The organism is Mucilaginibacter sp. GW822-FHT03E02, from assembly GCF_058801545.1.
Genome location: NZ_JBXANJ010000002.1, coordinates 173,015 through 288,357, shown reverse-complemented (window position 1 = coordinate 288,357; position 115,343 = coordinate 173,015). Strand labels below are relative to the sequence as shown.

69 protein-coding genes (2 of these 69 running past the window's edge) are annotated in these 115,343 nt (G+C 43.1%); 52 read left to right on the top strand and 17 right to left on the bottom strand.

Features of this window, described 5'->3' with window-relative positions:
- Positions 1 to 521, top strand: partial view of a uracil-DNA glycosylase family protein gene (locus AC1RM2_RS28080; protein ID WP_492988472.1) — the 3' portion only. Its footprint begins 181 nt before the window's first position; 521 of the gene's 702 nt are visible here — the last part of the coding sequence; the start codon falls outside the window, past its left edge; the stop codon is at positions 519 to 521.
- 74 nt (positions 522 to 595) lie between these two features.
- Here AC1RM2_RS28080 and AC1RM2_RS28075 read toward each other — a convergent pair whose 3' ends face one another.
- Positions 596 to 919: a hypothetical protein gene (locus AC1RM2_RS28075; RefSeq protein ID WP_492988471.1), complete on the bottom strand. Its 324-nt coding sequence runs from the start codon at positions 917 to 919 to the stop codon at positions 596 to 598.
- Positions 920 to 1,304: 385 nt separating this feature from the next.
- Here AC1RM2_RS28075 and AC1RM2_RS28070 point away from each other — a divergent pair, with 385 nt between their 5' ends.
- The 3 genes from AC1RM2_RS28070 (at position 1,305) to AC1RM2_RS28060 (ending at position 8,083) form a co-directional block, all read left to right on the top strand.
- Positions 1,305 to 3,605, top strand: a complete 2,301-nt coding sequence (locus AC1RM2_RS28070; protein ID WP_492988470.1) for a family 20 glycosylhydrolase — start codon at positions 1,305 to 1,307, stop codon at positions 3,603 to 3,605.
- 9 nt (positions 3,606 to 3,614) lie between these two features.
- Positions 3,615 to 5,732 (top strand): alpha-L-fucosidase, encoded by a 2,118-nt coding sequence (locus AC1RM2_RS28065; protein ID WP_492988469.1) that lies wholly within the window; start codon positions 3,615 to 3,617, stop codon positions 5,730 to 5,732.
- Positions 5,733 to 5,794: 62 nt separating this feature from the next.
- Positions 5,795 to 8,083 (top strand): GH92 family glycosyl hydrolase, encoded by a 2,289-nt coding sequence (locus AC1RM2_RS28060; RefSeq protein ID WP_492988468.1) that lies wholly within the window; start codon positions 5,795 to 5,797, stop codon positions 8,081 to 8,083.
- A gap of 183 nt (positions 8,084 to 8,266) precedes the next feature.
- Here AC1RM2_RS28060 and AC1RM2_RS28055 read toward each other — a convergent pair whose 3' ends face one another.
- Entirely contained in the window at positions 8,267 to 9,919 is a 1,653-nt protein-coding gene (locus tag AC1RM2_RS28055) for a L,D-transpeptidase family protein (RefSeq protein ID WP_492988467.1), read from the bottom strand.
- Between the two features lie 423 nt (positions 9,920 to 10,342).
- Between AC1RM2_RS28055 and AC1RM2_RS28050 the strand changes: the two genes are divergently transcribed.
- The 3 genes from AC1RM2_RS28050 to AC1RM2_RS28040 all read left to right on the top strand — a co-directional run bounded on the left by AC1RM2_RS28050 (position 10,343) and on the right by AC1RM2_RS28040 (position 13,149).
- Positions 10,343 to 10,984 carry a peroxiredoxin family protein gene (locus AC1RM2_RS28050; protein WP_492988466.1) on the top strand — a complete coding sequence of 214 codons (642 nt, stop codon included), beginning with the start codon at positions 10,343 to 10,345 and terminating at the stop codon, positions 10,982 to 10,984.
- 39 nt (positions 10,985 to 11,023) lie between these two features.
- Positions 11,024 to 11,641, top strand: a complete 618-nt coding sequence (locus tag AC1RM2_RS28045) for a beta-class carbonic anhydrase (protein WP_492988465.1) — start codon at positions 11,024 to 11,026, stop codon at positions 11,639 to 11,641.
- 65 nt (positions 11,642 to 11,706) lie between these two features.
- On the top strand, positions 11,707 to 13,149 hold the full coding sequence (locus AC1RM2_RS28040; RefSeq protein ID WP_492988464.1) for a phytoene desaturase family protein: 1,443 nt from the start codon (positions 11,707 to 11,709) through the stop codon (positions 13,147 to 13,149).
- A 69-nt stretch (positions 13,150 to 13,218) separates the two neighbouring features.
- Here the strand turns inward: AC1RM2_RS28040 and AC1RM2_RS28035 are convergent, their stop codons facing one another.
- Together AC1RM2_RS28035 and AC1RM2_RS28030 are read right to left on the bottom strand one after the other, a co-directional pair.
- Positions 13,219 to 14,769, bottom strand: coding sequence for an alpha-N-arabinofuranosidase (locus AC1RM2_RS28035; protein WP_492988463.1), 1,551 nt, complete (start codon positions 14,767 to 14,769; stop codon positions 13,219 to 13,221).
- Positions 14,770 to 14,984: 215 nt separating this feature from the next.
- Positions 14,985 to 15,572, bottom strand: coding sequence for a TlpA family protein disulfide reductase (locus tag AC1RM2_RS28030; RefSeq protein WP_492988462.1), 588 nt, complete (start codon positions 15,570 to 15,572; stop codon positions 14,985 to 14,987).
- 284 nt (positions 15,573 to 15,856) lie between these two features.
- Between AC1RM2_RS28030 and AC1RM2_RS28025 the strand changes: the two genes are divergently transcribed.
- The 13 genes from AC1RM2_RS28025 to eutC all read left to right on the top strand — a co-directional run bounded on the left by AC1RM2_RS28025 (position 15,857) and on the right by eutC (position 32,025).
- The gene (locus AC1RM2_RS28025) at positions 15,857 to 16,405 is read left to right on the top strand and encodes a hypothetical protein (protein ID WP_492988461.1); all 549 of its coding nucleotides are present in this window, start codon (positions 15,857 to 15,859) and stop codon (positions 16,403 to 16,405) included.
- 250 nt (positions 16,406 to 16,655) lie between these two features.
- The gene (locus tag AC1RM2_RS28020; protein WP_492988460.1) at positions 16,656 to 17,588 is read left to right on the top strand and encodes a hypothetical protein; all 933 of its coding nucleotides are present in this window, start codon (positions 16,656 to 16,658) and stop codon (positions 17,586 to 17,588) included.
- Positions 17,589 to 17,613: 25 nt separating this feature from the next.
- Positions 17,614 to 19,167, top strand: coding sequence for a vanadium-dependent haloperoxidase (locus tag AC1RM2_RS28015; RefSeq protein ID WP_492988459.1), 1,554 nt, complete (start codon positions 17,614 to 17,616; stop codon positions 19,165 to 19,167).
- Positions 19,168 to 19,197: 30 nt separating this feature from the next.
- Positions 19,198 to 20,013, top strand: coding sequence for a hypothetical protein (locus AC1RM2_RS28010; RefSeq protein ID WP_492988458.1), 816 nt, complete (start codon positions 19,198 to 19,200; stop codon positions 20,011 to 20,013).
- A gap of 96 nt (positions 20,014 to 20,109) precedes the next feature.
- A complete protein-coding gene (locus AC1RM2_RS28005; protein ID WP_492988457.1) occupies positions 20,110 to 21,216 on the top strand; it encodes a hypothetical protein in 1,107 nt (368 codons plus the stop codon).
- A gap of 204 nt (positions 21,217 to 21,420) precedes the next feature.
- Positions 21,421 to 21,885: a RidA family protein gene (locus AC1RM2_RS28000; RefSeq protein WP_492988456.1), complete on the top strand. Its 465-nt coding sequence runs from the start codon at positions 21,421 to 21,423 to the stop codon at positions 21,883 to 21,885.
- Positions 21,886 to 21,975: 90 nt separating this feature from the next.
- Positions 21,976 to 23,088 (top strand): D-TA family PLP-dependent enzyme, encoded by a 1,113-nt coding sequence (locus AC1RM2_RS27995; protein ID WP_492988455.1) that lies wholly within the window; start codon positions 21,976 to 21,978, stop codon positions 23,086 to 23,088.
- Between the two features lie 11 nt (positions 23,089 to 23,099).
- The gene (locus AC1RM2_RS27990; protein WP_492988454.1) at positions 23,100 to 24,170 is read left to right on the top strand and encodes a dipeptidase; all 1,071 of its coding nucleotides are present in this window, start codon (positions 23,100 to 23,102) and stop codon (positions 24,168 to 24,170) included.
- 138 nt (positions 24,171 to 24,308) lie between these two features.
- Positions 24,309 to 26,906, top strand: a complete 2,598-nt coding sequence (locus tag AC1RM2_RS27985) for an MGH1-like glycoside hydrolase domain-containing protein (RefSeq protein ID WP_492988453.1) — start codon at positions 24,309 to 24,311, stop codon at positions 26,904 to 26,906.
- A 417-nt stretch (positions 26,907 to 27,323) separates the two neighbouring features.
- A complete protein-coding gene (locus AC1RM2_RS27980; protein WP_492988452.1) occupies positions 27,324 to 28,256 on the top strand; it encodes a sugar phosphate isomerase/epimerase family protein in 933 nt (310 codons plus the stop codon).
- 162 nt (positions 28,257 to 28,418) lie between these two features.
- On the top strand, positions 28,419 to 29,753 hold the full coding sequence (eat, locus tag AC1RM2_RS27975) for an ethanolamine permease (RefSeq protein WP_492988451.1): 1,335 nt from the start codon (positions 28,419 to 28,421) through the stop codon (positions 29,751 to 29,753).
- 56 nt (positions 29,754 to 29,809) lie between these two features.
- Positions 29,810 to 31,183, top strand: a complete 1,374-nt coding sequence (locus AC1RM2_RS27970; RefSeq protein WP_492988450.1) for an ethanolamine ammonia-lyase subunit EutB — start codon at positions 29,810 to 29,812, stop codon at positions 31,181 to 31,183.
- An 89-nt stretch (positions 31,184 to 31,272) separates the two neighbouring features.
- Complete coding sequence (gene eutC, locus AC1RM2_RS27965) at positions 31,273 to 32,025, top strand: ethanolamine ammonia-lyase subunit EutC (protein WP_492988449.1); 753 nt, start codon at positions 31,273 to 31,275, stop codon at positions 32,023 to 32,025.
- Positions 32,026 to 32,107: 82 nt separating this feature from the next.
- On the opposite strand, the gene AC1RM2_RS27960 is transcribed toward eutC, so the two are convergent.
- The 6 genes from AC1RM2_RS27960 to AC1RM2_RS27935 all read right to left on the bottom strand — a co-directional run bounded on the left by AC1RM2_RS27960 (position 32,108) and on the right by AC1RM2_RS27935 (position 39,308).
- On the bottom strand, positions 32,108 to 32,632 hold the full coding sequence (locus AC1RM2_RS27960; RefSeq protein WP_492988447.1) for a DUF4251 domain-containing protein: 525 nt from the start codon (positions 32,630 to 32,632) through the stop codon (positions 32,108 to 32,110).
- Positions 32,633 to 32,760: 128 nt separating this feature from the next.
- Positions 32,761 to 34,644, bottom strand: coding sequence for a molecular chaperone HtpG (htpG, locus tag AC1RM2_RS27955; protein ID WP_492988446.1), 1,884 nt, complete (start codon positions 34,642 to 34,644; stop codon positions 32,761 to 32,763).
- 271 nt (positions 34,645 to 34,915) lie between these two features.
- Entirely contained in the window at positions 34,916 to 35,437 is a 522-nt protein-coding gene (locus AC1RM2_RS27950) for an NADPH-dependent FMN reductase (protein WP_492988445.1), read from the bottom strand.
- Positions 35,438 to 35,551: 114 nt separating this feature from the next.
- Entirely contained in the window at positions 35,552 to 36,319 is a 768-nt protein-coding gene (locus AC1RM2_RS27945; protein WP_492988444.1) for a hypothetical protein, read from the bottom strand.
- A gap of 291 nt (positions 36,320 to 36,610) precedes the next feature.
- A complete protein-coding gene (locus AC1RM2_RS27940) occupies positions 36,611 to 37,960 on the bottom strand; it encodes a sensor histidine kinase (RefSeq protein ID WP_492988443.1) in 1,350 nt (449 codons plus the stop codon).
- Positions 37,950 to 39,308 (bottom strand): sigma-54-dependent transcriptional regulator, encoded by a 1,359-nt coding sequence (locus AC1RM2_RS27935; protein ID WP_492988442.1) that lies wholly within the window; start codon positions 39,306 to 39,308, stop codon positions 37,950 to 37,952. Before AC1RM2_RS27935 ends, AC1RM2_RS27940 begins: the two co-directional genes overlap by 11 nt.
- Before the next feature lie 478 nt (positions 39,309 to 39,786).
- Between AC1RM2_RS27935 and AC1RM2_RS27930 the strand changes: the two genes are divergently transcribed.
- The 23 genes from AC1RM2_RS27930 (at position 39,787) to AC1RM2_RS27820 (ending at position 85,549) form a co-directional block, all read left to right on the top strand.
- Positions 39,787 to 41,040 carry an efflux RND transporter periplasmic adaptor subunit gene (locus AC1RM2_RS27930; RefSeq protein ID WP_492988441.1) on the top strand — a complete coding sequence of 418 codons (1,254 nt, stop codon included), beginning with the start codon at positions 39,787 to 39,789 and terminating at the stop codon, positions 41,038 to 41,040.
- 242 nt (positions 41,041 to 41,282) lie between these two features.
- Complete coding sequence (locus AC1RM2_RS27925) at positions 41,283 to 41,960, top strand: ABC transporter ATP-binding protein (RefSeq protein WP_090652755.1); 678 nt, start codon at positions 41,283 to 41,285, stop codon at positions 41,958 to 41,960.
- Between the two features lie 289 nt (positions 41,961 to 42,249).
- Positions 42,250 to 44,628 carry an ABC transporter permease gene (locus AC1RM2_RS27920; RefSeq protein WP_492988440.1) on the top strand — a complete coding sequence of 793 codons (2,379 nt, stop codon included), beginning with the start codon at positions 42,250 to 42,252 and terminating at the stop codon, positions 44,626 to 44,628.
- Positions 44,629 to 44,732: 104 nt separating this feature from the next.
- Positions 44,733 to 47,099, top strand: coding sequence for an ABC transporter permease (locus AC1RM2_RS27915; protein ID WP_492988439.1), 2,367 nt, complete (start codon positions 44,733 to 44,735; stop codon positions 47,097 to 47,099).
- Between the two features lie 71 nt (positions 47,100 to 47,170).
- Positions 47,171 to 49,525, top strand: a complete 2,355-nt coding sequence (locus AC1RM2_RS27910) for an ABC transporter permease (RefSeq protein WP_492988438.1) — start codon at positions 47,171 to 47,173, stop codon at positions 49,523 to 49,525.
- Between the two features lie 224 nt (positions 49,526 to 49,749).
- On the top strand, positions 49,750 to 52,176 hold the full coding sequence (locus AC1RM2_RS27905) for an ABC transporter permease (protein ID WP_492988437.1): 2,427 nt from the start codon (positions 49,750 to 49,752) through the stop codon (positions 52,174 to 52,176).
- A gap of 189 nt (positions 52,177 to 52,365) precedes the next feature.
- A complete protein-coding gene (locus tag AC1RM2_RS27900; RefSeq protein ID WP_492988436.1) occupies positions 52,366 to 54,777 on the top strand; it encodes an ABC transporter permease in 2,412 nt (803 codons plus the stop codon).
- 122 nt (positions 54,778 to 54,899) lie between these two features.
- Positions 54,900 to 57,368, top strand: coding sequence for an ABC transporter permease (locus tag AC1RM2_RS27895; protein ID WP_492988435.1), 2,469 nt, complete (start codon positions 54,900 to 54,902; stop codon positions 57,366 to 57,368).
- Between the two features lie 138 nt (positions 57,369 to 57,506).
- Positions 57,507 to 59,969 (top strand): ABC transporter permease, encoded by a 2,463-nt coding sequence (locus tag AC1RM2_RS27890; RefSeq protein ID WP_492988434.1) that lies wholly within the window; start codon positions 57,507 to 57,509, stop codon positions 59,967 to 59,969.
- A gap of 127 nt (positions 59,970 to 60,096) precedes the next feature.
- A complete protein-coding gene (locus AC1RM2_RS27885; protein ID WP_492988433.1) occupies positions 60,097 to 62,496 on the top strand; it encodes an ABC transporter permease in 2,400 nt (799 codons plus the stop codon).
- 103 nt (positions 62,497 to 62,599) lie between these two features.
- Positions 62,600 to 63,115 (top strand): hypothetical protein, encoded by a 516-nt coding sequence (locus AC1RM2_RS27880; protein ID WP_492988432.1) that lies wholly within the window; start codon positions 62,600 to 62,602, stop codon positions 63,113 to 63,115.
- On the top strand, positions 63,112 to 63,936 hold the full coding sequence (locus AC1RM2_RS27875) for a hypothetical protein (protein WP_492988431.1): 825 nt from the start codon (positions 63,112 to 63,114) through the stop codon (positions 63,934 to 63,936). The genes AC1RM2_RS27880 and AC1RM2_RS27875 overlap by 4 nt, the downstream gene beginning before the upstream one ends.
- 176 nt (positions 63,937 to 64,112) lie before the next feature.
- Positions 64,113 to 66,533 carry an ABC transporter permease gene (locus AC1RM2_RS27870; protein WP_492988430.1) on the top strand — a complete coding sequence of 807 codons (2,421 nt, stop codon included), beginning with the start codon at positions 64,113 to 64,115 and terminating at the stop codon, positions 66,531 to 66,533.
- 132 nt (positions 66,534 to 66,665) lie between these two features.
- Complete coding sequence (locus tag AC1RM2_RS27865; protein WP_492988429.1) at positions 66,666 to 69,020, top strand: ABC transporter permease; 2,355 nt, start codon at positions 66,666 to 66,668, stop codon at positions 69,018 to 69,020.
- Between the two features lie 111 nt (positions 69,021 to 69,131).
- On the top strand, positions 69,132 to 71,519 hold the full coding sequence (locus tag AC1RM2_RS27860) for an ABC transporter permease (RefSeq protein ID WP_492988428.1): 2,388 nt from the start codon (positions 69,132 to 69,134) through the stop codon (positions 71,517 to 71,519).
- Positions 71,520 to 71,602: 83 nt separating this feature from the next.
- Positions 71,603 to 73,987 (top strand): ABC transporter permease, encoded by a 2,385-nt coding sequence (locus AC1RM2_RS27855; RefSeq protein ID WP_492988427.1) that lies wholly within the window; start codon positions 71,603 to 71,605, stop codon positions 73,985 to 73,987.
- A 224-nt stretch (positions 73,988 to 74,211) separates the two neighbouring features.
- Positions 74,212 to 76,593: an ABC transporter permease gene (locus AC1RM2_RS27850; protein ID WP_492988426.1), complete on the top strand. Its 2,382-nt coding sequence runs from the start codon at positions 74,212 to 74,214 to the stop codon at positions 76,591 to 76,593.
- 477 nt (positions 76,594 to 77,070) lie between these two features.
- Positions 77,071 to 77,748, top strand: a complete 678-nt coding sequence (locus AC1RM2_RS27845) for an ABC transporter ATP-binding protein (RefSeq protein WP_147060076.1) — start codon at positions 77,071 to 77,073, stop codon at positions 77,746 to 77,748.
- Positions 77,749 to 77,761: 13 nt separating this feature from the next.
- A complete protein-coding gene (locus AC1RM2_RS27840) occupies positions 77,762 to 79,192 on the top strand; it encodes a TolC family protein (protein WP_492988425.1) in 1,431 nt (476 codons plus the stop codon).
- 202 nt (positions 79,193 to 79,394) lie between these two features.
- A complete protein-coding gene (locus AC1RM2_RS27835; RefSeq protein WP_492988424.1) occupies positions 79,395 to 80,000 on the top strand; it encodes a porin family protein in 606 nt (201 codons plus the stop codon).
- 218 nt (positions 80,001 to 80,218) lie between these two features.
- Complete coding sequence (locus AC1RM2_RS27830) at positions 80,219 to 82,024, top strand: glycoside hydrolase family 9 protein (RefSeq protein ID WP_492988423.1); 1,806 nt, start codon at positions 80,219 to 80,221, stop codon at positions 82,022 to 82,024.
- 13 nt (positions 82,025 to 82,037) lie between these two features.
- A complete protein-coding gene (locus AC1RM2_RS27825; RefSeq protein WP_492988422.1) occupies positions 82,038 to 84,320 on the top strand; it encodes a glycoside hydrolase family 3 N-terminal domain-containing protein in 2,283 nt (760 codons plus the stop codon).
- Between the two features lie 194 nt (positions 84,321 to 84,514).
- Positions 84,515 to 85,549 (top strand): glycoside hydrolase family 53 protein, encoded by a 1,035-nt coding sequence (locus AC1RM2_RS27820; RefSeq protein ID WP_492988421.1) that lies wholly within the window; start codon positions 84,515 to 84,517, stop codon positions 85,547 to 85,549.
- Positions 85,550 to 86,021: 472 nt separating this feature from the next.
- Here AC1RM2_RS27820 and AC1RM2_RS27815 read toward each other — a convergent pair whose 3' ends face one another.
- The 7 genes from AC1RM2_RS27815 to proB form a co-directional block, all read right to left on the bottom strand.
- Positions 86,022 to 91,613 (bottom strand): alpha-2-macroglobulin family protein, encoded by a 5,592-nt coding sequence (locus AC1RM2_RS27815; protein ID WP_492988420.1) that lies wholly within the window; start codon positions 91,611 to 91,613, stop codon positions 86,022 to 86,024.
- 225 nt (positions 91,614 to 91,838) lie between these two features.
- Positions 91,839 to 92,243, bottom strand: a complete 405-nt coding sequence (locus AC1RM2_RS27810) for a hypothetical protein (protein ID WP_274213291.1) — start codon at positions 92,241 to 92,243, stop codon at positions 91,839 to 91,841.
- Positions 92,244 to 92,350: 107 nt separating this feature from the next.
- Positions 92,351 to 94,744 carry a type I DNA topoisomerase gene (gene topA, locus AC1RM2_RS27805; RefSeq protein WP_492988419.1) on the bottom strand — a complete coding sequence of 798 codons (2,394 nt, stop codon included), beginning with the start codon at positions 94,742 to 94,744 and terminating at the stop codon, positions 92,351 to 92,353.
- Positions 94,745 to 94,971: 227 nt separating this feature from the next.
- Entirely contained in the window at positions 94,972 to 96,060 is a 1,089-nt protein-coding gene (gene mnmA, locus AC1RM2_RS27800; RefSeq protein WP_492988418.1) for a tRNA 2-thiouridine(34) synthase MnmA, read from the bottom strand.
- 219 nt (positions 96,061 to 96,279) lie between these two features.
- Positions 96,280 to 96,963, bottom strand: coding sequence for a TIGR02117 family protein (locus AC1RM2_RS27795; RefSeq protein ID WP_492988417.1), 684 nt, complete (start codon positions 96,961 to 96,963; stop codon positions 96,280 to 96,282).
- A 1,132-nt stretch (positions 96,964 to 98,095) separates the two neighbouring features.
- On the bottom strand, positions 98,096 to 99,343 hold the full coding sequence (locus tag AC1RM2_RS27790) for a glutamate-5-semialdehyde dehydrogenase (protein WP_492988416.1): 1,248 nt from the start codon (positions 99,341 to 99,343) through the stop codon (positions 98,096 to 98,098).
- A gap of 2 nt (positions 99,344 to 99,345) precedes the next feature.
- Complete coding sequence (gene proB / locus AC1RM2_RS27785) at positions 99,346 to 100,425, bottom strand: glutamate 5-kinase (RefSeq protein ID WP_492988415.1); 1,080 nt, start codon at positions 100,423 to 100,425, stop codon at positions 99,346 to 99,348.
- A 307-nt stretch (positions 100,426 to 100,732) separates the two neighbouring features.
- Between proB and AC1RM2_RS27780 the strand changes: the two genes are divergently transcribed.
- The 9 genes from AC1RM2_RS27780 to AC1RM2_RS27740 form a co-directional block, all read left to right on the top strand.
- Positions 100,733 to 103,675 carry a TonB-dependent receptor gene (locus AC1RM2_RS27780; RefSeq protein WP_492988414.1) on the top strand — a complete coding sequence of 981 codons (2,943 nt, stop codon included), beginning with the start codon at positions 100,733 to 100,735 and terminating at the stop codon, positions 103,673 to 103,675.
- A gap of 436 nt (positions 103,676 to 104,111) precedes the next feature.
- Entirely contained in the window at positions 104,112 to 104,684 is a 573-nt protein-coding gene (locus AC1RM2_RS27775; RefSeq protein ID WP_492988413.1) for an RNA polymerase sigma-70 factor, read from the top strand.
- Between the two features lie 147 nt (positions 104,685 to 104,831).
- Positions 104,832 to 105,875, top strand: coding sequence for a FecR family protein (locus tag AC1RM2_RS27770; RefSeq protein ID WP_492988412.1), 1,044 nt, complete (start codon positions 104,832 to 104,834; stop codon positions 105,873 to 105,875).
- Positions 105,876 to 106,083: 208 nt separating this feature from the next.
- A complete protein-coding gene (locus AC1RM2_RS27765; RefSeq protein ID WP_492988411.1) occupies positions 106,084 to 109,425 on the top strand; it encodes a SusC/RagA family TonB-linked outer membrane protein in 3,342 nt (1,113 codons plus the stop codon).
- 11 nt (positions 109,426 to 109,436) lie between these two features.
- Positions 109,437 to 111,074, top strand: a complete 1,638-nt coding sequence (locus AC1RM2_RS27760) for a RagB/SusD family nutrient uptake outer membrane protein (protein WP_492988410.1) — start codon at positions 109,437 to 109,439, stop codon at positions 111,072 to 111,074.
- Positions 111,075 to 111,131: 57 nt separating this feature from the next.
- A complete protein-coding gene (locus AC1RM2_RS27755; RefSeq protein WP_492988409.1) occupies positions 111,132 to 113,108 on the top strand; it encodes a glycoside hydrolase family 127 protein in 1,977 nt (658 codons plus the stop codon).
- Between the two features lie 5 nt (positions 113,109 to 113,113).
- Positions 113,114 to 114,952 (top strand): SGNH/GDSL hydrolase family protein, encoded by a 1,839-nt coding sequence (locus AC1RM2_RS27750; RefSeq protein ID WP_492988408.1) that lies wholly within the window; start codon positions 113,114 to 113,116, stop codon positions 114,950 to 114,952.
- Entirely contained in the window at positions 114,952 to 115,332 is a 381-nt protein-coding gene (locus tag AC1RM2_RS27745) for an SxtJ family membrane protein (RefSeq protein WP_492988407.1), read from the top strand. The genes AC1RM2_RS27750 and AC1RM2_RS27745 overlap by 1 nt, the downstream gene beginning before the upstream one ends.
- Positions 115,333 to 115,341: 9 nt before the next feature.
- Positions 115,342 to 115,343: a 2-nt sliver of a DUF5989 family protein gene (locus AC1RM2_RS27740; RefSeq protein WP_477361908.1), read on the top strand. 148 nt of this gene lie beyond the right edge of the window; only 2 of the gene's 150 nt are visible here; the start codon is cut by the window's right edge — 2 of its three bases fall inside, at positions 115,342 to 115,343; its stop codon lies off the right edge, out of view.

Genomic DNA, 115,343 nt, shown 5'->3' with positions numbered 1-115,343 from the left:
TAAATCCGGGGCGTTTTGGCTCGGGGATGACGGGGGTAGCTTTTACCGATCCTAAACGAATGATTAGCAAATGCCAGATACCCTATACCGGGCCTATTACACATGAACCCTCGTCAGAATATGTGTATGATATGATTGATGCCTTTGGCGGAATAGAACAGTTTTACCAGCAATTTTATATTCATTCTGTTTGTCCGCTGGGTTTCACCATAACAGGCCCCAAGGGTAAAGAGATAAACTATAACTACTACGATACACCTGAGTTAACAAAGGCAGTGTATCCTTTTATTGTAGAAAACATCAAAAAGCAAATTGCCATAGGGTTTGAAACCGACGTTTGTTTTTGCTTTGGTACCGGTAAAAACGAAACCTTTTTACGCAAACTTAATGATGAACACCGTTTTTTTAAACAGGTGATAGCATTGGAACACCCTCGTTTTATTATGCAATACAAATCAAAAACAAAGCAGGATTATATAGCCAAATACTTAAAAGCCTTTAATGCTGTGATTATTCCCTAAAAAATGCGGGTAAAGGTTAAAATTGAGGGTAAATGAACAAGCCTGAAGCTATCTTGATTCTTGATTCTTAACTCTTACTTAGTGCTGATATCGCGTTTATGATCGTCAAACTCCTGGCCTGTGGCATGGTAACCCCTTATCAATTTGGCCAGTTGTTTCAACTCAAAATCAGTAAGTTCGGTACCACCAGAATAATGATACCCGGGTTCCGTATCATCCAAAAAAATGGCGCCCAAATATCCCTTATCAAAAGTTTTTGGACTATCTATATCCTTGTATAACTTATAGGTGCCGTTGTTGTCTTCGTTGATCTTATTAGTATCTGCCGGATCAACTGCAATAATAATATGAGTTCCGTCTTCTTTATTAATACCGAATGTTACGCCGCTGGTTATCATAAATCAAGAAACAAGCCGGTTGGATAAATGTTTGAGTACACACGAATTGCATGAATTAAATCGAATTTCACGAATTGAACTAACACGAATTGTACGAATTGAGGCGAATTTCACGAATTTGCATAGATCGCTAAATTTTAAGCTCAGTATTAGTTGCAATTAGTAAGCCAACTTTGAACCCCTTGTTTGCGCTAATTCGCTTCAATTCGTGCAATTCGTGTTAATCTTCTTTAAGAAAATTAAAAAGTTTTAATATGTTTATAAAATTATTGGAGTTGGCCATTGTAACACATAAAAAGCAAGGTTTATCATAACTTTGTTAGGCGAGGGGAACAATTGGCGTTAGATAATTTCAGGAAAATAGTACTCAAAATTCAAACTATCAATGATAGCTTTTTTACGCAAAAGTGCCGGTACTAAGCTGGCAATCTTATTTTCATTTGTATGGTTAAACGCAGGCGCGCAGGATGCCGCTAAATTTCCGCTGATACCCTATCCCACAAAATTATTAGCAGGTAAAGGGATGTTTGTCATGACCGCGAAAGTGGCGGTAATGGGCGCTCCCGAATTTAAACAAGAAACCAAAGATTTGACGGTATTGCTGGAGAAGGCTTTAGGTAAAAAATTGATATTAAGCAGCAGTTATGGCGTGCCAACGATAGATATTATCAAAAATGACGATATCAAATCTCCCGAGGGATATAAACTTGTAATAGCACCAAAACGTATTCAAATATTAGCTAACTCCGGTGCAGGCGTTTTTCACGCTATCGAAACCATCAGGCAGTTGTTGCCGGTATCGATGGAGAAAGGTGTAACCAGCAAAAATTTAGTTTTGCCGGCGTTAACCATTGAAGATGAACCCGCTTACCAGTGGCGTGGCATGCACCTGGATGTTTCGCGGCATTTTTTTTCAATCAGCTATCTTAAAAAGTTTATCGACAGGATGGCGCTTTATAAAATGAACAAGCTGCACCTGCACCTGACCGATGACCAGGGCTGGCGCATCGAAATAAAAAAATATCCAAAACTAACCGAAGAGGGGGCATGGCGCACATTCAACGACCAGGATTCGTTATGTATGAAACTTTCAAAAGATAACCCCGATTTTGCGATCGATAAGGAGCATATCATTCAGCGCGGCGGTAAAACACTTTACGGCGGCTTTTATACCCAGCAGGAAATGAAGGGTGTTGTAGCCTACGCCGCGGCAAAACACATTGATATTATTCCCGAGATAGATATGCCGGGTCACATGATGGCGGCTATCAATTCGTACCCGTTTTTAACCTGTAATGGCGAGAATAAATGGGGAACGCTGTTCACCAAACCCATTTGCCCTTGTAACGAAACAACCTTTGAGTTTGCCCAAAACGTATTTACCGAAATTATGAACATCTTCCCATCCCAATATATTCACATAGGCGGCGATGAAGTTGACCGTACCGATTGGGGGAAATCCGATGCATGCAAAGCTTTGATGGAAAAAGAAGGCATAAAAGACCTGGCAGCCCTGCAAAGCTATTTTATAAACCGGATGGAAAAGTTTTTTAACTCCAAAGGCCGTAAATTAATAGGTTGGGATGAGATTATTGAAGGTGGCATCAGCCCTACCGCTATTGTAATGTACTGGCGCGGATGGGTACCTAATGCGCCTGTTGAAGCGGTAAAAAACGGTAATACGGTGATCATGACGCCCGGCGAGCCTTTATATTTTGATAACCAGCCCGATCAGTATGCTGTTGACCGGGTGTATCATTTTAACCCAATCCCCAAAGTACTAAATAAACAGGAAGCTAAATCGATTATCGGCGCCCAGGCTAACATCTGGTCGGAACGGATTCCATCCGAGCGACGTGCCGATTATATGGCCATGCCCCGGATGACCGCCCTTGCCGAAATGCTTTGGACAAATCAGCCCGATAAATATAATTCATACCTGCAACGCCTGATACGCCAATATAGCAGGATGGATGCCTTAGGGATAAATTATCGCCTGCCGGATTTGCCGGGCCTGCTAAACGAATATGTATTTACCGATGAAGGCAAATTAAGTATTGCATCGCCTTTGCCAACTTTAACTATTCGTTACACCACCGATGGAACCTTGCCAGGCGTAAAGTCGCCTGTGTTGCCTTCACCATTAGTTATCAAAAAATCCGAATTGGTAAGGGTTGCAGCATTTACAACCGTTGGCACCCGCGGCGATGTTTACAACCTGAATTATACCCAACAGCAAATGCTTGGCTCGGTTAAAATAGCGCCGCCAAAACCTGGCCTGGCTTGTACTTATTACAAAGCCTACTTTAAAGCAACAACTTTTATGAAGGACGCTAAAGTTGATAGTACATTTACCACAGATAAAATTGAAGTACCGGCAACTGTAAAAGCGCCATCATTTGGTATTACTTATAAAGGCTATATTGATGTACCCGCTGATGGTATTTACAGCTTTTACCTTACCTGCGATGACGGCGGAGTGTTAAAAATAGGCCCCAATATGGTTGTCGATAATGATGGAAACCATTCGGTCCAGGAACGCAGCGGACAGGTTGCCTTAAAAATGGGTGCTCACCCTTTTCAACTCGATTTTATTGAGGGTGGCGGTGGCTTTAAGCTGGGCCTAAAATATAGTGTTAATGGCTCGGCACCACAGGATGTACCGGCTGGTTGGTTTAAAAAATAAAATGTATTCATGAAAAAGGTTACAGGTATCATATTATTGTTATTGGCCATCGGCCTAAAAGGATTTAGCCAAACTGCACCGAAGCCATACGGTCCATTACCAACAAAAGGCCAGCTAAACTGGCAGGAAATGGGTATGTACTGCATTATTCATTATGGTGTTGATGTTTATACCGATAAAGAGTGGGGCTATGGCGATGAAGACCCTAAGCTCATTAACCCATCGCAGTTTAGCGCCATGCAAATTGTAGGGGCTGCCAAAGCCGGCGGTTTTAAAGGCGTTGTAGTAGTTGCCAAGCACCATGATGGTTTTTGCCTTTGGCCCACCAAAACAACCGAACATAACATATCCAAAAGCCTATACAAGAATGGCAAAGGCGATATTTTGAAAGAGTACCGCGAGGCTTGCGATAAATTAGGAATGCAGTTGGGTGTATATTGCTCGCCCTGGGATAGGAACAACCCTAACTATGGTACGGATGAATATATCAAAATATACCGCGAGCAATTACGGGAGTTATACACCAACTATGGCTCCCTGTTTATATCATGGCACGATGGCGCCAACGGCGGCGATGGCTACTATGGTGGCAAAAGGGAGGTAAGGCATATCGACAGATCGACCTATTATGGCTGGGACACTACCTGGGCCATTACCCGTAAATTGCAACCAAACGCCGTTATTTTTGGTGACGTTGGCCCCGACGTGCGCTGGGTTGGCAACGAAGAAGGCCATGCCGGCGAAACCTGCTGGGCAACCTATACACCCCATGCCCCGGTAGAAGGTAAAATGCCGGGCAATGGCTTTGTAAAAGATTATGAAGGAACAGAAGGCACCCGCAACGGCGATTATTGGATGCCGGCCGAATGCGATGTGTCATTAAGGCCCGGATGGTTTTACCACAAAACCCAGGATGACGGCGTAAAATCGCCCTATACATTGCTTGATCTGTATTACAAAAGTGTAGGCCGCGGCGCGGCGCTGGATTTAGGCTTATCGCCAGATCCGCGGGGGATTGTAAATGAGATAGACGTTAAATCCCTTACCCAATTTGGTAACCTGTTAAAACAAACCTTTGCAATTAACCTGGCCAAGGGTGCTACGGTTACCGCAAGTAATATACGTGGCGGCAATAAATTAAGCTTTGGCCCGCAGCTTTTGTTAGACAATGACAGGTACAGTTATTGGGCAACTGATGATAAAGTAACTACACCAAGCCTGACAATCGACCTGCATACGCCAAAAACATTTAACGTTATCCGCGTACGCGAAAATATTAAGTTGGGCCAGCGGATAGAAGCTTTTGAGGTTGATGCTTTTGTGAACGGAAAATGGCAGCAGATTGGCGCAGCTACCAGCATAGGCGGCAACAGGCTGATCCGTTTAACTCAAAACATAACAGCAAGTAAATTAAGGTTAAGGATAACCAAATCGCCGGTTGCCATTGCGCTTAGCGACTTTGGTTTGTTTAAAGAGCCCGTACATTTAACCGCCCCTAAAATCACCCGGAACAAAAAAGGCGAGGTAAGCATAACCACCGAGGCGCCTGTAAGCGCCATTAGGTATACCTTAAACGGACAGGAGCCAACCCTTAGCTCGCCGGTATATAAAGGCCCATTTTTGCTGGCCAATGGCGGCATTGTTAAAGCGCGTAGCTTTGAAGGCAAAGGGCAGAAAAGTGATGTTGCTTTTGCCTCATTTGGCTATGCCAAAGCCGACTGGAAAACAATTGATGCGACTGCTGCAAATGATGGGGGCAACAGGGCCGAAAATGCGGTTGATGAGCACACCGGTACGCTATACAGCACATTAAGCAAGAGTGATGCAAAATTTCCGCAGCAAATATCCATTGATATGGGGGCAGCTCGCCAAATCAAAGCTTTTGGATATTTACCAAGGCAGGATAAGCAGGCCGATGGTATTGTTGACCGGTATACATTTTATACAAGCCTGGATGGTAAAGAATGGGTAAAAGTGGCTTCGGGAGAGTTCTCGAATATCAAATCGAACCCGATTGAACAGCCGGTTGTTTTGAGCAACCCCGTTAGCGCCAGGTATTTTAAATTTGAGGCCGAACATGTTATAGCGGGCAATGGCATTACCGTTGCCGAATTAAGCGTTTATTAATCATCTATTATATGGCCGGGCGTATGTTTGAGCAAACCCGGCATACATTCTATAAATTACAAATGAAAAAAACGACCTTCTTAGCCGGGATACTGGCAGTTTTAACAGTGACCGCATTTGGCCAGGCACCAAAAGCTAAAAAAACGACTGGGGCTATCCCGGTGTCTTTCACTAAATACGTAGATCCCTATATCGGCACCGGTTTTCACGGGCACGTGTTTGTTGGGGCTAACGTTCCATTTGGTGCTGTGCAATTAGGGCCAACCAACCTGTCCGAGGGGTGGGATTGGTGCTCGGGTTACCATATTTCAGATTCAACTATTATTGGGTTTCAGCATACACATCTAAGTGGTACAGGTATCGGCGATTTGGGCGATATCTCCTTTATGCCAACCACTGGTGCCATCAAAACCTTTAAAGGCAGCTTGAAAGATATGCAAGATGGCTATGTTTCACTTTTTAGCCATAAAGACGAAGTTGTGAAGCCCGGATATTATAAGGTTAAGCTAAAACGTTATGATATCGGTGTCGAACTTACGGCCAGCACGAGGGTAGGGATGCACAAATACACTTTCCCGGCATCAAAAGATGCGCATATTGTGATTGACTTACAGGAAGGGATTGGCTGGGACAGATCGTACGAAACCTACATCAAACAGGAAGATAAATATACCATCAGCGGTTACCGTTTTTCAAAAGGTTGGGCGGATGATCAGCGTATTTACTTTACCGCCGTTTTCTCGAAACCGATAGAAAAATTTGCCGTTTACGATAGTACAGCCAAAGCAGCTGCTACCAAGTTAAAAGGAGCTAAGGTTAAAGGCGTTATCAGCTTTGCTACCTCAAAAGGCGAGGTTGTTTATGCAAAAGTTGGTATTTCGCCGGTAAGCTCGGCAAATGCCATGCTGAACATCAAAGCCGAAATACCAGGCTGGGATTTTGCCAAAGTTGTTACCCAGGCCAACCAGGCCTGGAATACGCAATTGGGCAAAATCAATATCAAAGCTGATTCATTGTCGATATTGAAAAAGTTTTATACTGCTTTCTATCACTCCATGGTAGCGCCATCTATATTTAATGATGTAAACGGCGAATATTGGGGTACCGATAAAAAGGTGCATAAAAACGTTGGTTTTAATAACGTAACCACATTTTCGTTATGGGATACTTACAGGTCTAATAACCCGCTGTCAACCATCATCCACCCGGAGCATACCAATGATATGATAAACTCGATGCTGGCTATTTACCAACAACAGGGTACGTTACCAACCTGGCATTTAATGGCCAATGAAACCAATTGTATGGTTGGTTATAGCGCGGTGCCTGTTGTTGCCGATGCACTATTAAAGGGCTATAAAGGTTTTGATGCTAACCTGGCTTATTCGGCTATGAAAGCCACAGCTATGCAGGATGCACGTGGAGTTAAATTTGTTAAAAAACTGGGTTTTATTCCTGCAGATAGTACTGCCGAATCTGTTTCGATGGGTTTGGAATATGCTATTGATGATTGGTGTCTTGCACAAGTTGCCAAAAAACTGGGCAAAACTGCCGATTATGAGTACTTTAGTAAGCGTGGTAAATACTACAAAAACTACTACGACCCTAAAGCAGGGTTTATGCGTGGCCGTTTGGCCGATAATTCATGGCGCACACCATACAGCCCGTTCATCTCAATTCATGAAACCGGCGACTTTACCGAAGGCAATGGCTGGGAATATACTTTCCTGGTTCCCCAGGATGTTGAAGGATTAATTAATTTGCTGGGTGGCCAGGATAAGTTTAACATCAAACTCGATTCGTTATTTATTGCCGAGGGGGATATGGGTAAATTTAAATCGCCAGATGTTTCGGGATTAATAGGCCAGTATGCCCATGGCAACGAACCGGGGCACCCGATGGCTTACTACTACGATTACTCGGGCCAGCCATGGAAAACAGCTGCTAAGGTGCGTTATATCCTGGATGATTTTTATACCACTAAAACCGACGGTATTATTGGTAATGAAGATGTTGGCCAAATGTCGGCATGGTACGTGCTATCAGCCCTTGGTTTTTACCCCGTTAACCCCGCAAATGGCCTGTACGTTTTTGGCAGCCCGGTTATTAACGAGGCAACGCTGAAATTACAGGGAAATAAAACATTTCACGTTGTGGTAAAAAATAACGGCCCTAAAAATATGTATATCAACGCCATGAAACTAAATGGTGTAAACTATACCAAAACCTATTTTGCGCACAAAACCCTGATGGCCGGCGGCGAGTTGGAAATAACCATGGGCGATAAGCCAGGTACCGTTTGGGGAGTAGGGGATGCCAATAAAGCGGTGTCGGTGTTGAAGAAGAAGTAGTTATTATCAATTAATCGCGTCATTGCGAGGTACGAAGCAATCCCGAACTATATGGGACTTAGCATGTCGGGGATTGCTTCGTGCCTCGCAATGACGGTTATTTTATATTGAGAGTCAGTGGCTTACAATTACGCAATTATAAGGTTACTCGCAATAACGTTTTTTTGTAAATTAACATTCTCTCTAATACTTCCCGCTGCCCGACAATATCATCGAAGCCAGCTGCTCATCCCTTTCATAAATATCCTGGCGAAAATTCAGCTTGTTATCTCTATCGGTAAATGCCGTGAAGTAGGCGATAAACACGGGCACTTTCTGCTTTAGCGTTATAGTTTGTTCTTTGCCCAGATGCATTGCTTTGTTTATCTTATCGGCAGTCCAGGTGGTATCGTACTTTAGCAAAAAAGCGGTAAGCCTGGCAGGTTCGCCAACCCGGATGCAACCATGACTAAATGCCCTTGACGATTCACCAAATAACGATCGCGATGGCGTATCATGCAAATAAATACTATAACTATTCGGGAACAAAAATTTCACAAGACCTAATGAGTTTTCGGGGCCGGGTTTTTGTTTAATTACCGGCAAACCATTCTCGCGGCCTGTAATGATCATGTTGTGCTTGCTAATATAACTGGAGTTCTTTCGCATTTCGGGTAAAACTTCGTTCCGTACAATGCTTTCGGGTACATTCCAGTACGGGCTAAACACCACATACTGCATTTGACCATAAAATATAACTGTTTGATGAACCTTTTGGCCTACAACCACATTACAACTCCATAACAAGCTATCGGCATGATAAACGTGCAGCTTAAACTCGGGGATATTTACCGCCAGGTAATCGCTGTTTAAACTAATTGGCAGCCAACGGCATCGTTCCATGTTAACAATAATTTGCCTGACGCGTTTTTTTAAGGGAACGTTCATCTCTGCAAGTGTCCCCGGCCCCGGCAAACCATCGGCAGTTAAGCCATGCCTTAGTTGAAACCGGTTTATGGCCTGTTGCAATTCATTGTCAAAAACATTGCCTAAGGTGTCGCCTTTAAAATCTCCCAATTTGAAAAGCCGTGTTCTTATCTGCGGGATAATCGCCGACGAGTCGCCTGGTTTTACGCCTTTGGCTGATGGTATCGTTGTCCATTTTTCTTTCGCGTCTAAAGCCCGGTATTTGGCGAGGTAGTTTTTTAATAAATCGTACTGCCTGTAAACAGGCTCTGATAATGTTCCGCTGCCTTTACCGGTTTGCTTCAACAAAGTATCCAGGTAATCATTATAGGAGATTTTTTTGCGCGGTAAAAACCAGTTAACTGCTTTACTGGTAGAATCGCTCATTCCCTGGAAAGCCAGTTTTGAAAATACAAAATACTGGGCCGTTAGCATCAACTCTGTTTCGATATTGGGTTTTGATGACTTGCTATTAGGCGCAAATATCAATGAGTCTAAAACTTTGGGGTAGGGAGTGGCCTTGTAAATGCCCTCATTTTGTAAATTTCCTACTCTGTCGGCCAGGTTTCCGGCCTGTTCAATCAACTTTCCTTTATTGTACCAGGCGTAAGCAAACTTGCGCTTGCTATAAAACAGGCTGATATCCTTAACATAGGACTCAAATGCAGGGTGGGTTTTAACAAAAGTGGCAAGCAGCGTGCTATCAAAAGTTGCGTCGGTTTGATCGCTGAAACTGCCTGGGATGGTTTTATTCCATTCTTTAACAGCTTTTCGTTTAAGCGAGTCGGCTTTGGATTGCCGGCCGGATTTAGAACTATGATTGCAGCCTAATGGTATGTATAAGAGCGGAATAAGTGTTATGGAAATGAATTTGCAAACGCCTTTTAACATGGATGTTTTTATTGGTAAGTTAAGTAACTAAAAGAAGAATAAAAAAAATTATATAAATGTATAGTAATTATATAGACATTGTAGTATATTTGTTTTATCAATTCAAACGCATGTTAAGTAACACCATAAAATACAAATCAAACACCTTTTTAAATCGCTATGATTTTAATGGGATGATGTGTATGTGTTGCTGCTGTTGAGTTTCTCCTCTTCAAAAACCAAAAATCGCCCCAAAAGTTTACTGCCCTCGTTATTAATAATATATTTTATGAACGCTTACCTGATAAATCATTTAAAGAAAGCATTTTTTGATAGGGTGTTGCATTACCGGCAGGTGATTTATGGATTATGTCATTGTTGAAGATGATATTCAATCCGATACTTCAATGAACATAATTTAAACACCATTAATTGTACTTTAAAATGTTAACTACCGCTAATAAATACCCGTTTTTCGATCTTTCAGAAATTGTTCTTGATAATGATATTCCTTTTAAACCTTACCGCGCTTTGCAACCTGTAAAAGCAGGTAATTATATTCCGGATTTAAAGTTTTCCAATGATTATACCCGTTGGCAATCGTTTTTCAATGGTGCACAAACCCATGGGCCAATTGCTTTAAGACAGCTGCTCAAGAAACCATTGGTGATCGCATTTTACTCGCACCACTGGAAAGAGGAAGGCTTTGAATTGTTACAGCAATTAAACAATATCCAGCAGGAAATAAGGGCTAATGGGGGAAGTTTATTAATTATCAGTGATGAACGTACCGACGAGCTGGCAAAGCAAGCCTGGGAAAATAGCTTTACCCTTAACTTTTATCATGACCAGGAGAAAAACATAGCCCAAATATTCAGAATCTATTCTGATAACGACCCGGTTTGGAACCGCTTTTCGGGTATTGATGTTAATGTGCCCTTACTGGCCACCTATATTATCGATGCCAATAAGCAAGTGATTTATAACCACATCGATCTTGACTTTTTGGGAACTTTTAATAGTGAAGCGATCATTACTTCGGTTTACGAATCGTCATTGATAGCTAACAGCAGGAAATCAGCCTGACAATTTAAAAACGAGGTTTATTCACAAAAACATAAAACTATGTCGAACGCAATTGATGAGCTTCAGCAAGTTAAAAGCAAAGTACATCGGCAGATACTTAAGGCTAACGATGAATATGTAAAACATTTTGGCGAAAAGGGTAATCTTACTATACCGCCGGCACGCCAGTTTGCTATTTTAACCTGTATGGATGCCCGCCTTGATCCAGCTAAATACGCGGGCCTTGCCGAGGGTGATGCACATGTAATTCGTAATGCAGGCGGCCGGGCAAGTGACGATGCTATCCGTTCATTGGTGATATCGCATAAACTATTGGGCACTAAAGAATGGTTTGTAATACACCATACGGATTGCGGTATGGGCTTGTTTACCGACGATATCATTCGCGACTTACTCTCCAAAAGCCTGAATACCGCCACTATCGACGAAAACGGCTGGCGCAATACCGATGAAAACGGTGGATCTGACGAGGCCAACCACATTGCATTTCTCACCTTTAAAAATCTTGAAGCAAGCGTTATTGAAGATGTTGAACGGATAAGGCATCATCCATTAGTAGCCGGTAACATTCCCATTTACGGTTATATATATGATGTGCGATCGGGCAAATTGATTGAGGTACTCCAGGCCACGCACGCAGGCGAGGTTTTAAACTAAATAATATCGGCTTAAAACGGTTAATTTGGATATCTTAGGGGGATAAACACCTCTTTGCACCATACATGAAGCTTGAAAAGCGCGATTACGATGCGATAATAGTAGGATCGGGACCAAACGGACTGGCGGCTGCAATTTTATTACAGCAAAACGGTCTTTCCGTTTTATTACTTGAAGGCAAAAGCGAAATAGGAGGAGGGTTGCGTACTGCCGAACTTACCCTGCCCGGCTTTAAACACGATATATGCTCGGCCATTCATCCACTGGCGGTTGCATCGCCTTTTTTTGAAACATTGCCGCTTGCCCAACATGGCCTCGAATACATATTTCCGGAGACAGCAGCCGCCCATCCTTTTGATGATGGAACGGCTGCTGTTTTGCTTAAATCGGTAACAGAAACCGCCAGGTTACTTGGTGAGGATGAACAGGCTTACCTTGATTTAATGCAACCCGTAGTAAAAAACTGGCCACTAATAGCCGCAGATGTTTTAGGCCCACTGCATTATCCCAGGCATCCATTGCTGCTGGCACAATTTGGCTTACCTGCTATAACGCCATCCACTTGGTTAGCAAAAAGGTTTAAAACCCAAGAGGCTAAAGGTCTATTAGCGGGAATGGCGGCACATTCCATACAACCATTAAGCAATATCGCCACATCCGCCATTGCGATGGTATTGATGGCGCAGGGGCATTTGAAAGGATGGCCGGTGCCAAAAGGCGGATCGGAGCAAATAGCGAAGGCATTGGCATCGTATTTTGTATCAATTGGCGGCGAAATTAAGACAGGTTTTTATGTCGAATCATTAAACCAGTTGCCTTCGTCGCATGCTGTTTTATTCGATATTACACCAAAACAACTGTTAAAAATTGCGGGCCACAAATTTTCTTCCCTGTACAAATGGCAATTGGAACGCTATCGTTACGGGGCCGGGGTATTTAAGGTAGATTGGGCTTTAGATGCGCCAATCCCGTTTAATGCCGAAGCTGTAAAACGGGCAGGAACTGTACATATTGGCAATACCTTTGCCGAAATTGCCGAAGGGGAACAATTGATTTGGAAAGGTAAACATCCGGATAAACCCTACGTGCTTTTGGCCCAGCAAAGCACCTTCGACTCATCGCGGGCACCGGCAGGCAAACATACGGCATGGGCGTATTGTCACGTACCGAATGGTTCAAATGAAGATATGACGGATATTATAGAACGACAGGTTGAACGCTTTGCGCCCGGCTTTAGGGATACCATTTTGGCTAAACATACTTTTAACACCGCCCAGTTGGAAGAATACAATCCCAACTACATTGGTGGCGACATTAATGGCGGTGTAATAGATATCGGCCAGTTATTTACGCGGCCGGTGTTAAGGGCTTCGCCTTATAAAACCTCAGCCAAAGGGTTGTACATTTGTTCATCCTCCACGCCTCCGGGTGGAGGAGTGCATGGTATGTGTGGGTATCATGCGGCAAAAAAAGCGTTGAATGATATTTGGGGGATTAAGGTAAAATAATTGTAATTCAATATATTAAAATGTCATTGCGAGGAACGAAGCAATCGCTCGCAATGACATAATTGAATATTAATTCAACTCCAGCGTCACTACCGATTTTGCGGGCAGTGTAACTACCAGTTTATCACCATCCTTTTTAGCGCCGGTAAAACTTACCAGGTGCAACTTGTTTGGATTGGCAAATGTGTTAATGTCGGTAATACCGGCCGATGTTAGCACCTGGCCTTTAACTGCGCTCCATTTTACGTCTTTCAATTCAGTAGTAATCGTTATGGCATTGTGCATATCAAGGTTAACTAATGATATGTGCACTTTTCCTGTACCATCCTGTGACGCTGATGCATTTACCGCCTGGATTTTTTTGCCGTCAACCTCGTAGTTTGGCACGTCCAGTTTAATAGGGAGATATTTGGCATCCTGGTGCACTTTGTACATATCAAAAATATGATAAGTAGGGGTAAGCAGCATTTTTTCTTTGTCGGTTAAAATAAGCGCTTGTAACACGTTGACGGTTTGCGCCAAAGCTGCCATACGTACACGGTCGCTATGGTTATTGAAAATATTAAGCGTAGTACCGGCAATTAAGGCATCGCGCAGGCTGTTTTGCTGAAACAAAACGCCTGCGTTGGGGCCTGGTTCCGGATCTGTCCAAACACCCCATTCGTCAACCACCAGGGCTACTTTTTTTCCGGGATCGTATTTGTCCATAATGGCCGAGTGTTTGGTAACCAGCTCTTCCATTTTAAGGCAGTTAACCATAGTATTAAAGTATTCTTTTTCGCTAAACTCGGTTGCTGATCCTTTTTTATCCCAGCTACCGGTAGGGATGGTGTAATAATGTAATGACAGGCCCGACATCATCCCCGACGGAATTTTTTTCATACAAACTTCCGTCCAGTTATAATCGTCGGCATTGGGCCCGCTGGCTATTTTTTGCAAATGCGCACCCGGATAATCTTTCGCGAAAGAGGCGTAACGTTTAAAAAGGTCGGCGTAGTACTCTGGCGTCATGTTGCCGCCGCAGCCCCAGCTTTCGTTACCCACGCCCCAAATGGTTACTTTATAAGGTGCCGGGTGACCGTTTTTAACACGCTCCTGAACCACGGTACTCGTGCTGTTCGAGTTAAGGTATTCAATCCATTTCGACATTTCCTCTACCGTACCGCTGCCCACATTACCGGCAACATAAGGCTCGCATTTCAGTAATTCGCAAAGCTCCAAAAACTCATGCGTGCCAAAACTGTTATCTTCTGTAACGCCCCCCCAGTTGGTGTTTACCATCCGCGGGCGTAAGGCCGTTGGGCCAATACCATCGCGCCAATGGTATTCATCGGCAAAGCATCCGCCCGGCCAGCGAAGGTTAGGGATCTTGATCTTTTTCAACGCCTCTACAACATCCAGACGGATCCTATCCTGCTTTTTAACAGGCAAGGTTTTATCAACCCAAAAACCGCCATAAATACCACGACCCAAATGCTCGGCAAATTGCCCGTAAATGTGCTTGCTGATGGTTGTTTTTGAATCGGTACTGATACTAAGCGTTCCGGTTTGGCTGTAGCCGGATGCTGAAATTAAACACAAGGCTGCAACGCCAAGTGATGAGAGCAAATTTCTTTTCATGGAATAACAGGTTTATGCCGTAAAGAAAAGAAAAAATAATTAATAAGTGTTGTTTTAACAATAAAAAAGATTTGAGATGTTAGATATGAGATTTGAGATGAAGTTTTAAAATAGGGGCCTGGCTGCATTAATAGGAGATTTTGATTTTGCACCGGAAAGTAACGAAGCATGTTTTTTAAAGCCCTGACTCAAATCTCATATCTAACATCTCATATCTATTTCGCTTCCTTTTCCAAAAACTCATTAAACTTATCGCTGTTGTAATCGGCTGCGCCCGTGTGTTTGTATTTTAGCTTGCCATTTTTGCCGAAGATTAATGTTGTTGGTATGGTGCCATCCAGTAACGTATCGGGGAATTTGCTTACAGATATATATAATGGCAGGTTGTAATGGTTGTTTTTGAAATAGGCCCTTGATTTGGGCAGGTTATTATCGCTATCAACCATAATAAAAACAATATTGGGGTTACTTTTAAACTTCGTATAAAGCTTGTTTATCGACGGCATTTCGGCAAGGCATGGCGGGCACCATGTTGCCCAGTAATTCACAAAAATCACTTTGTTTTTAAGACCGGATATCGCAATTGCATTTCCGGATGCATCCTGGTAAATATAATCTGGCAGGGTTTCAGCAATTTTATGGTCACGGGCATAATCGTCGGGATCTGGTTTAAAAGCGCCGACGGCCATTAAACCGCGAATAAGGTCAACTTTGGCGGCAGGGTTTAACCAGGTAGCTACAACCAATGCCATCAATAATATAAATATGATATTTGATGCTGAAAAGTATTTGCGTGGTATCATATGGTAAGTTTGATACAAAGATGCAAACAAAGTGGCGTTATGTTTATGGTGTATGAGGAATAGCTTTTATTTTAAGCGAAACGTTTGAACTGTGAGCTTTTTGGAAAGACGATGTGCCATATTTTACCGACCCAACCCCAAAATCGCTGAGTTTTAAGTCTCAAATCTCATATCTAACATCTCAAATCCAATTTCCTCCGTACAATTTTTAAATTTATTTGTTTTAATAGTATTGTAACAATATATTTACCAGTAATTATTACCCTAATAGTTAATCTGGAAAAGTGAAAAGGTTTATTGCAATACTATTACTTAATGTGCATCTGTTCAATTTGGGCGGGTACCAGTTTGTATTTCAGTATTTCATCCACCAATCCGAAGTACAGATTGTAAAAGAGATTTACGAAAACAAGATTGATGCTACCAAACTTGTCGAAATCAAAATCCCGGTTCACCTTCCCGGTATAAAGAAATGGGATCATTATGTTAGGGATAACGGCCAGTTGCAGCTAAAAGGTGTTTACTATAATTATTTGAGATACAAAATGTCGCCGGATACTATGTCGTTCATTTGTATCGCCAATAGTGTCAAAACCCGCCTCGTATCTGCCAATCTGGTTATTGCTAAAGAAATCAATGACGTACCGCTCAGCAAAAAAGGTCACGATTCGCTTAAAAAGTCGGGCACGGGGAACGATTATAGTTTCCAGGTAATAGACTACCAGTTTGTTGCCTTTTCAACACAGCTTAAAGCCGTTGCAAGCCCTATAGCCTACCATATTAACGATCCTTACATCGAATCTCCCGGCAAACCGCCAAATTTTACCTGCTAATTATAGCTTATAAATTATGATGTTGAATTGTTCTTTATCAAATATGATAATGGCAGTTTGATTTATTATCGTTCGAATAACTTTTTTCAGTCTGCATACGGGGCTTTAAATCGATATTTTGATAATACATACCATAAGCTTCCAGATTTTACACTGAATTAATGTTTATGGCATTGTTTTAATGCTGTAGATTATTCTCTATCAGTTAGTTTATTATTAAATTTTTATTGAATTTCCTTACTTAAATAGAATGAAACATTCATTGCTGTATTTTTACAGATGCTGTATTGTTTTGGCTGTCTGCCTTACTTTAACTAAACATGTACAAGCCCAAACTGATGCCGACGCGCTGATGATTCCCAAAAACTACGTTTGCGTTGCAGGTGCTTACACCCACAGCCAGTGGGACCATTACTGGGAAGGCACCTTTAAACGCGATGCGCCAAATATGGGCACCGTAAGCTCAAATGCTTACATGCTTGGTGTTGTTTATGGCCTGTCAAATAAAATCAACGTATCTGTTGCGCTTCCTTACGTTACAACCAATGCCAGCGCCGGAACTTTGCGGGGCGAGCACAACTTGCAGGATGTAAGCGCTTATGTAAAATGGCTGGCGTTGAAGAAGGAAATTGGCAAAGGATCTTTAAGTTTTCATGCTATCCTTTCGGGTTCAATACCTGCAAGTAATTATGAGGCCGATTTTTTACCTTTATCTATAGGCTTACACAGTAAAAACGTTGCTTTACGTGGTTTGGTTAACTATCAGGTTGGTCTGTTTTTTGTTGCCGGCGCTTATCAGTATGTACGCAGGAGCAATATCACCATCGACAGAAACTCGTATTACACTACCGAAATGCATTACACCAACGAAGTGCAAATGCCCGATGTTTCTAATTATTTAATCAGTGCCGGTTTCCGTAGCTTACAGTTTCATGCCGAAGCTACCTTTACGCAGGTTGATACCCATGGTGGTTTTGATATCAGGAAAAACGATAATCCTTTCCCAAGTAATAAAATGAATTCGCAGCTTGCGGGCCTCATCCTTAAATATACGTTTACCAAAATACCAGGATTAGAACTCAGTGCTGGCGGCAATTATGTGTTGAAAGGAAGAAATGTTGGTCAGTCGCGCACCATCTTCGGTGGTATTGACTATGTTTTTAATACCAGGAAAGAGAAATAATTTTTAATAATTAAAAGAGAATCTGATGAAAAGATCATTACTTTATATAATACCATCAATGTTTATAGGTGTAGCTATTTTTAGCTCATCCTGTAAAAAAGACATTGTAGACCGCACTCAACAATACCCTGCACTTGCACCGGCTAATATTGACCTTAACGCCGATACCTGGAAACCCGTACTGGTTAAAGATTTTAGTACACTTACCGTAGCGGCACCTGATGCAGTTACATCACCAGCCTACCTGGCAGATATCAACGAAATTAAGGCAGCGCAACGTAATTTAACAGACGACCAAAAAGCATCTATTAAATACTGGAGCGCAGGTGCTGTTTTAAGGTGGAATGAGATTATGCGCCAGTTGGTGGCCAAACATAATGTTGCACCTTATCAAAATGCAGATGGCACCTATCCTGCACCAAACTCGGCAAACCCATTTAATTATCCTGAATTTCCGTTCTCGAACCCGCCATACGCTGCACGTGCTTATGCTTACGTGAGCGCAGCGCAGTACGATGCTTTGTTGGCTGCCTGGCACTTTAAAAACACTTATAAACGTACAGCTCCTTACAAAAATGATGCAACTGTACAGGCCCTGGTGCCGGTTTCAGAGCTGCCATCATACCCAAGCGAAGATGCCGTTGTTGCCGGTACTACAGTTGAGCTGATGAAATTATTATTTCCTACCGAGCTGGCTTATATCAACCAAAAAGCGCAGGAAGAAAAAGAATACCGCATAATGGCAGGCGCCAATACCCGCGGCGAAATTACCGCCGGTGAAGCCTTAGGGAAACAAGTTGCCGCTTTATTTGCAACCCGCGCCCGTGGTGATAGGGCAGGTAAAGCAATAGGGACCCCGGCTGTTTGGGCGGCGTTACAAACTACAGCATTTGAATCGGGAAAGTTTTGGGTGAGTTTAGAAACACCTAAAAGGCCGCCAATGTTACCTTTATTTTCAAAAGTGCTTCCATTTTTGTTTGATACGTTAACTGTTGTTTCATTGCGCCCGGCGCCGCCTTATTTATCTACTTCGGCCGAATATAAAAAAGAAGTTGATGAGGTATTATCAATGAGCAAAGACCATAGCCGTGCACATGAAGAGCAGGTTGCTTTTTGGGCCGATGGTATTGGTACTTATACCCCCGCCGGTCACTGGAATGCTATTGCTGCCGATGAGTTTGTGAAACAAAATTATAGCGAAGTACGCTGGGCCCGTAACTTTGCATTGCTAAATATGGCCGAAATGGATGCTGCTATTGTTTGCTGGGATACAAAATATTTTTACTTTAACCAACGCCCGTCGCAGGTTGATCCGCTGATTAAAACGCTTACGGGAGTGCCAAATTTCCCGGCTTATACATCCGGCCACTCTAACTTTAGCGGCGCCGCGGCAACCGTGTTAACTTATTTATTACCTGATAGGGGTACTAAGTTTGCAGATTTGGCCCAGGCAGCTGCGATGTCAAGGTTGTACGGCGGTATCCACTTCCGCAGCGATTGCGAGGTTGGTTTGGTAACTGGCAAAGCGGTAGGGCAATTCGCGGTTAACAGGGGTAAAGCAGACGGAGCAGGATTATAACGAGTAGGGAAGGTTTAAGATACTACAAAAATGTCGCGTTTAATTTCAGATAAAAATATATACTACACGCTCAGGTTTGCATCAGCAATGTGTTTTATAGGTCATGGTGCTTTCGGCATCATCACCAAACAAATATGGTGTAACTATTTTGCAGTAGTTGGTATTGGGCACGATATGGCTTACACGCTGATGCCTTATGTGGGCATGATGGATATTTTGTTCGGTATATCGTTGTTGATATATCCAATACGGGCGGTAGCAGGCTGGCTGGTAGTTTGGGGAATAATAACAGCCTCCATGCGCCCTTTATCGGGCGAGCCATTTGCTGAGTTTATTGAACGTGCAGGCAATTTTGGCGCCCCATTTGTACTGCTGCTAATGCAGGGCGGTTTTAAAATGCCGCTAAAAAAATGGTTCGGCCGGATGGATGACGATGTAAACCTGGATGCCAGTACCTTGAAAAATGCATTAAATTGTTTGAGGCTGTTTGCATTCCTGTTGCTGTTGGGCCATGGCTGGTTAAACCTGATACAAAAGCAAGGTTTAATTAACCAGTACCATGCTTTAGGATTTAACGATCCGGGCAAAACCGCGCAGGCAATTGGTATTTTTGAAGTTTTGGCAGCATTTTCTGTACTTATCCGCCCTTTTGCAAATATCCTGCTGGTGTTTATCATCTGGAAAATAACAAGCGAACTCTTTTACCCTAAATACGAAATATTTGAATGGGTTGAGCGCGGTGGCAGCTATGGGGTATTGTTATCCTTATGGTTTGCTGTTAAGCGGTCGCCTACTGGTTTTTTATCATGGCCTTTTAAAAAATCGTCGCATTTACAAACAAATTAATTAACCTAATATCCTGTAAAAAGCAGGCTTTAGCTGGGTTTTATCCCCCGGCCTTACTATTCAATTATCTAAACAATAATAAATACTAAAAAAACTATGAAACTAATTTTAAAATTGAGCTGTGTGGCAGCATTATTTGTACTTTTTACAACCGCAAAAGTAAACGCCCAGGGCTGTGTAGCCATCAGGAGCACAGGCGGTTTATGTACCATGGATGAACACCCCGATAGCGCCAATGCTGCTGCAGGAAGCTGGTTGATTAACAGCAATAGCCGCTATTTCAGATCATACAAGCATTTTGTTGGTACTGCCGAGCAAAAACAACGTATTGCGCTGGGTACAAACGTTATTAATCATTCTTATACAAATGATATAACCCTTACCCGGGTGTTTAACAATCGCTGGTCGTTTGCAGTTGATGTACCCATCGTAGATAACAGCCGTTCATCATTATACGAGCATGGCGGTAAAGAGCGCTTAAACACACATTCATTTGGTTTGGGCGATGTTAGGTTAACTGCTTATGCATGGTTATTAAACCCGGCTAAGGCCCGTAAAGGAAATATACAGGTTGGTTTAGGCTTAAAACTTGCTACCGGCGCCTACAACTACCAGGACTATTTTTATCACCAGGGTACAACCGATGCTAAAGTGCTTGGCCCGGTTGATCAATCCATCCAATTGGGTGACGGCGGTACAGGTATCACAACCGAAATTAACACTTACTACAATTTTACCCACAAATTTGGCGTATATGGCGGCTTTTACTACCTGATAAGCCCACGTGAGCAAAATGGTGTATCGACAGCCCGCGGTGGTACTGCAAGTGCTAAAGCCATTGCTAACGGCAGCGATATTATGAGCGTGCCCGACCAGGTAATGCTTAGGGCCGGTGCAAGCTTTGGCACAGGTAAATTTGATTTTTCGGCTGGCGCACGTTATGAGTGCTTACCGGTGCATGATCTTGTTGGTGGCAGTAACGGTTTCAGAAGGCCGGGTAATATCCTTTCGGCCGAGCCTGGGGTTACATTCCGTGTAAAAACACTTTCAATTTATGCGTTTGTGCCGGTTGCATTACGTCGCGAACGTACACAAAGCGTTGCTGACAAAATTTCAACCAACCTTACCGGAACATACACACAAGGCGATGCGGCTTTTGCCGATTACGCTGTTAACATTGGAATTACGTACAGATTTAAATAAAGTTGATTCATGGTTTAAGCAGAGGCCGGGCTTGAGACCCCCGGCCTTTTTTGTTTTTATGGCAAATAATTTACCAAATGTTACCTTTTTTGGTGCGCTTTTTATTGATTCATTGCCATATCGTAAGTTTTTAAAATATTTAAATATGTTTTCGCCACTTTATCAATAGTATTTATAGATTTGGAAATACTATAGTTTTACAATATGAATACTCCCGAAGAAAATTTTGCAGCGTTGGGTTTAAACCTGCCGCCGGCACCAAAGCCGCTTGGCGTTTATAAACCATGTTTAATTGATGGAAAATATCTTTACCTATCCGGCCATGGTACCGTACAGGACGATGGTACCCTCATTATAGGTCGTATTGGCGATACTATAAACATGGAAGATGGGAAGCTTGCCGCCCGCCAGGTTGGTTTAGCTATGCTTGCCACCATAAAAGCCAATATTGGCAGCTTTGATAAAGTGAAACGCGTAATAAAAGTATTGGGCATGGTTAACTGTACCCCCGATTTTGAAAAGCACCCTTTCATCATTAACGGAGCCAGCGAACTTTTTGCAAAAATATGGGGCGAAGAAAACGGCATTGGCGTACGCAGCGCCGTAGGAATGGGATCATTACCTGATAATATCCCGGTTGAAATTGAGGCTTTATTTGAACTGGTTTAATGAATAGAATCAAGAATTAAGAGTCAAGAATCAAGACAAAAAAAATCCCAGGAATCTGAAAAATCTCTTTAATCCCGGTTCAGACAAAATATGGATCAACATTGGTTCACGATAGATAATATCGATAAGCTGGATACTCCGGCTTTGGTTGTTTATCCCGATAGGGTACAGGCCAACATCAATCTGCTTAAAACCATGATTGATGATGTAGCGCGGTTGCGCCCGCATATTAAAACCTACAAAAACAAGGAGGTTACACAGCTGTTGCTGGATGCGGGAATTAACAAATTTAAATGCGCTACCATTGCTGAAGCAGAATTGCTGGGCATGTGTAAAGCACCCGATGTTTTGCTGGCTTATCAGCCTGTAGGGCCTAAGCTGGATAGGTTTATCAAATTAATAGATACTTACCCGCAAACCCGCTTTTCGTGTTTAGTTGATAACGATTTAGCAGCCAAAGAAATTTCGGATGCTGTAGTAGTTGGTAAAATTATCATTGATGTTTATATCGATTTAAATGTTGGTATGAACCGTACAGGCATTGCGCCCGGTTTTGATGCATTGCAGTTGTATATGGATTGTGCGGTATTGCCCGGGATTACGCCCGTTGGCTTGCATGCTTACGACGGCCATATTCACGATGTTGATGTGGCAAAACGGAAGGAGCGCTGTGATGCCGGTTTTGCGCCTGTGTTAAAGCTGCAACAAGATCTGAAAGCAAAAGATTATCCCGAACCGGTGATTATTGCCGGTGGCTCGCCGACCTTTACCATCCATTCAAAAAGACCTATTGTAGAATGTAGCCCTGGTACTTTTGTTTATTGGGACAGGGGTTATGAATTGAACATACCAGAGCAGCCCTTTTTGCCGGCAGTATTGGTAGTTACACGGGTTGTATCGTTGCCCGATACTACCAAACTTTGCCTGGATGTTGGGCATAAATCTATTTCGGCCGAAAATGAACTGGGCAAGCGAATTTACTTTTTGAATGCGCCCCAGCTGGTGCCCGTTGGCCAAAGCGAAGAGCATTTGGTTGTTGATGCAGGCAAGGGCCATAGCTATAAGGTAGGCGACGTGTTTTATGGCATCCCACATCATGTATGCCCAACAGTGGCCTTATACGAACGCGTTTATACCATCGAAAATAATACACTTAGCGGAGAGTGGCTTAACCTGGCCCGCGACCGTAAAATAACCATCTGATACCCCAAAATATGTTTGTAATTGATGCCCATTTAGATCTGAGCATGAACGCGCTGGAGTGGAACCGCGACCTTACCCGCCCGCTGGCCGAATTAAACCAACGCGAAGAGGGCCTTACCGATAAGCCCGACCGCGCCAAAGCTGTTGTTACCCTACCAGAATTACGTAAAGGCAATATTGGTTTGGTGGTGGCTACACAAATTGGCCGTTACGTGGCGCCTGGCAACCCTTTGCCCGGCTGGCACTCGCCCGAACAGGCCTGGGCGCAAACACAAGGGCAGGTGGCCTGGTATAAAGCTATGGAAGATGCAGGCCAAATGGTACAGGTGAATAACCTGGCATCATTAGAGAAACATCTTACATATTGGAACGATGGCCAGCCAACTGAAACTAAGGCTGTAGGATATATCCTTAGTTTGGAAGGCGCGGATTCTATTATAACCGTACAACACCTGGAGCGCGCCTATAATTATGGGCTGCGGGCTGTAGGCCCTGCGCACTATGGCCCCGGCAGGTATGCCCAGGGTACAGATGCCACCGGCTACATGGGGCCAAAAGGCCATGAGCTGCTTAAAGAAATGGAACGCCTGAATATTATCCTGGATGCTACGCACCTTTGTGATGACAGTTTTTGGGAAGCACTTGATCATTTTAACGGCCATGTTTGGGCCAGCCACAACAACTGCCGCGCACTGGTAAACCACAACAGGCAGTACAGCGATGAGATGATTAAAGCTTTGGTTGACAGGGGGGCAGTAATTGGTGCTGCATTGGATGCCTGGATGATGGTGCCGGGATGGGTGAGGGGTGTATCAACCCCCAAAGGGATGAATTGCAATATGGAGGTGATGGTAGATCATATCGATCATATTTGCCAGATAGCCGGTAATGCCCTGCATGTAGGTATGGGCACCGATCTTGATGGCGCTTTTGGCCGGGAGCAATGCCCATATGACCTGGAGACCATAGCCGATTTGCAAAAAGTGCCGGATATGCTAAGAAAACGAGGTTATACCGATGTAGATATTGAAAACATGATGCACGGTAACTGGTTAAGGTTTTTGAGGAAGGCCTGGGGATAATCATATTTGACGTTCCAGTGGAACGTTTTTCACCGGTTTAATTTGCTGTAAACCCTGCTAATTCTATCGTTTTCTCACTTCCGTGTAAAACAAATCCTACAATTGGGCTAATTGCAGCAAATAAGCCAACTTTGCGCGATGAACGCAGAACAAGCAAGGCTAAAGGATGCTACCTGGAAAAAGTGGGGTCCCTACGTAAGCGACCGCCAATGGGGTACCGTTAGGGAAGATTATAGTGCCAATGGCGATGCCTGGAACTATATAACTCATGATATGGCCCGCAGTAAAGCCTATCGCTGGGGCGAGGAAGGGATAGCCGGCATTTGCGACCGCCAGCAAAATCTTTGTTTCGCAATATCCCTCTGGAATAAAAAAGACCCTATCATTAAAGAACGCTACTTCGGTCTCAGTAATCCCGAAGGTAACCACGGCGAAGATGTAAAGGAGCTATACTATTATCTGGATAGTGCGCCCACCCACTCGTACATGAAAACCCTGTACAAGTACCCGCAAACCGAGTTTCCCTACGCTTGGCTGGTCAATGAAAACAAGCGCCGCACCCGCAACGATCCCGAGTTTGAACTGATGGATACCGGCATTTTTGATAAAGACGAATATTTTGACGTTTTTACAGAATACGCCAAGAATGACCCAAACGATATCCTTATAAAAATTACTATCCATAACCGGGGCGATAAAGATGCCGCGTTAAATGTAATGCCCACACTATGGTTTCGTAATACCTGGAGCTGGGGATATGATGATTACAAGCCACAAATTTCGGCTCATGGTAACGGCGTAACCGGCATATTTCATGAAGATATAGGACAGCTTTGGCTGCATACCGAGGGTGATCCGGCTGTATTGTTTTGCGATAATGAAACCAATATGCAGCGACTATACAATTTTGATAGTGGCCACAAGTACCATAAAGATGGTATTAATGATTACATAGTTCATGGGGCCGACACCATCAATCCAAAGAAAACAGGTACAAAGGCTGCTGTTAATTATGATATAAATATTGCTGCCGGGCAAAGTGTTACCATCAGGCTCAGGCTTTCGCCGGATGCTAATTACAGTTTTGAAGACTTTGACAATATATTTGATGTACGTTTAACCGAGGCCGACCAGTTTTACGCAGATATTTATAGTAATAAAGACGATACCGACAAGTGCCTTATTCAACGCCAGGCTTTTGCCGGGATGCTTTGGAATAAGCAATTTTATTATTCCGACATTCGTCAATGGCTCAATGGCGATCCTTCGCAGCCAGAGCCACCCGCCCGGCGGGAAAATGCCCGCAACAGCAAATGGAAACATTTAAACACCAAGGATGTCATATCAATGCCCGATAAATGGGAATATCCCTGGTTTGCCGCCTGGGACCTGGCCTTCCATTGCCTGCCGTTGGCGACGATAGATATGACATTCGCAAAAAATCAACTGATACTACTCACCCGCGATTGGTATATGCATCCCAATGGGCAATTACCGGCCTATGAGTGGGATTTTAGTGATGTAAACCCGCCGGTGCACGCCATGGCCGTGTGGAATATTTATAAAACTGATAAAGCGGCCAATAACGGAAAGGGCGATACCAACTTTTTAGAGAGGATTTTTCATAAACTCATGCTCAATTTTACCTGGTGGGTAAACCGTAAGGATGAGGCCGGTAACAATATCTTTGAAGGTGGTTTTCTTGGCATGGATAATATCGGTGTTTTCGACAGAAATACCCGCCTGCCATCCGGACAACACCTGGAGCAGGCCGATGGTACCAGCTGGATGGCCATGTACTCACTTAACCTGTTACGAATTGCAACCGAACTTGCTGAAACCGATAAAGCTTACCAGGATATAGCTTCGAAGTTTTTTGAACACTTTATTTATATCGTGGGTGCCATGTCAAACTTTGGCGAAAGCAACGAAGGGCTTTGGGATGATGAGGATGGCTTTTTTTATGACCAGATCCGTTTCCCGGATGATGGCTCTGTAAAAATGCGGGTAAGAAGCATCGTAGGCTTGATCCCTTTATTCGCGACGGAGGTATTAGATGAAGCCGATATAGTCGATAGCCCAATATTTAAAGAACGGATGAAATGGTTTGCCGAAAAGCGGCCGGATTTAGCATCCTTAGTCTCGCGCTGGAACGAGACCAGTAACAATGGCAAGCATCTTATTAGTTTGTTACGTGGGTACAGGATGAAATCCCTGCTGAAATATATGTTGGATGAAAAGGAGTTTTTAAGCGATTATGGTATCCGCTCATTGTCTAAATATCACCTGGATCATCCTTATAAAATAGCGGTTAACGGAGTCGATTTTGGCATCGCCTACAAACCTGGCGAAAGCGATAGCGGTCTTTTTGGAGGTAACAGTAACTGGCGTGGCCCCATCTGGATGCCGATTAATTACCTTATTATTGATAGCCTTCAACGTTTTTATAAATATTACGGCGATGATTTTAAAGTGGAATGCCCCACCGGATCTGGTAATTTCATGAACCTGTCCGAAGTAGCCAATGAACTATACAGCCGGGTTTCTAAACTGTTTTTGCCCGATGATAAGGGGTACAGGCCATTATTTGGCACAAATCACAAAATGCAAACCGATCCTCATTTTAAAAACTACGTCCTGTTTTATGAGTATTTTGATGGGGACACAGGTCGTGGTTTGGGGGCGTCCCATCAAACCGGCTGGACGGGGCTGATTGCTAATTGTTTGTTTAAATAGGCACCTGCTGATGACAGCGCTTTACGAGCGCCAAAATCAAATGTAAATGCCGCATAAAAGCATTTAACTGGGTTAACATAACTTAACACATTTCTGTTGAAATATGATATAAATATTTGGTAATCAATTATTTGTATTTTTTTTCATAGTTAACATAAAAATCACGTTTTGGGCAAATTAAACGCCGCCCCATTTGTGTGCCTGTTGGCCAAAACAGTTGCCGGTGGTTTGAGTTTTTAACCAGGATCAGGCAGTAAAAGTAAGGTGTCATTTGATGCTTTTATCTGCCCGGCATCATAAGCTTGTCCCTGCCGGGGATGATTAGATGAGTTAATGTGTAAAAAAGACACAATAAGTTTTAATTTGCTGATAATTATTATTTAGATTTACTGTACCACTTAAAACTAAATTATCAGCATGAATTACAACAGGAGAAAATTTATCCAAAGTACCGGGGCTTTGATGCTTGGCGGTATGGCCTTATCCGGCAAAGCGGCTTCCTTATTAAGTAATATGGCTGCTCCGCATGCCATTGGTTTACAGCTATTCACTTTTTTTGGAGTTATTGACGAGGATGTAAAAGGCACGCTGACCAAAATAGCAGCCCTTGGCTTTAAAGACATGGAATCGGCCTTTAGCAAAAAAGGGGGCTACTATGGTATGACACCCAAAGAGTTTAAAGCCATGGTAAATGACCTGGGCATGAACTGGACGTCGCACCACGTTTTAGGCGCGCCATTTAAACTTCCTCCCGGAACAAAATTGCCAAACGGCGCCGATGGTAAGCCTATGGTAATACCGCCAATGAAAAACCTGCGCGATAATATGCAGGAATTGGTTGATGATGCAGCCGCAGGCGGCATTAAGTACCTGGTTTGCGCCAATTCACCAACTGCAACGCTGGAAGAAATTAAATCGACCATAGAAGTATTGAATAAAACAGGGGAGGCAGCCAAAAAGGTAGGTATCCAATTTGCCTATCACAATCATGATATGGAATTTCATGCCGTTGACGGCAAGGTTCCTTATGATCTTTTGCTAAGCGAAACCGATCCACAGAATGTAAAAATGGAGCTCGACCTGGCCTGGGCCGTTAAAGGCGGCAAAGATCCTGTCGAAATGTTTAAACAACATCCTGGTCGTTTCCCGCTTTGGCACGTAAAAGACCTCGATGCCGAGCGTAAAACCATTTTACCTGTAGGCAGCGGCACTATCGACTTTAGACCAATCTTCGCAGCCGCGAAATCAGCCGGCATGAAACATTTCTTTGTTGAACACGATGGCCCGAAAGATCCGTTGGCAAGCATTACCAGCAGCATAGGGTATTTGAAAAATACGCTGAAGGTTTAGCCCCACCTAAATCCTCCCCTGAAGGGGAGGACTTAAAAAACAATTCAAAAGTCTCCCCCTTCAGGGGGAGATTTAGAGGGGGCTGCGTTAACAATTCCATAACATACGTCAATTTTGATATTAGCCCCGCAATAAGTATCTTATGGCGGCAAATCAAAACGTATGGCAACAACCCCGGCAGATCACTTAAAAAGAGTTTTAAAACCCGTTCATCTTTGGGCAATTGCTGTTGGTCTGGTAATTTCAGGCGAATATTTTGGTTGGAATCTGGGTTGGGCTGTATCGGGTACCGTTGGACTTTTGATAGCCACTTTGGTTATCACAGTGATGTATATCACCTTCATTTTCAGCTATACAGAACTTACAACTTCAATTCCGCATGCGGGCGGAGCTTTTGCTTACGCGTACAGAGCAATGGGGCCATTTGGTGGATTAATTGCTGGATATGCAACTCTCGTCGATTTTTTGGTAGCCACACCGGCAATTGCAGTGGCACTTGGCACATATCTACATTTTCTGAATAATGATATTCCGGTTTTGCATACAGCTATGTTCTTTAATGTTATTTTTATTATTCTTAATGCCTATGGAGTAAAGGAATCAGCCACGTTTTCAATCTTCATTACCTTGTTGGCAGTTGCGGAACTGCTGCTTTATATGGGCGTTGTTACTCCGCATTTTAAAATGACAACCTACCTTACTGATCCTATGCCTTTTGGGTGGAGTGGCGTTTTTGCGGCTTTACCCTTCGCCGTTTGGTTTTATTTGGCCATTGAGGGTGTAGCCATGGTGGCCGAAGAAGTTAAGGACCCCAAAAAGAACATTCCAAGGGGTTATATTTCGGCAATAGCTACATTAGTGTTTTTGGCATTGGGTGTTATGATCATTACGGGAGGAGTAACGGACTGGCACAAACTGCAGAGCCTTGATTACCCCTTACCGGAAGCTATAGGAATTGTACTGGGCAAAGGAAACGGATTGACCAAAATATTTGCAAGTATTGGTTTGTTTGGTCTTATAGCCTCCTTGCATGGTATCATCCTTGCCTCATCGAGGCAGATATTTGCGATGGCGAGAAGTGGTTATTTACCTCGTGGGCTGGCAAGCATAAACCATCGTTTTAAAACACCGCATTGGGCGCTTGTTGTTGGTGGTATAGTGAGTTCCATTTTTATCTATAAATTTAAAACGGATCAAATCATTATGCTATCGGTACTTGGGGCGGTAGTAATGTATATGATGAGTATGATAAGCCTGTTTATTTTGCGAAAAAAAGAACCTGCTCTGGATCGGCCTTTTGCCGCGCCTCACTATCCAGTTTTCCCGGCCATTGCGCTTATTATTTGCGTAATATGTTTGTTTGCTACCATTTATTTTAATGGGAAGATGAGCCTTATATTTTTTGCCGGCTTAGCCATGGTAATTTTAATTTTTATTCTTATGGGTAAACACAAAGTAGCCCTTACAGACAATATGATGGCAACGCCTGACCTGTAAGCAAAACTATTATACCCCGCAAGGCACCAATGAACCAGTGAACTAATGAACAAATAATGTACCGCCACACCATACGACATAAGGTTTACAAGTTTCAGGATTTGAAAACTTTGTTGGGCAAGGCATCGCCCTACCGGTCGGGCGATGAGTTGGCTGGCGTATGCGCGGGTAGTTATGAGGAACGGGTTGCCGCGCAAATAACCCTGGCCGATGTGCCGCTCAAAACATTTTTGAATGAGGTTATTGTGCCTTATGAAGAGGATGAAGTAACCCGTTTAATTATTGATAGTCATGATGTTAAGTCATTTAACCAAATAAGCCATTTAACTGTTGGCGAATTACGCGACTGGCTGTTAAGCGACGAAACAGATACCCAAACCTTAACCGATATTGCCGGCGGATTAACGCCCGAAATGGTTGCAGCGGTATCCAAACTAATGCGCAACCAGGATTTGATCGCGGTAGCAAAAAAATGCAGGGTAGTCACCCGGTTTCGTAATACTATTGGGTTAAGCGGGCATTTTAGTACCCGTTTGCAGCCAAATCATCCAACAGACGATCCGAGAGGCGTGGCTGCCAGTATTATTGATGGCCTGCTACATGGTAGTGGCGATGCTACCATCGGTATAAATCCTGCTACCGATAGCCCCGCTGCGGTAAGTAATTTATTAAGGCTTATGGACAATGTCAGGCAACAGTTTAATATCCCCACGCAAACCTGTGTATTAAGCCATATTACTACCACTTTACAACTGATTAATGAAGGTGCGCCAGTCGATTTATGCTTTCAATCAATAGCAGGCACCGAAAAAGCCAATGCAAGTTTTGGCATCAACCTTAATTTAATTGAAGAGGCTTACCAGGCAACGCTATCACTTAACCGTGGCACCGTGGGCAATAATGTCATGTACTTTGAAACGGGACAGGGGAGCGCGCTATCTGCCAATGCCAATTTTGGTGTCGATCAGCAAACATGCGAGGTAAGGGCTTATGCTGTGGCACGGAAGTTTAAACCACTGTTGGTGAACACCGTAGTGGGCTTTATCGGACCTGAATATTTATATGATGGCAAGCAGATCATCCGGGCCGCATTGGAAGATCATTTTTGCGGTAAACTGCTCGGTTTGCCCATGGGCTGCGATGTTTGCTATACCAACCATGCCGAAGCCGACCAGGATGACATGGATAATCTGCTAACCCTACTGGGCGTGGCGGGTTGTAACTTTGTAATGGGTATTCCGGGTGCCGATGATATTATGCTTAATTACCAATCCACCTCATTTCATGACGCCCTATATTTGCGCAAAGTGCTTAATTTAAAACCAGCACCTGAATTTGAACAATGGTTAATAAGGCAAGGAATTACCGACAGCAAAGGCAATATGATACCTATTGATCCGGCGCATGGATTGTTAGGAGCGATGGTTTAGGGGGAGGTGGTGAAAGGATAAAGTTGAAAGGTAAAAAGGGCAGGGTAAAGGATAATCCAAAAATCTGCCGTTTTCTTTGACATAGAGACATGAAAAGAAATATTCCACATGAGATTGAACCTTTGAAGGCCTTGCAGGAGTTTACTACTGCCCGCATAGCTATTGGCCGTGTGGGCACAAGTATCCCGCTGAAACAATCGCTTGATTTTAAACTGGCCCATGCCCATGCCCGCGATGCAGTTTATTCGGAATTGAATATCAATCACTTAACAGATGTATTTAAACAGTTTAATTTGCCAATTCTGCAGCTTCACAGCCGGGTAACCCACCGTCGGCAATACCTGCAACGCCCGGATTTTGGCCGTAAACTGAATGAAGCGTCGTTAAGTCAACTGGAAGATTATTTTATCCAAACCGATATCGCCATCATTATAGCCGACGGACTTTCGGCGACGGCCGTAAACGAAAACACATTTGGCCTGCTAAAAGAACTTATCCCGCTGTTATTGGCCGCTGGTTTTAAATTTGCCCCAATAAGCCTTGTTGAACAAGGCAGGGTAGCTATAGGCGATGATATTGGCTATAACCTTAAAGCGCAACTATCCCTGATGCTTATTGGCGAAAGGCCTGGATTAAGCTCGGCAGATAGTGTAGGAGCGTACCTCACTTACGCCCCTAAACCCGGGTTGACAGACGAATCCCGAAATTGTGTTTCAAACATCCGTCCCAAAGGCTTATCCTATAAAAAAGCCGCCAAAAAGATATTTTACCTTATCAGCGAGGCCTTTAAACGAAAACTATCGGGCGTAGAACTGAAGGACAATGCCGGATTATTAAGCTGAAAGCCTAAAACCCAAAGCAGAAGGCTTAAAGCAGAAAGCATCCCCATTAAAAAGCTTTTAGCTTTGAGCCTTCAGCTTTGAGCTACTTTTTCTCCGGTCTTGCCTCAATTGTGCCGTTAAAGGAAATAGGATCGCGGTTGGTGCTGATCACCTGTAATGAAGCATAACCATCCGAGCTAATAGTCAAATACAAGGATTGCACATCCCTTGAATCACTGATATTTTTAACAGTTGGTTTGATGGTGATATTCCAGCCATCCTTTTTGCCGGGTTTAGCTACATAAGTAAACTTGGTGGTAGTAAATTTAATCCCGCCCTCGGTCGATCCGTATGTCGGCGCTACCGTGGCCACGCCAAAGTAGGGTAGGAAGGCAATGACAGTATCCTTGGTAACTGTAAGGTCATAGCTTGAAGTGAGCGCCCTGCTGTTTAAGCGTGTTGGATTTACATAGTTGGCGTTAAATACAAAGTTTTGGGCCTCAACAATGGCCTTTATTTCGGCAACATGGGCCGCTTTTTTTTCTTTACGGGTAGTTTGAGCGTTAACAATAGCTGTGGCCATCAATACCATCGCTATCAATAACGAAAATCTCTTTAATGGTTTCATATCCAAATGATTTAATATTTATGACAAGGATGCAGTTGTAAGGTTTATTCCATATCAAATTTAAATAATATTTAAATAAAAAAGCCACCTGTTTTTGCAGGCGGCTTTTGTTATATCAGCAATAATTGTTAGATCAAATTCACACTGCGGTTTACAAATTCGGTAAGCTCGGCGCCGGTTAATAATCCTTGCGAAAGCAGGGCCAGGTCAAATGCCTGTTTTGATAACTGGGCCTGTATTTCTTCATTTTCTTCCTGTAAAATGCGGGTTATCAATTTGTGGTTTCCGTTTACAATCACCTTGTAATTATCGGGCATATTGCCATAAAAGCCCATGCCGCCACCCATCGCTGCCATATCTTTCATGCGGCGCATAAACTCATCCATGGTTACGGTTACCGGTAATTCGTCCGGGTTAAGACTCTCTAATTGAACGCTATACGCCGGTTTGTTAATCGCTTTGTTGAAGATATCTTTAACCTTTGTTGATTGCTCATCGGTTAAGACTGATTCAGGCGCTTCGTCTTTTTTAATCAGCTTATCAGCTACATCAGCATCAACGCGTTTCAACGAAGTTTTTTCCAGTTTTTGCTCCAACTGGCTAATGAAGTGGTTATCAATAGGCGAGTTCATCACCAATACATCATAACCTTTTTTGTTTGCCGATTGAATAAACGAATCTTGTTTAGCCGGATCGTTGGTATAAATGCAAACCAGCTGTCCGTCTTTATCAGTTTGGATAGCTTCAACTTTCTCTTTGTATTCTGCCAAAGTAAAGTTTTCTTTTTTGGTGTTGCTTACCAAAACAAAATCTTTGGCTTTATCATAAAACTTGTCTTCGCTCACCATGCCGTATTTTACAAACAGGCCAATGTCTGTCCATTTTTCTTCGTAGGCTTTACGGTCGGCTTTAAATAGTTCTGACAATTTATCAGCTACTTTTTTGGTGATGTAGCTGTTTATCTTTTTAACATTACTATCGGCCTGTAAAAAGCTGCGCGAAACGTTTAACGGAATATCTGGTGAATCGATAACGCCGTGAAGCAGCATTAAAAACTCAGGTACAATATCTTTTACCTCGTCGGTGATAAATACCTGGCGGCTAAATAGTTTTATCTTGTTTTTTTGTACCTCAAAGTCATTTTTTAGCTTAGGAAAGTACAATACACCGGTAAGATTGAAAGGATAATCAACATTCAGGTGGATCCAGAATAACGGGTCTTCGCTGAAAGGGTAAAGCTGTTTGTAAAAGTCGAGATAATCCTGGTCTTTTAATTCAGATGGTGCTTTTGTCCAGATAGGGTTGGTATCGTTAATGATATTATCTTCCTGAACATCAATGTATTTAGGTTTACCTTCTTCATCAACGCCATCCTCAACAGATTCGGTTTTGGTGCCAAATTTAATAGGCACAGGTAAAAATTTACAGTATTTATCAAGAATTTCCTGCAGTTTATATTTGCTCAGGAACTCTTCCGATTCGCTGTTGATGTACAAGGTAATCTCGGTACCGCGCTCGGCTAAAATGCCTTCGCCAATTTCAAATTCGGTGCTGCCGTCGCAAACCCAATAAGCCGGTTCAGCGCCTTCCTGGTAGCTAAGTGTTTGTATTTCAACTTTGTCGGCAACCATGAAGGCCGAGTAAAAGCCTAAACCAAAGCGACCGATGATCTCGTTGGCATCCTTAGCTTCCTTGAATTTTTCCATAAACTCAGTAGCGCCCGAAAATGCTATCTGGTTGATGTATTTTTTAATTTCTTCGGCGGTCATACCCAGGCCATTATCGCTAATGGTGATGGTTTTCTTAACCTCGTCAAATGCAACTTCAACGCGCAGATCGCCAAGTTCGCCATTATATTGGCCTAAGGATGCCAGGCGTTTTATTTTCTGGGTAGCATCTACAGCGTTAGATACCAGCTCGCGCAAAAATATCTCATTATCAGAGTAAAGAAACTTCTTAATTATCGGAAAAATGTTTTCGGTGTGGATTGAAATGCTGCCTTTTTCTTGCATAATATTGATATATAAATGGATTAATATTAATTTCTACCTGCAACCATCAATGCATGTTCCAAAGCAGGCGAAGTTGTCAAATTGGCAGACTAATAATTTTGACCTCGTTTTCAAATGGTATATTTTATGATACTTTTCAATTACTTTTCGACATTTTTGAGCTATTTTTTTGCAACTTTTCAGCAATTTTTTGCAACTTTTCAGCAACTTTTTACAAACGACGTTTTCCTCAAGAAAAAACAGTTGGCGCGGGCGGAAAAAAAGTAACATTTCAAATTCTGCTCAAAAAAGTTTCTAAAACAACGTTCAATGATTGCGCGGTATCCTGATCTGTAATATTTCCATCCCCATCCATCTTCGACCGGATAAAAGATATGTTCAACTTTGCGCCATCGGCAACCTGCGCGTTTAGTGCGCCCAGGATCAATAGCATGGCGGCGTGGGCTGCCTCGCCGCCTAAGGATGCGGTGATAAGGGCTACCGGCTTTTCTGAGAATGAGCCGCTGGATACCATCCAGTCCAGCATGTTTTTAAGTTGGCCGGGGACGCCGAAAGCATATTCGGGTGTGCAAATGATAACGCCATCGGCCTGCTTCAATAACTCCCTTAATTCAAAAACGGGTTCGGGCGGGTAATCATCATCAGTGCCAGGGTCAAAAGGAGGGATGAGGGCGAGGCCATCATAAATATGGTAACTAACACCGGCAGGAACCAGGTTGCTAAAATGTTTTAGTATGCGGTGGTTGCTTGAACCTGCTCTTAAACTGCCGGATATGGCTACGATTTGTTTCATGGTAAATGTTATTAGCCCGACCAAGTTTAACTCTGCTATCGATTCTCTTCCCTCTTCGAACAACAGGGTGGCGATTTATGCGGTTAAAAAATGCACAATGAAAAGCATTTTGGATTATCGATACAAACAGTCAATTTTTAGCAAGTCGGGGGCGATTACTTGAATTACCTCTACGTTGTCTTTTATTTCAACAATCGCGATTATTTTTTTAAATAACAAACAACCGAGTAGCATCCAAATATCAATTTTAGATAATGGGATATTTGCCTCAAGGGCCGCAATCGGAATTTCGTTAATTCCGTAATCTCGGATTAATAGTTTGATATGATCAAAGAAGAGCCCTGTAGCTTCATCCGAAAACCTTGGCGGATACGGGTGATGCTTTAATGAGTAAATAGTCTGGTCGGGAGACTCTTCTAAATATCCGGATAACGATCTTTTTCCATATCCAAAATTCCATTCATCGGTTTCTAATAAATGTTCTTTTTTTAATTCTTCGTGTGTTTGAAAATAGCGATGCTCCTTTTTCTCCCAAAACAAGTTCTCGTTTTCAAGTGATTCAACTGATTGAATGTGTATTATAGCTTTAACAAAATCAATGTTTCGTAAAATATACTCCATCTTTAAAATAAATACCTCAAGCGAAGGTTCGTCGAAGATTGCTGCACCAGTTGTAAGGGCATAACTTATAACCATATTGTCCCAACTATAATTATACATTAGGTTACCGTCATGATAGTAATTTTCGTAATCTCCCAAGCCAAAATCTGCGGTGCTTATTTGTGGGAAAGTCAAATCCTTTCCTATAGATTTAATAAATTCTGTAGAACGAACATAGTCCCGATGTAACGTTATCGCTCCATATATAATTGCCATTTCCATTTGGTAGAATTAAGTTATCGATAAGATCTCCGCTTTCAAAGAGTTTCAGGATGTTATGATTTATTAAACCGGCCGTTAAACTGCCGGAGGGCTAAGATTTTTTTCATGGTAAATATTTGCGTCCAATGATAGTAAAATATCAAAACATGCGGGTAAATACAGGACGTAAAAGATTTCTCACCCTTGCCCTGCACGGCCCCCTGCTTCAAGGGATTCGAAATGACAATCGTTGATGAAAAATCGATCCTGCAATCAAAAAGTTCCCCCTTCAGGGGGCGGAGGGGGCTGGCCTTACGGCACAAACTGCAATATAAACGATGATCCTTTGCCCTCGGTAGATAATACCTGGATGTTGCCTTTGTGCAGCAGCATGATTTGTTTACACAAACTCAGCCCGATACCGCTGCCGGTTTTTTTGGTGCTGAAGAAGGGGATAAAAATTTTATCCAGCAGCTCGTGCGGCATACCCATACCGTTATCGGTTATTTTAACCAGGGTTTTACTGTTGTTTTGCGCCTCGGCAGATAAGGTGATTCGCGGCTCATCGCGGTCTTTAACGGCTTCAATGGCATTCACCAGCAGGTTAATCATTACCTGCTCAATCAGGTTTATATCGGCCTCAATGGCCAGGGCAGGATCGCGCAGGATAATTTCCAGTTCGATGTTCTTTTTGGATAGCGTTGGCTTCATCAGGCTGTTCAGGTTCTCGAACAGGTTGCGCACCAGTATCCTGTCGCGCTCCAGCTTGGTTATCTTGTTCAGGCTGCGGTAGCTTTCGGTAAACTTCAGCAAGCCATCACTGCGGCGTTTAATGGTATCTATACCCAGTTCCAGGTCTTCCAGCTCCGAGGCTTCCATGGTGTCGGTAATCTCGGGGCTTTGCAGCCGGTTTTTCAAGGTATCTGCCAATGACGAAATTGGGGCAACCGAGTTCATGATCTCGTGCGTCATCACGTTCAGCAATTTCGACCATGCTTTCGACTCCGTTTCGTCCAGCGCTTCGCTCACGTTTTGAAAAGCCAGCAGCTTGTACAGCTTGTCGTCGCTGCGCATCATGCTTGATGTTATTAAAATTTTGACCATCTGCTGGTTACGGATAATGCTGATGATATTGCTTTCGCCGGGTTTCAGCTTAAGTAACTCGTGGTAAAGCACCGGCTCCCGTTTTTCGAGCGATTGGATAGTTTTAAGGTAGGGAATGCTGAGCAATTTTTTAAAAGCCTCATTTATCCAGCTGATGGTGCCTGTTTCTTCCTCGTACGATAGGATACCCGTATCTACCAGCTCCAGTATCTTTTGCAGGTAATGGTATTGCGTTTCGCGTTCGCGGCTTATTAATTTAAAAGTGGTGTTGATATCATTAAAGCCCTTACGCAGCGGTTTTAATTCGTTTGGGGCTTTGCGCACATCAAAATGGCGCGAGAAATCGCGGTAGTGTATAGATTCGACAAACTGGTTTACCTCGTCCTGCGCCTTTTTTTGAAAGCGTATCATTTCAATCACCGCGTAAATTACCAGGGGCACAAATATCACCAGGTATAGCGGCTGGCCTTTAACCGTTACATAAGCGGCGGCTGTAAGTGCCAGGAACAATAAAAACACACGCAGCAACAGCCGCCATTCGTAACGGTTAAATATCATATTTGCTTAATCTGCGGTACAGGGCAGTACGGGTTAATCCCAATTCTTTGGCAGCACGGGTAATGTTGCCGTTATGTTTTTCAATTACTTTTAAAATAGCATTCTTCTCCAGTGTGCTTAACTGAATGTTATCATCATTAATATTATTGTCTGTTGATGTTTCCAGTATCGAAAAGATAAGATCATCGGGCCTCAGCGTACTATCATCGGCCATAATAACTGCGCGCTCAATGGTATATTGCAGTTCGCGTACGTTGCCCGGGTAATTGTATGATTTTAATTTTGTTAAAGCCGGCGCGTCAAAATCCATGGCAGGCTTCAGGTATTTGCTGGCATACAGTTTGGCAAAGTGTTTGGCCAAAATCACAATGTCCTCGCTACGGCGGCGCAACGGCGGCATATTAATCTCTACGGTGTTTATCCGGTAAATCAAATCTTTCCTGAAACGGTTTTCATTTGCCAGTTCGCTCATGGGTACGTTGGTAGCGCATATCAGCCTGATATCAATATCTACGGCTTTATTGGTACCTAAGCGGGTTACCTGCCGGTTTTGCAGTATAGTGAGTAATTTGGCCTGTTGCTGTAAGCTGATGTTGCCAATCTCATCTAAAAACAGGGTGCCGCCCTGGGCATCTTCAAAACGGCCCGCGCGGTCTTCGCGTGCATCGGTAAAAGCGCCCTTTTTGTGGCCAAACAATTCGCTTTCAAACAAGGTATCGGTAAGCGCGCCTACATCTACCTTAACAAAAGGCTTATCGGCACGTAAACTGCGTTCATGAATGGCCTTGGCCATCAAATCTTTACCTGTGCCGTTTTCGCCCAATAGCAAAATATTGGCATCGGTAGGGGCTATTTTATTTACTTTATAAAAAATATCCTGCATCACTTCCGATTCGCCCAATATCGATGTATCCCCCGCGGTGTTTTTTGCAGGCGCTTTGGTGGTTTTGGCGCCACCTTCCTTTTTATCCAATAACTCCTTTATGGTGCCTATCAGCTTTTCGTTATGCCATGGTTTTACCACAAAATCGTCGGCGCCTTCTTTTAATGAGCGTACGGCCAGGTCGATATCACCATAGGCGGTTATCATTATTACGCAAACGTTGGGCTTCCAGTCTTTAACTTTGCGCAGCCAGTACAAGCCCTCGTTGCCTGTGTTAATGGCGCTGTTAAAGTTCATATCAAGCAAAACCAGGTCAACCTCGTTGCGTTGCAGCAGCCAGTTCAGGTTTTCGGGGTTCTTCTCGGTTATCACCTCGCCGGCCTGGGTTTTTAGCAGCAGCTTTACCGCCGTAAGCACATCCGGGTCGTCATCAACAATAAGAATAGTAGCTTTTTTTAGTATCATGTTTTTGGGTTCATAGTTGATAGTTCATGGTTCATGGCCCTATTTTGTTGATTGTTATATGACAGACGCCTGTTAAACTGTAAATGTTACAGTACCGGCAGTTGCTAACCTTAGCCATGAACCATTAACTATGATCCATGAACCACCTGCAACAAACCTCCTGCCATGAACCATCAATAATGAACCATGAAGCAAACAAAACTTTCTGCAAATTAATAATTGCAGGCTTAAGTTTCATACGGCCAGTATAAATACAATTATTAAATAGTTGGCCCGCATAAAAAATTGTAATTTTAATTGGGCTAAGTTGAGCGTTTACATGTTGCGTACAGCCTGTTTCACTGTATCAATACCGTACACTTGATGTAACAGAAGCGTACGCCTTAAATACATAATATGTATTTAATGTATTGAAAAACAGTGTTTTAATTTGTGGCATGTGTTTTTGTAACCATTATTCAAAATATCATAAACTACAGTGGACAGAAAAATTGAGAAAAAGACCTGGAACAGCAAACGAATATTAACTATTGCTGGTATTACAGGCATAATTTTATTAATAGGGAGCAGTATTTATTTTACATCGGGCAAAAGCAAATTAGATGTTGATACCGAACGCATAACCATCAGTACTATAACTAAAGGCCCATTTCAGGAGTTTATACCTGTTAACGGTACCGTGATGCCACTGACCACTATTTTTCTTGACGCAACAGAAGGCGGCGAAGTTGAAGAGCGCTATGTTGACGATGGCGCCATGCTAAAAAAGGGAGATCCGATACTAAAGCTAAGCAACGTTGACGAAGAACTTAACCTTGCTACACAGGAGTCGGCAGTATTTGCAGAGCAAACACAGATGCAAATTTCACATAACAATGCCAGCCAGGCAACCATTAACAAATTAAACACCATGGCCGATGTAGATAATGCATACAAAGAAGCCAAAAGGATTTATGACCTTGATAAAAAACTTTATGACCAAAAAGCTTTGGGTTTGCAGGATTATCAATCGGCAAAAAACAATTATGAATACCAGGTAAACCGCAGGAAACTGGCCATCCAGATATTGAAACAGGATACCACCCTGGTGAAACAGCAGGACCAGCAATCGCAGGAGCATTATGCCCAGATGAAGACAGCGTTGGCCTTAATGCGTAAAAAGGTAGCCAGCCTTACCCTAAGGGCGCCTATTGACGGTCAGCTAACAAACCTTGATGCCGAAGTTGGCCAAAGCAAAACCAAGGGTGTGCGTTTAGGCCAGATTGACGTACAATCGGGCTTTAAAGTAAGGGTTGACATTGATGAGCATTATTTATCACGTGTGTTTCCGGGTTTAAAAGGCGATTTTCAGTTTGCCGACAAAACGTATAACATGGTAATTAAAAAGGTTTTTACAACAGTAATGGCCGGCAGGTTTCAGGTTGATATGCAATTTGTAGGCCAAGTACCTAATGGTATTCGTAAAGGGCAAACGCTGCAGGTTAGATTAGCGCTAAGCGATGAGAGAATAGCGGTAAAGTTACCTAAAGGTGGTTTTTTTCAGCAAACCGGCGGTAACTGGATATTTAAGGTATCTGAGGATGGTAAAACTGCCTACAAAGTGAACATACAACTTGGCCTTAACAGCCCTGATTATTATGTTGTGACAGATGGCTTAAATCCTGGCGACAAGGTAATTACATCCAGCTATGAAACTTATGGAGACATACAGGAACTGGTGCTGAAAAAATAGGAGCCAGCCCCACCCAAACCCTCCCCGGTAGGGAGGGCTTTAAAAAGGGAGCTGATAAAAAGTCTCCCCAACCGGGGGAGATTTAGAGGGGGCTCGCGGCCGATAGATATTTTGCTCATGCTATTGCAACGAAACGCTGATGCTAAACGTCATATAAACAGATAATTAATTTAATAAATAATAATATAAACCAAATCAAACAAACATCGTCTGCCGAAAGGCAGATTATTCAGGAGGGGCAAATGATAAAAATTACTAATCTCGAAAAATTTTACCGCACAGAAGAGGTAGAGACCATAGCCTTAAACAAGCTATCAATTGAAATTGCTACGGGCGAGTTTGTGGCCATAATGGGCCCGTCTGGTTGTGGTAAATCAACATTGTTAAATATCCTGGGCATGTTGGACGACCCGGATGAAGGCAGCTACGTTTTTAACGATATTGAAGTAGCCCATTTTACCGAGCGTAAACGCGCCGACCTGCGCAAGCACAACATCGGTTTTGTTTTCCAGAGCTTTAACCTTATTGACGAGTTAACCGTGTTTGAAAACGTTGAATTACCGTTGATTTACACCGGCGTTCCATCGGCCGAGCGTGTTAAAAGGGTAGAAGAGGTGCTGGATAAAATGCAGATTATGCACCGCCGTAACCACTATCCGCAGCAGTTATCGGGCGGTCAGCAACAACGTGTGGCTATTGCCCGTGCGGTTGTAAACAAACCAAAACTGATCCTTGCGGATGAGCCCACCGGTAACCTGGATAGTACCAATGGTAACGATGTAATGGAACTGTTAACCGACCTGAACGAGCAGGGTACAACCATCATCATGGTTACACACTCTGAGCATGATGCCCGTTATAGCCACCGCATTATCAGGTTACTTGACGGTCAGGCCGTTGTAGAAAACATTATGGTGTAAGCCAAAAGTGTCGTCTGCCCCAATAAAAAGATAGTTTATATAAGTTAATGTTGTTAAAGCCGGCCCCTCCGCGATGGAGGGGTAAGCTTGTTTTGCCCCTAATCGTACACTGGTTCATTAGTTCATTGGTGGGATAATTTTAGATTTTGTAGCTATGATTTTAACGCCAGCCATGGCGGCTACTCATGAGCCCATAAGTAAACCACCCAATCAAGGCTAATGATCAAGTGAACCAATAAACCACTAGATACTACCAATGAACTGATGAACCAAAAGTGAGCCAATTAATATGATCAGGAACTACATTAAAATTGCATGCAGGAGCCTTTGGAGACACAAAGGCTTCTCGATAATAAATGTTCTGGGGCTGGCAATAGGTATGACAGCCTGTTTCCTGATTTACATAAATGTAAAATTTGAGCTAAGTTATGATAGCTTTAATGAAAAGTTTGACCAGATCTATCGTGTCTCAACCGATATAACGCATCCCGATTTAACAATTAAAACCCCATCGTCATTTTTACAAATGGGGCCCTCACTTCAGCAAGATTACCCGGAAGTAAAATCAATTGCCCGGGTTGGCAGCGGAAAATTTTTGGTGCAGTATGGCGAATTGAAATTCCAGGAAGACGAAGCCATTTTCGCTGATCCGTCACTTTTTACAATATTCACCTTACCCATTGTAAAGGGAGAGGTGAAAGAGGGCTTCAAGGCACCTTTTACTTTAGTGATGACAGAAACTATAGCCAAAAAATATTTTGGCAACACCAATCCAATTGGTAAATCGTTGTTGCTTAATGATAAGTACCCGGCGTCTGTTATCGCAGTGGTAAAAGATGTACCCCCAAACGCACATTTTAGTTTTGATATGGCATTTTCATTTGCCACGCGCCAAAAATTATATCCCGGCAGCGCGGCCGTTTGGGCGGATATGGGTTGTACTACTTATATCGAACTGCCAAAAGGATACGACTACACCAAATTGCAAAGCCAGTTACCTGCGTTTGCCAACAAACACTATACCCAGGCTGATAAAAAAGAAGGTGCGGATTATCGTTTTGTGCTGCAGCCTTTGAAGGAAGTTTATATGGATGCGGACAGAGGAGGCGCGGGTGATTTGCATAATGTTCGTGTTTTTTCGCTTATCGCCTTATTTATCTTGCTTATCGCATGTATCAACTTTATCAATTTAACCACGGCGAGGGCCACTGAAAGGGCTAAAGAGGTAGGCATCCGCAAAGTAGCTGGAGCCGCAAGGACACAATTGATTATTCAGTTTTTATTTGAGTCGGTTATTATTTGTTTGATCGCCTTTTTATTGTCGATTTTGTTCAGCCAATCGTTGTTACCCATATACAACCAATTATCGGGCAAAGTGATCAGTACCGGTATTTTTTCGCATGGCTATATATTCCGGCTTCTTATGGTAGCCTTTGGAATAGGCATTACAGCAGGTTTATACCCTGCATTGGTACTTTCGGGTTTTAAGCCAGTAACTACACTAAGCGGGAGGTTCAGCAAATCAAAACGGGGTATTTTACTGCGTAAGGGACTGGTTATAACACAATTTACCATATCTATAGTGCTTATTATAGGTACAGTTATAGTTTATAATCAACTAAGCTATATGCGCAGCCAAAAACTTGGTTTTCAAAAAAGTCAGATGCTTGTTGTTAATTTTCATAACGATAATGGGGTAAGACACCACGCGGAATTAATTAAGAACGAGCTAAAAAAAATTCCAAATGTAGTATCAGCCACTGCTTCCAGGGGCATTCCGGGTTTTGGCAATGGTAATCGCGATTGCAAGTTAGAGAATAAGGCCGGCACTATGCAGCAAATGCTTATTAATTTATATGAGGTGGATTATGATTTCATTCCGCAATTTGAAATTAAACTGGCCGCCGGGCGAACATTTTCAAAATCGTTTGGTACCGATACCGCGCAAGCCATAGTGATAAATGAAGCTGCTGCAAAAATTCTTGGCTACCGAACTCCGGCCGAAGCTATTGGCCGAAATTTTTCGCAGGATGAACGAACAGGTAAAATAATCGGGGTGCTAAAAAACTTCCATTTTCAATCGCTACAGGAAACTATACAACCTTTATGCATGCGTATTAACCCGAAGCTCACCAGCATGTTTACCCTTAAAATCCAACCAAATAATGTTTCGGCAACTATAGCTGCAATTGAAAGCAAATGGAAAACGTTAGTGCCCGAACGGCCTTTTAATTATGCGTTTGTCGACGAAACATTTAATGAACAGTATACAGCACAGGTTAATTTCGGCAACCTGTTTATGTATTTTGCTGTGCTGGCCATATGTATTTCATGCATGGGCTTATTTGGTTTGGCGTCATATAGCACCATACAGCGTACCCGCGAAATTGGTATTCGCAAAATATTTGGTGCTTCTGTAACCGGCATAGTAAATATGTTGTCTATTGAGTTTTTGCAGTTGGTAATCATCTCTTCGCTGATGGCATTCCCGCTGGCATGGTTTGCAATGAACAAATGGTTGCAGGATTTTGCATATCGCATAGCTATAGGTTGGTGGGTTTTTGCATTAGCAGGGGTAATAGCGCTTGTGATAGCATTTGCTACGGTTAGCTTTCAGGCGGTTAAAGCCGCGATTGCCAACCCGGTAGATAGTTTGAGAACGGAATGATCTTGGCTCATTTAAATGGAGCATCAATTTAGGTTAGCGTTTGAATTTTAGGATTTGGAAATTGCGATTTGGAGTTTAGCGTTTAAAATTTAATACCAGAAATCATGATTAAAAGCTATGTAACTATTGCCTTCAGGAACATCCGGCGTAACCTTAGTTATGCTTTCCTGAACGTTTTTGGGCTTACTTTGGGTGTGGCAGCGTGTTTGGTGATTTTCCTTATTGTGAGGAATGAGCTGGGCTTTGACAGCTACAACAGCAAGGCCGGCCGTACTTACCGGGTAACTTTAAACGCGCTTGATTTTAACTCGAACGTGTCTTTGGCGATAATCCCGGCCATGCGCATTGATTTTCCTGAGCTGGAGCAAGCCACGCAGCTTTTTTACCTGTCGGACGCGATGATCAAGATAGGCGAAAACCGGTTTAAAGAAAAGAACATAGTTTTTGGCGATGGGCAAACGCCGATGGTTTTTGACTACCAATGGCTGGCCGGCGACCCTAAAACCGCGCTTTCGCAACCCAATAGTGTAGTACTTACCGAGACCGCCGCCAAAAAATATTTCGGCAACAGTGAAGCTATGGGGAAAACTATCAACTTCGAAAATCAGTTTGATATTAAAGTAGCAGGCATTATTAAAGATTTGCCACCAAATTCAAGCACGCCGACGTCGTTCCTGATCTCGCTCAAAACCATCGAACAGAAGTTAAAAGGCGCCATGGGTAATTTCTGGTCTATCCCGGGCGGTAGCTATGCTTATATCGTGATCCCTAAAAATTATTCCATCCATCAATTGGAAAGCAAAATACCCGCTTTTATTAAAAAGAACTGGGGTGCCGATATTGCCAAAGCAGCTCATTTGCCGCTGCAGCCATTGAAAGATATTCATTTCGATCAGCGTTATATTAATAACATTATCACACCAACCTCAAAAGATACGTATTACGCGCTGATAGGGGTTGCTTTGCTTATTATTATTACCGCCTGTATCAATTTCGTTAACCTTGCCACGGCGCAGGCTATCAGGCGGGCTAAAGAGGTTGGGGTACGTAAAGTGTTAGGCGCCACCAAATCGCAGCTAATAAGGCAATTTATGGGCGAAACTACTGTCCTGGTGTTACTATCAGTAATTTTAGGCGTATTGGTATCAGCTTTTTTCCTTGCCCGGGCGGGCGAATGGATGTCGATAACTATTGATGCCAAACAGCTATTACAACCCGAAGTTATGACCTGGATAGCGGGAATAACCTTCCTGGTAATCCTGTTAGCCGGTTTGTATCCATCATTTGTGCAATCGGCATTTCAGCCGGTCGAATCCTTAAAAAGCCAGGCGGGCATGCCGGCAAAAGGTTTAACCTTACGTAAAGGCCTGGTTATAGCGCAGTTTGCCATCTCGCAGATATTAATTGTTGGCACCTTGATAGTTGCCCATCAAATGGACTTTTTTAAAAACCAGGACCTTGGATTTAATAAGGAAGCTGTTATTACGGTTAGTATCCCCACAAAAGAGAAACGGGATGTATTTAAACAACAACTGATGACAAATCCCGGTATCAAAGATCTCAGCTTCTCTAACGGTGGGCCGGTTTATAATAATTCGTTTACCAGCTTTCAGTCGCCCGAGCTTGGACTTACCAAAGATGATGTTACCGAGATGAAATTTGTTGATGAAAAATATATCGATATGTTTCAGCTGCACATGCTGGCCGGCCAAAAAATCTGGAAAAAAGATGATAAAGATACGCTGAATAGCATCGTAATCAACGAAACCATGATGCATAAGCTGGGCATCCAGGACCCGCACCTGGCTTTGAATAAACACGTAAAGCTTAATGGCGATCAACAATCAACTATTGTGGGCGTAGTACAGGATTTCCAAAGCGAATCAAAACATAAAAAACGGAGGGCCTGCGTGTTGGAGTACAATTCGCAGGGCTTTTTCATGGCCAGCATCAGGATTCAGCCCGCCGCAATGAATAAAACCATCGCTTATATCGGTAAACAATGGCTCCGGCTTTTCCCTGATAATGTTTTCCAATACGAGTTTATGGACGAGCATATAGCCAATTTTTACAGGCAGGAACAAAAAGTTTACACAGCTTTTCAGCTGTTCTCGTACATCGCTATACTTATTGGTTGTTTGGGCTTATATGGGCTGATAGCTTTTGCCGCATCGCAACGTACAAAAGAAGTTGGTATCCGCAAAGTTTTGGGTGCGCCCATATACAGTATTGTAGCCCTGTTTGGTAAAGAATTTATTTACCTGATAGCAATAGCCTTTTTAGTAGCCGCGCCGCTGGGTTACTACGTGATGCATAACTGGCTTCAAAATTTTGCATATCACATTAGCATCGGTCCGGGCATATTTTTTATCGCGATAGCATCATCATTTATCATAGCCGCGGTAACCATTGCCTACGAGGCCATAAAGGCCGCGCTGGTTAACCCGGTGAACAGTTTAAGGAGTGAATAACTTTATACTTTTTGATGCAACGTTGTTAGTAATAGTTTCGTCTTTATAATATTCAAACTTATCCCGGTTGTATGTTTAAAAATTTTATAAAAATAGCCTGGCGCAATTTGTTGCGTAACAAATCATTTTCATTAATCAATATATCGGGTCTGGCAATAGGTATGGCCAGTGCGGCGCTTATCCTGTTCTGGATCCAGAATGAGTTGAGTTACGACCAGTTTCATCAAAACCGGGATAGGTTGTACCAGGCCTATAACCGTGCTGTATTTGATGGCAAACTGTGGTGCTGGGGAACCACACCCAAGATCATGTCGAAAACTTTGAAGCAGGATTATTCTGCTGTTGAACAAAGCTGCCGCACAACATCGGCCAATTTCTTGTTCACCCTTGGCGATAAACACCTGAACCTTAATGGTGATTTTACCGATCCTGATTTTTTGACCATGTTCAGCTTTCCGCTGGTAGCGGGCAATCCTAAAACGGCGCTTAGTACCATTAATTCAATAGTCATTACGCAAAAACTGGCAAAAAAGCTATTTGGCGAACAAGACGCTATGGGGAAAGTGGTACGTATTGATAGCGTTGACCATTTTACAGTGACAGGTGTAATGAAAGATTTGCCCAACAACACTCGTTTTGATTTTGAATACCTGATGCCCTGGAGCTACCTGAAAAAAACGGGTGGTGACGATGAGTACTGGGGCAATAATTCGGTACAAACCTGGGTGCTTACTAAACCAAACGTTACCGAAGCACAGCTTAATAAGCAAGTGCTCAATATTACCAAATCGCACTCCGATCAAAAAGACCAGGAAGTGTTTATGCACTCTGCCGCCAAATGGCATTTATATTCCAAATTTGAAAACGGTAAAATAACCGGCGGTAAAATTGAATCGGTAAGGTTGTTTGCTGTTATAGCCGCATTCATTTTATTAATAGCCTGTATCAATTTCATGAACCTAAGCACGGCCCGGAGCGAAAAGCGCGCCCGCGAAGTTGGCATCATGAAAGCGATAGGTGCAAAAAAAGGCTCGATTATAACACAGTTTTTAGGCGAAAGTATCCTGATAGCTTTTATTGCAGGCATAATAGCCATTGTTATTGTGCAAATCAGCATGTCGGGCTTTAACCAGTTAACCGATAAGCAATTGTTTGTGCCTTATGCAAGTGTTTATTTCTGGCTGGCGGGCTTAGGTTTTGTTTTGTTTACCGGCGTAATAGCGGGTAGTTATCCGGCGTTCTTCCTGTCGTCATTTAAACCTGTTAGCGTGCTAAAGGGGACCTTTAAAAAGGTAGACGCCGCAATTAGTCCCCGCAAAATATTGGTGGTGGTTCAGTTTACTTTCGCCATCGTGCTTATCATCTGTACCATCCTCATCCGCGATCAGATGCAATACGCGCAAAACCGGGACCTTGGCTACAAAAAGGACAACCTGGTGTACACTATGATGTCGGGCAGTATTGATAAAAACTTTAAAATGATCCGTAATGAGCTGGTAAGCAGCGGGGCGGCAGTATCGGTCACCAAAACCAATTCGCCGGTTACCCAACGCTGGAGCGACAGTTGGGGCTTTGACTGGAAGGGAAAAGACCAAAGCCAGAAAATAGATTTTATCATGTACAACACCGATGGCGACTTTGTAAAAACAATGGGTTTAAAAATAGCCGCCGGCAGGGATATCGATGTAAATACTTATCCTACCGATTCTACCGCTATTTTACTTAACGAGGCCGCGGTAAAAGTGACCGGGTTTAAAGACCCGATAGGGCAGATCATCAAAAGGGATAACCATAATTTGGTGGTAGTTGGTGTGATTAAAGATTTTATAATCGAATCGCCATATCAGCCAATTAAAGCCATGATTATCCAGGGGCCTAAATCATGGTTCAACGTGGTGCATTATAAGCTTAACCCCAAAAACACTACCGCCGAAAACCTGAAACGCGCGGAAGCTGTGTTTAAAAAATATAACTCCGAGTACCCGTTTGAGTATCATTTTGTTGACGATGAATACGCCAAAAAATTCAACGACGAGCAAAAAGTAGGCACTTTGGCCAGCCTGTTTGCCGGGTTAACCATATTTATATCATGCCTTGGCTTATTTGGCCTTGCCGCTTATATGGCACAAAACCGCCAAAAAGAAATTAGCGTGCGTAAGGTGCTTGGTGCCTCGGTATCAAACCTAACCGGCATGTTATCAAAAGAATTTTTGATGCTTGTACTTATTTCTTTTGCTATAGCATCACCAATTGCCTGGTGGGGCATGCACAAATGGCTGGAAACCTATACCTACCGTATCACCATCCAAATTTGGGTGTTTGTAATGGCAGGCCTGGTAACCGTAATAGTTGCGCTGGCAACTGTCAGTTTCCAATCTATCAAAGCCGCGTTAGCCAACCCGATTAACAGTTTACGGAACGAGTAGTTATTGAGGTAAAAGGGGAAAGGCGAAAGGTTGTTCAAGGTTACAAGACCGTGACCTTTCGCCTTTCTCCTTTTCCCTTTCACCTTTCGCCGTGTATCATAATCGTACACCTACTGTTACGCCTGCGTACAGTTTTAATTTGAATAGTAAATTAACTATTTGATTTTCAGTTGTTTTAATAATTGGTATATATTTTAAACTGCATTGCGGGTAATTGTATCACAATGCTTAAAAATTATATTAAAACCGCATGGCGTAGTTTAAAACGCAATAAAATATTTTCGTTTATAAATGTGTTTGGCCTATCGGTTGGCTTAGCCTGCTGTATGCTGATAACAGCGTACGTGTATAGTGAATTAAGCTACGACAGATACCCGCAGGATGCCGGGCAGATTTATCGCGTTGGTATTAAAACTATTGAAAACGCGGGAACAAGTGAGTACCCCAACGTGGATGTTGCCGTAGCCAAAGGCATTAAAGATCAATATCCGCAGGTAAGCGATGTAACCAGGCTTACCGGCCGCAAACCATCGTTTATTGAATACAATGGCAAAAAGTTTAAAGAAGAACACCTGTTTATGGTGGACGCTAACTTTCTGCAGCTGTTTTCTATTCCCTTAATTGATGGCGAAACCAAAACCTGCCTGAAAGACCCCAACAGTACCGTAATTACCGCGGCATTTGCAAAAAAATACTTTGGCAATGGGGCAGCTGTAGGTCAATCGTTACTGGTAGATGGGGAGCCTTATAAGGTTACCGGGGTTATTGAAAAAGTACCCGACAATTCCCACTTTCATGGCGATGCGTTTTTTAGCATGAATAACCAGGTAAGCACCGGGCCGCAAACCTGGAGCAACATTGGTTATTTTACCTACATAAAACTAAACAAGAACGCTGACCCAAAAAAGCTGGAGTCGGCGTTTCCGAACGACCTGGTCAAAAAGTTTGTAGTACCCGAAATTGCCCATGACATGAATGTAAGCGTGGCCGAAGCAAGCAAATCTGTAAATACCTTCCTGTTTTATTTACAGCCCTTAACTGATATCCACCTGCACTCGGCAACCAAATACGAGCTGGAAGCCAATGGCGATATTCATTACGTTTACATATTTGGTGTTTTGGCTATATTTATTTTGATGCTGGCCTGCATTAACTTTACTAATTTATCAACCGCCAGTTCGGCAAAACGGAGCAAAGAGGTTGGTATCCGTAAAGTATTAGGTTCAGAAAAAAGCGGGCTTATTTCACAGTTCCTTACCGAATCGGTATTGCTCACATTAGGGGCTATGGTGTTGGCCATCGCATTCGTGTACCTGCTGCTGCCGGTTTTTAATGACCTGTCGCGTAAGCATATCAACATTAGTTTCTTTGTGAGTTTCCAGGCCATCATTACCGAGGTGTTACTGGTATTTGTTGTTGGGGTTATAGCCGGCATTTATCCGGCATTTGTATTGTCGGGCTTCCAGATCATTGCCGTATTAAAGGGCGGTTCGGGGACTACCAAACAGGCCAGCAAAAACTATTTACGCAGCGGCCTTATTGTTTTCCAGTTTGCAGTATCTACCGCGCTCATTATAGCCACATTTGTAGTTTACCAGCAATTGCACTATATGCAAAACAAAAAGCTGGGTTATGATAAAGACCAGGTTTTGGTTATTAACGAAACCTATTCGTTACGCAATAACATCGACGCGTTTAAGCAGGAGTTGCTGCGTAACCCCCAGGTTGTTAATGCAACTATATCCAGCAGTGTTCCCGGTTCAGGAGGCGGTATTGATGGCACGCAGATAGATGCCAAGGAATTTAATGACAAAGGCGGCCACGCCGAAATTCATACAGACATTTTTCATGTGGATGAACACTATATACCCACTTTAGGGATACAGATAGTAAAAGGGCGTAATTTTTATCCATCGTACCCCGGCGATTCCATGGCGGTAGTTGTTAACGAGGCCCTGGTGCGTGATTTGGGATGGGGTAAAAGCGATCCGATAGGTAAAACCATTGTCCGCTCGGCAAGGGCCCAATATACTGTTGTAGGGGTAGTTAAGGATTTTCATTATGTATCAACAAAGCAAAAGATTGCGCCGCTGATGTTGTTGCCTCGCCATAGCATCAGTTCAATTATGGTTAAGGTAAAAACAAAAGATATTAAAAACCTTATTGCCGATATGCGCACGCAATGGGATAGCTTTAAAACTGATTTACCTTTCAGCTATTCCTTCCTCGACGAAAAATTTGCATCGCTTTACGCATCCGAACAACAAACCGGGAAAATATTTACTGTGTTTGCGGTTGTTGCCCTGATCATAGCCAGCCTGGGCTTGTTTGGCCTGGCAGCATTCATGATCAGGCTTAGGGTTAAAGAAATAGGCATCCGTAAGGTTTTGGGGGCATCAACAGGCAGTATTACCACATTATTATCAAAAGAGTTTTTAAAACTTATTGTGATAGCATCGCTCATATCATTCCCCATAACCTGGTACGCCATGAGCAAATGGCTGCAGGAGTTTGCCTACCGCATAAGCATCCAGTGGTGGGTATTTTTATTAGCAGGCTGCATTGCATTACTGGTGGCCGCAATAACCATCAGCTTTCAATCGGTAAAAGCGGCCCTGGCCAACCCGGTGAAAAGTTTGAGGAACGAGTAGTTCATTGGTTCATTGGTTCATTGGTTCATTGGTTCATTGGTTCATTGGTTCATTGGTTCATTGGTTCATTGGTTCATTGGTTCATTGGTTCATTGGTTCATTGGTTCATTAAAATGGGCGCGTAATTTAGCGATTAGGATTTGGGTTTTAGAATTTAGGATTTAGAGTTTAGAATTTAACGATATTATTATGATAAAGAATTATTTACGCAGTGCTTTACGGAACATTACCAGGCACAAATTTATATCGTTCATCAATATATTTGGATTAACAGTTGGGTTAAGCTGCTGTTTGCTGATTGTGGTTTATGTGATTAACGAGACGAGCTATGATAAGTTTAATCCTAATGCCGATGATATTTATCGTGTTACCCGCAGCTTTAATACGCCTGATGGGGTAGAAACGCTTCATTTAGGGGCGGTTGCGCCGCCGTTTGGGCCCTTGCTCAAAAACGAGTTTTCGGATATCAAAAAAGTTACCCGTATATACCCGGCGGGCGGCAGCTTAGTGATCAGGTATAAAGACAAGCTACTTACCGAGAACGAAGGCTACTTCGCCGATGAGAATTTGTTCGATTTTTTTAATATCAAAACAACCCAGGGAGATCCGAAGTCGGCTTTGTCAGATCCATTTACGATGATGATGACCGAAGAAATGGCGCATAAATATTTTGGCAACGAAGATCCGATAAACAAGGTGGTACGGTTGGGCAACCAGTTTAATTTTAAGGTAACCGGAATTTTTGAACCGTTGCCGGCCAATTCGCAGTTTCATGCTAAAATGCTGCTTTCATTTAATACCCTGAACGACACAGCGGTTTATGGCCGAAAAGGTTTGCAAACCAACTGGGGCAACAATTCCTTTTTTACTTACCTGTTGTTCCCCAAAGGATATAACGCAGATAAAGTGGCTGCGCAGTTCCCTGCTTTTTTGGATAAATACGTTGGTACACGCGAATCAAAAAACAGTAAACTGTCGTTTCAAAAATTCCTGAGTATCCACCTGCATTCTCATCTTGATGACGAGCTTGATCAAAATGGCGATATCAAAAGGGTTTGGATATTTTCGGCCATTGCGCTGTTTATCCTGCTTATCGCCTGCATCAATTACATGAATTTGTCAACCGCCCGTTCGGCCTTAAGGGCAAGGGAAATAGGTATCCGTAAGGTTATTGGCGCACAGCAAAAGGAAATCATTATCCAGTTTTTAAGCGAATCGGTATTGATAACGGCATTTTCGCTGATACTGGCGCTTGGTATTACCTATGCGGTAATCCCGCTGGTGAACACTTTTTCGGGATTGTCATTATCTTTTAACCTGTTGTTTCAACCTCAAATAGTTACAGCCATCGTTGCAATGCCTTTTGTTATTGGCATTATCAGCGGCATTTATCCGGCTATCTTTATGTCGTCATTTAAACCTGTAAAAGTGTTAAAGGGCCTGGTTAAAGTAGGGTCGGGCAGTATTTCGTTCAGGAAGGTATTGGTGGTGATCCAGTTCTCGATATCTATCATTTTAATTGTTGCTACTACTATTGTTTTTCAGCAATTGAGGTATATGCAGCAAAAGGCGCTGGGTTTCAATAAAGATCATATCCTTACTGCAGCCAATCCTTTTACCCCCGGTCAGTTTGAGGTTTTTAAAAATGAGATTACCAAAGAAGGTATTGTGAAAGATATATCCCGTTCGTCGCGGATTCCATCGGGCAGATTATTGGACGACCAGGGGATTTCGGTGATGCAGAACGGATCGTCAAAAATGGTGAACGCAGATGTAAAATACATTAATACCGATTACGGTTTTATACCAACTTACGGGATGAAAATGGCTGCAGGCCGTAATTTTTCGAAAGATTTTGGAACCGACACCAACAACTATGTAATCAATGTTTCGGCCGCAAAAGTGTTGGGCTGGCAAACCCCCGAAAGCGCCGTTGGTAAGGAAATTAGTTATGGTGGCGTAAAAGGTAAAATAATAGGCGTTGTGAATGATTTCCATTTTGAATCACTGCATCAAAATATCATCCCGTTACTGATGCGCATGCCGTCATTCGCCAACAACAGTTATCGCCGGTTATCTGTTAAAATTGATGGTGATCACGTTCAGGAGGCCATTAATACCCTGGAACAGGCCTGGAAAAAATATCAACCCGAAACCCCGTTTGAATATGTTTTCCTGGATGATAAATTTCAAAAGCTGTACAACAGCGAGCAGCAGCAGGGCAGCTTATTTACTATATTCTCATTCATTGCCATATTTATAGCTTGTTTGGGTTTGTTTGGATTATCGGCATTTACCATTACACAGCGGGTTAAGGAGATAGGCGTGCGCAAAGTATTAGGCGCCAGCATCCCGCAAATAGTAACCGAACTATCTAAAGACTTTTTAAAACTGGTGCTTATTGCATCGGTAATTGCATTGCCTATAGCATGGTATTCCATGAGTAAATGGCTGCTTGATTTTGCCTTCCGCATCAGCATCCAATGGTGGGTATTTGTAATGGCAGGTGTCATCGCGGTAGTCATCGCTTTTTTAACTATCAGCTTTCAATCCATCAAAGCAGCATCGGCAAACCCGGTGAAAAGTTTAAGATCGGAGTAGTCATTGGGTCATTTGCTTCGCGTCATTAAGTCATTGAATTTTTAATGATGACTTAGTGACCAAATGACTCAATAAGAAGGTACTAATAAACTAATGAACCAGTGAACTAATGAACTAAAAAGATGATTAAAAACTATTTTAAAATAGCTCTGCGGAACTTTTGGCGACACAAGTTTTTTACGTTTATCAATGTAATCGGCTTGGCTATCGGAATTAGTTCGGCGCTGGTTATTTATTTGATAGTACATTTTGATTTTACTTTTGATAAGTCGGTTCATGATAGCGACCGGGTATACAGGGTAGTTTCCAATTATACTTATGCCGGCGAACCGGCCTATAACCGCGGTGTTTGTGGCCCTTTGCCCGAGGCCGTGCGTACGCAGGTTAGCGGTGTTGATGTGGCAACCCCGTTCTTTGCTTTGTATCAGCCAAATGTATTTGTCCAGGGTAAGTCCGGGGTGCCTGTTAAATTTAAACTGCAGGATCATGTGGTATTGGCCGATGAGCGCTATTTTGAGCTTTTTAACTATACCTGGCGTGCAGGCAAAGCTAAAACCGCATTCAATGGCCCCAACCAGGTAGTGCTGACCACCGACCAGGCCGAAAAATATTTTCCTAAACTGTCATACAACCAAATGATGGGCAGGGTTATTACCTATGATACCTTAAATACCGTTGTTGCCGGCATCGTAGAGCCGGTAAAAGGCAATACAGATTTTAAATCGCAGGCTTTTATATCTTACTCAACAGCAACTAATAACAAAGCTTTACAAGACGAATTAAGGCCGAAACATTGGGGTGGTACAACACCAGCATCACAGCTTTTTATTAAATTATCTCCCCAGGCTACAGTTGCTCAAATAACCAGGCAGCTGAATGAAATCCTGAAAAAACATAACCCGTCAACTCCATCCAATAAAGGCAATACCCGCAGCTTTGCTTTACAGCCATTAAGCGATGTACATTTTAATGCGCTTTACGGTACTTTTTATGGCGGGCGTACCGCAAACAAAACAACCTTGTATGGTCTGCTGGCAATAGCTACGTTTTTACTGCTGCTGGGTTGCATCAACTTTGTTAATTTAACAACCGCACAGGCTGCGCAAAGGGCAAAGGAGATAGGTATCCGTAAAACAATGGGCAGCAGCCGCTTGCAACTCATCATCCAGTTTTTAAGCGAAACATTTTTTATCACCCTTATCGCGGTTGTTATCTCGGTTTTGATTGCACCGGTGATCCTTAATTTGTTTAAAGATTTTATTCCCGAAGGGATCACGTTAGATCTTTTAAATCAGCCCAACCTTATCGTGTTTCTCTTGGCGCTCACATTTATAGTGAGTTTGTTATCCGGGTTTTATCCGGCGGTTTTACTATCGGGTTATAAACCGGTTTTGGTACTTAAAAACCAGGCATCATCAAACAGCAGTAAAACACGGAATGCGTGGTTGCGTAAATCGCTCACGGTAACCCAATTTGTAATAGCCCAGTTTTTTATTATGGCCACCGTATTGGTTAGCAAGCAAATATATTACGCGCTGCATAGAGACATAGGGTTGAAAAAAGATGCTATTTTGATCATCAATTCGCCATGGAAAAACCGAACCGATAGCCGTAACCAGGTGTTTTTAAATAAAATAAACGTACTGCCGCAGGTTCAATTGGTAAGTATGGGCAAGGATGCTCCATCGTCAGATAACGGCAACTCGACCGAAGCCACTTACCGCGACGGTAAGAAAGAGATAAAGATGGAACTTAATGAAAAGTATGGCGACGAGAATTACATCAAGGTATACCATATTAAATTGCTGGCCGGGCGTAATTTAATGCCAGGCGACATCGGTAGGGCATTTTTAATAAACGAAACTTATGCCCACGCCATCGGTTTTAAAAATCCAACTGATGCTGTAGGCAAATACATCGATAATTTTAATGGTGATACCAAAATGCAGGTAATTGGTGTTGTTCACGATTTTCATGCCGAATCGCTACATGCACCCATTAACCCGATATGTATCTTGACTGAGCATAATAACTATAACAGCGGCACATTCCACATCGCCCTTAAACCACAATCAGCAGGTGGCGACGACTGGAAAAAGGCCATCTCGACCATGCAATCATCATGGAAGGAAATTTATCCCGAAGATGATTTTGAATATCACTTTTTTGACGAAAACATAGCTAAGTTTTATGATGCCGAGCAGCATACCTCGACACTGTTAACCTGGGCAACGGGCTTATCTATATTCATCAGCTGCCTTGGCCTATTAGGGCTGGCTATTTATAATACCAACCAGCGCACCAAGGAAATTGGCGTACGTAAAGTGCTTGGTGCCACCGTTTCACAAATAGTTGCTTTGCTGTCGACAGAATTGGTGATGCTTATTTTACTGGCATTTGTGCTGGTAACACCTATCGCCTGGTATGCTATGAATAAATGGATGCAAAGCTTTGCCGACCGTACCAGCATCAGCTGGTGGATTTTTGTACTAAGCGGCGGCGGGATGCTTTTAACAGCACTGATAACATCGGGTTTTCAAACAATAAAAGCCGCGATGGCAAGCCCTTCCAGGAGTCTTAGAAGTGAGTGAGTTAGTCATTGGTCATTCGCTGCGCTGTCATTAGTAATTGGGGAGCTCTTTAGAATTTTTTCGATTTAGCGTTTAGGATTTAACTATTAGGTTTTTATTAGAATTTAGGATTTAGATATTAGAATTTAATTTTCAGCCATGATAAAAAATTACTTCAAGATTGCGTTCCGTAATTTCGGACGGCACAAGTTGTTTACAATAATCAACATTGTAGGGTTGTCTATCGGCATTAGTGCCGCTTTGGTAATTTACGTTATTGTAAATTATGATTTTACGTTTGATAAAAACCATAGGGATAGCGATAAGATTTACCGCGTGGTTACCGAGTATTCGTTTTCGGGCAATGTGGGGTATAACGGTGGCGTTACCGGCCCATTGGCGGGGGCTGTAAAAGCCGAGGTAACTGGCGTAAAAGATGTGGTGCCGTTTTTTACCAATGGCGGCATGAATGTATTTATAGCTAATAATACCAACGTACCCACGAGGTTTAAAGATCATGATAATATTGTACTGGCCGATGGCAGGTATTTTAAACTATTTGACTATACCTGGCTTGCAGGGGTGGCCAAAACGGCGCTGAACGAGCCTTACCAGGTGGTGCTAACGTCAGATCAGGCTAAGATATATTTCCCCAAGCTTTCTTACGGCCAGATGCTGGGCAAAACGGTAACTTATGATACCATTAAAACTACTGTTACCGGTATTATACAAACTCCTAAAGAAAACACCGACTTTAATTTTCATGATTTTATATCCTATAGTACTGGCCTTAACAATCCGGCCCTCAAAGATAATCTTCAGTTAACAGAATGGGGGAGTACCACGTCGGCATCCGTGTTGTTCGTTAAACTTGCAGATAATGCATCGGCAGCTAATGTTGAAAAGCAGTTGAATGTATTGCTTAAAAAACATAATCCGCCTAAAAAGGAAGATGCCGGCAATACCCAGGTTTTTCATTTGCAGCCGTTAAGCGATCTGCACTTTAACAAAGATTACAATAATTTTGATGGTGGCCGCACAGCAAGCAAGACAACCTCATATGGCTTACTGGTTATAGCTGCATTTTTGTTACTATTAGGTTGCATCAACTTTGTAAACCTTACAACAGCCCAGGCTTCGCAACGCGCCAAAGAAATAGGCATCCGTAAAACAATGGGAAGCACCCGCCGCCAACTAATAACCCAATTTTTGAGCGAAACCTTCCTGATAACCATTTTTGCAGTAATTATAGCGCTGCTGGTCGCACCATCCATCCTTAAACTATTTGCCGATTTTACCCCCAAAGGTATCACGGTTGATTACCTGCATCATGGCAATATCCTGCTGTTTATGCTTGCATTAGTGGTGGTTGTAAGTATATTATCTGGTTTTTACCCAGCGCTGGTATTATCGGGCTATAAGCCGGTTGATGTGTTTAAAAACCAGGCGCACTCCGGTACAAGTAAAACTCGTAACGCGTTTCTGCGTAAATCGTTAACTACGGTTCAGTTTGTTATAGCGCAGTTTTTTATCATGGCCACGCTATTGGTGAGCAAACAAATTTATTACGCACTGCATAAGGATCTGGGCTTTCAAAAGGATGCTATTGTCAATATAAGCATTCCATATAAAAATATGAACCCAGGGACAAAACAGGTATTTAAAAATAGGCTTGCCGCAATGCCTCAGATTGAGTTAATGAGTATTGGCGGCGCCCCTCCGTCATCCGGCAACACCAACAGCACCGAAATGACCTATAAGGATGGTAAAAAAGAGATTAAGACCGATGTGCAGCAAAAATACGGCGATGAAAATTATATAAAAGTATATAAAATAAAACTCCTTGCCGGTCGTAACATCCGCCAGAGCGATTCGGCAAAAGCATTTATCATTAATAAGACGTATGCAAAAATATTAGGCTTCAAGAACCCGTCCGATGCAGTTGGCAAAATTCTTGACTTTGATAATCATAAAAATGAGATTGTTGGTGTAACAGCAGATTTCTATCAAAAGTCGTTGCATTCGGCCATTCAGCCATTGGTCATTTTAATACCTACTAATAAATGGGGCACCCGCACTTTCCATATCGCCCTAAAACCGCAAACCACCAATGGCGGTGAATGGAAAAAGGCAATAAACAATATGGGAAAAACCTGGAAGGAATTATACCCGGATGATGACTTTGATTATAGTTTTTACGATAAAAATATCGAGAAATTTTATGAGTCTGAGCAACATACATCTACCTTGCTTACCTGGGCAACGGGCCTATCCATATTTATTAGTTGTTTAGGTTTGTTAGGGCTGGCTATGTACACCACCAACTTACGCACCAAAGAAATTGGGGTGCGCAAGGTACTCGGCGCTTCGGTCGCGCAGATCGTCACCCTGCTATCAACCGAATTGATATTACTTATTTTACTTGCATTCGTACTGGTTACACCATTGGCCTGGTACGCCATGAACAAGTGGATGGAAAGTTTTGCCGACCGTACCAGCATCAGTTGGTGGATATTTGTGGCAAGCGGTGCAGGCATGCTACTGGCTGCACTGTTTACACTAAGTTTTCAAACGGTAAAGGCTGCGGTTGCTAACCCCGTGAATAGTTTGCGAAGCGAATAGATTAGTTCATTGGTTCACTGGTTCATTAGTTTTGACCGACTGGCGTTGATGTGTTAAGGACAATGCCAAAGCTAATGAACAATACAACCAATGAACTAATGAACCATTGAACTAATGACCCAAAACGATGATTAAAAACTACTTAAAAATAGCCTGGCGTAATTTGTGGAAGCACAAATTTAATACCCTTATTAATGTATTCGGTCTATCCATGGGGATAGCGTGCAGCATTATTCTGTTCCAGTTTATTAGCTATCACCTAAGTTTTGATGCCTATCATCACAACAAAAAATCGTTATATAAAATAGTTGAACAGCTGCACCTCGACGATGGCACCACGCTATATGAAAAAGGCGCACCGATGGTGTTGGCCCGCGCTGTTAAAACAGCGTTGCCGCAGATAAAAGACGCAGCCGTTTTGGTTCAAAAGCGTTCGTTCACCATATCGGTTCCGGAAAGTGACGGGGCGGGAAAGAAGTTGTTTTATGAAAAAGAAAATGTTGGCCTTGCCGATAAGCACTGGTTTAACATGCTTGACTATACGTGGCTCGCTGGCAGTGCCGAAACTGCCTTTAATGACCCGGATAATGCGGTTATCACCCAAAAATTGGCATTGAAATATTTTGGTACCGACGATGCTGTTGGCCGTGTTATCCGCCTGGATAGCAAGCACAATTTTAAGGTGACCGGGGTATTGGCCGATAATGTGGATAATACCGATTTTAAGTGCGATATGTTTTTATCGCTAACTGCCATTAAAACACTTTATCCGGATGTTCAAAAAGATTTCCAGGAAAGCTGGGCCTGGGAAGACTCGCGGAATGTTATATTTCTGCAATTGCCGCCAAATCTGTCGCCCCGAAAGGTTGAGGCTACAATACCCAAACTGATTGATAAGGAAGCGGCAAAAACCTTCAAATACTTTTTGCAACCCATAAATGAGGTGCATTTTGATGGCCGCTATAGCGGCGTAATACAAAAATCGTTGTTAAGTACGCTGGGCATTGTGGGTTTATTGCTTATTGTGATAGCCTGTGTAAATTTTGTTAATATGGCAACCGCCCAGAGCTTTAAACGCGCCAAAGAAATTGGTACCCGTAAAGTTTTAGGCAGTACCCCTGCTGCTATATTCATCCAGTTTATGACAGAAACGGCGTTAATAGTTTTGGCCGCCGGGCTAATAGCTGTATTATCAGTTTGGATGTTTTTACCGGTTTTAAATTCCTGGCTACAAACATCGCTTACATTTAATTTTACACACGATAAAACGCTTTTTGTTTTTATTGCCCTATCCATGCTGATAATTACCATTGCCGCAGGGTTTTACCCCGCTTTGGTATTAAGCAGGTTTAAGCCTGTAAATGCGCTGAAAAACCAGGTTGGCGGGCATTCGCAATCTGCCGGGTTTAGCCGTAAAAGGCTCATCGTTATTCAAAATGTAATTGCACAGGTACTTATTATCGGTACCATCATTATCACCATGCAGGTGCGCTACCTGAAGACTGCCGATCTTGGCTTTAATAAAACGGGCGTAGTAATGCTTCCTTTGCCCGATTTTGACAAGAGTAAGACTGATTTTTTCCGTAACCAGCTACTGGCTAACCCCGCTATAAGCGCTGTTTCTTTTTGCTACCGGGCACCTTCCTCAACAGCCGATAAAGGCGGATCAATAAAGTACGAGGGGAGGGACTGGGAAAAGTTTGTAGGCCGCACTTTGATGGGCGATGCAGGTTATGCTAAAACATTCGGCTTGCGGATTATAGCAGGCAGAAATATTGCCGAAGCGGATTCGGCCAAAGAGTACCTGGTGAATGAGCAATTGGTTAAACAATTAGGTATCAAAGATCCCCGGAAGATAATTGGCCACCAATTTACCGCCGGAGACCTGACTGATAAACCAGGTACCATTGTTGGGGTTGTGAAAGATTTTCACGCCAAATCGCTTTACAAAGTAATAGAACCGTCGTATATCAGTACTTTTCGCACTCAGTATCAGTACGCAGGCGTAAGGATCGATCTGAAAAACCGTTCTGCTGCTTTATCGCAAATCCAAAAAGTATTTCAATCAGTATTCCCGGAAAATGTATTTGAATACCGCTTCCTGGACGAGCAGATTAACGATTTTTATCAAAAAGAAGACTTGCTGAACAAACTCATTACCTCCAGTGCGGTTATCGCCATTTTTATCAGCTGTCTTGGCCTTTTAGGGTTGATATCGCTGCTCACCATGCAGCGCACCAAAGAAATAGGCATCCGTAAAGTGCTTGGGGCTTCGGTAACCAATATTACCGCATTACTCTCTGCCGATTTTATTAAACTGGTTGTTATTGCAATTGTAGTGGCATCGCCTATAGCCTGGCTAACCATGAGTAAATACCTCCAGGATTTTGCTTACCGGATAGATATTCAATGGTGGGTATTTGCATTAGCAGCGGCCTTATCTGTCCTGATAGCATTTGCAACAGTATGTTATCAATCGCTTAAAGCGGCAATGGCCAACCCGGTTGAAAGTTTGCGAAACGAGTAGCAGGCTTTGTATTCCGGAATTTGTTACTTCAGCTGTTTTAAGCTAAAATAACTTGTTATGTGTTGCGTTTGAACATCGTCTCTTTAGATGCCTACCTAAACAAATGAGATATATTATTAGTACCTTAATTCTCAGCTTCTTTACCAGCAATCTTTTTGCGCAGGATAAACTGCCAGATGCCGCTAATTTACCAAACCAGGTTGGCGATATTATATTTAATCCGCAAACAGACCAATACGATTTTAAGCTTTGCGATAAGGATAATATTTACCAATATTACGGGTTAAATACATCTTATAAAGGCGAGGCAAAAGCATTAAAGAAAGAACTGTTTGGCAAAATAGTTTATCAGCCGCAATTTAAACAGGTTACAGGCTCCGTTACCGTTCGGTTTATTGTGAATTGTAAGGGGCAAACCGGCTGGTTCAGAATTTACCAGTTAGACGCCAGTTATCGCAGGGTCGCCTTTCCGCCAATTTTTGTCGCGATGGTTTCTGCGGCTTTAAAAAGCTTAAAAGGCTGGATCCCCGGTAAACTTCCAAACGGCACAGTTTGCGACACCTATTATTATTTGCACTTCAAGGTAGTTAATGGTCATGTTAAAGATATAGCCATATGAAAAAGTACCTGTTGGTTTTAATGTGTTTAAGTGGGGGAATGCTTAAAGCGCAAACCAATTGCAATATTTATAAAGATAAGCCACGCCAGGTGGCATGCCAGTATTATACAGATGCTATTCAATACCCACAGGGATCTAAAAATTCACAGCAACTGTTTATCTATTCGTTACAGGCCTGCGCCACTTTTGGGCCAACTTTATGTGAAATGTCGGTGCCTTATTTAAAACGGGGCGATTTTTACACCTGGAAAATATTAATGGATAAAGCAGTGCAAGCTGATCCGGCCGAATACTTAAGCGTTAGGGGCTGGTGTTATTTTAAATTTCTGAAGGATTACAAGAATTGCTATGCCGATTTGTACCGTTTATATAAACTAACCAAGGGCTTGCCAGGTTATACAGGCGATGGAGATTATGACCTGCGTATGGTGATGGCAATGGCCCAGCGCCAACTGGGCAATAATAAACTGGCCATGCATTATTTTAATGAATGCATTGGCGATCATGAAAGAAAAAAAAATTTAGGGCTTTACGATTATTTACACCGGGGAGTTACGCTGTTAAAGATGAAAAGATATGCCGCCGCACTGGCCGATCTGAAGCGGGAAGTTAACAAGTACCCAAAACTTGCAGATGTTCACTATTATATTGGGCTTGCCTATTTAGCAATGCACAACAAAATCGACGCCGTCAAATCGCTCAAATACGCCCGTGAACTGTACCTCAAAACCGGCTACCATCATGCCGACCCTTACAAAGAAGAACCAGACCAGGTTTACCTTTCGGATATAACCGGGGCATTTGCCAAAGCAAAAAGCTAACCGAGCCCTGATGTTCCACTAAAAATTAAAGAATCAAAACCACTGTATCATTACCGTACACTTACTGTTACGCTTACGAACATATTCGTAATTCGGATATAATATAACTTATTTATTATCAAGTATTTAAAGTTTTGGTATGTGTTTTAAACCAAGTGTACAAATCTGCATATCACATGTTAAAAAATTACATCAAAATAGCGTGGCGTAATATAGTAAGGCACAAGGCCTATTCAAGTATAAATATAGCCGGGCTTACGGTTGGCATTGCCGCTTGTTTGCTCATTTTTGTTATCATTAATTTTGAGCTGAGCTTTGATAAATTTCAACCCAACTACAAAAATATATACCACGTTGTAACCCAGGAAAAACACGAATCGGACCTTACGTATAATCCGGGTATCGCAGTGCCTGCTACTGAAGCCCTTCGGTTAGATTTTCCGCAGGCAAAGGTAGCGGCCTTAAACGGTAGCTACGGCAGCCAGATCACCGTTCCCGAAGCTGCCGGCACAGGTACAGGCGATAAAAAATTTACCGAAAACCTGGGTGTTTTATTCACTGAACCTCAATTCTTTGACATTTTTAGTTCAAAATGGCTGGCCGGCACCGCATCTGTTTTAAAAGATCCGGATATGGCAGTGATTGACAAAAGCATGGCCAACAAATACTTTGGCGACTGGAAAAATGCGGTTGGCAAAACCCTTAAAATGGACAACGTTATAACGCTTAAAGTTGCCGGGGTTATTGAAGACGCGCCTGTTAATACCGACTTTCCGTTTAAAATAATGGTATCGTTTGTGAGTTGGAAAGCGCACGGCAAAGATTATAACTACAGCAGCGAATGGGGATCGACAAGCAGCAATCACCAGGTTTTTATGCTGATGCCCCCAAATATGACTGCCGATAATGTTGGTAAGCAGCTGGAAGCTTTTTCGCGCAAGCATTTTAAAAAAGGTATATCTGAAACCCACATCCTGGCTCAACCACTATCGCTGTTTCATTTTGATACCCGTTTTGGTAACCCGCTGGCAGATCATACCATGAGCTACGCCACGTTGCGTACCATATCGCTCATTGCGTTACTGATCATCGTAATGGCCTCCATTAATTTTATAAACCTATCTACGGCGCAATCCGTTGGCCGCTCAAAAGAAGTTGGTATCCGTAAAGTATTGGGCAGTACACGTAAGCAATTGATAGCCCAGGTTATTGGCGAAACTACGCTGGTTGTCTTCTTTTCGGTAGTGCTGGCTTTAGGTATAGCAAGGTTGGCCATGCCACAACTCAAAAGCATCGCCAATGTACCCGAAAGCATTGGTTTATTTACTGCCGAAAACCTGCTGTTTTTACTTGTTGTAATGATAGTTGTCATTGTGTTGTCGGGCATTTACCCTGCTATGGTCGTATCAGGTTTCAAACCGGTTTTAGCTTTGAAAAATAAGATCACCGCGGCTTCAATTGGCGGCATTCCGTTACGCAGGGCGCTGGTTATTACCCAGTTTGCGATATCCCAATTGTTAATGATTGGCACTATAGTGGCCATGAACCAAATGGATTTTGTAAACAAGGCCGATCTTGGCTTTAATAAAGAAGCGGTACTGGTTATTCCCGGCTACACCGATAGCATCAGTTTAGGTAAAATGGTAGCCTATCGTCAGCAGCTTATGCAAAATTCTGCTGTAAAATCGGTTAGTTTTAGTTCGGATGCGCCATCGTCAGAAAACAACTGGGGCACCAATTTTAATTTCAATAACAACACAAAAGATCCCGGTTTTAACACCTATTTAAAGTTTGGCGATGCCGACTATTTTAAAACCTTCGGTCTCCAATTTACCGCCGGCAAAGGATATGATGTAAGTGATACTGCCAGGCAGGTGGTAGTCAATGAAACCTTCATTCATAAATTAGGGATCCAAAATGCCGAAAGCGCAATTGGTAAAACCGTACGAATGGGTGGCAATGGCAGGTGGATGCCTATAACCGGTGTGGTTAAGGATTTTAAAACCAACTCGCTGCGCGAAACCGTGAAGCCAATTGTTATCGCCCCGGCAAAAAAATTTGAAGGCAATGTTGCCATTAAAATCCAGACCAAAAACTTAAGTAAAACCGTTGCCGAATTGCAAAAACTGTGGGAGAACACTTACCCCGAATATGCCTACAACGGATATTTCCTGGATGATAATATTGCTAAATTTTACCAGGCAGAAAACCAGATGGCCATGGTTTACAAAATATTTGCCGGTATAGCTATTTTCATTTCCTGCCTGGGTTTATACGGCCTGGTATCATTTATGGCGGTGCAACGCACTAAAGAGGTTGGTATCCGCAAAGTATTAGGCGCATCGGTAAGCAGTATTGTTTACCTGTTTTCTAAAGAATTTGTCGTGCTCATCGTTATATCCTTTGTAATTGCCATGCCATTGGCCTGGTACGTGATGACCGGCTGGCTACAAAACTTTGCCTATCGTATATCGTTAAGCGCCTGGATATTCCTGTTGGCCATGGCTTCATCGGTAGTTATTGCCTGGGTAACGGTAGGGTACAAGGCCGTGCGTGCGGCCTTGGCTAACCCGGTGAAAAGCTTGCGTAGTGAGTAAGGAAGTTCATTGGCTCACTTGTTCATTGGTTTACTGGTGAACGCGGGTGTACTGGTGCTGAGTGCTACAGACTTATCGACATTGTAACTAAACAAATATGTAATACTAATGAACTAATAAACTAGTGAACCAATGAACTTTTTGAAAACAACGTTCCGTAGCTTGTTAAAAAACAAGGCTTACAGTTTTTTGAATATTGCGGGGCTTGCAATAGGCATTGCCTGCGCATCTATTATATTTCTGTGGGTTCAGGACGAGCTTACTTTTAACCATAATTTTCAAAAAAGGGATAACATTTATGTTATCTATGAAAACCAAACATATGAAGGTAAGGTTTCCACTTTTCATGCTACGCCGGGCCCTATGGCCAAATCATTAGTCGCGGATATCCCAGGTATAAAAACAGCTGCCCGATCGGGCGGTACCGGCGATGTTTTGTTTTCTCTTGGCGATAAATCCATTAACGAACAAGGAGATTACGCTGATGCCGGGATATTTTCGATCCTGAAACTACCTTTTGTTTATGGCGATGCCAATAATGCTTTCCGTGATGTGCATTCGGTGGTGATTAATAAAACCATGGCCAAAAAGTTTTTTGGCGATGCCAACCCGGTAGGCAAAACGCTTAAGATGAATAACGAGCAGGATTTTACTGTTACCGGTGTAATCACTGATCTTCCTAAAAATTCGACAATGCAGTTTCATTGGCTGGCGCCGTTAAACGATGTTGACCCTAAAAAGCCCTGGATGAAGGATTGGGGTGCTAACTGGGCGCATACTTATTTAGAGTTGGAGCCTAACGCCGATGTTAATGCCGTTAATAAAAAGTTGGCCAACTATATTGGAACCAAAAAGACGGGCAACAATACGCAATCATTTCTTTTTGCCATGAACGATTGGAATTTGCACGATAATTTTACCGATGGTAAAATGGATGGCGGCCGCATTGTTTATGTACGTTTATTTGCCATTATCGGCCTCATCATATTATTTATAGCCTGTATCAATTTCATGAACCTGGCAACAGCCCGATCAGAAAGGCGGGCCAAAGAGGTTGGTGTGCGTAAGGTGATGGGGGCCGGTAAAGGTAAACTCATTAGTCAGTTTATTGGCGAAGCGTTGATTATGGCATTTATAGCAGTCGCCGTAGCTGTATTATTGGTTGTTTTAACGCTGCCTGCGTTCAATAACCTGGTTCAAAAAGAACTGGCCATTAACCTGTTTGCTGCCGGTCATGTTGTTTACTTAGTAGCTATAGGTATAATAACAGGCCTGCTTGCCGGTAGTTATCCGGCTTTTTACTTGTCATCTTTTAACCCTATAACGGTTTTAAAAAGTATCAAAATAAAGTCAAGTACAAGTTCGGGCCTTATTAGGCAAAGCCTGGTGGTTATCCAATTTTCAATTTCAATTATATTGATTATCGGTACCGTGGTAATCTATCAACAGATACAGCACGTAAAAAACCGCAAACTGGGATTTAATAGAAACGACCTGATCAGCATCAGCACGCAAGGTAAACTGGTTGGCCACTTCCCTGCAGTTTACAACGAATTAAAAGAAACAGGTTTGGTTGAGGATGCTGCATTGAGTGACTATCCCGCTTTAGAGATTTGGAGTAATACCGATAATTACTCGTGGGAAGGCAAGGATGTGTCAAAAAATCCATTGATAAGCCTGGAGAATGTTAACGACCATTTTTTATCAACCATGGGTATGAAGCTGGCATCCGGCAGGAATTTCCATTCAAATCAAACTACTGATAGTAATAACGTGATCATTAACGAAGCCTTTGCCAAACAAATGGGTAAACAAGGACATGTTGGTGCTATTATAACGGAAGGCGGCTCAAAGCGCTTAACTGTAACGGGCATAGTTAAAAACTTCCTTTACAATGATATGTATGCTGCCAGTGCCCCCATGTTGTTATATAATCATACCGACGGAGCCCGCTTTTTAACCATAAGGTTTAAACATGGAGCAAATTTGCCGGATGTATTGAGCAAAGTTGGCAGTATAATTAAATCAAATAATCCCGGCTATCCCTTCGATTATAAATTTGTTGACGACGAATTTGACCTGATATTTAAAACCGAAACACTAACCGGTACATTGGCCGGCGTTTTTGCGTCGCTGGCCATATTTATATCCTGCCTGGGTTTGTTCGGACTGGCCGCATACACCGCCGAGCGGAGGATAAAGGAAATAGGCATCCGCAAAGTTTTGGGTGCCAGCGTTGCCGGTTTAACCGGCTTATTATCAAAAGATTTTTTACAACTGGTAGGTATTTCCTGCCTCATTGCATTCCCGGTGGCCTGGTGGGCCATCAGTGACTGGCTGCAAAAGTACCAATACCGGGTAAGTATCCACTGGTGGGTATTTGCTGCTGCAGGTATTATAACCGCGCTTATTGCGCTGGCAACCGTAAGTTTCCAGGCTATAAAAGCTGCGTTAAGTAACCCGGTTAAAAGTTTGAGGAATGAATAATTTAAGTCATTGGTCATTTGCTTCGCGTCATTAAGTCATTGATGCTTTCAAAATGACTCAATGACAAGGCACTAATGAACTAATGAACAAATGAATCAATAAACTAACGTTATGATCAAGAACTATTTAAAAATCGCCTGGCGTAATATCTTAAACAATAAGGTATATAGCGCCATTAACATATTGGGTTTGGCTGCCGGCATGGCGGTAGCACTTATTATTGGTTTGTGGGTGGTTAACGAGTTTTCGTATGACAAGTTTTTACCCAATTACAAGCAATTATACCAGGTTGAAGTGCATTTTACATCGCAGCAGGACGAGCATACCCAGGCCGCTGTTGCTATTCCCCTGGCCGAGGTGTTGCGCAAACAAATTCCCGGCATCAAACACGTAGCCGAAACAGATTGGGTGGGCTGGCAGTGGCACGACCTGTTGGTGGGCAACAAAAAGCTATACCTTGGCGGTGGTGCTGCACATCCCGATTTTTTGAAGATTTTTCAATATCCTTTTGTAAAAGGCAGCGCGAAGGATGCGTTTACCGATCCTAATTCTATTATCATAGATGAGGCCACTGCTACTGCTTTATTTGGCAATGCCGACCCTATAAACAAAGTGATTCGTTATGATAACAGTCATAACCTGAAAGTAACCGGGGTTATTAAAAATATTCCAAAAAACGCAACCAAGCAGTTTAACTTTTTAACGCCCTTTAGCTTTAAAGAACAAACTGAAAGCTGGATGAAAAATGCCCGCGTAACCTGGACAAACAATTCCTTTAATATGTTTGTAGAACTGCAGCCAGGGGTAACCCTGGCGCAGGTAGCCCCCAAGGTGAAAAACCTTGTTTATGATAACAGTGTGCCGATGCGTTTAGCCCATCCGGAGGTGATACTGCACCCGATGAAAGACTGGCACCTGTATACCGATTTTAAAAATGGCAAAGCTGTTGGTGGCTTTATTGATTACGTGCGCATGTTTAGCATCATAGGTATATTGGTATTGCTGATAGCCTGTATCAATTTTATGAACCTGAGTACCGCCCGGTCAGAGAAACGCGCCCGTGAAGTAGGGGTGAGGAAGGCCATCGGCTCGCAACGGAAAGACCTGATCGTTCAGTTCTTAGCCGAATCGTTGCTGATCACTTTTATCGCGTTCCTGTTCTCTATATTAATAGTGCAGTTGGTTATCCCATCGTTTAATGAGCTAACAGGAGGCTTTATAGCTATACCGTATGCTAATCCGCTGTTTTGGGGTATGATGTTATTATATGTGGCCGTAACAGGTTTACTGGCGGGCAGCAGGCCGGCTTTTTACCTGTCGTCATTTAACCCGGTACAGGTTTTAAAAGGAACTATAAAGGTGAGCAAAGCTGCATCGTTACCACGCAAGGTATTGGTAGTATTGCAGTTTAGCTGCTCTATAGCGTTAATTATAAGCACGGTAATTGTTTACCAGCAAATTCAATATGCCAAAAGCAGGCCGACCGGTTACAGCGCCGAAAGGTTAATGATGACCGATATGAGCGGCGACCTGGAAGCCCATTTTGGCGCGCTCAGGAATGACCTTTTAGCAAGCGGATTAGTAGAAAATGTAGCCTCGGCATCAAGCCCGGTAACCAATATATATAGTCACAATTCGCTTGATAAATGGCCGGGCAAAAGTGCCGGTGAAGATCCTGTCAACATCGGATCTATATCCGTGTCTGAAAGTTATTTTAAAACACTTGGAATGACCTTAAAAGCCGGCAGGGATTTTACAAGTAACTGGGCCAATGATACCTCGGATGTGATTTTGAACGAAGCAGCCATAAAGCGGATTGGATTAAAAGACCCGATAAACCAACTGGTAACCTGGAATGGAAGTGCCAAGCCCGTACGTATTATAGGCATTGTAAAGGATGCGCTCATGGAATCGCCTTTTACGCCTATCCAGCCGGCTATTTTTAACCACGGCAGGGGAGGTAATAACATCATGTACCGCCTGGCAAAAAATGTGAGCATTCATGATGCTTTGCCAAAGCTTAACAAAATATTTGATACCTATAACCCGGCTTACCCATACATATACCAGTTTGTTGATGATGAGTATAACCATAAATTTAACCTGGAGCTACTTGTAGGCAAGCTTGCCGGTGTTTTTGCAGGGCTGGCTATATTTATTTCGTGTTTGGGATTATTTGGCCTGGCGGCGTATGTAGCCGAGCAACGTACCAAAGAGATTGGCATCCGCAAAGTATTGGGAGCGTCTGTTGCCAATGTATGGCTGCTGCTGTCAGGTGATTTTATTTTGTTGGTACTTATCAGCTGCTTGATTGCATCGCCTGTTGCGTTTTACTTTTTACGCGATTGGCTGCAAAAATACGACTATCGGATAACCATAGGGCCTGGTGTATTCCTGCTATCGGCATTGGTGGCTATAGTGATAACTTTGATGACCATCAGCTTCCAGGCCATAAAGGCTGCATTAACAAACCCGGTGAAAAGCCTTCGTAGTGAGTAAGCAGTTGTCAGTTTGCAGTTGCAAACTGTCAGGCCGAAAGGTACCAATGAACTAATGAACAAGTGAACCAATGAACTAACATCATGATAAAAAACTATATTAAAATTGCCTGGAGAAATTTAAAGCGTAACAAGGCTTACGCTACTATAAGTGTTATTGGTTTGGCACTGGGTATTGCCTGTGGCATACTAATTTTCACATTGGTTACCTACCATTTAAGCTTCGACACTTTTCATAAGGATTCGGATAGGGTGTACCGCTTGTATACCGAATGGCACGACGATGGCATCGGAAAATCAAATGGTGTGCCACAGCCATTAGGCAAAGCCTTCAGGAATGATTTTACCATAGGCGAGAAAACCGCGAGGGTAATCAATTTTACCGGCACGCTAATTACCATAACTCAGGGCTCCGATGTTAAAAAGTTTCAGGAAGATGACGGTGTGGCTTTTGCCGAGCCTGAATACTTTGATATTTTAAACTTCCCCTTAATAAAAGGCGATAAAAAAAAGCTGCTTGTGGCTCCGGGTGAAGCCCTGGTAACTGAGAAAATTGCGCGTAAATATTTCGGCACAGCTGATGCCATTGGCAAAGTGTTCCGCCTGGATAATAAGGTAAACTTTACAATTACCGGTATCTTAAAAGATTTACCCAACAATACCGACCGCCGGCAACAGATTTATGTATCGTACGGCAATATGGACGAGTACACCGGCAACAAGCGCCGCGAAGATAACTGGGGTGGGGTTTACAGCGGCAGCGAGGTGTTTACCAGGCTTAAAAAAGGAGTTACACAGGCGCAGGTAGATGCAACCACCGCACAAATTGTTAAAAAGCATTACACAGGCCGCGATTTAAAAGTTTGGTTTTTTAAACTACAGCCCCTTAACGATATGCACTTTAATCCCGAACTGAACGGTTATGCTGATAAAAAATACTTATGGGCATTATTTTTCATCGGCCTGTTTCTGATTATTACCGCAAGTGTAAATTTTGTTAACCTGGCAACAGCGCAGGCACTTAACCGGGCAAAAGAGGTTGGCGTGCGTAAAGTTTTGGGTAGTATGCCCGGCCAGTTGTTTTGGCAGTTTATTGCCGAAACAGCTTTGATAACCGTATTTGCGGTATTGGTTGCCATTGGCTTATCGTACATCGCTTTGCCTGCCATTAACCACCTGTTCCAGTCGGAGATGGAATTCGATAAAGGCCAATTAGCTATTTTCATTGTGTTAATTGCTATTGCAGTAGTGTTTTTATCAGGCTCGTATCCGGGTTTGGTGTTGGCACGGTTTCAGCCCATACAGGCACTTAAAAGTAAACTTTCGCAGAAGGACATTGGCGGGTTTTCATTACGCAGGGTGCTGGTGGTTACCCAGTTTACTATTTCGCAGGTGCTGATTATCGGTACTATCATTATAGTATCGCAGCTGCATTATTCGCAAACTGCCGATTTAGGTTTTAACAAGGATGCTATCGTATTATTGCCTATTCCCAAAAATGATAATAAGGCCATTTTAAGCACCATGAAAAACGAGTTAAACCAGGTAAAAGGTGTCGAAAAAGTGACGTATTGCTATAGGGCACCCGCTTCGCAATCAAATAATAGTACCGGCGTTAACTTTAACCACAGGGCCGAGGACGAACATTGGAGTATCAACGTTAAATCGGCAGACGAAAATTACCTTTCAACCTTTGGCTTAAAACTGGTTGCCGGCCGCAACTTTTTCCCCTCGGATACCACGCGTGAATTTGTAGTGAATGAAACAGTTGCCAAAAAGCTAAATATGAAGCCGCAGGATTTGATAGGTAAAATGCTGTCAATTAATGGTAAAGGTACAACAGCCCCTATTGTTGGCGTGGTTAAGGATTTTTATAACTACTCGTTCCACAGCGAAATTTCGCCTGTATGTATTATGCCCAATTACAAAGGTTACTCAACCATTGCTATTAAAATGAATATGCGCAACGCCAAGGCATCGTTGGCATCGTTCGAAAAGGTGTGGAACCAGGGCTTTCCCGAAGAGTTTTACTCGTACCAGTTCCTGGATGACAGTATCAGGAAATTTTATGAACTGGATAATATCCTGCTAACGCTTATTGAAGCTTTTGCGGGTATCGCTATCGCCATCGGTTGTCTTGGTTTGTATGGTTTGGTGTCGTTTATGGCTGTACGTAAAACAAAAGAAATTGGCGTACGTAAAGTTTTGGGCGCAAGCATTACATCTGTGCTTTGGGTTTTTGGCAAAGAGTTTTCCATCTTATTGGTGATTGCATTTGTTATTGCCTCACCGTTGGCGTACTGGGCCATGCATAATTACCTAAAAGATTTTCAGTATAGGATATCCATCGGGCCCGAAATTTTCGTTGAATCCATATTGTTCACGTTTGTGATAGCGGCAATAACGGTAAGCTACAGATCGATATTGGCTGCGCTGGCTAACCCGGTAAAGAGTTTAAGGAGTGAATAATATAGTTCATTGGTTCACTGGTTCATTAGTTCATTGGTCTTTTCTGCTGGATTACGGGACCAGGCCAATGAATCTATTATAGCTTAAAGCTTTTGCCCGTTATGCCCGCGTTCCAATGAACCAATGAACCAATGAACCAATGAACCAATGAACCAATGAACCAATGAACCAATGAACCAATGAACCAATGAACCAATGAACCAATGAACCAATGAACTAATAAAATGATAAAAAATTATTTCAAGATCGCTTTGCGCAACCTGTGGAAGCACAAAGCATTTTCTATTATCAATATAACAGGTCTATCCATAGGGATAACGGCCTGTTTTTTTATTTTTATGTATGTAGGCTTCGAGTTGAGCTATGATAGAATGCATACCAAGGCAGATAGGATTTACCGGCTGGTTACGGATATTAAAACGCCGACCGAAACCATTAACACAGGAGTTACGGCATGGCCATTCGCGCCAAACATTAAGGCCGATTTTCCCGAAGTGGAATCATTTGTGCGGGTGAGCGGCGGCAGTTTTTTGGTAAAAAAAGGCAATGTTAAATTCCAGGAAGAGAAATCCATTTTCGCCGATTCAACTTTTTTCAAAGTTTTTGATTTTAAACTGTTGAAGGGCGATCCCAAAACGGCATTGTCAGAGGTGGCTACTATTGTGTTTTCAGAGTCGGCCGCAAAAAAATATTTTGGCAATACCGATCCTGTAGGGCAAACCGTACTGGTAACCGGCGATGCCATACCCGCCAAGGTAACGGGGGTTATGAAGGATATTCCCGAAAACTCACAAATAAAAGCGGATATGCTGATATCGATGGTGTCGCTTACCCAAAAGTTCAATAAAGGGCTGGATAACCAATGGGCAAATTTTGGGGCGTCGAGTTACCTGTTATTAAAACCGGGCACCGACCCTAAAAGGTTGGAAGCCAAATTCCCGGCATTTTTAGAACGCCGCAATGGCGACGAAGAACGGAAAATGCACATGAGCTACAAATTGTTCCTGGAGCCCATGAAAACGGTTTACCTGTATTCTAAACGCGGCGGCCAGGAATCGGGTAGTATCAACAACGTTTACATATTTACTATTGTGGCCGTTTTTATACTGCTGATAGCCTGTATCAATTTTGTAAATTTAACCACAGCGCGTTCGGTCGAGCGGGCTAAAGAAGTGGGCATCCGCAAAGTTGTTGGTGCCGAAAAGGGACAATTGGCCAGCCAGTTTATAGGCGAGTCGGTGGTGCTTTGCCTTATCGCTTTTGTGTTAACTATCATTTTGTCGGTATTATTTTTGCCCTTGTTTAACCAGCTTGCCGGGAAAACTATCAGCGCCGGAATTTTTTCCAATTGGTATTACGTGCTGATTTTATTGGGTACATCGGTTGCCATCGGTCTTATTGCCGGCATTTATCCCGCATTGGTTTTGTCGTCATTTATGCCGGTTTCGGTATTAAAAGGCCGGTTTGCCAGCAGCAGCAAGGGGAATGTGCTTCGCAAGACCCTGGTAATAGCGCAGTTTACCATTTCGATATTCCTTATTATAGGTACCATTATCGTTTACACCCAAATGAACTTTATGCAAAACCGGGATCTTGGTTTTAGTAAAGACCAGATGCTTATTTTGGATACCAATGGCGATCCGGCCGGGAACGCGCTTAAGGAAGCACTTACATCAATTCCGGGGGTAAAGTCAACCGCAATGTCGTCAAGCGTTCCGGGTGGGGGGAATCCTGGTGCTTATTCAGAGATTGAAAACAAAAAAGGCGATTTGCAAATAGCTAATCTCGACCTGTATTTTGTCGACTGGGATTATGTAAATCAATTTAAAATCAAGATGGTTGCAGGCAGGCCATTCTCCCGCGAGTTTGGCACAGATACGGCCCAGGCCATGTTATTGAACGAGGCCGCGGTTAAATTATTTGGCTACAGTTCACCGCAACAGGCTATCGGCAGGCGCTTTAAACAATGGGGTCGCGAGGGAAAAATAGTAGGGGTGATGAAGGACTTCCATTTCCGGTCCTTACAGGAGGTAATTAAGCCGTTAAGCATGCGTATCGAAATGAAGAACATCTCTTTAATTTCGGTAAAAATGTCGACCCAAAATACTGCGGCAACGCTGGCAGCCATTGAAAATAAATGGAAAATGTTAATCCCGAACAGGCCCTTCAGCTATTACTTTTTAGATGAGTTTTTTGACCGCCAGTACCGGGCCGAGCAGCGCTTTGGCAAACTATTCCTCAACTTTGCAGTGCTGGCCATATTTATATCATGCCTCGGTTTGTTGGGGCTGGCATCGTACAGCACGCTACAGCGTACCCGCGAAATTGGCATCCGGAAGGTATTGGGCGCCACCGTGCCTGGCATTGTGAACATGCTATCCCGGGATTTTATTAAACTGGTTATTATATCCTTCTTTATCGCATCGCCATTGGCCTATTGGTTTATGTACAGCTGGCTCAAAGACTTCGCCTACCGCATTGATATCAGCTGGTGGATCTTTGCTATAGCGGGCATCCTGGCCGCTGTTATAGCCCTTGGCACCATCAGCTTCCAGGCCATCCGAGCGGCGCTTAGCAACCCGGTTAAAAGTTTAAGAAGCGAGTAAGTATATAGGTGAAAGGCGAAAGGCGAAAGATAAAAGGTAGCTGCGCTTGCGGGTATGCCTCAACGATGTGAATCAACCGGCAAAGCCCGGTTGATTCACCTTTCACCTTTCACCTTTCACCTTTCACCTTTCACCTTTCACCTTTCACCTTTCACCTTTCACCTTTCACCTTTCACCTTTCACCTTTCACCTTTCACCTTTCACCTTTCACCTTTCACCTTTCACCTTTCACCTTTCACCTTTCACCTTTCACCTTTCACCTTTCACCTTTCACCTTTCACCATTGTATCATTACCGTACGCCTCATGTTACATAAGCGTACAGTTATTATTTATTTGATTTTGACTAACCTGCTGATAATTAACAGTTTGAAAGTTTGGTATATTATTGATACCTGAATGATAAAATGATTATTATTATTGCTGTTAAGTAAAATTTAAATCACTAATTCACCAACTTATTAATTCACAACAAAAAATGTTATCACTTCAGCATATTTCAAAATACTACCAGGTAAGTGGACTAAAAAATTACGTGCTCAACGACCTGAGCCTTGAGGTTGACGAGGGCGAGTTTATTTCTATCATGGGGCCATCAGGATCTGGTAAATCAACCTTGCTTAACGTTATAGGTATGCTGGATGAGCCAACCGACGGTTATCACTATTTTGCAGGCCACGCTGTACACCAGCTTAAAGAAAAACAACGCTCGGCTTTGTATAAACAATACATCGGCTTTGTTTTCCAGGCTTATCACCTTATTGATGAGCTTACTGTATATGAAAACATCGAAACCCCGCTAATTTACCAGGATTTTAAAAGCTCGGAACGTAAAGCCATGGTTGCCGATATACTGGATAAATTTAACATCGTGGGCAAAAAAGATCTTTTCCCGGCACAGTTATCGGGTGGCCAGCAGCAATTGGTAGGTATTGCCCGCGCGTTAATTGCCAAACCCAAATTGTTATTAGCCGATGAGCCGACAGGTAACCTTAACTCCAAACAAGGCGAAGAGATCATGGAGCTTTTCCGCAAGCTGAACAAAGAAGATAAAGTAACCATTATACAAGTAACCCACTCCGAAAAAAATGCCGAATACGGTACGCGCATCATTAACCTGCTCGACGGTAAAATAGCATCATCAAAACAACTCTGATCATCATATAGTAATGCGATATTTTAAATTTATATTTTTTGGTTTGATAGCACTGTCGGCAACACAGGTACAGGCGCAAACCGATTCTGTTCTATCTATCAGGCAATGTGTTGACATTGCGATAAAAAACAACCTCGACGTTAAAAAAAGTGAGCTTGATATGCAGCGGCTGGAGATTGGCTACAAACAAGCTAAAGAGTATTTGCTGCCTACCATTAGCGGCGATGTTAACCATAGCATCAATAATGGCCGCAGTTTAAATACTTATACCTACAGCTATGTAAACCAATCGCTTACATCGGGTAATTATAGTTTAAATGGCAGCCTTACCTTGTTTAGCGGCCTTCAGAATTTAAATAATATCAAACAAACCTCGCTTTCGTACCAGGCCGGTAAAATGGATTTTCAGCAGGCTAAAGACCAGATAACCATACAGGTTATTACAGCCTACTTATCGGTTTTGGATAACGCAGAATTATTAAACCAGGTAACCAATCAACTGGAAGTATCAAAGAAACAGGTTGAGCGCTTAACCATTTTAGAAAAAGAAGGTGCTAATAAACTGCCCGGTGATTTGTACGATTTGAAAGGTACTTATGGTGATAACCAGCTGAATTTTGTTGCCGCAAAAAGTGCGTTGGAAGTTTCAAAGCTTAGTCTGATGCAAATGTTAAACATTCCGTATAACAAAAACCTGAAGCTTGAACCATTGAGCGTGCAGGATGTAGCCAATAAAACCGATGCATCGTCAGAACAGGTGTATGATACGGCGCTGCAACAGCTGGCTTTCATTAAAGCAGCCGAATTTAGAAGCAGGAGCGCGGAAAAGGGAGTTAAAGTTGCCCAGGGTGCCTTATTACCTACACTCTCGCTGGGAGCCGGTATTTTTACCAACTACTCCAGCGCTGCCCAAAAATCAACTTTTATTGATTCGGCCGAGGTAAATACAGGTTCGTATATTAAAGGGCCGGGCGGAAATCAACCGGTGTATACCAAGGTAGCCAACAACAGCATTCAAAATATTGGTTATTATGATCAGTTTAAAAACAACTATAACACGCAGATAAGCCTGAGTTTACACATCCCGATCTTAAATTACTTCCAGAACCGCAACAAGGTATCCCTGGCAAAGATCAACTACCAGGAAGCAAAGTATGTTGAGAATAACGCTAAGATAGTTTTGAAACAGAGTGTGGAACAAGCTTATCTGAACATGACGCTTGCTTATGAAAGATATACCGTTTTACTTGAACAGGTTAAAGCCTACTCAGAATCATTCAGAATAGCCGAGATACGTTTTAATGCTGGTGTATTAACTTCTGTTGAATTTGTATTAACAAAAAACAACCTCGACCGTACTAAGCTGGCAATGATAAACGCCCGTTACGATTGCTTTATCTACAACAAAATATTAGATTATTACCAGGGCAAGTTAACGTTGTAAAAAAAACAGAAATGTTTTAGGATTTGTAAAAAAGTTTTACATTTATCCCAGAATTTATTTCTGATATGTCCGGTTTATATTTTTGGCGCCATTTGGCCTGATGATATAAGCCGGATTGCTATTTAGGGGTACCGCTAATCTACTTTTTAATTATTTCTAAATAATTTTCATAAATTTATCAGCTAATCATAACCCTTTGAAAATGAAAAAAACATTCTTACTTACATTTAGTATCTGCCTGTTATCTATAGGCTTTGCATCTGCGCAGGTGATACCAAGCTTTTCATTCGGCGCTAAAGCGGGATTAAACTTTTCGGCATTTCCTGCAAACGGAAAGTATGACAACAGCTCCCAGGCCGGCTATTTGGGCGGAGTTTGGGCACGGTTCGGTGCCCTCGGCTTTAATTTTCAACCAGAATTATATGCCACAGCAAAAAACCTTACAATTAAGGACGATGCAGGAAACGAGAACAAAGCTAAGTTTACGAGTTTGGACGTGCCCTTGCTTATAGGCACCAAAATAGGCGCATTTGGTTTAGGCGGACGTTTTTATGGTGGCCCTGTTCTTTCTTTTACTATTAATAAAGATCAAAGTTTTAGCGGAGCGAGCGGCGAAATAACAAAGTTAAACTATAAAGATGCCAACTATGGCATCCAGCTCGGAGCCGGTGTAGATATTAAAGACTTCTCAGTTGATTTAAGATACGAGGCGGGTTTAAATAAACTTGGCTATGGGCCTAATGAGTATTCGCACACACGTGTGAGCATTTTTAGCTTGTCATTAGCTTATAAAATATTTTCACTGTAAAAGTTAAATCCTAACCGATACTATTATAAGGCTTGCCGTAACATGGCGGGCCTTTTTTATTTGCAAACAATTTGCTGATTGTATATCATAAAAACTGTCCTTTTAGTATTATAATTTCAGGCTAATTGGCAATAATAGTATTATACTTATTGTAAGTTGTACACCTATATTTAAATTCCGGTTTTTATCCAACAAAAATCGGTACTGGGTAAAATACAATGAGCATAAATTCAAACAGGATTAAAGTTTTAACAGGCAGGTTAACAGGTATATTTTTATTGCTGTTGATTGCTAAGTTTGGGACTGCCCAAATTAAAGATACCTCATCAAGGCCAATAAGGTTAAATCAAATTGGCTTTTATCCAAATGGCTCCAAAAAAGCAATAGTTTTAAGCGGCGATGGCCGTTCATTTACCATCCGGGCGCTAAATAAACGTATTGTATTCAGCGGTATTTTAAAACCATCTGTAAACCCATCATTCGCTGGCAAAACCACATATATAGCAGATTTTAGCAGCTTTAGCAAACCGGGCGAATACCAGTTGAATGTGGCTGGCTCAGGAAATTCTTATCTATTTAAAATTGCAGGCAATGTTCACCAAAACGTAGCTAAGGGAGTTATCAAAGCCTATTACTTTATGCGGGCATCAACCGCGCTGCCGGTAAAGTATGCCGGTAAATGGAGCAGGGCAGAGGGGCACCCTGATGCTAAAGTATTGGTGCATCCTTCGGCGGCAAGCGATAAACGGCCCGCAGGTACCATTATCTCATCGCCCCGTGGTTGGTACGATGCCGGCGACTATAATAAGTACGTGGTAAACAGCGGCATCAGCACAAGTACGCTGCTCTCATTATACGAGGATTATCCGGCATACATGAAAACCGTTAAGCTTAATATCCCCGAAAGCGGTAATGGCGCGCCCGACCTGCTGAACGAGGTGCTTTGGAACCTGCGGTGGATGCTTACCATGCAGGATCCTAACGATGGCGGTGTTTATCATAAATTAACCAACGCCGTATTTGATAAGTTTGAAATGCCGGATAAGGATACCACGCCCCGGTACGTGGTACAAAAAGGTACGGCTGCGGCTCTTGATTTTGCCGCTGTTATGGCACAAGCCTCCAGGATTTTTAGGCAATTCCCGCAACAAACGCCGGGTCTGACCGATTCATGTCTCATCGCAGCAAAAAAAGCCTGGCAATGGGCCGCTAATAATCCAAACGTTGCTTACCGGCAGGATGAGAATAATAAAAAGTTTAGCCCGGCTGTAACCACCGGCGGCTATGGTGATAACAATTTTACCGATGAATTTATCTGGGCAGCATCTGAATTGTTTGTTAGCACCCGCGATGCTGGTTACCTGAAAAATATCAACCTGTTGCCCGATGATAAAATGCCAGTACCGGCCTGGGGCCAGGTAAAGCTTCTGGGCTATTATACGCTGCTTAAAAACAACGCAGCCGTTCCAGAACTGCCGGAGATCAAAAAAAGATTAATAAATGCCGCCGATGGATTGATCAAAGGTGTGGATGACAATGCTTACCAAACCTCGATGACACTATCTGTCCGGCATTTTGGCTGGGGCAGCAACTCAGATGCGGCCAACCAGGGAGTTTTACTATTACAGGCTTACCGGTTATCGCACAACAAAAATTACCTGTATAACGCGCTGGCCGACCTGGATTACCTGTTGGGAAGAAATGCTACAGGGTACTCGTACGTAACAGGTTATGGCACTAAAACGCCTATGCACCCGCATCACCGCCCATCGGCAAGTGATGGGGTAAACGAGCCGGTACCGGGGTTATTGATAGGAGGGCCAAATCCCGGTATGCAGGATGGTATCAAAGTGCCATCTAAAGTGCCCGACGAAGCTTACATCGACGATACCCAGGCCTATGCAGCCAATGAAGTTACTATAAATTGGAATGCCCCAATAGCATACCTTGCTAACGCGATAGAAGCTTTGCAAAACCAGTTAAGTGTAAAAACGAAATCAACTAACTCAAAACATCTCAAATAAAATCAATCAACAAATGCGAAAAATTTACATAACGGCAGCAAGTTTACTTTTGCTCAATGTAATATCCCCGGCAGCACAGGCTCAAAAAAAGCCGGGGCTGAGCGCTATCGATGCAAAGGTAAATGCCCTGATAGCTAAAATGACATTGGAAGAAAAAGTAGGCCAGATGACCGAAGTTACCTCCGATGTGGTGTCAAAAACAAATGTGGCCGATCATCAGCTGGATGCCGGTAAACTAAAAGAAGCCATCATGAAATACCATGTAGGCTCTATCCTTAACGTAAGCGGGCATGCCTATAGCCGCGAGCATTGGTATGAGGTAATATCAACCATCCAAAAAGCCGCCGGTCAGGACCGTTTAAAAATTCCGGTTATTTATGGTATAGATGCCATACATGGTGTAACTTATACCGTAGGCAGCACGCTGTTTCCGCAGGAAATTGCTGTGGCGGCCACATTTAACCGCGATATTGCCCATAAAGCAGGTGAAATTACTGCCTATGAAACCCGTGCCAGCTATATTCCATGGAATTATTCGCCGGTGCTCGATTTGGGAAAATCGGCCCTTTGGCCACGCATTTATGAAACCTTTGGCGAAGATCCGTACCTGGTGAAAACCATGGGCGCAGCTATCATAAAAGGCTACCAGGGTAACGATGTAGGCGATAAATACCATGTAGCCGCCTGTATGAAGCATTACCTGGGCTATAGCTTTCCGTTAAGCGGTAAAGACCGTACCCCGGCCTGGATCCCTGACCGTTATATGCGCGAATACTTTTTGCCTTCGTTTGCTGAAGCCGTAAAGGCCGGTGCCAAAACATTGATGATCAACTCGGGCGAGATTAACGGTGTACCCGTACATGCCAGCAAATATTTGCTGACCGATGTATTGCGCGGCGAATTGCATTTTGATGGCATAGCCGTTACCGACTGGCGTGATATTCAATACCTGCATGATCGCCACCATATAGCTGCCACCCAAAAAGATGCGGTGATGATTGCGGTTAACGCTGGTGTTGATATGAGCATGGTACCTTACGACTATACTTTTTTTACTTACCTGGTTGAGCTGGTTAAGGAAGGCAAGGTACCAATGGCCCGTATTAATGAAGCTGTACACCGTATTTTGAAAGTTAAGTTCCAACTGGGCTTATTTGAACGCCCGGTTGGCAACCCAGATGATTATCCGAAATTCGGATCGGAAGAGTACCGTATGGCAAGTGTGCAAGCTGCAAATGAGGCCATCACATTGCTAAAAAATAACAATAATGTGCTGCCGCTTAAAAAAGACATGAAAGTGCTGGTAACCGGCCCTACGGCCAATACCATGCGTTCATTAGACGGCGGATGGAGCTATACCTGGCAAGGTGATGAATCGGATAAGTTTGCCGCTAATAAAAACACCATACTGGAAGCTATCCAGCAAAAAATAGGCAAAAACAATGTAAGCTATGAAGCAGGCGCTGGTTTCGACAGCCTGCAAAACATCGACGAAGCCGTTAGTGCCGCAAAAAAAGCCGACGTGGTAGTACTTTGCCTTGGCGAATTATCCTACACCGAAAACGTAGGTAATATTGAAGACCTCAATCTTCCGCCTGCCCAAATTCAGCTGGCACAGGCTCTGGCAAAAACAGGCAAACCGGTAATATTGGTATTGGCCGAAGGCCGCCCACGGATAGTTACCGATGCAGAGAAACTTTCGGCAGCTACAATAATGGCTTATTTACCGGGTAACGAAGGTGGCGATGCTATAGCAAGCATATTATTTGGCGATGTGAACCCATCGGGTAAATTGCCGATAACCTATCCGCGTTTCCCTAACGCTTTAAATAACTATTACCGTAAAAACCTGGAAAATGGCAACCCGGATGATAAACATGGTTACAATCCATTATACGAATTCGGCACAGGTTTAAGCTATACCACATTCAGTTACAATAACATGCATATCAGCAAGCCTGAGCTAAAGGATAACGAAACCTTAACCGTTACGGTTGATGTTAAAAACACCGGGCAGGTTGAGGGTAAGGAATCGGTGCTGTTGTACACCAGCCAGCAATATGCCAGCATTGCTCCGGATACCAAACGTTTAAGGGCGTACGATAAAATCTCGTTAAAACCAGGCGAAACAAAAACGGTATCGTTCAAAATAACCCCGAAAGACTTGGCATTTGTAAACGATATAAGCAAAACCGTAACCGAAGCAGGGGAGTTTAAGATCATGGTAGGCGATCAAATGCAAAGTTTTAACTATGTATCTGCGGTTACGGTTCCATCGAGGACAGGTAAACTATAATTTGAGCTGAAAGTAGAAAGCTCAAGGCAAAAAGCAGGAAAATAAACTAAATGAAGCAGATATTGAAAGATGTAGCCCGGGCGAGATCTTCGATATCTGCTTTCTGTTTTTGATGCCTATTAAAAGCTTTCCGCCTTAGGCTTTCAGCTTTTAGCATTACATTTGTTTGCCGATTATAAATAATAATAACTAAGATGAAGAAGGTTTTGTGCTCTGGTATTTTGCTGTTAAGCTTCCTTAACTTTTCGTGTTCAAAAGGTAAAACAGATAAAACACCAGATCCTGTTGTTGATCCGCCGGTTACCATCGTGAAGGGTGCTGATGTTAGCTGGATTACGGAAATGGAAGCCAAAGGCATCAAGTTTTATGATAAATCGGGCGCTCAGCAGGATTTGTTTGCCCTGTTAAAAAGCCTCGGATTTAATGCTATAAGGTTACGTGCCTGGGTGAACCCAACAAATGGCTACTGTAACACTGCCGACGTTGTGGCTAAGGCGCAGCGCGCCAAAGCCCAGGGTTTTAATATTATGATTGATTTTCATTACAGCGATTGGTGGGCCGATCCGGGTAAGCAAACCAAGCCAGCTGCGTGGGCTGCGCTTGATTTTACTACATTGACTTCAACCCTGTACGATTATACCAAAAGTGTAACGGCCACGCTAAAGGATAACGGCATTACCCCACTATGGGTACAGGTTGGTAACGAAACCAACGATGGTATGCTTTGGGAAGACGGCCGCGCCTCAAAGAACATGGCCAATTTTGCCACCCTGATCAAAAGCGGTTATGCCGCGGTTAAAGAAGTGAGCCCGGCAAGCCAGGTAATTGTACACATCTCCAACGGCTATGATAACGGCCTTTTCCGCTGGATGTTTGATGGGTTGAAAGCCAACGGAGCCAAATGGGATATCATCGGTATGTCGTTATACCCATCCAAAACAAATTGGGCCGATTTGGATTCGCAATGTTTAACCAATATGAACGATATGGTTTCCCGGTATTCAACCCCGGTTATGGTGGTTGAGGTAGGGATGGAGGCCGGCGCACCGACAGAATCTAAGGCTTTCCTGTCGGATATTATCAGCAAAGTAAAATCTGTAAATGGCAGCAACGGCAAAGGCGTTTTTTATTGGGAACCCGAAGCCTATAACAGCTGGCAGGGCTATGGTTTAGGAGCTTTTGATACTTCCGGAAAACCTACTATAGCCTTGGATGCGTTTGCCAATTAAAGTCTGATCAAACGAGCCAAACTTACGAAGTTTTAAAAACTTCGTAAGTTTTTCGTCTACTGTAGCCAGGGCAAACGCATCTAATTGGGTTAACATAACTTAACATATTTTAAATAAATAATTTACAAGTATTTGATAATCAATATTTTATATTTTATCATGATTAACACTAAACTGATAGCACAATTTAGGCCCATCCAAATATCTGTGCCTGTTGTTGACCAATACAAGTCCCTTCGGTACCTCGATCATTTAACCAGGATCTGGCAATAAAGACAAGGTATCGTTTGATGCTTATATCTTCCCGACGCCATAAGCTTATTCCGTTAGCTATTATCAAATAACAGCTTATCGTAGTTAACTATTTAGATGCGTTTGCCCTGTTGATGAAAAGCCAACCTTACGAAGTTTCAAAAACCCCGTAGGTTTTCGTCCATTTGCCAATTCTGCGCTTTTTGTTTCATCGCCCATTCTACTTCGTTACATCAACCCACTGCCCTTTAATCAAACTGTTAATCGAGCTGTTGTACATCGCCTCGCAATAAACGGCAGGCAGGTAATAATGCCCCGCATAAGCAGCATTCAGCATTACGTAGTAAGTAACCTCGCGGCCTTCCGGCAAGCTGAAATAGGTATTCACCCGGTCGTCACGAATATCGCGGTAATCGGATGGTGATGATTTAAAGGCCTCATCGTTGTTCATCATCCGGCTATTCAGAATTTCCCAGCCCGAAGGGAAGATTTGGCTTAGCGCCAAATTATCATACCGGCCGCGTTTGCCCGGGTTTTTGATGTTTACCTGGGCCACAAAATCGGTACCCTGCCTTAATGATGATGGATCTATCTGTTTACCGGATAAGGTAAAGTAGCCTACGCGCATCTGCAGTACCCTTGGGTCGATAAAGGTTTTTACATCAAGGCCCGATGATGGCTGTCCTTTTTGTATTAGCCTTACATACAGCCTGTTGCTGCCGTTATTTTTAAGGTTTACTTTGCCGCCACCCGCAGCTAAAACGTTTTGCCAGATATACGATTGCGAGTTAACCGCGCCACCCTGGAAGCTGAATGTCATTTTACCCGATGATTTGTTTTGCCCGCAATATTGCGCAATAGCTATCAACGAATAGGCGGTTGTTTGTGTACTATACCAATCATCCTGGGATAACTTTGCAGCTACCGTTCTTAACTGTGCCGCGGCGCGCGCCTGCTGGCCAAGCAAGGTTAATGTTTCCAGTATCATGGCCTCATCCCTTAAGTCCGACCCATAGGTGCCGAACATGGTGTAATAAGGCTTGATAACGGTTGGTAAGCCTGCAATCATGCGTGAACCTATCTCGGGCTGCCCCGCCAGTTTGTAGGCAGCTGCAAGCCTCCATTTGGCTTCAATGCTGATGTACTTAAATTCGCGCAGGCGGTTCATGGCACCCAGTTCCGGCGAACGGGCGAGGGCCAGCAGGTACAGGCGGTAGGCCTGGTTCAGGTCGTCGCCATAAAAACTGCGGCTATCCGGCGACCAGCTTAATGCCTTCTGTTTCTGGAATTTTTTCCATTGTTCCATAAAGCCCAAAGGCATACTATAGCCTTTGGCCTGCGCAGCCAGCATAAAGTGCCCCGCGTAATTGGTTCCCCATTCATCAGCACTACCACCATCGGGCCAGTAGCTTAAGCCGCCACCAGGAACCTGGAAACCGTTTAGCCTTGCTATGGTGGCCTTAATATTCCTTTCAGATTCGGCCTTTTGTCTTGGCGAAAGGTCGAGCAGTTGCCCTAAATACAGTTGCGGGAATGCAGCCGAGGTGGTTTGCTCCACACATCCGTGCGGGTAATCAATCAGGTAATCCAAACGCTTGCCCAAATTAAGGGGTGGGATGGACGCTATCTCCAGTGTATTTTTATTGGTACCACTGATGCCTACGGCCTGGTAAGCTATGTTCCATGCTTCGCCGGCTGCAAGCTCTTTCTCCAATATGCGGGTAACCGGTGGGTTAGGGTTACGCACGTTTAGTTCAACGTCATAAGCTGCTGTTTCTGAACCGCTTTTTGCAACTACTTTTACCTTACCTACGCCTACAAAATCCTTAACGTTAAGGTCAAATGTTACCAGTTGATCGCCGGTTTTGGCGAAGGTGAGCGTTTGGGTATTATTACCTTCCAGGTTACTGAAAGCGTTGCTTTGTACCGATACCGTAACCGTTTTAATGTTTGGCTCCATGGCAAAAACGGTAACCGGCAGCTGCACCTTTTCTGAGGGCCCCAGTACACGCGGCAGTGTAGCCAATATCATCAATGGTTTTTTAACAACAACGGCTTTTTCGGCTATACCATAAGCACCATCGTGCCCGGCAACAACCATTGCTTTAACCGAGCCTACGTATTGCGGCAATTTAAAGCCCGTGGTTTGCTTTTCTCCTGCCCCGAGGTGGAACGGCCCCATGAATTTTACAACGGGCTTAAAACGGTTTACAGATACGTTCCTGTTGCTGCCCAGGCTACCATCACCGCCTATGCTTAGTATCCGGTTAAGGCCGCCGCCATAGGCTCCAATTACATAATCAAACAAATCCCAGGTTTTGACGCCCAGCGCTTCCTTGGCGTAAAATGTATTATGCGGATCGGGGAGTTTGTAACTGGTAATATCCAGCAGGCCTTCATCAACAATAGCAATGGTGTAGGTCATCTCCTTGCCGGTGGCTTCCGATACTGTAATGGCCGATTGGGTTTCGGGCCTGATCTTATCGGGCATCGCGATCACCGGTTTTAATATGGTGGCCGGGTTGTTAACGATAAGCGGTATCACCCCGTACATGCGAATAGGCAAATCATTTACGGTTTGCGAATGGTGCTGCAGCATGGTAACGTTCACAAAAACGTTGGGCGCCATATCAGGTTCAACGGTAAAGCTGTATTGGGTTTGGCCCTTTTTAGTATCAATCCAGGTGGTTTTTAAAATCTTGCTGCCATTTTCAAAACTGATCAATGCCCGGCCATCTGCCGCGGTAGGGATGGTTAATGTGGCCTGTTCGCCAACATTATAGGCTTGCTTATCTGATGTAAACGAAAGCATGGCTGCTTCGGTAGGGTTGCTTTGCTGTAACCTTTCCGACCAGTTTGGCCAGTCTACATAAATAATTTTACCGGTGCTATGGCCTGTCTGTTCATCTTTTACCTTAATCAGGTACCGGCCCCAGTCGGCTTTGGGTACACGCAGCGTCCATTTGCCACGGCCATTTGTCAACTGAATACTTTGGGTTTTAATCAGTTTGTTGTATTTACCCTGGGTAAAGTTGGTCATTTCATTGCCGGTTTCGTCCCACCACCAGCGCCATTGTATTTTATACAATTCCAGCTGCACGTTGCGGGTACCGGCAAGGGCGTTGCCGTTTACATCTACATCGGCAATATCAATCTGCTGGTCTCTATCGGTAACCAACATTCCGGAAAGGGCGCTGCCTTCGGGCGTTTTAATACCCACATAACCGGGGTAAACGTTGTATGGCAAACTAACCTGCTGAACGCTAAAGTTGCCTCCCGGCTCAAACACCTTTACCAAAAAGTTGGCCTTTAGCTGCCCGGGGGCTTGTTTTTCAATATTGATATTGGCATCTACATCGGCATTGCCTTCGGCGGTCAGCTTGCCATCAAAAACGGTTTGCGTTTGCATGTTAAAGGCCAGCGTAGGATCGTCAAAAACATAATCCTTATAATTTTTAAAGGTGGTTGTTTGTGCCGATAAAAAGGCATCAACCTTGGCCTTTAAATTTTGTGCCGCCCCGCCAAACAGCCAGCGGGCGGTTAACTTGCCGTTGGCATTATTGCCCTTGGTTAATTCTTCGGCACCGCCAAAGCTTAGGCCCAACTTTAAGCGGTTAGGCATAATGGTTTCAACCTTTATTTTCTTTTCGAAGGTAGCGCCGCCAACTTTTACGGTAGCTGTCCAGTTACCGGTAGGCGATGAGGTTTCGGTAGCGGTATGGAAGCTGTAAAAGCCATCAACAGATTTTGTTGAGGTAAGGCGTTTATACAATTTATCGTTGGGGTCTTTCAGCTCAAACTCTACCGGGTGGTCGGTCGGCAGGGTTTTTAGCTTATCTTCCAGCATAAAAGTCATAAATATGCTGTCGCCGGGCCGCCAAACACCACGCTCGCCATAAATAAAACCTTTCAGTCCGCTTTGAATTTCGTCACCGCCAACATTAAAGCGGGTAAGAGGGAGGGTATTACCATCATCAAGTTTTAAATAACCACGCTGGTTTCCTTTTTTTGCCACCAGCAAATAAGGCTTACGCTTTAAGTCGAAACTTGCCAGGCCATCGCTGCCCGAGGTGGTTTTTAGCAATACCTGCTTTTGGTAATCCAGCAGCTGCAACTCAACGCCATCCATCGGTTTGGCGTTCATGATATCGGTAACCGCAATAAGCATATTGTTGTTATTGCCCCGTTTTGCAATCAGCCCTATGTTTGATGCAATGATGTTACGGGTAGCCCAGCGGGTTTTAGTGTAGTAGGATGGGGTACAGGCATTATCCTTCTCCTGCCAGTTAAAACCTTCCGGATAATAGCTATCGTATCTCGACCAAAAATCGTTATCTTCGTCGTTCACCTTGCCGGCATTATCGCTGTAGCTGTAATCACCGCCACCATATTCGTCATCATCGGTGCCGCTTTTTTTACCTACGCCCGCTATACTGCAATTGTATAAGGAATATTCCTGCCTGAACCCGATTATAACCCGGTAAATTGCTCCCGGTTCGGTGCGGATCATCTGATCAAGATCAAGCATGAAACGGTTTTTCTTGTTCAGGTTAAGCCCTTTATCGTTATCCAGCCTGATGGTTTTTTGTAAAATAGGCTTGCCCACCTGCCGCAATTCCTGGTTGCCGTTAAAATCGTTGTTTTGAAAATATTGCGGAACATTACTTTCATATATTTTAATTACCGATACATCAACCGCTTTAAGGTTAACGGCCTCAAAAGGCATCATCAGCTTGCCCGAATCGGGGAGGATAACGCCCTTGCCCGGAATAGTTACGCCGGGCAGCCGGTTCTCAAAAAACACATTTGCTGTATAGGTTTTGGTGATCTTTTTATGCGATATGTTTTCTACCCCTTCATTTACAAATACACTGTAATCGCCTTCAAGCCTTTCGGGAGCGTAAATTTTTACGGTACTGCCCTCAATGGCGTATGCCGGATCGGTTACATTGTTAATGCCGATAAGGCCTGCCAACTCCTGCCCAACCATAATGGCATCTGAAAATTGTACCAGCACATATTGGTCATTATCCTGTACTGCACGAACGTTCAGCACTTTAAAATCACCTATGGCAGGCACATCAAAATGTTGCTCGCCTTTTTTATCAACGTTGATACTGCTGCCGTCCCAATTTATGGTTAGCGTCGCAACTTCGCCCTTTTGCCGTTTTAAACCGGTTATTTTGAAGGTGTGGGTTTTTGCGACTGTGTTGTGCTCCCAGCTGATTTTCACCGGCAGCATATAGTTTACGGTAATTACTTTTTCAATAAGGGCGGGGTCCTCGGTATCGGCCGTTTGTACCGATCCTTCCATCTTCATCTCGTCGGTAGATGTACTGGTAGCTGTTTGCAACCCGTTAAAAGCAACGTTAAAATCGGGCTTAACCACCTGGAAGTTAAACTTAAACCTGTTAAACCTGGAAGGCACGTCAATCAGTTTGCCCAGTTTAAATTCGGCATTGTAGGTTTTATCAGGGTCGAGTTTTTTATCCGGCCGGAATTCAATGGTGCGCGAATCTGTCCAGTAAGCTTTGCCTTTTACTGACGGCGAAAAATCAAACAGGTTGTTATCAACCTCTTCGTTTTGCTGATGGGTAATTTGCACTGTACTGGCAAGGCGAATGGTAATGGGGCTTCCTTTCGAAATTACCCCGGTTGTGTACGACTCGATGTACTTGCTAAAGGCAGGGTCGATCACATTTTTCTTTTGGCCATTAACAATAAGATAAGCAATAATAAGCAGCACTGCGAGCGCGGTACCGAATGTAATTAAGCTTTTACGTTTGCGGAACCTGGTATATCCGTTCTCCATGGAATAGGTTTATTTATTCCATGAATGTATAAAATTTATAACAACAAATAATTAATTGAGAAATATTTATTGTGGAGGATTAAGTTGAAAAAGTTGATTGGGTTGATTAGGTTAAGTGGTTGATTAGGTGGCGTTTTTGTGCAGAGAGAAAAATATATTTAACTTGATTTACAGCTAACTCAATCAACTTATTCAACTTAATCTAACTTAATCAACCACTCACCACTACAATATCATAACACCGGGCTTATTCAGTACCGGAAGTTTGATAAAATTCATCTCTACGATGCTCTCAGGGAGGAAAATGAACTTTTTATCGTAAATGTTACCGCCGATGTAATAGCTTAACCAATATTCATTATTCAGGCCGAAAGTTTGCTCGTCAATAGGTTCGATAAGTTTGTAGCCTTTACTGTCAACCACCGGGATCATGTGGCGTAAAACGGAAGTTTTTACCTGCTCGCCATTTTTTTCGCCGTACCCCTTCGAGGTGATCAGCACATTCTCGATAGGTTCATTTTTAAGGTTGATGAGGTACACATACCAAATTTTGCTCTCCACACTTTCGCGCTCCAACGCTACCGCTATGGCAATATCTTTAACGTTATTTTCGGGCAGGTCTTTGATCATTGCATTCTTAGTGAGTAGTTGATTGAGTTAAGTGGTTTGTGGCCGAGAAAAATCTATTTGAGTTATTCAACTCAATCAACTTAATCCAACTCAATCATCCAAATAACTTACTTCTTTTTAGCCGGCGCTTTTTTCTTAGCTGGGGCTTTTTTGGCCGCGGGTTTTGCAGCTGCTACCGTTTTACCAAAGCGGCCTTTCTTGGTGTCCTTAGGCATGGCATCAGCCAGGGCCTTACACTCTTCATAAGTTAAGGTCAACGGATCTTTATCCTTGGGTATCTTAACGTTAAGTTTGCCAAATTCAATATATGGCCCCCAGCGGCCGTTTAATACCTTTACTTCCGGGTCTTCGTCAAACGCTTTAATCAGTCTCTCGGCATCTTTTTTGCGTTTGGCTTCTATAAGCTCTATTGCCTGTTCTACCGTTACATCCAAAGGGTCAATATCTTTAGGTAACGATACAAATGCGCTGTTATGGCTAATGTATGGGCCAAAACGGCCTATGGCAACTTTCATTATTTTGCCTTCATATTCGCCAACAACTTTAGGGAGCTTAAATAACTCCAAAGCTTCTTCAATACTGATGGTTTCAATACTTTGGCCCGTTCTTAAGCTGGCGTATAACGGCTTTTCTTCGTTCTCCTCGGTTGCACTTTCGCCAACCTGCACAAAGGGGCCGTAGCGGCCAATACGTACGGATATCTTTTTACCATTTTCAGGGTGCACACCCAATTCACGTTCACCGGTTGCTTTATCAGCCGTTTCAATAGTGCTTTGCACACCTTTATGGAAAGGGTTATAAAAATCGTGCAGCATGGCTGTCCAGTCTTTTAAACCCTGGGCTATCTCGTCAAATTGCTTTTCAACGCTGGCGGTAAAGTTAAAATCTACAATTTCTTTAAAGTATTGTACTAAAAAGTCGTTTACAACCGCGCCAATATCGGTAGGGAATAACTTGCCGCGCTCGGCACCGGTATTCTCTGTTTTTTGTTCTTTAACAATCTGGCCATCTTTCAGCACCATTAGCCTGAAGTTGCGCACTTTACCTTCGCGCTCTTCTTTAACCACGTAACCACGATTTTGGATGGTAGAGATGGTAGGGGCGTAGGTAGATGGGCGGCCGATACCTAACTCCTCTAACTTTTTCACCAAGCTGGCCTCAGTGTATCTTGCCGGCGGACGCGAGAAGCGTTCTGTTGCCGACATTTCCTGTAGCGCTAAGCGCTGGCCACGGGTTAAAGGTGGCAGCATGGCGTTTTCGCCATCCTGTTGTGGTTCATCCTCGTCATCGCTTGATTCAAGGTAAACTTTCAGGAAACCATCAAACTTCATCACCTCGCCATTGGCCGTTAAATCCTCTTTACGGGTTGATATACTGATTTTTGCGGTGGTTTTCTCAAACTGCGCTTCACTCATTTGTGAGGCTATGGCACGTTTCCAGATCAGTTCATACAGGCGTTTCTCGTTCGATTCGCCTGTGATAGTATGATTGTTGAAATAGGTTGGCCTGATAGCTTCGTGAGCTTCCTGTGCGCTTGCGTTTTTGGTTTTATATTTTCTTAGCTGATGGTATTTTTCCCCATAGGCCGATACAATTTCACTTTGAGCGGCATTTAACGCAGTATCCGATAAGTTTACCGAGTCGGTACGCATGTAGGTAATATACCCGGCCTCGTACAAACGTTGCGCTACCTGCATGGTGCGTGCTACCGAGTAGCCCAGTTTCCTGCTGGCTTCCTGTTGTAAGGTAGATGTGGTGAAGGGTGCAGCCGGTGAGCGTTTGGCTGGTTTGGTTTCCAGCGAGCGTACGTCAAAATCGGCACCGATACAATCCTGTAAAAACTTCTCGGCATCTTCTGGTTTGGCATAACGTTCTGCCAGTTCGGCTTTAAAAGCATCTTTGCCTTTACCAAATATGGCTACTATTTTAAAAGCAGCTTCGGCAGTAAATTTATTTACTTCGCGTTCCCTGTCAACTATTAATCGTACTGCTACTGATTGTACACGGCCTGCAGAAAGGGATGGTTTAACCTTTTTCCATAAAACAGGCGAAAGTTCAAAACCCACCAGCCTGTCTAATACACGGCGTGCCTGCTGTGCATTTACCAAATTGTAGTCAATTTTACGTGGCGTATCAATAGCCTTTAAAATGGCCGGTTTGGTTATTTCGTGAAAAACGATGCGTTTGGTGGTAGCATCTTTCAATCCTAAAGTATCAAATAAGTGCCACGATATGGCTTCTCCCTCACGGTCCTCATCCGATGCCAGCCAAACCATCTCTGCTTCTTTAGCTAATTTCTTCAATTCGCTCACTACCTGTTTTTTATCGGCAGGCACCTCATATTTTTGAGCGAAGTTGTTACCTATATCTATCGCATCTTCAGACTTTACCAAATCGCGGATATGCCCGTAGCTCGACTTCACAATAAAGTCTTTCCCAAGGTAACCCTCGATGGTTTTGGCTTTCGCCGGAGATTCAACTATCAGTAAATTTTTGGCCATTTAAGCAGTTATTTTTTGCAAATAAAACATAAAGAAAGCGAAACGCCAATTAGTTTTGCTAAAAACGTTGGAATATTAGCTGTGAAGATTGCGCGAATGCCTCAATTTTGAAAAGATGTAGTATTGTTTCAAGAGCGGTTTTAAAGGCCGTTTTTTTGATGTTTTGACCCTATTTTGAACCCGGTTAAACACCGCCGGTTTTACACTATCTGACCCTCAAAATGAAACTACATTAAAAATCCGCCGCCCAAAAGGTCGTTGCCTTCATAAAAAACTGCCGATTGCCCGGGCGCGATACCAGATACATTATGGTGAAAATCAACCTTCATATGTTCTCCCATTTGTACAATGCTGCTGGTGGTACCAGCATCTTTATAACGGATTTTGGTAATAGCCTCGATAGGCTCCGGTATGCTGGCGTATTTAACCAGGTTTAGGTTTTTAACCCAGGCCTGTTTGCGTTCCAATTCATCGGCAGTGCCTAATACTACGGTATTGGTGTTAGGATCGATACTGGTTACAAACATAGGTTGCCCCAAGGCAATGCCTAATCCTTTACGCTGACCGATGGTATAAAAGGGATAACCCTGGTGTTTGCCCACTATGGTGCCATTTGCAAGCACAAAGTTGCCGCCGGCAACACGTTCTTCCAAGTCTTCAACTTTATGCCTTAGAAACGATCTGTAGTCGTTATCGGGCACAAAGCAAATTTCGTAGCTTTCACTTTTACCGGCAAGCTCAATCTGCCCCATATCCATAGCCATTTGCCTGATCTCGGGCTTCGAAAAACTGCCTAAGGGGAACTTGGTACGCGCCAGGTTTTTTTGAGATACTCCCCAAAGCACGTATGACTGATCTTTATTTTCGTCTTTACCTTTTGATATCACGTAACGGCCATTGTCCTGTAAACGAATATTGGCGTAATGTCCTGTAGCTATAAATTCGCAATCCAGTTTATCGGCGCGTTTTAATAAAGCTTCCCATTTGATGTGGGTATTGCATAACACACAGGGATTAGGGGTGCGGCCGGCCAGGTATTCGTCAACAAAGTTATCAATTACAAAATCGCCAAACTCGTTACGGATATCCAGGATATAGTGAGGAAAACCGTAACCAACGGCCAAAGCACGCGCATCATTAATGCTATCAAGGCTGCAGCAGCCTGTTTCTTTGGAACTGCCACCCGACGAGGCATAATCCCAGGTTTTCATGGTAAGCCCAATAACTTCATAGCCCTGCTCATGCAGCATAACTGCCGCTACCGAACTATCAACGCCACCGCTCATTGCCACTAAAATCCTGCCATGCTTACTCATAATGGGCGCAAAGATACGCTTTTGTGTTTTATATTGATATAGTGGTTAGGTCAGGGTAGGGTAAATTGTTGTGGGAAGTTAGGAGGTTTGGAGAGTCCGAAAGTCCGAAAGTCCGAAAGTCCGGGAAGTCCGAAAGTCTCAATGTGAAAAATCAAATAGCCTACATATAGCCTACATCCTTCTTAACTTTCGGACTTCCCGACTTTCCTGACTTCCCGACTACCTATAATGATAAAATATTCCCCTGTCAAAAGGAGTCCACACGCAGGCGGTTTGGCCGCAGGCTTTTAGGGCGTTGTTGGCCCAGGTGTTGCAGGTGTAAAACATGTTGTATTTGCGGTTGGCTTCGTAAAAAGCGTCGCTGGTGCCATAGTTGGCATTTGTTTTTATGTTGATGACATTGCCTGTGCTGTCTCTTTTAAAGCTGCCATTAACGAAGGAGATTAACCTTTTGTACTGCTCGTTGCTGATCATAATCTTTTTACAATTGTTATTCTCCGGCATTGCCTGGTAGTAGGTAGCGTGAATGGCCGAAGTGCTTAAAGCAAAGGCAGCCTTAAACGCCGTACTAAACTTTAATTGCGACCAGGTAGGGGTGTTGAGGTAAAACCCCTTATCGCCCCAGCCCACAGCCAGGTATCTTGCCGTGGTATCGCGACCTGTTGTGTTTTGATATGGCATTTCTTTGCTCCAATCGGTTACCTGGCTTTTTACGGGAACCACAATATCGGTATGGTCGCCGTTGGTTAGAATGTATATGGCAACATCGGCCGAAGTTCCCGGTTCTTTTTTAACAGTCCATATCGAAAGTAAAAAGGCCGCCAGCAGGAAGAGCGCGACAAATGCTACAATGCCCAATACGGTTCTTAAAATTATTTTCAGGATCTTTTTTATAATTATCATAATTGGCGATTGAGGTTGGGTTTGGTGTTAATACAATAAAAAGCACAAGGTAACCTTATGTTAACACTTATTCAGTTTCCCGAATCGCAATTGTGCAATCAATGTGCCCAATTTGCTATTGGAATATTCATAATCGCCTTTTTATTTGTGTTAATTATTGGTTAATTTATATTGATAATAAGAATTTTATATGTTTTATATAAGGTTTTAATTTACGTAGGAAGAGGGGATATATTTTTAACGTGAAAATTACCCTCAACATAAAAGCCCGTTGAATAAACAACAGGCTTTTGCTTTTTTGGTTAATGTGGGTGTATTAGCCGACACTCATCGGGCCAATTTAAGGTTACCCTTTTTTGTTAAGCCATTGCTTAATACGCGAATTGAGCAGTATACCTGCAATGGTGCAGGCCACTAAAAGATATACGATCATGATGTGCTTTGGCATATTGGTTTGGTTTATAATCTGCGATAAATGTAACGGGGATGATACATTTATTGCAAGTGTTTATGAAAATAAACATTTAACCGGATAAGAAAAAAAGTCAGATATCAGTGTGGGGGAAGGTTTAATAACATGGTGTGGTTTAACCGGAGGATTTGACGTTTATTAATATAAAATTTACGTTTATGTTAAATGAATAAAAAAACGCGTAAAAAATATATTTTTACAGCTAAAAACTGCCAATTTACCGTAGTGTTACACTAACACTATTTTAATGTTAAAACACATTTGTTGCTATTTTTTTAAAGAATAAATGTGCAGTTGACGATTCTAAAAGTTTTATAACTATTTATTAAAATAAACGTAAAAATGAAAATACCTATTGTAACATTCGGATTACAATATAAATTTGCTTTACCCTAATTAATTTAAAATGATAAGCCAATTAACGTTAGAACAAAAGCTTCAAGGAGTGATCTTAATGATCATTTGCTTTATTGCCGTAGCGAACTATTTGATTAAGTGAGTGCCGACAGCAGAGAAGAGAAAAAATTAAGGTGCCTTCTTGAGGGCACCTTTTTTTGTGGAATGAACTTTTTCGATTATTTTTCCTATACCATACAAATTCGCGTCAGCTGCGGGCATGCTTACCGTGCACTAAGGCTTAGCAGCGTATTTGTGTAAATGCTAAGGATTCCTGGTTTGCCCGTTGCCTTTAACAATCCACTTGTAACTTGTAAGCTCCTCAAGCCCCATAGGGCCCCGTGCATGGAGTTTTTGCGTGCTGATGCCAATCTCGGCACCTAAACCAAATTGCGCGCCGTCTGTGAAGGCAGTGGATGCATTGGCGTAAACCGCTGCCGCATCAACATCATTTAAAAAGGTGGCAATATTTTCGGCGTCCTCAGATATAATAGCCTCGCTGTGTTTTGAACTATTAATGGCGATATATTCAAGTGCCGCCTCAAAACTATCAACCGTTTTGATAGCCATCTTCATCGATAAAAATTCGGTACCAAAATGCTCAGGCTGCGCTTTATGTAATAAAGCTTCAGGATAACTGGCTTTTAATGCTTCGTAAGCCCGTTCATCAGCAAATAACTCAACTTCTTTCTCACTGAGTACATGACTTAACCGGGGCAAGTCACTCAACCTTTCAGCATGAATAATCAGGCAATCAAGGGCGTTACATACACTCACCCTGCGGGTTTTGGCATTGGCAATAATCTCAGCACCTTTTTCAAGGTCGCCGGTTAAATCAAAATAAGTATGAACAATACCTGCACCGGTTTCAATAACAGGTACTTTACTATTATCCCGCACAAAATCAATAAGCGACTGGCTGCCGCGTGGTATCAGCACATCAACATAGCCAATAGCATTTAGTAAAGCGGCTGTGGCCTCTCGTTCTGCAGGTAACAGGGTTACCACGTTGGTATCTATGTGGTGCTTATTTAACACGTTATGAATTATGCCGATAATGGCACGGTTAGAGTAGTCGGCATCACTGCCGCCTTTTAAAATACTGATGTTGCCTGTTTTAAAGCAGAGGGCGAATACATCAAAAGTAACATTGGGCCTGGCTTCATAAATTACACCAACAACACCTAATGGTACACGCACCTTTGAAATAGACAGGCCATTGGGCATCTGCGCTTCTGAAAGTTGCTTACCTAAAGGGCTGTCCAGGCCTGCAACACTGATCATATCGGCCGCAATAGCTTCAATGCGGGCAGCCGTCAGTTTCAGGCGGTCGTATTTAGGATCTTTCGGATCCATCAAATCGAGATCTTTTTGGTTTTCGGCTAATATCAGTTCGGTTTGGGCAATGGCTTCGGAAGCCACGTCCAATAAAACCTGGTTAATAAGGGCAGGGGCGAGGGTAGGTTTGCGGCCCGCAACCTGTGCGTTCTCGAAATATATATTATAACTCATTGTTAACCTTGTAAATAAAGATAATCGTAATGCACCAAAGGCTTTTGGTTTTTTTGCCCGATGCGTTCTTTGGCTTTGTCCGATCCGTATTCGGCAATGCCAAGTCCTATCAGCTTTTGGTTTTCATCCATTAGCTTAATAATATCGCCTTTTTTAAAGTCGGTTAATACCTCAGCTATTCCAACGGGCAGCAAGCTTGTAGCTTTGTTGGATACAAGTGCCGCTTTAGCGCCTGCGTTAACCAACACGGCGCCCGTGGCCGATTTTTCGGAATGTGCTATCCATTTCTTTTTGCCAGAAGCTGTTTTATTGGGGATAAACCGGGTATGGATCACTTTATTCTCCAATACATCTGTCAGGATATTATCCCGCTTGCCATTGGCAATGTGCACAGCTATACCCAATTGCGCCGTTTTTTGCGACATGGTTGATTTGGTGATCATTCCCCCACGGCCAAACTGCGATTTGCCCGATGAAACAAACGCTGCAAAATCAACTACCGAACCGGCCACCTCTTCAATTACCGCCGAGCCCGGCGCTTTGGGATCGCCATTATAGATTCCGTCGACATTAGTTAGTACAATTAACGCCTGGGCGTTTAGCATAGATGCAATTAATCCGGCCAGCTCGTCATTATCGGTAAACATCAGTTCGGTTACCGACACCACATCGTTTTCGTTCACTACGGGTATCACCTGGTGCTGCAACAACAGATCAAGACAGTTTTTCATGTTTAAATAGTGCATCCTGTCCCTGAAATCCTCTTTGGTAACCAATACCTGCGAGCAAAGGATATCAAAACGTTCAAACAGCTGCGAATAAGTATTGATTAGCTTTACCTGCCCGATAGAGGCTAAGAGCTGCCTTGCCGCAATGGCATCATATTTTTCGGATATCGTGATCAAACTCCTACCGGAAGCAACCGCGCCGGATGATACCAGGATCACTTCTTTTCCTTGTTTTTTGATAGCGGCTATCTGGCCAACCAAATGTTCTATACGCTGCAGGTCGGGCAAGCCGTTTTCCTGGGTAAAAACATTGGAACCGATTTTGATGATGATGCGCTGATAATTGAAAGACATTGTAAATTAGTACGTGTTGAGCCGCCAATATTACAAAATTGGGAGGGAAGAGGGTGGGATTATTTGAAAATATATCCACTAAAATGGTAGATATTATGGAAAAATATGAATTGAGTCTTGACACCGATGAAAAAATTTCTATTTTTGTCGACTAATCCAATAGACTATGTATAATATTTACACTCTTATTACTTCGGCTCATTCAAAAACGCAGTTAAATGTCATGTGTTGCTGTTGATAGCTCCAATCCTTATGCTATCTACATTCTTAAAACTCAAACAGACATTAAATTATACTGATTCTTTTCATGAAAACACTTATAAATTCATTTAGACTTATAACACTTTTTATACTTCTTGCCCCGGCGATAAGCCATGCTCAACTTAATGGTTCCTATATCATTAGCGGTATTGTAAAAGACGACCACGGGTTGCCGTTAGTGGGCACAACCGTTAGCATAAAGGGTACTACCAACAGTACTGCATCTGATAGTACCGGAAAATTTTCATTAACTACAAGCGCCAAACTACCCTATACATTAGTTTTTACCGCGGTGGGTTTTCAGCCACAGGAATTTTTCGTAAAAAATTCTAACAGCGCCCTGAACATTCAGTTAAGCAGCCAATCGTTACTGATTAACGAAGTGGTGGTAACGGCGTCGCGCAAAGAAGAGAAGCTTTTACGGTCGCCGGTTGCTATCGAAAAACTGAGCATCAACGCGCTTAAACAGTCGCCTGGCCCAAGCTTTTACGATGCTTTGGAAAACGTAAAGGGCGTACAGATGACCACCACCAGTTTAACCCTTAAAGTGCCTAACACACGTGGTTTCAACAGTCCGAACAACTTCAGATTTATGCAGTTGGTTGATGGGGTTGATATGCAATCGGCAACTTTAGGTGTACCGCTGGGTAATGCCATTGGCCCAACCGAGCTGGATATTGCCAGTATAGAAATTACACCGGGCGCGGCGGCAGCGCTTTATGGCACAAACGCTATCAATGGCTTATCAAACTTAATAACCAAAGATCCTTTTAAATACCAGGGATTAAGCGTTTATCACCGCGAGGGTATAAACCACGTGGGCAACGATAGGTTAGGTGCAAGCGCCCTTAACGAAACCGCTGTACGTTATGCCAAAGCATTCAACGATAAGTTTGCCTTTAAAGTGAACTTTAGCTACATGCAGGGTAAAGACTGGCAGTCTGATACCCGTAAGGATCAAAATCCATACAATCTAAAAACCGCAAACCCCGGTTTCCCGGCCTTAACAGGCACCAGCAATGCTGCTTATGATGGCTGGAACAAATATGGAGATGATGCCCTTGCCGGTAGCAATACCGTGTCAATAAAAGGCCTTACAGTTGATGGTAAAGCAATGCCAAATCTTACAGTTGCCCGTACAGGATACAACGAGGTTGATTTGGTTGATCCGAAAGTTACCAACCTGAAACTGGATGGTACATTATCATACAAATTAACGCCTAATACTATATTGTCTTACACCTACCGTTACGGTAGGCTCGACGGCGTATTTCAGCGTGGTAACAAGATTTCGTTGCAGGGAGCAACCGTTCAAAACCATAAAGTTGAGTTAAAAGGAAAAGAATTTTTGGTTCGCGCTTATGAATCGATAGAAAATACCGGCAACTCATTCAACGTAAAACCGCTGGCAGATAACCTGGATTTGAACCATGCCAGTAACTCGGCCTGGGGTACCACTTTTAAAAATGCGTTAAACGCCTACGGATCTGCAAACGGAGGCCTAACATCTGCAAACCTGGCCGCCGCCGAGCAGGCCGCAAGAGCTGCTGCAGATAAGGGCAGGGTTGAGCCAGGCACGCCGGAATTTGATGCGTTAAGAAAAACCATTATCGGCATCAATAACTGGGATATTAAATCGAGCCTGATACCAAACGCGCCTGTAACGGGTGGTGCGGCATTGGTGCAAAAAAGCCATATGTACAATGCTGAAGCCCAATGGGATTTAACAAACCGGGTAAAGGTGGTTGACCTGTTGGTTGGCGGCGACGTACGCGTATATGCAATTACCCCAGATGGTAACAACTTTGTTGACTTTAGCCGCCCGATTGCCGATAGGAACACACCTTTGGCCGACGGCAGCTTTGGTAAAGATGTGATCTACAAAAAATATGGTGCATTTACACAGGTAACCAAAACGTTCTTCGACGAAAAATTGAAACTTTTCGGATCGGTTAGATGGGATTACAACCCTTATTTCGACCCTAAATTTACACCTCGTTTAGCGGCCGTTTATACCCTGAATGAGAACCATAATTTCAGATTCACGTTCCAGAATGGTTACCGCTTCCCTTCATTATTCGAGGCGTTATCATACGTAAACAACGGACGTGTTAAACGTGTGGGCAGCTTGCCGTTTATTAATGATGGTTTAGGCTATTTGGGTAATAGCTATACCCAAACTTCTGTTGCCAACTTCAATTCGGTAGTTAATGCCGCCGGCGGTACAGACCAGGTTGCTCTGGCCAACCGGAACCTGTTGAAAGTAGCCGATTTGCCACCTGCGCGTCCGGAGCAGATCACTTCATACGAAGTAGGCTACAAAGGAATTGTATTAGATAATAAAGTATTTATTGATATTGACGCCTACACCAACCGCTACGGCGGATTTTTAGGCCAGGTACAGGTATTTGTACCAAATGGGACAACCGTGGGTACAGACGCCGCTGTATTAGCTATGCTTGATGTAAACCGCGACCCAACCACAGGTACTTCCAGCAACGCTGCAAGCCAGGGCCAAAGCAGGTATCGCGTTTATACCAATGCTAAAAACATTTACCATAACTATGGTTCGTCGGCAGGTATTAGCTATAACTTTTATAAAAGATATACTGTATCTGGTAACGTGAGTTTTAACAAACTTAAAGCTCAAACTACATCAGATATTTTTGTGACGGGTTTCAATACCCCCGAATGGTCGGGCAACCTATCGTTCGGTAACCGCGAAGTGGCCAAAAATGTAGGTTTTAACATCGTTTACAAATGGCAGGAGTCGTTCCTGTGGGAAAGCCCGTTGGTAACAGGCAAGGTACCTGCAATTGGCACATTTGATGCCCAGGTTACTTATCGCGTTCCGGCCTATTATGCTACTTTTAAAGCCGGCGCAACTGATATATTTAACAAACGTTATTATCAATATGCTGGCGGCCCAACTATCGGAGGCTTATATTATGTATCGGTTACGCTTGATGGTTTGCTTGCCGGTAAATAAGCAACAATTATATATATAGGTAATGATGAAAAAAATAGTTGGTGGAAATGATTAGGAAATTCACTAAATAACAAAGGCAGATAGTAAGAGGAAACAAGCTCTGCAGGAGTGTAACTTGTCAGCAACATAATCTGTAAATGATAACCAGAGCTGGACGAAAGTCCGGCTTTTTTTACAGGGAAACTTTATGAGTAATCCTTTTAAAAAGATAGCAGATAACTACTCAGGTATTTTATTAGTGTGTAAAGCACAATTATTTTTTAGTTTTCGGCTTGCGATTTAAAAATATGCTTATATTGCCCCTGTTATAACCTAAGTAAGAATACCATAATAGCTTTATAGGATATTGTTGCCCTTTATTAATTGTAAACTCAACGGTTATATGGTGCGTATGGCAGTTTAGCTGTATCGGAGTGTGTTGGTAATTATCGTAAAGATGAAAAAGTTTTGTGACCTTACGGATGTAGAATTGATCGAACTTTTCGAAAAGGATAGTATCAGCGCGTTTGAAGAGATCTACAACCGTTATTGGCTTAAACTTTATGCTGCTGCTTATAAACGCCTCAAAGAAAGGGAAACAGCCAAAGAGATTGTGCAGGATTTTTTTACCGGCCTTTGGATCAACCGGCAGCAGGTTAAAATAGTTACCTCGCTTCAGGGGTATTTATTCACTTCTATCAGGTACCTGGTACTTAACCATAAAAGGGCCGAGGCTGTGCGCAATTCATACAGTGAAATTTTGCTGATGGTTAACAACAGCTTCGATAACTCTACCGAAGAAAATTATTACTACAAAGAACTGCTTGAACGTGTTGAGGCCGAGGTTACCCATTTACCACCCAAATGCCGCAATGTATTTGAATTAAGCCGCAATCAGTATAAAACGAATAAAGAAATAGCCCTGCTTCTGGGTATTTCTGAAAAAACGGTAGAGAACCACCTGACCAAAGCCCTGCGGTTTTTAAAGGTACATCTTAATATCCTGGTGTTGTTTTTTTTATTGCGGTAACCATTTTTTTCTCCGATAAAGCGTACGCCTGTACCTGTATCAATAATTTTTTTTGAAAATATTTTAAACAGGAGTAGGGGATGCACCTTAGTCAGGTTACATCTTATTATATAACCAATATTAACTCTTGTCCAAAACAAGTTCCTAATGAAAAAGAAATTACCTGCCGAGCTGTTGGAAAAATTTTTTGCAGGCCACTGTGATGAGCACGAAAAGGAGATTATCCTTGCCTGGTATGAGTCGTTTGAACCTGACGGGGACGATGTTACAGCGCTTTCGGTTCGCGAACAGGAGCTTTTTAAAATGCTGATGTGGCAAAACATCAACAGCAACATCAACGCGGCAGAAGGTGACGGGATAGTTTCCATGCATAGTAAGGGAACAAGCCGTGTAAAAACCATTTTATACTGGCTATCGGGTGTTGCCGCTGTTTTGATCGCGGTGTTTTTTATCAAACTAAAACCACAGCCGGTAAATAATACTTTGCAGGTTACAAATACACAGCAGGTTTTCAGTAATACTACTAACGCTATCAAAGACATTATTTTATCAGATGGCAGCCGGGTTTGGGTAAGCCCCGGTTCGGCCTTAACTTATACCAAAACATTCGAAAAGCGTAGCCGCAAGGTTTCATTAACCGGTGAGGCATTTTTTGAAGTAACCAAAGATCATTCACGCCCGTTTTCTATTTCAACAGGTAATGTAATTACCAAAGTATGGGGCACAAGTTTCAGGATTCGCGCCTACGCGGCAGATAAAACTACCCGGGTAGATGTGATTACCGGTAAGGTTTCGGTATCTGTGGCCGGGCAGGATAAAACCAGGCCCGGCGTAAACGAAACGCTTGGTGCCGGTGATGGGGTTATGTTGCTGCCCAACCAGGAAGCTGTTTATGATAAAGCGGCCGATGATCTTAAAAAGAATATAGTGATAAAGGATGCGTCATTGAGTATGTGGAAAAAAGCAAGCCTTTCTTTTAACAATACACCAATAAGGGAAGTGTTTAAAACACTCAATAAAAACTTCAATGTAAATATCAGCTCAAAGGACGAGAGTATTAATGCCGATTTTTTGAAGGCTGATTTTACCAACGAGAATCTGCCCGCCATTATGGAGATGCTTAAAAAAACACTTAATGCAACTTACATTATAAAGGGCAACAGCTTCATGCTGGAAAGCAATAAACAATAACCAATTAAACAGTTCAATAACCAGTAAAAACCTAAAGCAGCCTATATGGAAAAAAGAATTATTACTTAAACCCAACCCAATTTCCTGAAAAAAAGAATAGGAGTGCTGGAGACACCCCTATAATTTTTAAACCCCCGGTGTACAACGCCTAAAAAGGTGAACCGGGAATCCTATGTCTCAATTTTTTTAAAAAGAAACACTTAAATGTATGAAGATTTATTTACAAAACCACTTTGACTGGTGTAAAATTATGAGGATCACTTTTAGTCAAATTATAATCATCCTTGTTTTTACTGGTATTTCATTTGCGAACGCCAGCAAAGGACAGGGCCTGCTTGATAAGCGGGTTGATTATAATATTCAAAATACAAGCCTTACCAACGCTATACAACAACTGGAAAAAGTAACCAGCCTGAAGTTTGTATACCGTAAAAACCTTGTGGAAAACGAGTTAGGCCTTTCAATAGATGCCAAACAGGAAAAGCTGGGTGCTATACTTGGCAAGCTGTTAACGCCCAGGGGTATTACATTTGATATTATTGGCGACCAGATAGTTTTGGCAAAGGCGAAAGCCGTAGCAAAACAACCTGATGTGGTAAATACCGATGAGGCCGAAAATACAACACTGGCAGTGGCCAAAACCATAACGGGTAAAGTAACCGATGATCATGATCAGCCTTTACCTGGCGTTACGGTAAGTATAAAAGGAACCAGCATGGGTACTCAAACCGATGTAACCGGGAAATACACCCTGAACATTCCGGATGCCGAAACCGAAAAAGCCATCCTTACCTTTTCTTTTATCGGCTTTAGTTCGCAGGAGATACCTGCCGGCGGCCGTACCGTGATCAATGTGCGCCTGGTGGCATCGCCAAATTCGCTCAATGAGGTTATTGTTATTGGTTACGGTAGCCAGCGTAAAGGAGATGTTACCAGCTCGGTAGCTACAGTTAAAGCCGAAAATTTTGTAAAAGGCCCGGTGTTAGATGCCGGTCAGCTATTACAGGGCAAGGTGGCCGGTCTTTCGGTATCAGCACCAAGCGGCGATCCTACATCCGGCTCGGTGATCCTGTTAAGGGGTAATACCACTTTATTGGGTGCCAACTCCGATCCTTTGGTATTGGTTGATGGTGTGCCCGGCAGTTTAAAAACCGTTGTACCCGAAGATATTGAAACCATTGATGTATTGAAGGATGGATCGGCAGCGGCAATTTACGGTGTACGTGGTACCAATGGGGTTATCATCATCACTACCAAACGCGCAAGCAGCAATTTTACCAATGCTGTTGATTATAGCGGCTACGTGAGTACTCAAACCCTTGCCCGCGAACCCAAATTATTCACCGCGGCCGATTACCGTGCCCAGATTGCGGCCGGTACCAGGGATAAATCATATGATTTGGGCAGCTCGACAGATTGGCTTAAAGCGATATCCAACAACCTGCCGGTAACTACTGTACATACGCTCACTTTAAGGGGCGGCAACAGTAAAACCAATTATTTGGCTTCGGTTAACTACCGCTCATTAAACGGTATTTTCCTGAAATCAGATAACCGTACTTTCTCTGGCCGGGTGGATATCAATCATTACATGTTTAATGATAAATTGAAGATCAATTTTGGTTTATTGCAACAGGACAACGCCTTTACCCAAACCCAGGACGGTGGTACTTTTAATGGCTATACTTATCGCCAGGCTATTTTGCAAAACCCAACAGCGCCTGTTAAAAATGCCGATGGTACTTACTTTGAGCAGCCAAGCATTTTTAATTACCAAAACCCGGTATCGATGATTTATAACAGCGATGGTAAAACCTCAAACACAACATCAAAATATAACTCAACCATTACCCTTACGCCGTTTGATGGCCTTAAGCTATCTGCATTAGGTTCATACACACGCTTTAACCAAACCGCGGGCTATTCAGAAAATAAGGAGAACATCTCCAACATTCGTGACCACCTGAATGGTTATGCCGCAGTGGGCTCTTTACAGTCGATAGATCGCTTGTTAGAGTTAACTGCCGAGTATAAAAAAACAATTGGCGATCATAACTTTTCGGTTTTGGGTGGCTACAGTTACCAGGATAATGATACGTTTTCGTTTTTTGAGCAAAACCATGATTTCCCTACCGATATATTCAGCTATAACAACATTGGTTTAGGCCGTGCTGCCGCCCAAGGGCTGGGTGTTGAAAGCAGTTCACGGTCAGAAACTAACCTGATCAGCTTTTTTGGCCGTGCTACCTATAATTATAAAGACAGGTACCTGTTGTTGGCCAGTGTACGCCGCGAGGCTGCCAGCCAGCTTTATGGTGCAAAAGAACCTTGGGGTACCTTCCCGGCCGTACAGGTAGGATGGCGAATCACCAAGGAGTCGTTTATGCAGGGGCAGCAAATTTTTGATGATTTGAAGTTACGTGCAGGTTATGGTGTTACCGGCAACCAGCCGGCACAAGGCTTTTTAGGTGTAGGTTTGTTAGGCTATGGCAACTACGTGTTATCAAACGGGCAATGGGTACAAACGCTTGGTCCGTCGCAAAATCCAAACCCAAACCTGCGTTGGGAAGAAAAACATGAAGCCGATTTGGGGCTGGATTATAGTTTGCTTAAAGGGATGATCACCGGCTCTGTTGATCTGTACAACCGTAAAATAAAAGGTTTATTATATGATTATGCGGTACCGAGTCCGCCAAATTTATATCCATCTACCAGGGCAAACGTAGGCACCATGCAAAATAAAGGGATCGAGGTTTTATTAAACATCACCCCAATACGTAAGGCAGATTTTCAATGGACAACCAGCTTTAACTTTTCGACAAATACTAATAAGCTCATCAGCTTATCAAACGAAACCTATAAAACAACCAGTAACTACTTTACAACAGGTGGCACGGGCGAGCCTATTCAAACCTTTACCAATATTGTTACGGTTGGTAAAAACATAGGCGATTTTTATGGTTTTAAAGTTACCGGTGTATCGCCAGACGGGCAGTGGATATATGAAGACCAAAATGGTAAATCAGTAGCCTATAAAGATTTTACCCATTCGTTTGAAGATAAAAGGGTGCTGGGTAATGGCCTGCCTAAATACTACGCCGGCTGGAACAACACTATCCGCTATAAAGATTGGGATTTTAGTGTAACCATGCGCGGTGCTTTTGGCTACCAGATCCTCAACTTTCAGCGCATGTATTATGAAAACACTTCTATTCAATATTATAACCGCCTAAAATCGGCCAATGATAAGGTGTTTGGTACGGCCGTGCTTAATAAAACCATGCCCCTTGAGCTTAACAGCTATTATATTGAAAATGGCAATTTCTGGAAAATTGATAACATCAACCTGGGCTATACCTTCAATAGTTTAAAATCAAAATATATTCACGCGCCACGCATTTATGTATCTACGCTTAACACATTTGTAATAACCGGCTACAAGGGGATTGACCCGGAAGTCAGCCGCAGTGGGTTAGACCCCGGTAACGATAACCGCGACAAGTATCCAACCACCAGGACATTTACATTGGGCTTAAGTGCAAACTTTTAATCATTAACAACATGAAAAAGATACATTATATATTAAGCAGCGCGGTCGTTTTAACTGCTGTTGCTATTACATTTTCCTGCACCAAATTAAAAGATAAGGATTACTCGACGATTGTAGCCAGCAACTTTACGCCGGGTGCCGAAGATTTGGCCTCATTACTTGGCGCCGGATACACCTATTGGCGTCCGCTGGAGTTGGGCCGTAGCGCCAACTCTGTTTTCAGGACAAACGAAATTTCGGCAGATGAACTGGTAATTCCCGAGCGGCCTAACGGCTGGGTGGATGGTGGTATTTATCGCCGGGTGCATGAGCATAAATGGACATCTGACGAGGATAACTGCTACCAGATCTGGAACAATGCCTATGCCGGTATCACCACCTGTAACCGGGTTATTTACCAGATAGAGAATGGGCTTATCCCTATTACAACGGGTAAAGATGCAGCTCTGGCCGAGTTGAAGGTTTTGCGTGCATCATTCTATTACCCGCTTTGCGACTTTTTTGGCAGTGTACCTATCATCACCAAATTTGATTTACCTACAGGGTTTTTACCAACACAGAGCAGCAGGCAGGATGTTTATAATTTCATCGTATCAGAAATTACTACCAATTTACCGCTGTTAAGCAAGGCTAATGATCAAACAACTTATGGCAAGTTTAACCAATGGGCAGCGCATGCATTGCTGGCTAAAATTTACCTTAACGCAGGTGTTTATACCGGCACTGCCGCATGGGATAAATGCATCACCGAATGCAACGCCATTATCAACTCAGGCGTTGGTTTTGGTTTGGAAGCAAGCCAGAGTTCGGTTTTTGCTACCGAAAATCAAAACTCGAAAGAGATCATTTTTGCTATCCCTTTTGATGAAAAGTTTACTGCTGATGGTGCCAACGCTTTTGCCTTACACATGGAAAGCCTCGAGCCCGAAAACCAGGCTACCTATAACTTCCAATACTCGCCATGGGGCGGTATTTGTGCTATACCGCAATTTATCAACACGTTTGATCCTGATGACAGCAGGTTAAAAAGCAACTGGATACAGGGGCAGCAATACACCCTGGCCGGTGTGCCTATCAATGGCTCATTGGGCGCTTATACCGGCAAACCGCTTAATTACATTAACGTGGTGCCCGGTGTCGACTCAACCGAGGAGGTGCACGGGTTCAGGCTTGGTAAGTTTGAGTACAAGCAAGGCGCTTTGCTGGGCTTAAGCAATGATTTCCCACTGTTCCGTTATGCCGATGTGTTGATGATGAAGGCCGAGAGTATGCTTCGTTCTGGCGATGCCAACGGCGCGGCTTTGTTAGTTACGCAGGTAAGGCAGCGTAATTTTACAGCTAACCCTGCAAAAGCTACTGTTACCGGTGCCGATTTGCAAAAAGGCAGTACATATGATTACGGTTTAAGAAACCACCTTAAAACCACGCACGAAGGTGGTGCCGATATTCAATACGGCAGGTTTTTAGACGAGCTGGCCTGGGAATTTAACACCGAAGGCCGCCGCAGGCAGGATTTGATCCGCTTTGGGGTTTATACCAAAAAATCATGGCTGTCGCACTCGCCAAACGGCGATTACCGCGCTTTGTTGCCATTACCAAGACAGGAAGTTGTTAAAAATACCAACCTTAAACAAAATACCGGTTATTAATAAATTGACAAAGGCACAGGGTGTGGTTTATATCCTGTGCCTTTTAATACAAACAAAATGAAGAGAATACTAATTGTTTTATCGTTTTATTGTGGGGTGGCATACGCGCAAAACAAAGATTATCCTATTAAACCGGTATCATTTACCAATGTAAAGCTCGATGATCATTTTTGGTCGCCACGCATTGAAACCAACCGCACGGTAACCATACCGGCATCATTTGCCCGCTGTGAAAACACCGGCCGGGTAAAAAACTTTGAAATGGCAGCTGCCAGGAGCGGGAAGTTTTGTACCAAGTTCCCTTTTGACGATACCGATATTTATAAAACTATTGAAGGCGCATCCTATTCCATGGCCGTTCATCCCGATCCCAGGCTGGACGCTTATGTTGATTCGCTGATCACTATAGTGGGTAAAGCCCAGGAACCCGATGGTTATTTATATACCGCCCGTACAATTGATCCATTGCACCCGCACCCATGGTCGGGCCCGGAACGGTGGGTTAAAGAGAACGAATTGAGTCATGAGCTGTACAACTCGGGCCATATGTTTGAGGCCGCCGCCGCACACTACCTGGCCACCAATAAACGCAATTTTTTGGATATCGCTTTGCGTAATGCCGATTTGTTAGTTAAAACCTTCGGTCCGGGTAAAAGACATGTAGCGCCGGGGCACGAAATTGTAGAAATGGGCCTGGTGCGCCTTTACCGCATTACCGGGAAAAAAGAATACCTAAACCTCGCTAAATTTTTTATTGACGAACGCGGTCATCGCGCCTATGATAAAACCAGTACCGACGAATGGAAAAACGGGATGTACTGGCAGGATAACCTACCGGTTGTTGACCAGGACGATGCCGAAGGCCACGCCGTGCGGGCCATGTACCTGTACTCGGGCATGGCAGATGTAGCTGCATTAACGGGAGATAAGGAATACCTTACTGCTATTGATAAGATTTGGAATAACATGGTGAGCAAGAAAATTTATGTTCAGGGCGGAATTGGGGCCGTACCGGGCGGTGAGCGTTTTGGGGCAGACTACGAGCTGCCCAACGCCACGGCCTACAATGAAACATGTGCAGCCATTGGTGATGTATACTGGAACCAGCGCATGTTCCTGCTGCATGGTCAGGCAAAATACATTGATGTACTGGAAAAAGTGTTATACAATGGCCTCATATCGGGTGTTGGGCTTGATGGGCAATCATTTTTTTACACCAATGCCATGCAGGTAACCAACGGATTCACGCACCCGGCTTTAGAGGCCGGCCGGTCTGGTTGGTTTGAATGTTCCTGCTGCCCAACCAATATGGCGCGTTTCCTGCCATCGCTATCGGGCTACATTTATGCCCAAAAAGATAAAAATGTGTTTATTAACCTGTTTATAGCAGGTACTGCCGCGCTTGAGGTTGAGGGCAAAAAGGTAAACATAGTACAGCGTAACAATTACCCATGGAATGGCGGGCTTGCATTTGAGGTATCGCCAGAGGCACCCGCTACTTTTACCATGCGTGTAAGGTTACCGGGTTGGGCTAGGGCCGAAGCTATTCCATCCGATCTTTATTCGTTTCAGAATAAAGCAGCCGCCCACATCGGCATCAAATTAAATGGCAAACCACTAAGCTATAAAATTGAAAATGGCTATGCTGTAATCAATAGACAATGGAAAAAAGGCGATAATATTCAAATGGATTTGCCTATGCAGGTAAAAAAGGTGGTTGCCAACAAGGCACTGGCCGATGATAAAGGTAAAACAGCTTTACAACGTGGCCCGATTATATATTGTGCCGAGTGGCCGGATAATAAAGCAAGTGTAAGCAGTATGGTGATCCCCGCCAATGCCACTTTTAAACCGGTAGCAGAGGCTGGCTTATTAAACGGTGTAACTGTTTTAAAAGGAGAGGTGTTGAGTAAAGGCGTTAATGGCGCGGCCGATAAAAAGGTGGAACTTATTGCAATCCCTTATTACTCATGGGCCAACCGCGGCAAAGGCGAGATGACAGTTTGGTTTCCCGAAGTAAACAACGGTAAATAACATTGATGAAGAACGAGAAGCTCTCCGGCAAAAAAATAAAATGGTTTAGGGCTGTGGCTTTTTGCCTGCCCCTGGTTATTCTATTTTTTGCCGAGCTTTTTTTGCGCCTGTTCAATTACGGGCATAATACCAGCCTGTTTATTCGTTACCCGGATAATCCTGATTATTGGGTGATCAATAAATACGCGTCTGAACGTTATTTTACAGATACCGCTAATGCTACCAAGGGCAGTATTGAGCCCTTCAGAGTAGTAAAGGCAAAAAACACCTTCAGGATTTTTGTTTTGGGCGAATCGACTACGGCAGGTTACCCTTACCTGCATAATGGTTCGTTTCACCGCTGGCTACAATACAGGCTTATGCATACTTATCCGGGGTTACAGTTTGAGGTTATTAACGTTTCGCTCACGGCGGTAAACTCCTATACGGTGCTTGATTTTGGCAAGCAGGTTGTAAAATACCAGCCCGACGCAGTGTTGGTATACACCGGTCATAATGAATATTACGGGGCTTTGGGGATAGGGTCAACCAGTCACATCGCCAATAACCGCTTGCTGGTAAAAACAGTACTTGCGCTAAAAGAACTGCGTTTAGTACAGCTGATCAATAACACGATGGGTAGTTTTAAGCCGGCATCTGCGGATGTTGATCAGCGTAATAACCTGATGGAGCGTATGGCCCGGCAGCAAGAGATAGGCTACCAGTCTGACGCATACAAAGCCGGGATCGATCAGTTTAAAAACAACATGGATGAGCTGTGCCGTTTTATGCAGCAGCAAAACGTGCCTGTTTTTTTGAGTACCCTGGTGAGCAATCAAAAAGATCTGAAACCGTTTATCAGTGGACCGGTTAAATCAGCAGTTTCTGCCGATAATCAGTTCGCGCTGGCAACGGCGTCTTATCAAAAGGGCAATTATGCAGTCGCCAAACAACAGTATATTAAAGCAAAAGAACTCGATCTGTTACGTTTCAGGGCACCCGAGGCCATGAACCAGGCAATCATCAGCCTTGCCAAAAAATACAGTAATGTTCATTTGGTTAACGCCCTTAAGGTTTTTGAACAACATTCGCCCCACGGTATTTTAGGCAGAGAAACTTTGCTGGAGCATGTGCACCCTAATTTATATGGCTATGCCTTGCTTTCTGAAGCTTTTTATCAGTCGATAAAGGAAACACACTTGATAAAAGCTCCTGCAGCAAAGGAGATGAGCCTTGCCGAACTGATTGCCAAAATGCCAGTGACTAAAATCGATTCGCTTTATGGCGCTTATACGATAATGATGCTGCAAGCCGGCTGGCCGTTTAATAAACCGATCCCCGCCGGGTTTAAACGCGGCAGCAGTATGGAGGAACAGCTTGCGGGGGCATTATCAGTAAACCGCATCAGCTGGCTGGATGCCATGAATCAGCTTTTTAAATATAGCATGCGGGCCAATGATAAAAAAACAGCGCTTAAGGCGGTTGAAGCCGTGATGCTTGAGAAACCTCAAAATACCACTTACCCGGTTTATGCCGGTCGTTTAAGTTTTGAATTGGGCGATACGGTTAATGCGGTTTACTACTTTAAAAAGGCTTATGAACTCGAGCCGTCGTTCACCAATATCCAAAACATTTACCTGGTATATTTAAAAAGCGATATGCCTGCCAAAGCTCTTCCATATATCGATATGGCGTTACAACAAAACCCGGCCTATGCGGGGCTGATCAATATACGGGCCATGGTTTTAGATATCATCAGGCTAAAGAAGGCAACATTGCAAAAGACGGATAAGGTTGCCAATGGGAGGATAGCTGCAAACTACCACGCCATAGGTGCCGATGAAGCCGCGTTAAAATATAACTAATGGAACAAAAAGTACTAAATCGAAAATTTGGGTTAATAACCGGCGGTGCCTGCCTGGCCATAGCAGCATACCAGCTGCTTGTGCATCGTCATTTTTCTTTATCGCTTGCTGTTGTGGGGGGACTGCTTGTACTGATAGCTTTAACAGTGCCTACTATATTAAATCCGCTAAGAAAAGTGTGGACTAAAATTGGAGATCTTTTGGGGATGATTAACTCAACCATTATTTTATTCCTGGTGTTCTTTTTAGTAATAAGTCCGATTGGCCTTATCATGCGGTTACTGGGCAAGCAAGCTCTTGACCTGAAAACAAAACCCGGTGGCTCGTATTGGAAACCCACAAAACCGGCACCAAACAGCACCCTGGAGCAACAATTTTAAATAGATGTTAT

Coding starts and splice junctions, on each gene's coding strand:
- AC1RM2_RS28075 (WP_492988471.1), bottom strand. CDS start 919: ATGATAACCAGCGGCGTAACATTCGGTATTAATAAAGAAGACGGAACT.
- AC1RM2_RS28070 (WP_492988470.1), top strand. CDS start 1,305: ATGATAGCTTTTTTACGCAAAAGTGCCGGTACTAAGCTGGCAATCTTA.
- AC1RM2_RS28065 (WP_492988469.1), top strand. CDS start 3,615: ATGAAAAAGGTTACAGGTATCATATTATTGTTATTGGCCATCGGCCTA.
- AC1RM2_RS28060 (WP_492988468.1), top strand. CDS start 5,795: ATGAAAAAAACGACCTTCTTAGCCGGGATACTGGCAGTTTTAACAGTG.
- AC1RM2_RS28055 (WP_492988467.1), bottom strand. CDS start 9,919: ATGTTAAAAGGCGTTTGCAAATTCATTTCCATAACACTTATTCCGCTC.
- AC1RM2_RS28050 (WP_492988466.1), top strand. CDS start 10,343: ATGTTAACTACCGCTAATAAATACCCGTTTTTCGATCTTTCAGAAATT.
- AC1RM2_RS28045 (WP_492988465.1), top strand. CDS start 11,024: ATGTCGAACGCAATTGATGAGCTTCAGCAAGTTAAAAGCAAAGTACAT.
- AC1RM2_RS28040 (WP_492988464.1), top strand. CDS start 11,707: ATGAAGCTTGAAAAGCGCGATTACGATGCGATAATAGTAGGATCGGGA.
- AC1RM2_RS28035 (WP_492988463.1), bottom strand. CDS start 14,769: ATGAAAAGAAATTTGCTCTCATCACTTGGCGTTGCAGCCTTGTGTTTA.
- AC1RM2_RS28030 (WP_492988462.1), bottom strand. CDS start 15,572: ATGATACCACGCAAATACTTTTCAGCATCAAATATCATATTTATATTA.
- AC1RM2_RS28020 (WP_492988460.1), top strand. CDS start 16,656: ATGAAACATTCATTGCTGTATTTTTACAGATGCTGTATTGTTTTGGCT.
- AC1RM2_RS28015 (WP_492988459.1), top strand. CDS start 17,614: ATGAAAAGATCATTACTTTATATAATACCATCAATGTTTATAGGTGTA.
- AC1RM2_RS28010 (WP_492988458.1), top strand. CDS start 19,198: ATGTCGCGTTTAATTTCAGATAAAAATATATACTACACGCTCAGGTTT.
- AC1RM2_RS28005 (WP_492988457.1), top strand. CDS start 20,110: ATGAAACTAATTTTAAAATTGAGCTGTGTGGCAGCATTATTTGTACTT.
- AC1RM2_RS28000 (WP_492988456.1), top strand. CDS start 21,421: ATGAATACTCCCGAAGAAAATTTTGCAGCGTTGGGTTTAAACCTGCCG.
- AC1RM2_RS27995 (WP_492988455.1), top strand. CDS start 21,976: ATGGATCAACATTGGTTCACGATAGATAATATCGATAAGCTGGATACT.
- AC1RM2_RS27990 (WP_492988454.1), top strand. CDS start 23,100: ATGTTTGTAATTGATGCCCATTTAGATCTGAGCATGAACGCGCTGGAG.
- AC1RM2_RS27985 (WP_492988453.1), top strand. CDS start 24,309: ATGAACGCAGAACAAGCAAGGCTAAAGGATGCTACCTGGAAAAAGTGG.
- AC1RM2_RS27980 (WP_492988452.1), top strand. CDS start 27,324: ATGAATTACAACAGGAGAAAATTTATCCAAAGTACCGGGGCTTTGATG.
- eat (WP_492988451.1), top strand. CDS start 28,419: ATGGCAACAACCCCGGCAGATCACTTAAAAAGAGTTTTAAAACCCGTT.
- AC1RM2_RS27970 (WP_492988450.1), top strand. CDS start 29,810: ATGTACCGCCACACCATACGACATAAGGTTTACAAGTTTCAGGATTTG.
- eutC (WP_492988449.1), top strand. CDS start 31,273: ATGAAAAGAAATATTCCACATGAGATTGAACCTTTGAAGGCCTTGCAG.
- AC1RM2_RS27960 (WP_492988447.1), bottom strand. CDS start 32,632: ATGAAACCATTAAAGAGATTTTCGTTATTGATAGCGATGGTATTGATG.
- htpG (WP_492988446.1), bottom strand. CDS start 34,644: ATGCAAGAAAAAGGCAGCATTTCAATCCACACCGAAAACATTTTTCCG.
- AC1RM2_RS27950 (WP_492988445.1), bottom strand. CDS start 35,437: ATGAAACAAATCGTAGCCATATCCGGCAGTTTAAGAGCAGGTTCAAGC.
- AC1RM2_RS27945 (WP_492988444.1), bottom strand. CDS start 36,319: ATGGAAATGGCAATTATATATGGAGCGATAACGTTACATCGGGACTAT.
- AC1RM2_RS27940 (WP_492988443.1), bottom strand. CDS start 37,960: ATGATATTTAACCGTTACGAATGGCGGCTGTTGCTGCGTGTGTTTTTA.
- AC1RM2_RS27935 (WP_492988442.1), bottom strand. CDS start 39,308: ATGATACTAAAAAAAGCTACTATTCTTATTGTTGATGACGACCCGGAT.
- AC1RM2_RS27925 (WP_090652755.1), top strand. CDS start 41,283: ATGATAAAAATTACTAATCTCGAAAAATTTTACCGCACAGAAGAGGTA.
- AC1RM2_RS27920 (WP_492988440.1), top strand. CDS start 42,250: ATGATCAGGAACTACATTAAAATTGCATGCAGGAGCCTTTGGAGACAC.
- AC1RM2_RS27915 (WP_492988439.1), top strand. CDS start 44,733: ATGATTAAAAGCTATGTAACTATTGCCTTCAGGAACATCCGGCGTAAC.
- AC1RM2_RS27910 (WP_492988438.1), top strand. CDS start 47,171: ATGTTTAAAAATTTTATAAAAATAGCCTGGCGCAATTTGTTGCGTAAC.
- AC1RM2_RS27905 (WP_492988437.1), top strand. CDS start 49,750: ATGCTTAAAAATTATATTAAAACCGCATGGCGTAGTTTAAAACGCAAT.
- AC1RM2_RS27900 (WP_492988436.1), top strand. CDS start 52,366: ATGATAAAGAATTATTTACGCAGTGCTTTACGGAACATTACCAGGCAC.
- AC1RM2_RS27895 (WP_492988435.1), top strand. CDS start 54,900: ATGATTAAAAACTATTTTAAAATAGCTCTGCGGAACTTTTGGCGACAC.
- AC1RM2_RS27890 (WP_492988434.1), top strand. CDS start 57,507: ATGATAAAAAATTACTTCAAGATTGCGTTCCGTAATTTCGGACGGCAC.
- AC1RM2_RS27885 (WP_492988433.1), top strand. CDS start 60,097: ATGATTAAAAACTACTTAAAAATAGCCTGGCGTAATTTGTGGAAGCAC.
- AC1RM2_RS27880 (WP_492988432.1), top strand. CDS start 62,600: ATGAGATATATTATTAGTACCTTAATTCTCAGCTTCTTTACCAGCAAT.
- AC1RM2_RS27875 (WP_492988431.1), top strand. CDS start 63,112: ATGAAAAAGTACCTGTTGGTTTTAATGTGTTTAAGTGGGGGAATGCTT.
- AC1RM2_RS27870 (WP_492988430.1), top strand. CDS start 64,113: ATGTTAAAAAATTACATCAAAATAGCGTGGCGTAATATAGTAAGGCAC.
- AC1RM2_RS27865 (WP_492988429.1), top strand. CDS start 66,666: ATGAACTTTTTGAAAACAACGTTCCGTAGCTTGTTAAAAAACAAGGCT.
- AC1RM2_RS27860 (WP_492988428.1), top strand. CDS start 69,132: ATGATCAAGAACTATTTAAAAATCGCCTGGCGTAATATCTTAAACAAT.
- AC1RM2_RS27855 (WP_492988427.1), top strand. CDS start 71,603: ATGATAAAAAACTATATTAAAATTGCCTGGAGAAATTTAAAGCGTAAC.
- AC1RM2_RS27850 (WP_492988426.1), top strand. CDS start 74,212: ATGATAAAAAATTATTTCAAGATCGCTTTGCGCAACCTGTGGAAGCAC.
- AC1RM2_RS27845 (WP_147060076.1), top strand. CDS start 77,071: ATGTTATCACTTCAGCATATTTCAAAATACTACCAGGTAAGTGGACTA.
- AC1RM2_RS27840 (WP_492988425.1), top strand. CDS start 77,762: ATGCGATATTTTAAATTTATATTTTTTGGTTTGATAGCACTGTCGGCA.
- AC1RM2_RS27835 (WP_492988424.1), top strand. CDS start 79,395: ATGAAAAAAACATTCTTACTTACATTTAGTATCTGCCTGTTATCTATA.
- AC1RM2_RS27830 (WP_492988423.1), top strand. CDS start 80,219: ATGAGCATAAATTCAAACAGGATTAAAGTTTTAACAGGCAGGTTAACA.
- AC1RM2_RS27825 (WP_492988422.1), top strand. CDS start 82,038: ATGCGAAAAATTTACATAACGGCAGCAAGTTTACTTTTGCTCAATGTA.
- AC1RM2_RS27820 (WP_492988421.1), top strand. CDS start 84,515: ATGAAGAAGGTTTTGTGCTCTGGTATTTTGCTGTTAAGCTTCCTTAAC.
- AC1RM2_RS27815 (WP_492988420.1), bottom strand. CDS start 91,613: ATGGAGAACGGATATACCAGGTTCCGCAAACGTAAAAGCTTAATTACA.
- AC1RM2_RS27810 (WP_274213291.1), bottom strand. CDS start 92,243: ATGATCAAAGACCTGCCCGAAAATAACGTTAAAGATATTGCCATAGCG.
- topA (WP_492988419.1), bottom strand. CDS start 94,744: ATGGCCAAAAATTTACTGATAGTTGAATCTCCGGCGAAAGCCAAAACC.
- mnmA (WP_492988418.1), bottom strand. CDS start 96,060: ATGAGTAAGCATGGCAGGATTTTAGTGGCAATGAGCGGTGGCGTTGAT.
- AC1RM2_RS27795 (WP_492988417.1), bottom strand. CDS start 96,963: ATGATAATTATAAAAAAGATCCTGAAAATAATTTTAAGAACCGTATTG.
- AC1RM2_RS27790 (WP_492988416.1), bottom strand. CDS start 99,343: ATGAGTTATAATATATATTTCGAGAACGCACAGGTTGCGGGCCGCAAA.
- proB (WP_492988415.1), bottom strand. CDS start 100,425: ATGTCTTTCAATTATCAGCGCATCATCATCAAAATCGGTTCCAATGTT.
- AC1RM2_RS27780 (WP_492988414.1), top strand. CDS start 100,733: ATGAAAACACTTATAAATTCATTTAGACTTATAACACTTTTTATACTT.
- AC1RM2_RS27775 (WP_492988413.1), top strand. CDS start 104,112: ATGAAAAAGTTTTGTGACCTTACGGATGTAGAATTGATCGAACTTTTC.
- AC1RM2_RS27770 (WP_492988412.1), top strand. CDS start 104,832: ATGAAAAAGAAATTACCTGCCGAGCTGTTGGAAAAATTTTTTGCAGGC.
- AC1RM2_RS27765 (WP_492988411.1), top strand. CDS start 106,084: ATGAAGATTTATTTACAAAACCACTTTGACTGGTGTAAAATTATGAGG.
- AC1RM2_RS27760 (WP_492988410.1), top strand. CDS start 109,437: ATGAAAAAGATACATTATATATTAAGCAGCGCGGTCGTTTTAACTGCT.
- AC1RM2_RS27755 (WP_492988409.1), top strand. CDS start 111,132: ATGAAGAGAATACTAATTGTTTTATCGTTTTATTGTGGGGTGGCATAC.
- AC1RM2_RS27750 (WP_492988408.1), top strand. CDS start 113,114: ATGAAGAACGAGAAGCTCTCCGGCAAAAAAATAAAATGGTTTAGGGCT.
- AC1RM2_RS27745 (WP_492988407.1), top strand. CDS start 114,952: ATGGAACAAAAAGTACTAAATCGAAAATTTGGGTTAATAACCGGCGGT.